At 68.6% G+C, this 100451-nt stretch carries 69 protein-coding genes and 4 pseudogenes; 49 read left to right on the top strand and 24 right to left on the bottom strand.

Annotated features, from left to right (window positions below):
* Window positions 1–299: 299 nt before the first annotated feature.
* The 5 genes and pseudogenes from QZM72_RS32495 to QZM72_RS32475 form a co-directional block, all read right to left on the bottom strand.
* Window positions 300–764: a GNAT family N-acetyltransferase gene (locus QZM72_RS32495; protein WP_301740158.1), complete on the bottom strand. Its 465-nt coding sequence runs from the start codon at window positions 762–764 to the stop codon at window positions 300–302.
* 136 nt (window positions 765–900) lie between these two features.
* A complete protein-coding gene (locus QZM72_RS32490) occupies window positions 901–1272 on the bottom strand; it encodes a nuclear transport factor 2 family protein (protein WP_089470984.1) in 372 nt (123 codons plus the stop codon).
* A gap of 53 nt (window positions 1273–1325) precedes the next feature.
* A pseudogene (locus QZM72_RS32485) lies at window positions 1326–1925 on the bottom strand (hypothetical protein).
* A gap of 189 nt (window positions 1926–2114) precedes the next feature.
* Window positions 2115–3368, bottom strand: coding sequence for an SMI1/KNR4 family protein (locus QZM72_RS32480; RefSeq protein WP_301740154.1), 1254 nt, complete (start codon window positions 3366–3368; stop codon window positions 2115–2117).
* Window positions 3369–3487: 119 nt separating this feature from the next.
* Window positions 3488–4492, bottom strand: coding sequence for an AraC family transcriptional regulator (locus QZM72_RS32475; RefSeq protein WP_301740153.1), 1005 nt, complete (start codon window positions 4490–4492; stop codon window positions 3488–3490).
* A gap of 142 nt (window positions 4493–4634) precedes the next feature.
* Here QZM72_RS32475 and QZM72_RS32470 point away from each other — a divergent pair, with 142 nt between their 5' ends.
* From QZM72_RS32470 to QZM72_RS32460, 3 genes are read left to right on the top strand one after another with little or no spacing between them, the layout of a single operon-like run.
* Entirely contained in the window at window positions 4635–6302 is a 1668-nt protein-coding gene (locus QZM72_RS32470; protein WP_301740152.1) for an acyl-CoA synthetase, read from the top strand.
* A gap of 13 nt (window positions 6303–6315) precedes the next feature.
* Window positions 6316–7083 carry a 3-hydroxyacyl-CoA dehydrogenase gene (locus QZM72_RS32465; protein ID WP_050016180.1) on the top strand — a complete coding sequence of 256 codons (768 nt, stop codon included), beginning with the start codon at window positions 6316–6318 and terminating at the stop codon, window positions 7081–7083.
* 18 nt (window positions 7084–7101) lie between these two features.
* Complete coding sequence (locus tag QZM72_RS32460) at window positions 7102–8292, top strand: acetyl-CoA C-acyltransferase (RefSeq protein ID WP_089470989.1); 1191 nt, start codon at window positions 7102–7104, stop codon at window positions 8290–8292.
* A gap of 126 nt (window positions 8293–8418) precedes the next feature.
* Here the strand turns inward: QZM72_RS32460 and QZM72_RS32455 are convergent, their stop codons facing one another.
* Window positions 8419–9111: a TetR/AcrR family transcriptional regulator gene (locus QZM72_RS32455; protein ID WP_089470990.1), complete on the bottom strand. Its 693-nt coding sequence runs from the start codon at window positions 9109–9111 to the stop codon at window positions 8419–8421.
* 320 nt (window positions 9112–9431) lie between these two features.
* Here QZM72_RS32455 and QZM72_RS32450 point away from each other — a divergent pair, with 320 nt between their 5' ends.
* From QZM72_RS32450 to QZM72_RS32415, 8 genes are all read left to right on the top strand, one after another.
* Window positions 9432–10712 (top strand): Zn-dependent hydrolase, encoded by a 1281-nt coding sequence (locus QZM72_RS32450; protein WP_301740151.1) that lies wholly within the window; start codon window positions 9432–9434, stop codon window positions 10710–10712.
* Between the two features lie 129 nt (window positions 10713–10841).
* Complete coding sequence (locus QZM72_RS32445; RefSeq protein ID WP_301740150.1) at window positions 10842–12179, top strand: NAD(P)-dependent oxidoreductase; 1338 nt, start codon at window positions 10842–10844, stop codon at window positions 12177–12179.
* A gap of 57 nt (window positions 12180–12236) precedes the next feature.
* Window positions 12237–13553 carry an NAD-dependent dihydropyrimidine dehydrogenase subunit PreA gene (preA, locus tag QZM72_RS32440; RefSeq protein ID WP_089470993.1) on the top strand — a complete coding sequence of 439 codons (1317 nt, stop codon included), beginning with the start codon at window positions 12237–12239 and terminating at the stop codon, window positions 13551–13553.
* 100 nt (window positions 13554–13653) lie between these two features.
* Entirely contained in the window at window positions 13654–15162 is a 1509-nt protein-coding gene (locus tag QZM72_RS32435) for an NCS1 family nucleobase:cation symporter-1 (RefSeq protein ID WP_089470994.1), read from the top strand.
* A gap of 65 nt (window positions 15163–15227) precedes the next feature.
* Window positions 15228–16685, top strand: a complete 1458-nt coding sequence (gene hydA / locus QZM72_RS32430; RefSeq protein WP_301740149.1) for a dihydropyrimidinase — start codon at window positions 15228–15230, stop codon at window positions 16683–16685.
* Between the two features lie 248 nt (window positions 16686–16933).
* On the top strand, window positions 16934–18208 hold the full coding sequence (locus QZM72_RS32425) for a NupC/NupG family nucleoside CNT transporter (RefSeq protein WP_011545785.1): 1275 nt from the start codon (window positions 16934–16936) through the stop codon (window positions 18206–18208).
* 39 nt (window positions 18209–18247) lie between these two features.
* Window positions 18248–19564, top strand: coding sequence for a thymidine phosphorylase (deoA, locus tag QZM72_RS32420; RefSeq protein ID WP_089470996.1), 1317 nt, complete (start codon window positions 18248–18250; stop codon window positions 19562–19564).
* Between the two features lie 25 nt (window positions 19565–19589).
* A complete protein-coding gene (locus tag QZM72_RS32415; protein ID WP_089470997.1) occupies window positions 19590–19979 on the top strand; it encodes a cytidine deaminase in 390 nt (129 codons plus the stop codon).
* Window positions 19980–20010: 31 nt separating this feature from the next.
* Here QZM72_RS32415 and QZM72_RS32410 read toward each other — a convergent pair whose 3' ends face one another.
* The 4 genes from QZM72_RS32410 to msrB form a co-directional block, all read right to left on the bottom strand.
* Entirely contained in the window at window positions 20011–21126 is a 1116-nt protein-coding gene (locus QZM72_RS32410) for an aromatic ring-hydroxylating dioxygenase subunit alpha (RefSeq protein ID WP_089470998.1), read from the bottom strand.
* A gap of 234 nt (window positions 21127–21360) precedes the next feature.
* Complete coding sequence (gene msrA / locus QZM72_RS32405) at window positions 21361–22104, bottom strand: peptide-methionine (S)-S-oxide reductase MsrA (RefSeq protein WP_089470999.1); 744 nt, start codon at window positions 22102–22104, stop codon at window positions 21361–21363.
* Between the two features lie 60 nt (window positions 22105–22164).
* Window positions 22165–24009: a cytochrome c biogenesis protein DipZ gene (locus tag QZM72_RS32400; RefSeq protein ID WP_089471000.1), complete on the bottom strand. Its 1845-nt coding sequence runs from the start codon at window positions 24007–24009 to the stop codon at window positions 22165–22167.
* Between the two features lie 35 nt (window positions 24010–24044).
* The gene (gene msrB, locus QZM72_RS32395) at window positions 24045–24575 is read right to left on the bottom strand and encodes a peptide-methionine (R)-S-oxide reductase MsrB (protein WP_089471001.1); all 531 of its coding nucleotides are present in this window, start codon (window positions 24573–24575) and stop codon (window positions 24045–24047) included.
* 153 nt (window positions 24576–24728) lie between these two features.
* Here msrB and QZM72_RS32390 point away from each other — a divergent pair.
* Window positions 24729–24915 (top strand): annotated as a pseudogene (locus QZM72_RS32390) (IS3 family transposase); the annotation flags it as partial.
* 30 nt (window positions 24916–24945) lie between these two features.
* On the opposite strand, the gene QZM72_RS32385 reads toward QZM72_RS32390, so the two are convergent.
* On the bottom strand, window positions 24946–25842 hold the full coding sequence (locus QZM72_RS32385; RefSeq protein ID WP_301740148.1) for an amidohydrolase: 897 nt from the start codon (window positions 25840–25842) through the stop codon (window positions 24946–24948).
* Window positions 25843–25936: 94 nt separating this feature from the next.
* A complete protein-coding gene (locus QZM72_RS32380) occupies window positions 25937–27235 on the bottom strand; it encodes an MFS transporter (protein ID WP_301740157.1) in 1299 nt (432 codons plus the stop codon).
* Window positions 27236–27373: 138 nt separating this feature from the next.
* Here QZM72_RS32380 and QZM72_RS32375 point away from each other — a divergent pair, with 138 nt between their 5' ends.
* Window positions 27374–28315: a LysR family transcriptional regulator gene (locus QZM72_RS32375; protein ID WP_301740147.1), complete on the top strand. Its 942-nt coding sequence runs from the start codon at window positions 27374–27376 to the stop codon at window positions 28313–28315.
* A gap of 259 nt (window positions 28316–28574) precedes the next feature.
* Here the strand turns inward: QZM72_RS32375 and QZM72_RS32370 are convergent, their stop codons facing one another.
* Window positions 28575–29489, bottom strand: coding sequence for a helix-turn-helix domain-containing protein (locus QZM72_RS32370; RefSeq protein WP_089471004.1), 915 nt, complete (start codon window positions 29487–29489; stop codon window positions 28575–28577).
* 332 nt (window positions 29490–29821) lie between these two features.
* Here QZM72_RS32370 and QZM72_RS32365 point away from each other — a divergent pair, with 332 nt between their 5' ends.
* The 6 genes from QZM72_RS32365 (at window position 29822) to QZM72_RS32340 (ending at window position 35914) form a co-directional block, all read left to right on the top strand.
* Window positions 29822–30895: a porin gene (locus tag QZM72_RS32365; protein ID WP_089471005.1), complete on the top strand. Its 1074-nt coding sequence runs from the start codon at window positions 29822–29824 to the stop codon at window positions 30893–30895.
* 104 nt (window positions 30896–30999) lie between these two features.
* On the top strand, window positions 31000–31323 hold the full coding sequence (locus QZM72_RS32360) for a hypothetical protein (protein ID WP_089471006.1): 324 nt from the start codon (window positions 31000–31002) through the stop codon (window positions 31321–31323).
* A 151-nt stretch (window positions 31324–31474) separates the two neighbouring features.
* Window positions 31475–32722 carry an MFS transporter gene (locus QZM72_RS32355; protein WP_089471007.1) on the top strand — a complete coding sequence of 416 codons (1248 nt, stop codon included), beginning with the start codon at window positions 31475–31477 and terminating at the stop codon, window positions 32720–32722.
* A gap of 39 nt (window positions 32723–32761) precedes the next feature.
* Entirely contained in the window at window positions 32762–33628 is an 867-nt protein-coding gene (locus QZM72_RS32350; RefSeq protein ID WP_089471008.1) for a dihydroorotate dehydrogenase electron transfer subunit, read from the top strand.
* Window positions 33621–34598 (top strand): dihydroorotate dehydrogenase, encoded by a 978-nt coding sequence (locus QZM72_RS32345; protein WP_301740146.1) that lies wholly within the window; start codon window positions 33621–33623, stop codon window positions 34596–34598. The genes QZM72_RS32350 and QZM72_RS32345 overlap by 8 nt, the downstream gene beginning before the upstream one ends.
* Window positions 34598–35914, top strand: a complete 1317-nt coding sequence (locus QZM72_RS32340) for a Zn-dependent hydrolase (RefSeq protein WP_301740145.1) — start codon at window positions 34598–34600, stop codon at window positions 35912–35914. Before QZM72_RS32345 ends, QZM72_RS32340 begins: the two co-directional genes overlap by 1 nt.
* Window positions 35915–35971: 57 nt before the next feature.
* Here the strand turns inward: QZM72_RS32340 and QZM72_RS32335 are convergent, their stop codons facing one another.
* Window positions 35972–36532 carry a DNA-binding protein gene (locus tag QZM72_RS32335; RefSeq protein WP_301740144.1) on the bottom strand — a complete coding sequence of 187 codons (561 nt, stop codon included), beginning with the start codon at window positions 36530–36532 and terminating at the stop codon, window positions 35972–35974.
* Between the two features lie 273 nt (window positions 36533–36805).
* Between QZM72_RS32335 and QZM72_RS32330 the strand changes: the two genes are divergently transcribed.
* From QZM72_RS32330 to QZM72_RS32320, 3 genes are read left to right on the top strand one after another with little or no spacing between them, the layout of a single operon-like run.
* Entirely contained in the window at window positions 36806–38032 is a 1227-nt protein-coding gene (locus tag QZM72_RS32330; protein ID WP_301740143.1) for an aromatic ring-hydroxylating dioxygenase subunit alpha, read from the top strand.
* Window positions 38029–39426 (top strand): SLC13 family permease, encoded by a 1398-nt coding sequence (locus QZM72_RS32325; RefSeq protein WP_301740142.1) that lies wholly within the window; start codon window positions 38029–38031, stop codon window positions 39424–39426. Before QZM72_RS32330 ends, QZM72_RS32325 begins: the two co-directional genes overlap by 4 nt.
* 22 nt (window positions 39427–39448) lie before the next feature.
* On the top strand, window positions 39449–40420 hold the full coding sequence (locus QZM72_RS32320; protein ID WP_301740141.1) for a PDR/VanB family oxidoreductase: 972 nt from the start codon (window positions 39449–39451) through the stop codon (window positions 40418–40420).
* A gap of 232 nt (window positions 40421–40652) precedes the next feature.
* On the opposite strand, the gene QZM72_RS32315 is transcribed toward QZM72_RS32320, so the two are convergent.
* Window positions 40653–40931, bottom strand: a complete 279-nt coding sequence (locus tag QZM72_RS32315) for a hypothetical protein (protein WP_301740140.1) — start codon at window positions 40929–40931, stop codon at window positions 40653–40655.
* Window positions 40925–41248 (bottom strand): hypothetical protein, encoded by a 324-nt coding sequence (locus QZM72_RS32310; protein WP_301740139.1) that lies wholly within the window; start codon window positions 41246–41248, stop codon window positions 40925–40927. The genes QZM72_RS32315 and QZM72_RS32310 overlap by 7 nt, the downstream gene beginning before the upstream one ends.
* A 442-nt stretch (window positions 41249–41690) precedes the next feature.
* On the opposite strand from QZM72_RS32310, the gene groES reads away from it, so the two are divergent.
* The 3 genes from groES (at window position 41691) to QZM72_RS32295 (ending at window position 44117) form a co-directional block, all read left to right on the top strand.
* Entirely contained in the window at window positions 41691–42008 is a 318-nt protein-coding gene (gene groES / locus QZM72_RS32305; protein ID WP_006482399.1) for a co-chaperone GroES, read from the top strand.
* 80 nt (window positions 42009–42088) lie between these two features.
* Window positions 42089–43711 (top strand): chaperonin GroEL, encoded by a 1623-nt coding sequence (gene groL / locus QZM72_RS32300; RefSeq protein WP_301740138.1) that lies wholly within the window; start codon window positions 42089–42091, stop codon window positions 43709–43711.
* A 118-nt stretch (window positions 43712–43829) separates the two neighbouring features.
* A complete protein-coding gene (locus QZM72_RS32295; protein ID WP_179233559.1) occupies window positions 43830–44117 on the top strand; it encodes a hypothetical protein in 288 nt (95 codons plus the stop codon).
* 168 nt (window positions 44118–44285) lie between these two features.
* On the opposite strand, the gene QZM72_RS32290 is transcribed toward QZM72_RS32295, so the two are convergent.
* Window positions 44286–45194, bottom strand: coding sequence for a manganese catalase family protein (locus QZM72_RS32290; protein ID WP_301740137.1), 909 nt, complete (start codon window positions 45192–45194; stop codon window positions 44286–44288).
* Between the two features lie 627 nt (window positions 45195–45821).
* Window positions 45822–46103, bottom strand: a complete 282-nt coding sequence (locus QZM72_RS32285) for a hypothetical protein (protein WP_301740136.1) — start codon at window positions 46101–46103, stop codon at window positions 45822–45824.
* A 479-nt stretch (window positions 46104–46582) separates the two neighbouring features.
* On the opposite strand from QZM72_RS32285, the gene QZM72_RS32280 reads away from it, so the two are divergent.
* Together QZM72_RS32280 and QZM72_RS32275 are read left to right on the top strand one after the other, a co-directional pair.
* A complete protein-coding gene (locus QZM72_RS32280; protein ID WP_301740135.1) occupies window positions 46583–50737 on the top strand; it encodes a CheR family methyltransferase in 4155 nt (1384 codons plus the stop codon).
* A 163-nt stretch (window positions 50738–50900) separates the two neighbouring features.
* Window positions 50901–51905 carry a chemotaxis protein CheB gene (locus QZM72_RS32275; RefSeq protein ID WP_301740134.1) on the top strand — a complete coding sequence of 335 codons (1005 nt, stop codon included), beginning with the start codon at window positions 50901–50903 and terminating at the stop codon, window positions 51903–51905.
* Window positions 51906–51938: 33 nt separating this feature from the next.
* On the opposite strand, the gene QZM72_RS32270 is transcribed toward QZM72_RS32275, so the two are convergent.
* Window positions 51939–53231: an Nramp family divalent metal transporter gene (locus tag QZM72_RS32270; RefSeq protein ID WP_301740133.1), complete on the bottom strand. Its 1293-nt coding sequence runs from the start codon at window positions 53229–53231 to the stop codon at window positions 51939–51941.
* Between the two features lie 258 nt (window positions 53232–53489).
* Window positions 53490–54089, bottom strand: a complete 600-nt coding sequence (locus tag QZM72_RS32265) for a TetR/AcrR family transcriptional regulator (protein ID WP_301740132.1) — start codon at window positions 54087–54089, stop codon at window positions 53490–53492.
* 201 nt (window positions 54090–54290) lie between these two features.
* On the opposite strand from QZM72_RS32265, the pseudogene QZM72_RS32260 reads away from it, so the two are divergent.
* Window positions 54291–54402: pseudogene (locus tag QZM72_RS32260) on the top strand (sel1 repeat family protein); the annotation flags it as partial.
* A 69-nt stretch (window positions 54403–54471) separates the two neighbouring features.
* Here QZM72_RS32260 and QZM72_RS32255 read toward each other — a convergent pair.
* A complete protein-coding gene (locus QZM72_RS32255) occupies window positions 54472–55416 on the bottom strand; it encodes a LysR family transcriptional regulator (RefSeq protein ID WP_301740131.1) in 945 nt (314 codons plus the stop codon).
* Window positions 55417–55596: 180 nt separating this feature from the next.
* On the opposite strand from QZM72_RS32255, the gene QZM72_RS32250 reads away from it, so the two are divergent.
* From QZM72_RS32250 to QZM72_RS32235, 4 genes are all read left to right on the top strand, one after another.
* The gene (locus QZM72_RS32250) at window positions 55597–56520 is read left to right on the top strand and encodes a dihydrodipicolinate synthase family protein (RefSeq protein ID WP_301740130.1); all 924 of its coding nucleotides are present in this window, start codon (window positions 55597–55599) and stop codon (window positions 56518–56520) included.
* 182 nt (window positions 56521–56702) lie between these two features.
* Window positions 56703–58145, top strand: a complete 1443-nt coding sequence (locus QZM72_RS32245; RefSeq protein ID WP_089471026.1) for an MFS transporter — start codon at window positions 56703–56705, stop codon at window positions 58143–58145.
* 188 nt (window positions 58146–58333) lie between these two features.
* Window positions 58334–59407: a porin gene (locus tag QZM72_RS32240; protein ID WP_301740129.1), complete on the top strand. Its 1074-nt coding sequence runs from the start codon at window positions 58334–58336 to the stop codon at window positions 59405–59407.
* Window positions 59408–59643: 236 nt separating this feature from the next.
* A complete protein-coding gene (locus tag QZM72_RS32235) occupies window positions 59644–61725 on the top strand; it encodes a bifunctional diguanylate cyclase/phosphodiesterase (protein ID WP_301740128.1) in 2082 nt (693 codons plus the stop codon).
* A 95-nt stretch (window positions 61726–61820) separates the two neighbouring features.
* Here the strand turns inward: QZM72_RS32235 and QZM72_RS32230 are convergent, their stop codons facing one another.
* Window positions 61821–62612, bottom strand: coding sequence for a thioesterase II family protein (locus tag QZM72_RS32230; protein ID WP_089471028.1), 792 nt, complete (start codon window positions 62610–62612; stop codon window positions 61821–61823).
* Between the two features lie 329 nt (window positions 62613–62941).
* Between QZM72_RS32230 and QZM72_RS32225 the strand changes: the two genes are divergently transcribed.
* The 13 genes from QZM72_RS32225 to QZM72_RS32165 all read left to right on the top strand — a co-directional run bounded on the left by QZM72_RS32225 (window position 62942) and on the right by QZM72_RS32165 (window position 92862).
* Window positions 62942–63151 (top strand): MbtH family NRPS accessory protein, encoded by a 210-nt coding sequence (locus tag QZM72_RS32225; protein ID WP_089471029.1) that lies wholly within the window; start codon window positions 62942–62944, stop codon window positions 63149–63151.
* Window positions 63152–63377: 226 nt separating this feature from the next.
* A complete protein-coding gene (locus QZM72_RS32220) occupies window positions 63378–64706 on the top strand; it encodes an MBL fold metallo-hydrolase (RefSeq protein WP_301740127.1) in 1329 nt (442 codons plus the stop codon).
* A 25-nt stretch (window positions 64707–64731) separates the two neighbouring features.
* Window positions 64732–65622 carry a cupin-like domain-containing protein gene (locus QZM72_RS32215; protein WP_301740126.1) on the top strand — a complete coding sequence of 297 codons (891 nt, stop codon included), beginning with the start codon at window positions 64732–64734 and terminating at the stop codon, window positions 65620–65622.
* A gap of 70 nt (window positions 65623–65692) precedes the next feature.
* A complete protein-coding gene (locus QZM72_RS32210; protein ID WP_301740125.1) occupies window positions 65693–67102 on the top strand; it encodes a hypothetical protein in 1410 nt (469 codons plus the stop codon).
* Window positions 67103–67172: 70 nt separating this feature from the next.
* Window positions 67173–70421, top strand: a complete 3249-nt coding sequence (locus QZM72_RS32205; RefSeq protein WP_301740124.1) for an amino acid adenylation domain-containing protein — start codon at window positions 67173–67175, stop codon at window positions 70419–70421.
* A complete protein-coding gene (locus QZM72_RS32200) occupies window positions 70421–84490 on the top strand; it encodes a non-ribosomal peptide synthetase/type I polyketide synthase (protein ID WP_301740123.1) in 14070 nt (4689 codons plus the stop codon). The genes QZM72_RS32205 and QZM72_RS32200 overlap by 1 nt, the downstream gene beginning before the upstream one ends.
* A 1-nt stretch (window position 84491) precedes the next feature.
* Window positions 84492–86087, top strand: coding sequence for an MBL fold metallo-hydrolase (locus QZM72_RS32195; RefSeq protein WP_256979799.1), 1596 nt, complete (start codon window positions 84492–84494; stop codon window positions 86085–86087).
* A 65-nt stretch (window positions 86088–86152) separates the two neighbouring features.
* Window positions 86153–87616, top strand: a complete 1464-nt coding sequence (locus tag QZM72_RS32190) for a serine hydrolase (protein ID WP_301740122.1) — start codon at window positions 86153–86155, stop codon at window positions 87614–87616.
* Window positions 87597–88040 (top strand): GNAT family N-acetyltransferase, encoded by a 444-nt coding sequence (locus QZM72_RS32185; protein ID WP_301740121.1) that lies wholly within the window; start codon window positions 87597–87599, stop codon window positions 88038–88040. The genes QZM72_RS32190 and QZM72_RS32185 overlap by 20 nt, the downstream gene beginning before the upstream one ends.
* Window positions 88037–89284, top strand: coding sequence for an MFS transporter (locus QZM72_RS32180; protein WP_089471037.1), 1248 nt, complete (start codon window positions 88037–88039; stop codon window positions 89282–89284). The genes QZM72_RS32185 and QZM72_RS32180 overlap by 4 nt, the downstream gene beginning before the upstream one ends.
* Window positions 89285–89378: 94 nt before the next feature.
* Window positions 89379–90197, top strand: a complete 819-nt coding sequence (locus QZM72_RS32175) for an aspartyl/asparaginyl beta-hydroxylase domain-containing protein (RefSeq protein WP_301740120.1) — start codon at window positions 89379–89381, stop codon at window positions 90195–90197.
* Window positions 90198–90604: 407 nt separating this feature from the next.
* Window positions 90605–91324, top strand: coding sequence for a response regulator transcription factor (locus QZM72_RS32170; RefSeq protein ID WP_089471039.1), 720 nt, complete (start codon window positions 90605–90607; stop codon window positions 91322–91324).
* On the top strand, window positions 91324–92862 hold the full coding sequence (locus tag QZM72_RS32165) for an ATP-binding protein (protein ID WP_301740156.1): 1539 nt from the start codon (window positions 91324–91326) through the stop codon (window positions 92860–92862). Before QZM72_RS32170 ends, QZM72_RS32165 begins: the two co-directional genes overlap by 1 nt.
* A 25-nt stretch (window positions 92863–92887) precedes the next feature.
* Here the strand turns inward: QZM72_RS32165 and QZM72_RS32160 are convergent, their stop codons facing one another.
* Window positions 92888–93988 (bottom strand): AraC family transcriptional regulator, encoded by a 1101-nt coding sequence (locus QZM72_RS32160; protein WP_301740119.1) that lies wholly within the window; start codon window positions 93986–93988, stop codon window positions 92888–92890.
* Window positions 93989–94301: 313 nt separating this feature from the next.
* Here QZM72_RS32160 and QZM72_RS32155 point away from each other — a divergent pair, with 313 nt between their 5' ends.
* Entirely contained in the window at window positions 94302–95936 is a 1635-nt protein-coding gene (locus QZM72_RS32155; RefSeq protein WP_301740118.1) for an AMP-binding protein, read from the top strand.
* Window positions 95937–95995: 59 nt separating this feature from the next.
* Window positions 95996–97096 (top strand): AraC family transcriptional regulator, encoded by a 1101-nt coding sequence (locus QZM72_RS32150; protein WP_301740155.1) that lies wholly within the window; start codon window positions 95996–95998, stop codon window positions 97094–97096.
* Between the two features lie 111 nt (window positions 97097–97207).
* On the opposite strand, the pseudogene QZM72_RS32145 reads toward QZM72_RS32150, so the two are convergent.
* Window positions 97208–97417 (bottom strand): annotated as a pseudogene (locus QZM72_RS32145) (hypothetical protein); the annotation flags it as partial.
* Between the two features lie 352 nt (window positions 97418–97769).
* Between QZM72_RS32145 and QZM72_RS32140 the strand changes: the two are divergent.
* On the top strand, window positions 97770–99560 hold the full coding sequence (locus QZM72_RS32140) for an acyl-CoA dehydrogenase (protein WP_301740117.1): 1791 nt from the start codon (window positions 97770–97772) through the stop codon (window positions 99558–99560).
* Between the two features lie 35 nt (window positions 99561–99595).
* The coding region (locus tag QZM72_RS32135) for an NAD(P)/FAD-dependent oxidoreductase (RefSeq protein ID WP_301740115.1) at window positions 99596–100451 on the top strand (856 nt) is incomplete at its 3' end.

Here is a 100451-nt window from a genome sequence, read left to right as displayed (position 1 = left end):
GAACAGGACCGTGAAACGACTCTACGCCGATGATAGTGCGGATTCCCGTGTGAAAGTAGGTAATCGTCAGGCTCCCTTAGCCAAGAACCCCCGCCCGACAAGGCGGGGGTTTTTGCATTTCAGCGTCGAAAAACATGTCGGATGGCATGCGAGGCAAGGCGTAACAAGCGCTATCAGGCCGCTCCTGCTGGGCTGCTCGAACCCAGGCATTTCTCCGCCGTAACCTCACTTGTAACCGCCGACAGCTCAATCTCCCAGGCCATACGCACCGCGGGCCATCTTGCTGCTTTCACCACCCATCAGACCGTGATCCGCAAGATCGGAAAAAACCTGCCCGGCACAACGCTCGATTCCTTCTCGCCGATCTTTTCAGCTCCGAGCGTCAGATAGAACGGCGCAGCATTCGGATCCGCTTCGATCACAAAGCTTTTGATGCCTCTCGCAGCGGCCTCAGTCCGAACTGCTTCCCACAGCGCACGGGCGATACCCCGGCCCATGTGATCGGGATGAACGAACAGCCATCCGGGCGTCGGTCGATCCGAATCCACTGATGCTCGGACCCAGAATCCGATGATCGACTCGGCCGATTCCGCGACGTAACCGATCGCCCCTTCGATCGTTTCCGGCAAAATCGTGAGATCGCTTTGCCACAGCTCGAGCCATTCCTTCGGATAGCCCCAGTGCGCCTTCGAAAGGCGCGCCAGTCGACTGAGTTCGTCCGCATCCACGACACGCGCGGCGCGCACGGTAAATCGCTTGTCCATTTTGGCGCTCATCAGGGCCCCCGTCTCGGTGTTTTCGTCAGTGCATCACCCGCGTCGCCCGGTCTCGCCGCCGATCGACAGCCGGCCCGTTCGCCGCAGCATTGCCTGACGCGATTCAACCGCACACGCGGCGCAGCTACACCACCTGCGATGCATGTCCGGCGACGACGCGCCAGTGGGCGCCCGAGCGACGCCAGAGCCGCGTATAGGCAAACGTACCGGTGAAGGCCGTGCCATCGAAATGGCCCGCTAGGGTCGCTTGCGTCGTGGTGAGGATCATTTCGTCGATCGCGGATGCACGCATTTCGTGGACGTCGAGTGCGTCGAGACGCAAAAGCTTCGCGCGATGCGCGGCCAGGTCGTCCTCTTTCGAGACGATCTGGCCGGTCGGAATTGTGAACACCAGATCGTCGTCCAGCAGCGCGTCGAGCGCTTCGACGTCGTTGGCGAGCATCGCTGCGCGAAGTGCGGTTTCGCAGGGTTCGATGACGGTACGGATTGCATTCATGTCAGACCTCGCATCATTTCGGAGGGGAGGTGGCAGGCGGCGACAAACGCAGCCTACCGCGCATTCGGCAACGACTGACGCCGGACCAGCATCATCAGGCAGATGCCGATCGACGCGATGAGGTTGACGGCCGGATAGAACGCGACCGCGATACTCCACGTGCTCAGCGCCAGCAACGCCAGCGCGTACTTGAGCACGCACAGCGCGAAATACGCGAGGCTCTCGCTCCACGGATCGCGGATCGTCTAGCGCACGGTCGGGCCGAGGCCGGCAAGCTCGATCAGCGTAACCAGGCAGATCGACACCGTCGGATCGTCGGTCAGCATCCACAGCGGAATGGCCGAGAGTGCCGCGCACAGGAACAGCCAGTCGAGGTCCGTCCAGCCGCGCTCGCCGCGAAACAGGCTGGCGATCAGCGTCAGAAAGCACGTGACCGCAATCGCCGCCGTGCACCACGCGGACGGTCCCGCGCCCGCGGCGAACTGACCGGCGGCCGCGATCGCGGTGACGACCGACCACACGAGCCACGTGAACAGATGCGGGCGAACCGTGCGCCGGTAGATCGCGAGCGCGTAAGGGATCGCCGCCAGCAACGACACGGCCGTCCCGATTGCGCCGAAGATCGCAGCGGCGCTCCCATCGACATTCACCATCGACGCTACCTCGCTCAGGCTGGCCGATCAGTATGTGGTCTGACGGAACGGGGCGCAACGTCACGCGCGGCGGTGCGTTCGGTACCATGCAGATTCGCACCGGAACGCGGAAGAGACCCGATCCAAACAAACGGCCTCCGGACCGCGATACTGCAGGAAAACCCACGGCGCGTTGGCGCCTGCGTGACGTCAGTAACAGAACGTCCGCAGACGCCCGGCGTGCGCTTCGAGCCCGTCGAGCCCGAGATAGTGGCTGAGCTTGCCGGCGCGAACCTTGTGGATGTCGGCCTTCAACTGATCCAGTAGTTTCTCGCTCGCGGTGCGGTAGGCAGCTGCCGCGTCGACGCCACGGGCCGACAGCGCTGCGCCGATCAGCCGTGCGCTATCGGTGCCGCCGTCCGCGACGCAACGCGCCATTGCGTCGGCATCCGGCTGGACGCCGGCGTCAAGCAGCATGCGCATGAGCTCGAGCGGTACGGCGCCGGACACGGATGCCAGCGCATCGGACACGACCGGTGCGCCCGATGCGAGCAACGCGGCGGCGGCGGAAAACTTCCGGCGTCGCAGCGCATAATCCGTCGGGATCGAACTGCCGGCGAGCGCCACGCCGAGATCGGCGACGAGCGGCGCCAGCCGCGCGATGAGCGCCGCATCGTCTTGCTCGATCGCATGGCGTAATGCGTGACGTGCGAGCACCGGCTGCGCGCCGAGGGTGCCGTCGGCGAGCGGCTTGCGCCAGTCGATCACAGCTTGTCGATAGAACGCGATCAGCTTGTCGGCCAACGATGGCGACAGGCCATGATCGTCGCGGCGTTCATCGACGTATTCGAGCAGCGTGACACCGGTGCCCGGTTCGACGCCGGGCTCCAGCGGATCGACATGAAGCTGCAGCGCGCCGAATGCCGCGTACAGATCGGGGGCGATCGTCGCGAGACCGTCCTCGTGCATCGCGCCGCGCCACGCGGGCGGCAACCCCTGTTTCCATGCAAGCACATGGCCATAGTCGGGCGCGCCGGGCTCCGTCACGACGTAGATGCGGTCGCAATATTCGAAGCCGCCGAACGGCAGCGCATCGATTTTGCCGTTCCACGTGCGCGCGTTCTCTTGCGCGGCTTCTTCGGCCAGTTCGAGCTCGTGGTCGATCCAGCCCTGCAGGTCGCGATAACCGTTGCTGCCGTTGTAGAACAGCTCGCTCCAGCTGATGGCTTCGACATTGCCGTTCATCTCCAGCGTCAGGTCGTAGTCGAGGCTGCCGCCGGCCGTGACGCGCCACAGCTCGAGCAACGGGAGCGGAATGTCGCCGTGGCAGCAGGCCTGCACGGCCGCGATTTGGTCGGTCGCTATCGGCGGCTGTGCGTCGAATATTACGCGGCCGGCAAACAGCACGATACCGTGTGCGTGCAGATCGGACAGTTCGGTGTCGGAAAAGACGGATGTTTGCATCGGAGCGGGAGCGGTAAGGGTTGACCGGTGTTTGCCGCGGATCAGGAATGGCAGGCGGCAGCCGGATGTCCGCATCGTATCAGCCGCGCGTGACCAGACGTGGCGTATCCGCACACCATTCAAGACTCCGCGTTCGCTGCATGCACGTCGCGCCGAAATGCCCCGGGGCTCGTGCCCGTCCATTTCCGGAATGCGCGATGAAACGCGCTCGGCTCGGTGAAGCCGAGCTCGGCCGCGATTTCCGCGACGCTGAGCGCGCGACCGCGCAGCAGCGACTGAGCCAGCGCACCGCGCAACTCGTCCTTGATCGCCGCGAAGCTTTGCCCTTCGCTGCGCAAACGCCGCCGCAGCGTCGCGGGCGTCGTGTCGAGGCGCGCGGCCAGCGCGTCGAAGTCGGGCCACTCGGCGGCCGGCCGCGCCTTCAGATATGCGCGCGTCTTCGCGACCCAGCCCGTGTCGTGCCGATAGCGCACAAGGAGATTGCCGGGTGCGCCGCGCAGGAAGGCCTTCAGCGCCTGCTCCGAACGGATCGTCGGCAGCGCGAGATAGGCTGCGTTGAATGCGAGCCGGCTGTCGGGCCGGTCGAAATGCACGGGGACGCCGAAGAACTGGTGATAGTCGCTGCGCTGGCCGGGGCTCGGGCACGCGAAATCGATGCGTTGCAGCGGGATACGCCGGCCGATCAGCCAGCACGCGACGCCGAGCAGGATCAGCCAGAACGTCCGGTACGCGAACGCCGGGTACGGCGTGCCCGATTGCGCCAGCACGATCTGCGCGTGTCCGTCGGCCACGACGAGTTCGCCGTGCGGTTCGTCGAGCACGACCCGGAGGAACTGCAGCGCGCGCCGCAGCGCCTTGTCGAGCGTGCCGGCATGCAGCACCGCGTGGCACAGCAGCGTGAAGCTGCCGCGGCGCATCGGGCGCGCGGCGAGCCCGAAGAATTCGTCGTCCAGGGTGCCCGCGATCGCGAGCCACAGGCGGCCGTACTGCTGCGGCGTGACGGGGTCGTGCACGACGGCCGGCAGCCCGGCGGTGCGCAGCACGGGCGCCGTCGGCAGGTCGTGCCGGCGCAGGCACGCGAGCGCGTCGTCGACGAAATCCGGCGAAATCATCTGCGGCCCCATTTTCCTGCGTCCTCCGACATGGCAAAAGCGATCATGATTCTAGATTCCGTTTGTCATTGATTGCAATGTATGGGCTGTCTACTATCGATGTATCCCCGTCGCGCCCCGGCTCGACGGCGGCCATAACGAACAGGAGACACGCATGCCTGAAGGAGCTACCGCCCGGCCGGTGCCGGCTTATGCCGACACCGTGGCCCGATTCAGTATCGAGACCGCCGCCGCGCAACTGAGCGGCGACCTGGAGCGCGGCTTGAACGCGTGCGTCGAATGCTGCGACCGGCACGCGAAGTCGGACGCGATCGCACTCGACTGGATCGACGCCGGCGGGCAGCACCGCCGCTTCACGTTCGCGCAGATGCAGGCGTTGTCGGCCCGGGTCGCGAACCTGCTCGTCGCGCAGGGCGTGAAGCCGGGCGACGTGGTGGCCGGGCTGCTGCCGCGCACGCCGGAACTCGTCGCGACGATCCTCGGCACGTGGCGCGCGGGCGCCGTGTATCAGCCGTTGTTCACCGCATTCGGCCCGAAGGCGATCGAGCACCGGTTGCGCATGAGCGACGCGCGGCTCGTCGTGACCAACGTCGCGAATCGCGCGAAGCTCGACGAAATTGCCGATTGCCCGCCGGTGGCGACGGTGCGCGAAGCAGCCGAGACGCTGTCGGCGCACGACATCGATTTCCGCGCGGCGCTCGATGCGCAGCCCGATACGTTCGAGCCCGTGCTGCGCAAGGGGTCGGACCTGTTCATGATGATGTCGACGTCCGGCACGACGGGCTTGCCGAAGGGTGTGCCGGTGCCGCTGTACGCGTTGCTCGCGTTCGGTGCGTACATGCGCGAAGCAGTCGATCTGCGCGCGGGCGACCGGTTCTGGAACATCGCCGACCCGGGCTGGGCATACGGCCTCTATTACGCGATCACGGGCCCGCTCCTGCTCGGCCATGCGACGACGCTCTACGAGGGCGGCTTCACGGTCGACAGCACGTACGACGTGATCGAGCGGCTCGGCATCACGAGCCTCGCCGGTTCGCCGACCGCGTTCCGGATGCTGATGGCGGCCGGCCCCGAGGTGGCCGCGCGCGTGAAGGGCAAGCTGCGGGTGGTGAGCAGCGCGGGCGAACCGCTGAACCCGGAAGTCGTGCGCTGGTTCGACGCGGCGCTCGGCGCGCCGATCCACGATCACTATGGCCAGACCGAGCTCGGGATGGTGGTGAACAACCATCACGGCCTCGCGCACGTGGTGCACGTCGGCTCGGCCGGCTTCGCGATGCCCGGCTACCGGGTCGCGGTGCTCGACGAAGCGGGCCGCGAGCTCGGCCCCGGCGAGCCCGGCAACCTCGCGATCGACATCGCGCGCTCGCCGCTGCTGTGGTTCCGTGGCTACTGGCAGCAGGACACGCCGGCGATCGCGGGCGGCTACTACCGGACCGGCGACAACGTCGAGCTGGAGCCGGACGGCGCCGTGAGCTTCATCGGCCGCGCGGACGACGTGATCACGTCGTCCGGTTACCGGATCGGCCCCTTCGACGTGGAGAGCGCGCTGATCGAGCATCCGGCCGTCAGCGAGGCCGCCGTGATCGGCGTGCCCGACCCGGAACGCACGGAAATCGTGAAGGCGTTCGTCGTCCTGTCGAAAGGGTTCGACGGCACGCCCGATCTGGTCGAGGAATTGAGTCTGCACGTGAAGCGGCGGCTGTCCGCTCACGCCTATCCGCGCGCGATCGACTTCGTCGACGCGCTGCCGAAAACCCCGAGCGGCAAGATCCAGCGCTTCGTGTTGCGCAAGATGGAAGCCGAGAAGGTCGCTCAACCCTGAATACGGACTGCGAATGAACATCAAGGATCGCGTTTTTCTGATTACGGGCGCCGGTTCCGGCCTCGGCGCCGCGGTGGCGCGCATGGTCGTCGCGCAAGGCGGCAAGGCCGTGCTGCTGGACGTCAACGACGAGGCGGGGGCGAGTCTCGCCAACGAACTCGGCGCGGCCGCGCGCTTCGTGAAGACCGACGTGACGAGCGAAGCCGACGGCCAGGCGGCCGTCGCGGCCGCGCGCGACACGTTCGGCCGCGTCGATGCGCTCGTCAACTGCGCGGGCGTCGCACCGGGCGAGAAGGTCGTCGGCCGCGACGGCCCGCATTCGCTCGACCGTTTCGCGCGGGCGGTGTCGATCAACCTCGTCGGCACGTTCAACATGATCCGGCTGGCCGCCGAAGCGATGTCGAAGCAGGACGCCGACGCGGAAGGCGAGCGCGGCGTGATCGTCAACACCGCGTCGGTGGCGGCGTTCGACGGACAGATCGGACAGGCCGCGTATGCGGCGTCGAAGAGCGGCGTGGTGGGCATGACGCTGCCGATCGCACGCGAGCTCGCGCGCTTCGGCATTCGCGTCGTGACGGTCGCGCCCGGCATCTTCGCGACGCCGATGATGGCCGGCATGCCGCAGGACGTGCAGGACGCGCTCGGCAAGAGCGTGCCGTTTCCGCCGCGGCTCGGCCGCCCGGAAGAATTTGCGGCGCTGGTGCGCCACATCGCCGAGAACACGATGCTGAACGGCGAAGTCATCCGTCTCGATGGCGCGTTGCGCATGGCACCGCGCTGACACTGGAGGAAGCGAATCATGACGACTCAGGATCCGATCGTAATCGTGGGCGCGGCGCGCACGCCGATGGGTGGTTTTCAGGGCGACCTGGCGGCAGCCAGCGCCAGCGACCTCGGCGCGGTGGCGATTCGCGCGGCGCTCGAGCGCGCGAACGTGCCGGCCGAACGCATCGACGAAATCGTGTTCGGTTGCGTGCTGCCGGCCGGCCAGGGCCAGGCGCCGGCGCGCCAGGCCGCGCTGAAGGCCGGGCTGCCGCTCGCGGCGGGTGCGACCACGGTCAACAAGATGTGCGGTTCCGGGATGAAGGCGGCGATGTTCGCGCACGACCTGCTGCTGGCGGGTTCGGCGGGCGTGGCCGTGGCGGGCGGGATGGAGAGCATGACGAATGCGCCGTACCTGCTGCCGAAGGCGCGCGCGGGCATGCGCATGGGGCACGGGCAGGTGCTCGATCACATGTTCCTCGACGGGCTCGAGGACGCGTATGAAAAAGGCCGCCTGATGGGCACCTTCGCCGAGGATTGCGCGCAGGCGTACCAGTTCACGCGCGAAGCGCAGGATGCGTTCGCGATTGCGTCGCTGACGCGGGCGCAGCGCGCGATCGCGGAAGGGCGTTTCGTGTCGGAAATCGCGCCGGTGACCGTGAAGGCCGGCAAGACGGAAAGCGTCGTGTCGATCGACGAGCAGCCGGGCAAGGCGAAACTCGACAAGATCCCGACGCTGAAGCCGGCGTTCCGCGACGGCGGCACGGTGACGGCCGCGAATGCCTCGTCGATCTCGGACGGCGCGGCCGCGCTCGTGATGATGCGCCGCTCGGAAGCCGAGCGCCTCGGCCTCACGCCGAAGGCCGTGATCGTCGGGCATTCGACTCATGCGGACAAGCCCGGCCTGTTCGCGACCGCGCCGATCGGCGCGCTGCGCAAGCTGTCGGAGAAAACCGGCTGGAACCTGCGCGACGTCGATCTGTTCGAGATCAACGAAGCGTTCGCGGTGGTGCCGATGGCCGCGATGCGCGACCTCGATCTGCCGCATGAGAAGGTGAACGTGCACGGCGGCGCATGCGCGCTCGGGCATCCGATCGGCGCATCGGGTGCGCGCGTGATGGTGACGCTGCTGGCCGCGCTCGAAACGTATGGCCTGACGCGCGGCATCGCATCGCTGTGCATCGGCGGCGGCGAAGCGACGGCCATTGCGATCGAACGCATCGCGTAATACATCGCGCATCGCATCGCATCGCTCGCACGCGCGAACGTGGCATCACGGGCGGCGCGTATCGCACGGGACATCCTCGTGCGATGCGCGCCGCCCGTTTTTATTCGATGGAAGCGTCGTGTCGCGCTACGGCTTCGCGTTCGGCGACACCGCGCCGCACGCACGAATCACGAGCTGCACGACCTGCTCGGTTTTTTCGTCGAACGCCTTCTTCGTGAACGCGCGCTTGCCGCTCAGCGCGCGAATCTGCGCATCGAAATCCGCATAGTGCTGCGTGGTCGCCCAGATCAGGTACATCAGCGCATGCGGATCGATCGGCGCGAGCAACCCGCGCGCGATCCAGCCTTCGATCACCTTCACACGGGTGTCGAACCACGGCTTCACGCGTTGCGACAGGATGTCCTGCATGTGCTCCGCGCCGTGGATGATCTCGTTGGCCCACACCTTCGAGCCGAGCGGGCGCCGCTGCGACAGCGCCATCTTCGCGCGCACGTAGCCGCCGATCGCCTCCACCGGATCGTCGCCGGCCTCGAACGAGCCGGCCGCGTGGTGCCAGTCCTCGAACAGATCTTCGAGCACGCGGCGGTACAGCGCGAGCTTGGTCGGGAAGTAGTAGTGCACGTTCGCCTTCGGCAGGCCCGCGCGTTCCGCGATCATCGCGGTGCTGGCGCCGGCGAGCCCGCGCTCCGCGAATACGGCCTCCGCGCACGCGAGCAGATGCGCTTCGTTGGACTCGCGAATGTGCGCCTTGCGTCGCCGCAAAGGCGCCGCCGTTTCGTCCCGGTCGGTGGCTTCGATCGTCGCCTCGTCATGTCTCATCGTTACCCTCGCGCGGCGGCCATGCCGCGTTGGGCTTCATTCTAGCCGCTGATTCGCGTCGCGCGCATGCATCCGGATGCCGCCATGCCACCGCGATGCTGCGTTGCGATGGCACGTTTCTCGCTCCGGTGCGTCGCGCAAGAAAGACGTTGCGCTGCTCATTTTGATCGTCTAAAACCTGTCCAATCGGACAGGATTTGACGCGTTTCACGCACCGACCGAGCATGCACCGCATCCGGGCGGCGTGCCCCGAAACAGGCCTCACATGCACCGGCACAGACCGGGCTGACGATATCACCGACCCCACAGGAGCGATACGAATGAACGCGGTATCGGAAACAGTGAAGCGGGCAGCTTTCGACACGTCGATCAAGATCGACGGCAGGCGGTTGTGGGACAGCCTGATGGAAGTCGCGAAAATCGGCGCGACGCCGAAGGGGGGCGTGTGCCGTCTCGCCCTCACCGATCTCGACAAGGCCGGCCGCGACCTGATCGTCGGCTGGGCGAAGGCCGCCGGCTGCACGGTGACGGTCGATACGATGGGCAACGTGTTCATGCGCCGCGCGGGCCGCGTGGCCGACGCGGCGCCGGTCGTCACGGGCTCGCACGCGGATTCGCAGCCCACCGGCGGGCGCTTCGACGGCATCTACGGCGTGCTGGGCGGCCTCGAGGTGATTCGCAGTCTGAACGATCACGGCATCGAGACCGAGCATCCGGTCGAGGTCGTGATCTGGACCAACGAGGAGGGTTCGCGCTTCGCGCCGGCGATGGTCGCATCGGGCGTGTTCGCGGGCGTGTTCACGCTCGACTACGGGTTGTCGCGCAAGGACGTCGACGGCAAGACGATCGGCGAGGAACTCGCGCGCATCGGCTACGCGGGCGACGTGCCGTGCGGCGGGCGCAAGCTGCACGCGGCGTTCGAACTGCATATCGAACAGGGGCCCATTCTCGAAGCGGAATGCAAGACGATCGGCGTCGTGACCGACGCGCAGGGGCAGCGCTGGTACGAGATCACGTTCACCGGCCAGGAGGCGCACGCGGGGCCGACGCCGATGCCGCGCCGCCGCGACGCATTGCTCGGCGCGTCGCGCGTGGTCGATCTCGTCAACCGGATCGGCCTCGATCATGCGCCATTCGGCTGCGCGACGGTCGGCATGATGCAGGTCCACCCAAACTCGCGCAACGTGATTCCGGGCCGCGTGTTCTTCACCGTCGATTTCCGCCATCCGGACGACGCCGTGCTCGCGAAGATGGACGCGGCGCTGCGCGACGGCGTCGCGCGCATCGCGGGCGACATCGGGCTCGACACCGAACTCGAGCAGATTTTCTACTACAAGCCGGTCGCGTTCGACCCCGCCTGCGTGGCGGCCGTACGTGACGCGGCCGCCCGCTTCGGCTACTCGCATCGCGACATCGTGTCGGGGGCCGGCCACGACGCGTGCTATCTGGCGCAGGTCGCGCCGACGTCGATGGTGTTCGTGCCATGTATCGACGGCATCAGCCACAACGAGATCGAGGACGCGACGCCCGCATGGATCGAGGCCGGCGCGAACGTGCTGCTGCACGCGATGCTGTCGCGTGCGTGCGAGCCGGCTTCATGATGGATCGGGTATAGCGCGGCCGGTAGACCGCGCATAGTTCGACCGTAGCAATCCTAAGCACGACCGCCCCGACTGTGCATCCGCAGCCGGCGGGGACGGCTTTGTCTCCACCCAGTCGAAGGAATGCGTATGACCACCCAGCCAACCGGCGATATCGCCGCGCATCGCCTGTCGTCCACGCAACTCTCGTGCGAATTCGCCGATATCGCGCCGCTGCTCGATCCGACCGCGGCGGCGGCGGCGGCCAGCCGCTGCCACTACTGCTACGACGCGCCGTGCGTGCACGCGTGCCCGACGCAGATCGACATCCCGAGCTTCATCCGCAAGATCGGCAACGGCAACCTGAAAGGCGCGGCGATGGACATCCTGTCCGCGAATCCGCTCGGCGGGATGTGCGCCCGCGTGTGCCCGACCGAGATCCTGTGCGAAGGCGCGTGCGTGCGCAACCATCAGGATGCGCAGCCGGTCGCGATCGGCGCGTTGCAGCGGCACGCGACCGACTGGGCGATGGAGACTGGCGCGGTGCAGTTCCGGCGCGCGCCCGAGACGGGCCGCCATGTGGCGGTGGTCGGCGCGGGGCCGGCCGGGCTCGCGTGTGCGCACCGGCTCGCGCTCGCCGGGCACCGCGTCACGCTGTTCGATGCACGGCCGAAGGCCGGCGGCCTGAACGAATACGGGATCGCCGCGTACAAGACCGTCGACGATTTCGCGCAGCGTGAAGTCGAGTGGCTGCTGTCGGTGGGGGGCATCACGCTGGAAACGGGTATCGCGCTCGGTCGCGACGTCACGCTCGACGCATTGCGCGAACGGCATGACGCGGTATTCCTCGCGATGGGCCTCGGCGGCGTGCGTGCGCTCGCGATCGACGGCGAGCAATTGGGCGGCGTGACGAACGCGGTCGATTTCATCGAGCAGGTGCGACAGGCCGACGGGCTGGAGAAGGTGGCGGTCGGGCGGCGCGTGGTCGTGATCGGCGGCGGCAATACGGCGATCGATGCGGCCGTGCAGAGCCGCAAGCTCGGCGCCGAGCGTGTGACGATGGTGTACCGGCGCGGGGTGGACGCGATGAGCGCGACGTGGGCCGAGCGCGAATTCGCGCAGAAGTGCGGCGTCACGCTCGTCACGCACGCGAAGCCGGTGCGCATCGCAGGCACGGACGGGCAGGTGACGGGCGTCGAATTCGAGGCCGCGTCGGGCGAGCGTTTCACCGTCGATGCGGACATGGTGCTGAAGGCGATCGGCCAGACGCTCGTGCCGGACGGTATCGAAGCCGCGCTGCTGACCGCGGACCGCACGCGTATCGCGGTGGATGCGGACGGGCGCACGGCGCTGCCGGACGTATGGGCCGGCGGCGACTGCGCGGCAACCGACGGCATCGACCTGACGGTGCAGGCCGTGCAGGACGGCAAGCGCGCGGCCGCGTCGATCGACGCGACGCTCGCCGCGCGTGACGCGAAGGCGGCCTGAACGCGCGACGCACCGCACGCACACCGACGAACACGACCCCTTCTCACGGAGCCGAACATGGCCGATCTCCGCTGCACCATCGCAGGCATCACTTCGCCGAACCCCTTCTGGCTCGCGTCCGCGCCGCCCACCGACAAGGCCTACAACGTCAACCGCGCGTTCGAGGCGGGCTGGGGCGGCGTCGTGTGGAAGACGCTCGGGCTCGATCCGCACGTCGTCAACGTCAGTTCGCGCTACGGCGCGGTGCAGTGGAACGGCCAGCGCATCGCGGGGCTGAACAACATCGAGCTGATCACCGACCGTCCGCTCGACGTGAACCTGAGAGAGATCGCGCAGGTGAAGCGCGACTGGCCGGACCGCGCGCTGATCGTGTCGCTGATGGTGCCGTGCAACGAGCGCGACTGGAAATGGATCCTGCCGCTGGTCGAGGATACCGGCGCCGATGCGGTCGAGCTCAACTTCGGCTGCCCGCACGGGATGAGCGAGCGCGGGATGGGCGCGGCGGTCGGGCAGGTGCCCGAATACGTCGAGATGGTCACGCGCTGGGTGAAGGAAGGCACGAGGCTGCCGTGCCTCGTGAAGCTCACGCCGAACATCAGCGACATCCGGATGGGCTCGCGCGCCGCATACAAGGGCGGCGCGGACGGCGTGTCGCTGATCAACACGATCAACTCGATCGTCGCGGTCGATCTCGACCAGATGGCGCCGATGCCGACCGTCGACGGCAAGGGCACGCACGGCGGCTATTGCGGCCCGGCGGTCAAGCCGATCGCGTTGAACATGGTCGCGGAGATCGCCCGCGATCCGGAAACGCCGAACCTGCCGATCTCGGGCATCGGCGGCATCTCGTCGTGGCGCGACGCGGCCGAGTTCATGGTGCTCGGCGCCGGCAGCGTGCAGGTGTGCACCGCCGCGATGCATTACGGATTCCGGATCGTGTCGGATCTCGCCGACGGCCTGTCGAACTGGATGGACGAGAAGGGCTACGCGACGCTCGACGACATTCGCGGCCGCGCGGTGCCGAACGTGACCGACTGGAAATACCTGAACCTGAAATACGACATCAAGGCGCGCATCGACCAGGACCGCTGCATCCAGTGCGGGCTGTGCCATATCGCGTGCGAGGACACGTCGCACCAGGCGATCACGGCGACGAAGGACGGCGTGCGGCACTTCGAAGTGGTCGATTCGGAATGTGTCGGGTGCAATCTTTGCATGCATGTGTGTCCGGTCGAGCAATGCATCACGATGGAGCGCGTCGATTCGGGCGACTACGCGAACTGGACCACGCATCCGAACAATCCGGCGAGCGCGGATGCCGGCGCGAGCGGCGGCCCGGCGGCCGCGCCCGAGAAGCACGCGAAGGCGGCCTGACCGGCGTCCGGCGGCACAGGAGAGCTTGCGCCGCCGCTTTTCGTTTCCCCGGGCCGGCATCGTGCGATGCCGGCGCCGACGTTTTCGTGGAGCGCGTTCAATGAAACCAGCAGCGATTCCCGCCGATCCCGACAGCGCCGCGGCGCACGGCGGCAGCCTGTACAACGACGACCTCGCGCCGACGACGCCGGCGCAGCGCACGTGGAAGTGGTACCACTTCGCGGCGCTGTGGGTCGGGATGGTGATGAACATCGCGTCGTACATGCTCGCGGCCGGGCTGATCCAGGAAGGCATGTCGCCGTGGCAGGCGGTGATGACGGTGCTGCTCGGCAACCTGATCGTGCTCGTGCCGATGCTGCTGATCGGCCATGCCGGCGCGAAGCACGGGATTCCGTATGCGGTGCTCGTGCGTGCGTCGTTCGGCACGCAGGGCGCGAAGCTGCCGGCGCTGCTGCGCGCGATCGTCGCCTGCGGCTGGTACGGCATCCAGACCTGGCTCGGCGGCAGCGCGATCTACACGCTGCTGAACATTCTGACCGGCAATGCGCTGCACGGCGCGGCGCTGCCGCTCGTCGGCATTTCGTTCGGACAGCTCGCGTGCTTCCTCGTGTTCTGGGCGCTGCAGCTGTACTTCATCCTGCACGGCACCGATTCGATCCGCTGGCTCGAAAGCTGGTCCGCGCCGATCAAGGTCGTGATGTGCGTGGCGCTCGTCTGGTGGGCGACGTCGAAGGCGGGCGGGTTCGGCTCGATGCTGTCGGCGCCGTCGCAGTTCGCGGCGGGCGGCAAGAAGGCGGGACTCTTCTGGGCGACCTTCTGGCCGGGCCTGACCGCGATGGTCGGCTTCTGGGCGACGCTCGCGCTGAACATTCCCGATTTCACGCGCTTCGCGCATTCGCAGCGCGACCAGATGATCGGCCAGTCGATCGGGCTGCCGCTGCCGATGGCGCTGCTGTCGGTGGTGTCGGTCGTCGTCACGTCGGCGACCGTCGTGATCTACGGCAACGCGATCTGGGATCCGATCGACCTGACGAGCCGGATGACCGGCATCGGCGTGGGCATCGCGCTCGTGATCCTCACGCTCGACACGATGTGCTGCAATCTTGCCGCGAATCTCGTCGGGCCTGCCTACGATTTTTCGAGCCTGTGGCCGAAGGCGATTTCGTACCGCGCGGGCGGGATGATCACCGCGACGATCGCGATCGTGATGATGCCGTGGAAAATCCTCGCGACGACGGACGGCTATATCTTCACCTGGCTCGTCGGCTATTCGGCGCTGCTCGGGCCGGTCGCGGGCATCCTGATGGTCGACTATTTCCTGATTCGCGGCACGCAGCTCGACACGCGCGCGCTGTTCGACGAGCGCGGCGATTTCAGCTACGCGCGCGGCTGGAACCCGGCCGCGCTGGTCGCGCTCGCCGTCGGCGTGCTGCCGAACCTGCCGGGCTTCCTGCATACGGCGTTTCCGGCGTCGTTTCCGAACGTGCCGGCGTTCTTCAACACGCTTTACACGTATGCGTGGTTCGTCGGCCTCGTGCTGGCGTCCGGCGTATACGGCACCTGGATGAAGTGGCGCGCCGGACCGCGCGCGCGGATTGTAAGCGCATGACGCGCGAGCCGGCGGCGACTCGCGCGCGGCATGCGGCACCCGACAGTCAACGAGGAGGCAACGAAATGGCAATCCTGATTCGCGGCGGCACCGTGGTCGATGCGGACCGCTCCTATCGCGCGGACGTGCTCTGCGCCGATCCGCAGGACGGCGGCACGATCCTGCAGATCGCGGAGCAGATCGACGCGCCGGCCGGCGCAACCGTCGTCGACGCGCACGATCAGTACGTGATGCCGGGCGGCATCGATCCGCATACGCACATGGAACTGCCGTTCATGGGCACGACCGCGAGCGACGATTTCTATTCGGGCACCGCTGCCGGGCTGTCGGGCGGCACGACGAGCATCATCGATTTCGTGATTCCGAGCCCGAAGCAGCCGCTGATGGAGGCGTTCCACGAATGGCGCGGCTGGGCCGAGAAGGCGGCTTCCGATTACGGTTTCCACGTGGCCGTGACGTGGTGGGATGAGAGCGTGCACCGCGACATGGGCACGCTCGTGCGCGAGCATGGCGTCTCGAGCTTCAAGCACTTCATGGCGTACAAGAACGCGATCATGGCCGACGACGAAGTCCTCGTGAACAGCTTCACGCGTTCGCTCGAACTCGGCGCGCTGCCGACCGTGCACGCGGAGAACGGCGAGCTCGTGTTCCAGTTGCAAAAGGCGCTGCTCGCGCGCGGGATCACGGGGCCGGAGGCGCACCCGCTGTCGCGGCCGCCGGAGGTGGAGGGCGAAGCCGCGAACCGCGCGATCCGCATCGCGCAGGTGCTCGGCGTGCCCGTGTATATCGTGCACGTGTCGGCGAAGGACGCGGTGGACGTGATCACGCGCGCGCGCAGCGAAGGGCTGCGCGTATTCGGCGAAGTGCTGCCGGGGCACCTGGTGATCGACGAGGCCGTCTATCGCGACCCGGACTGGACGCGCGCGGCGGCCCACGTGATGAGCCCGCCGTTCCGCTCGGCCGAGCATCGCGAGGCGCTGTGGCGCGGGCTGCAGTCGGGGCAGCTGCATACGACGGCGACCGATCACTGCGTGTTCTGCGCATCGCAGAAGGCGATGGGCCGCGAGGATTTCACGAAGATCCCGAACGGCTGCGGCGGCGTCGAGGATCGCATGTCGGTGCTGTGGCATCACGGCGTGAACCACGGCCGCATCACGCCGAACGAGTTCGTGCGGATCACGTCGACCAATGCCGCGCAGATCTTCAACCTGTATCCGCGCAAGGGCGCGGTGCAGGTCGGCGCCGATGCCGACCTCGTCGTGTGGGATCCGGCCGCGACGAAGACGATCTCGGTGAAGACCCATCATCAGCAGGTCGACTTCAACGTGTTCGAGGGGATGACGGTGCAGGGCGTCGCGACGCACACGCTCACGCGCGGCGCGCTCGCGTGGGCCGACGGCGATTTGCGCGCGGTGCGCGGCGCGGGCCGCTACCTGAAGCGTCCGCCGGCGGCCGGCTACTACGAGGCCGCACGGATCGCGAACCGGCTGCGCGAGCCGCATCCGGTCGAGCGCGCGGGTTGAACGATGCGCGTCGCGCGGGGCGTGTCCGTTCCGACGGCACGCCCCGCGCCTGTTTTAGCTGCGTAGATAGAACACCTGATCAAATTGTCGAAGACGAAAACGGAAACGATCGATGCCATTGATCGCGGCGATTTTGGCGACGTTGCCGGCGTGCATATCGAGCGAGTAACATCCACCCACCCCATCACGTGGGCCGCGGGCACGGGCCGTCCGCCGGACAGTTCAAATAGTGAGAAAGGAGCACAAAGGTGGATATTCTGCGCAGTCTCCTCGGTATGCTGTTTCTGTTGCTGGTCGCGTATCTGTTGTCGAACAACCGCCGCGCGGTCAGCGCGCGGACCATGATCGCCGCGCTGCTCACGCAGTTCGCGATCGGCGCGCTGGTGCTGTTCGTGCCGTCCGGCCGCGCGGCGCTCGCCGGGGCCGCGAACGGCGTCAATCGCGTGCTCGACATGGGCAATCACGGCATCGCGTTCGTATTCGGCGGGCTCGTCGACGCGCGCATGTTCCAGTTGTTCGGCGACGGCGGGTTCGTGTTCGGCCTGCGCGTACTGCCGATGATCATCTTCGTCACCGCGCTGATCTCGGTGCTGTACTACATCGGCGTGATGAAGTGGATCGTCGCGATCCTCGGCGCGGGGTTGGCGAAGGTGCTCGGCGTGAGCCGCATCGAGGCGTGCTCGGCCGTCGCGACGATCTTCCTCGGGCAGAGCGAGATGCCCGCGCTCGTGAAGCCGTTCGTGCGCAACATGACGAGCGCCGAAATCTTCACGGTGATGGCGAGCGGGATGGCGTCGGTCGCCGGCTCGGTGCTGGTCGGCTACGCCGGCCTCGGCGTGAAGATGGAGTACCTGCTCGCCGCGTCGTTCATGGCGGTGCCGGGCGGGCTGCTGTTCGGCAAGCTGCTGTTTCCGACCGTCGAGCCGAGCCGCGTGGTGGTCGACGGCCTCGATTTCGACGACAAGCGCGCCGCCAACGTGATCGAGGCGGCCGCATCCGGCGCGTCGGTCGGCCTGCGCATCGCGATCAACGTCGGCGCGATGCTGATCGCGTTCGTCGGGCTCATCGCGCTGATGAACCTGATCGTCGGCGGCGCGGCTGCGTTCGCGGGCTTTCCGCAGGTCACGCTGGTCGGCATCATCGGCCACCTGTTCGCGCCGCTCGCGTGGATCATCGGCGTGCCGTGGCACGATGCGACGCTGGCCGGCAACTTCATCGGCGAGAAGCTGATCTTCAACGAATTCGTCGCGTACGGCGACCTGTCGCCGTACCTGAAGGGCGGCGCGCACGCGGCGGCGGCCGGCCTGCAGGTGCTCGACCCGAAGACGCTCGCGATCGTGTCGTTCGCGCTGTGCGGCTTCGCGAACTTCTCGTCGATCGCGATTCTCGCGGGCGGGTTCAGCGCGGTCGCGCCCGAGCGCCGCTCGGACGTCGCGCGGCTCGGCTTGCGCGCGCTGACGGCCGCGACGCTGTCGAACCTGATGAGCGCGGCGATTGCCGGGCTGTTTTTCTCGCTGCATTGAACCGTGCAGCAGACTCCGACCGTTTGACGCGAGGCAACGATGTTTCTACCGCAGGAATTCATTCGCAGGAAGCGCGACGGGCAGCCGCTCGATCGCGACGGGATGGCCGCGTTCGTGCGCGGCGTGACCGACGGCAGCGTGACCGAGGGCCAGGTGGCCGCGTTCGCGATGGCCGTGTATTTCAACGACCTGAGCACGGACGAGCGCGTCGCGCTGACGCTCGCGCAGCGCGATTCCGGCGACGTGCTCGACTGGCGCGCGCTCGATCTCGGCGGGCCGGTGATCGACAAGCATTCGACGGGCGGCGTCGGCGATGTCGTGTCGCTGATGCTCGGGCCGATGGTGGCCGCGTGCGGCGGCTACGTGCCGATGATCTCGGGGCGCGGGCTCGGCCATACCGGCGGCACGCTCGACAAGCTCAGCGCGATTCCCGGTTACGACGTGATGCCCGAGACGGACGCGTTTCGCCGCACGGTGCGCGAGGTAGGCGTTGCGATCATCGGGCAGACCGCGCGGCTCGCACCCGCCGACAAGCGCATCTATGCGATCCGCGACGTGACGGCGACCGTCGAATCGGTCGCGATGATCACCGCGTCGATCCTGTCGAAGAAACTCGCGGCGGGGCTCGACGGGCTCGTGATGGACGTCAAGGTGGGTTCCGGCGCGTTCATGCCGACGGCGGAGAAATCGGCGGAACTGGCCCGCAGCATCGTCGACGTCGGCAACGGCGCCGGCATGAAGACGACCGCGATCCTCACCGACATGAACCAGTCGCTCGCGCCGTGCGCGGGCAATGCGCTCGAAGTGGCGTGCGCGATCGACTACCTGACGGGCAAGTCGCGTCCCGCGCGTCTGCACGACGTGACGATGGCGCTGTCGGCCGAATTGCTCGTGACCGGCAGGCTTGTGCCCGATGTCGCCCACGCACGCGAGAAGCTGCAGCAGGCGCTCGATTCCGGCGCGGCGGCCGAGCGTTTCGCGCGCATGGTCGTCGCGCTCGGCGGCCCGGCCGACCTGATCGACGCGCCTGCACGGCATCTGGCGCGCGCGGCGGTGATCGTGCCGGTTGCGGCGCCGGCGAGCGGCGTGGTGCAGCGCGTCGATTGCCGCGCGCTCGGGCTGGCGGTGGTCGCGCTCGGCGGCGGCCGCACGCGCGCGGAGGATGCGATCGACGTCAGCGTCGGCCTGACGGCGCTCGCCGAGATCGGGCAGCGCATCGAGGCCGGCGAGCCGCTCGGCTTCGTGCACGCCCGCGACGAAGCTGCCGCGGCTCACGCGGCGGACGCGGTGCGCCGCAGCTACGTGCTCGGGGAGACCGGCGAAGCGCCGCCGACCCTTTACCAGCAGATCGGCTGACCCTGCCCCCGGAGGCCTCACCACGATGGAACGAGACGAACTGATCGAACAGGCGAAGGCGGCGCGCGAGCGCGCGTATGCGCCGTATTCGCGCTTCAAGGTCGGCGCGGCGCTGCTGGCGCGCGACGGCGCGGTTTTCCACGGCTGCAACGTCGAGAACGCGTCGTACGGGCTGTGCAATTGCGCGGAACGCACGGCGATGTTCGCGGCGATCGCCGCCGGCTATCGGCCGGGGGATTTCGCGCGGCTCGCGGTCGTCGGCGACACGGACGGCCCGATCGCGCCGTGCGGCGCGTGTCGTCAGGTGATCATCGAGATCGGCACGCCCGACATCGAGGTGATCCTCGCCAACCTGAAAGGGGCCGTCGAGATCACGACGGCCCGCGCCTTGCTGCCGGGCGCGTTCACGCTGTAACGGCGCGCCGCGGCGAGCCGCATGCGTCACGTCATGCGCTGTCGCGTGCGTCGCGGATCGGGATCACGGTGCGCGCGCCGCACTGGCGCAGCAGGTCGCGCAGCTCGTTGATGACCGGAAACACTTCGTGGTTCCAGTCGGCGCCCTGGCGATCGTGCGCTTCCTGCTCGCGCTCGACGATCCAGCGATCCTCGCGGAAGATGCGCTCGGTGAACCACACGAGCAGCGGCCACGCGAGATCGAGCGCGAACGGGATGCCGGGCTTGTGGATCGACAGCAGCCCGAACGTGCGGTTGGTGCGCTGCTCGGCGTCGAGCGGCACGTAGACGATCCACAGATCCATCACAAGCGTGCCTTCGCTCGAGCGGATCTGCAGCGTCTGGTACGGGTAGCCGGTGCGCACCGTCATCACGCTCTTGTCGGACTGGTCGGCCGGCTTCTTGCTCGCGCCGAACACGAGCGCCTCGCCGACCGGCTGCTTGCCTTCCATCCGCGCGAACGTGTAGTCGACCTCGACCCAGTCGTCGCCGCGGCGGCGGCCCACGGAGCGCGCGCGCATCTGCCCCATCTGCTTGCGATGCAGGAACTGATGGTTCATGTCCATCAGGTTCTCGTGCATGAACGAGTAGTGGCACTTGACCTCGCGGCCGAAGCGGCGCGTCTTGTACGCGGGGTTGTCCGCCGATTCGAGCGCGGGGAACGGCCGTTCGTCGGCGAGCGTGGCATCGCCCGGAAACACGAAGATCAGCCCGTGCGCCTCGCGGCACGGATACGCGCGCACGCCGTTGGGCAGGCGCTCGCGGCCGAGGTAGGGCACGTCGACGCAGCGGCCGCTGTCGCACGCGTAGGTCCAGCCGTGGTAGCAGCAGCGCAGCGTTTCGCCGCTCACGACGCCCGCGTGCAGCGGCACCTGGCGGTGCGCGCAACGATCCTCGAGCGCATACACGGCGCCCGATTCGGTACGCACGAGCACGATCGGATCGCCGGCGAAGCGCACGCCGAGCGTCTTGCCGCGCTTGAGCTCGCGCGACCACGCGAGCGGGTACCAGTGATCCGGGTGAATGGGCACGCGGCGCAGGTCGCGGACGGCCGCGCCGGTGGACGGTTCTTCGAGGGTGTTGCTGTCAGGCAAAGGCACTGCGCGCATGCGTGACGCCTCCTGGCTGGACTGAATGTCGAGCGCCGCAAGAAGCGGCGGGAATCAGGAGAGTCTACGCGAAGTTGCCGGTCGCGGCGGAGGCGATGCGGGTTTGCCCCGGCATCGCATCCGCTGGTTCGTTGATCCGGCGCAAACGGGACGCCGCTGGGGCGTGGTGTCTGCGGCTCTGCTGGGCGGTGGGCGGCAGCCCCGTCATGCAGCGAGCAGACGGTCGCAAGCGGCTCACGAGCGGGCTTCGCGCCACAGCACCGGGTCGGCACGGTACAGCGCCGGGAAGCGCTGTTTCAGCCCGGCGACCTTCGGCAGGTCGTTGAACGCGATATACGGCGCGTCGGGGTGCAGTTCGAGGTAATTCTGATGATAGGCCTCGGCCGGATAGAAGCCCTGGTAGGCTTCGACGCGCGTGACCACGGGCGCCGGAAACACATGCGCGCCGCCGAGCTGCGCGATGTACGCGGTCGCGACCGCGCGTTGCTGCGCGGTGGTCGGGAAGATCGCGGAGCGGTACTGCGAGCCTTCGTCGGGGCCCTGCCGGTTCAGTTCGGTCGGGTCGTGCGCGACCGAGAAGAACACCTGCAGCAGCCGGCCGTACGTGACCTGGGTCGGATCGTAGACGATGCGCACCGATTCCGCGTGCCCCGTCAGCCCCGAGCCGACGAGCGCATAGTGCGCGGTTTCGGACGCGCCGCCCGCGTAGCCTGCGGTCACCTGCTTCACGCCCTTCACGTGCTCGAACACGCCCTGCACGCCCCAGAAGCAGCCGCCGGCGAGCACGGCCGTCTCGTCGTGCGATGCGCCGGGCGTTTCGTCGAGCGTCGGCGCGGGCACGGTACGCATCGGCTCGGCGGAATGGACGATGCGCTGGTAGCCGAATACGGCGGCCGCCGCGACGGCGATCGCGCCGATGCGGCGCAGCACGGCGGCGCGCCGACGGGCGGCGGCATCGCGGGTAGGGATCGGATTCATGTTTTGCTCCTTCGGAATGCATGGGGAAAAGCGGCGCCCGGATGGCGGCGGCGCGCGCGATCAGCCGAAAGTGAATGCGTACGCATCGACACCCGGATCGAGGAACTCGATCGCGAACGTGCGATCGGCGATCGCACCGGGCTGGCGGACGAGCTGGTACAGGCGCTGGCCGGTGACGGTGCCGTAGCCCTGCGCGTCCACGTCGTCGCCATGCGCGACGCCGGGCGCCGCGCCGTCGAGCGTCACGCGAAAGCGCACGGGCCGCCCGCCCGCGCCGGGGCCGAGCACGAGGTGCAGGTCGCGTGCATGGAAGCGGTAGACGATCCGGCCATCCGGGGCGGCGAGCGCCGCGCGCTCGGCGCCGACGTTCCACGTGCCGGCAAGGCCCCAGTCGTTGAGGTCCGGGCGGGCCGGCGCGTCGTAGCGGTGCGCGGCATCGCGCACGACGCCGCCCGCGGACGCAAAGCTTTCCGCGCGTGCATAGCCGACATACGTTTCGGGCGAACGGACGTCCGCGCTGTCGGCCGCCGCGAGCGCACCCTTCGCGGGCGCGCCCGCGAGCCCGAGCGGCACGTTCAGCGCGTCCGGATGGCCGGCTTCGGCGAGCAGCGACTGGATCGCGCGTTCCGACTGCGCGTATTCGCCTTCGCCGAAGTGGTGATGGCGGATCCGCCCTTGCGCGTCGACGAAGTAGTGCGCGGGCCAGTATTCGTTGTTGAACGCGCGCCAGATCGAATAGCCGTTGTCGATCGCGACCGGGTAGTCGATGCCGAGGTCGTGCACGGCCTTCTTCACGTTGCCGATATCGCGCTCGAACGCGAACTCCGGTGCGTGCACGCCGATCACGACGAGCCCGTACGGCGCGTACTTGCGTGCCCAGGCAGTCGTGTACGGCAGCGTGCGCAGGCAGTTGATGCACGAATACGTCCAGAAATCGACCAGCACGACCTTGCCGCGCAGCCCGGCCGCTGTCAGCGGCGGCGAGTTCAGCCACTGCACCGCGCCGTCGAGCGACGGCAGCGTGCCTTCGACCGGCAGCGCGGCCGCGGTGGCGTCGGCCACGCGCATCATCGCGCCGCCGCCGGCCTGGGCGCCATCGGCTGCGGCGGCCATCATCGCGCCGCCCGGCGCGTTGTCGGTGGCGCCGGTCGCGGCCGGGGCCGCCGGCGCACCGTTCGAGCGTCCGCCGAGACGGTCGACGAGCTTCGTTTCGAGCCCGCCCGTGGTGACCGTCGACAGTTGCGCGAGGGCGCCCGTATCGAGGCCGAGCGCGATCGCGCCGACACCGGCCAGGAGCGCCGCGCCGATCCCGCGGCGAATCCATTCGCCGGCGCCGAGCGAGCGCTTCATCGCGGCGAACACCTTGCCGCCGATCACGAGCGCGACGCCGAGCGACGTCGCCGCGCCGGCCGCATACGCGACGAGCAGCAGCGTCGTGCCGACACTCGCGCCACGCAGTGCGGCGCCGGTCAGCACGAGACCGAGGATCGGGCCCGCGCACGGCGCCCACAGCAGGCCCGTCGCGACGCCGAGCAGCAGCGACGACGCCGGGCCGGCCGGGCGGCCGTCGCGTTGCGCGAGCCCGGTGAGCCGGTTGCCGGCGGCGACGAGCGGGCGCGTCAGGTGTTCCGCGAAGCGCGGCATCAGCAGCGTCAGGCCGAACACGGCGAGCAGCACGATCGCGATCCAGCGGCCGGCCTGGTTGGCCTGCGCGACCCAGCCGCCGCCGACGGCGGCGAGCGTCGCGACGACGGCGAACGTGAGCGCCATGCCCGCGAGCAGCGGCAGGCCGGTGCGCACGAACGGCTGGTCGGCGCGCGCGAACACGAACGGCAGCACGGGCAGGATGCACGGGCTCAGGATCGTGAGCACGCCGCCGAGATAGGCAAGGACGATGAGCAGCATGATGCGTTCTCCAGTCGAATGGGCGTGGGGCCGGATCAGGCGGCGGCTGGGTGGAACGCGAGCGCGAGGCCGTTCATGCAGTAGCGCAGGCCGGTCGGCGCGGGGCCGTCGTCGAACACGTGGCCGAGATGGCCGCCGCAGCGGCGGCAGTGCACTTCGGTGCGGACCATCCCGAACGACGCGTCGGCGTCGGTGCCGACCGCGTGGTCGAGCGGTTTCCAGAAGCTCGGCCAGCCCGTATGGCTGTCGAACTTGGTGGCCGACGAGAACAGCGCGAGGTCGCAGCCGGCGCACGCGAACGTGCCGTGCCGGTGCTCGTCGTTCAGCGGGCTGCTGAACGGCCGCTCGGTGCCGGCTTCGCGCAGGACCGTGTATTGGGCGGGCGTGAGCCGGCGATGCCATTCGGCGTCGCTGAGCGTGATCTCGAACGGGGCGCCCTTCGGCGAGCCGGCCGGCGGCGCGGCGAAGGCGCGGGCGACCAGCGCGCGGCGGCCGGCGGACGACAGCGCCGCGAGCGCGGCGAGGCCGGTGGCGCCGGCGAACAGCAGATGTCTGCGGGTGGGCATGACGGGCTCCTGGAAGCAGGTGCTGAAAACATGCGCCCATCGTAGGCGGCGGCCGGTGTCGAAGTCCTCACGGAAAGTTAAATGAATCGTGATGATTGGAATGTTCCGTCGCCGTGCTATGAAATGCCCCTAGCCCACAAAACTGTCCCATTTGTGCACTGCGGGTATCGGCGCGTTCACGTGGTCCTGCGACGGGAAGGCTGGCGAGACAATGCAAGCGCGTCGACAGGTTGTATCGTGCGGAGGGCCTGTCACTGCGGCACAGGCGGCGGCGACGTAACAAAGCGGCCCGGCTGCGACAGCCAGGCACATCGTGACCGCAATCAACGAAATCTGGAGCGAGCCGCGGACAATCGCCCGCCGTACAGGGTCAGTAGCGGAACAGCTCGCGTGCTGAATCGACCAGGATGGTGCGCCGCTGTGCCTCGTCGGGCACCCATTGCCGCAACGCGTGCGCCGCCGACGCGTAGTCGACGAGGTGACGATGCTCCGTATGCGGCCAGTCGCTGCCCCAGACCAGACGCTGGGGGCTAAACGCCTCCAGCAGCTGGGCGGCCAGCATCGTGCCCAATGCCATACCGTCGCCGCCCACCCCACCCGCATCGGCATTCGCGTTCGCATCGACGCTCCGATAGGCCGCCGACAGCTTGACCCAGATGCGGCCGCTGTCGGCGCGTCGGAGAAGCGCGCGAAAGCCCGGATCACGCAGGCCGGCCGCCGGATCGGGCCGCCCGAAATGATCCACCACCACGGTACAGCGTTGCGCCAGCAACGCGTCAAGCAGCACCGGCAGGTCGGCCGCGTCGCGATGGATCTCGACATGCCAGCCCAGCGCGTTCAGGCGCGCAAGAAAACGCGGCCAGGGGCCCTGGTTCAGGTTGGGCAGCGGCAGCCCGATCAGGTTCAGACGCGCGCCGACGATGCCGCTGGCGGCGAGCACGGCCAGCTGCGCCTCGTCGATCTCCGGCTCGACCACGGCCACGCCGCGAAAGCGCTGCGGATAACGACGCGCGACAGCGGCCAGCCAGCCGTTGTCGGTACCGAGGAAGCTCGGCTGCACCAGTACGCCTTGAGAGAACCCATGCGTCGACAGATGCGCAACATACGCATCGAGCGTGGCGTCGTAGTCAGGCGCGTGGCGACGGTGTGCGGCCAGCGGCAGGCCGCGCACGAACAGGTGGGCATGGCTGTCGATGCCGGCGGGCGCTGGCACCGCGGCCGCGAGCCATGCCGCGCCGCCGGGGCTCAGGCCCGACTCGGCCTGCATCGCGCAATCGTCAGGCGTGGTGCTCATGGTGGAGAGAGACGAAGACATCAAGGAAAAGGAAACCGGCAGCGCATTTCAACTTCAAGCAAGGGCTTCAACCTCGCGATCCGCTCGGCGCGCGGCCGTCGTCGTCCCGGGCCGGTTCGCCGACGGCGAGCGGCGCCGCGATCCGGCGGCCGCGCGTCTCGGGCAGCATCAGCGCGGCGATCACCACCAGCCCGTAAGCGATGCCGGCATCGATGCCGAGCGCCGTGCCCAGCGACATCGAGCTGCTCATATGGCCGATCAGCACCGGGAAGCCGGCCGACACGATGCGTCCGAAGTTGTAGCAGAAGCCCACCCCGGTGCCGCGCACCCCCTGCGGATAGAGCTCGTTGAACAGCGCGCCGAGTGTGGCCGGGATGCCGGCCGAGACCAGGCCGAGCGGGAAGCTAAGGACCAGCATGGTGGTGTCGCCGATCGGCAGGAAGGTATAGAGGTTGACCATTACCGCGCAGCCGATGGCGAACACGATCACGTTCAAGCGCCGGCCGATGCGATCCTGCAGCCAGGCACTGACAAAGCAACCGACGATGAAGGCGACGATCACCACGGCCAGATAGCCGCCGGTGCCGAGCACCGATAGGTGGCGCTCGGTCTTCAGGTAGGTGGGCAACCACGTGTTGATCGCGTAGTAGCCGCCGTGTGCGCCTAGTCCGATCAGGCCGCCGACCGCCGTGGTGCGTAGCACCGAAGGCGCGAAGATGCCGGCCGCCGTCGCCAGCGCGCCAGGGCGTTCGCCGTTCGCGTCGACCGGCAGCGGCTCGCGCGGCGGCTCGACCACGTTGCGGCGCAGGTAGAGCACCAGCAGTGCCGGCAGCAGGCCGACCGCGAACAGCAGCCGCCAGGCCCAATCTTGCGACACCAGCGAGAAGATCGCCGTGTAGACCAGCACCGCGCCGCCCCACCCGAAGCCCCAGGCGCTCTGCACGATGCCCATCGCCTTGCCGCGATGCTTCGCGCTGACGATCTCGCTGAGCAGCACCGCCCCGGCCGTCCATTCGCCGCCAAAGCCGATGCCCTGCAGCGCCTTCAGCGCCAGCAACTGGTCGAAGTTCTGCGCGAAGGCGCTCAGGAATGTGAACAGCGAGAACCAGATCACGGTGATCTGCAGCGCGCGCACGCGACCGATGCGATCCGACAGTACACCGGCCAGCAGCCCGCCGAGGGCGCCCGCCACCAGCGTGGCGCCGCCGATCAGGCCGGCCTGCGCCTTGGAGATGCCCCATACCGTCAGCAGCGTCGGGATCACGAGCGAGAATATTTGCGTGTCGGCGGCGTCGATCGCCCAGCCTGCAAAGCAGCCCCATAGGGTTCGTTTCTCGATGGGGGTAATGTCCCGGTACCAGCGCATGATCGTCTCCCTTTGCGCGCAGCTTGGCTGCGGCGCGCCGGCTGATGCGCCGGCGGCGATTGATTGATACATGCATTCTGGCGGGGATGAGGCTGGCTCGCATACTATGGAAACGTTGATCTTTCATTGCATCACGTTATGGAATCCGCCCGTATCCTCAAATACTTCGTGGCCGTAGCCGACGCCGGCAGCGTGACTGGCGCGGCCGACCTGCTCGGCTTGGCGCAGCCGGCGCTAAGCCAGGCCATCACGCGGCTCGAGCGCGAACTCGGCGTCAAGCTGTTCTCGCGCACGCGGCGCGGGGCGGCGCTAACCGCAGCCGGCGAGGCGATCATCGACGACATCCGCCTAAGCGTGGCGCGCATTGAGGCCGCCGAGACGCGCGCGCGCGATATCGGCGCGCAGCGCGGCGGGCGGTTCACGATCGGCTTCGTCTCGGCGGCGCTGTTTGAAGTGCTGCCGCGCGCGATCGCGGCGCTACGCGCCGAAGTACCGAACGTGGAGCTGGCGCTGCGCGAGATGAGCAATGCCGAGCAGGCCGCCGCGCTGGAGTCGGGCGAGATCGACATCGGCCTGCTGCATACGCCGGTGGTGGTCCGCGGACGCATGCACGAGAAGCTGATCGCGCGCGAGCGGCTGCACGCGGTGGTGCACGACACGCATGTGCTCGACGCCGACGGCCGGCTCGCGCTGGCCGACCTGGCACGCATCGGTCTGGTGTGGTTCCCGCAGGGGCAATTGCCGGTGGTGCGCGCCGGTATCCTCAGCGCGTTCCGCAAGGCCGGCTGCGAGGCCAACATCGTGCAGGACGCGAACCGCTCGCTGACGGTGCTCGCCTGCGTCGCGGCCGGCTGTGGCGCCTCCTTGCTGCCGGCTTCGGTGCAGGCCCTGCACTTCTCGGGCGTGCGCGTCTGCGAGGTGCGCGACGGAGATGCGCTGCCCTTCTTCGAACTGAGTGCGGTCTGGCCCAATCGCTCGCGACCGACGCTGGCCGATCGGTTCGCGGCGGTACTCGATCGCGTTGCCGAAAAGGCGGACGCGGGCGGCAAGGCGCAGCGTGCGCGGCGTCGTGCAGGCTGATGTCGATGTCACGCAGGTCGACCGGCCTCGGCTGTGAGTTTGGGCGTTTGATCGGACGTGCCAGCGGGCATCGCTGTAGATCTCCATGATCTATGTAACCGCGCAATAGCGGCGCACCCGTCCCCCCGAAAACAGCGCGAGCGTTGAGAAGTCGGTCATGGGCCTTCTTCCTGGCTGGTTCGGCGCAAAAGGAAGAGCAGCGCAGGAACGCGCGCGATGCGGGCCGACCGCGATCGCGCGTGGTCGATGCGACGCCGCGCTACGCCCGGTCGAGCAGGTCGACGAGCAGCCTGGCCCCGTCGGCCCCCTTCGTGGAATCGGCCCACAGCCGGTCGATCATCTTCCGGTACATCGCGACGGCATCCGCCGACGTGGTGATCGTCGCGATCCCGGTACGAATGTTCGGCAACTCGCCGAGCCGGAACGGCGATACCGCGATATGCGCGCTGTCGTCGTCCTCGAAGATCTGGAAGGTCTCGTTCGGCAGATTGTCGCTGACGATACCGATACGCACGCCTTTCGCATCGTCCTCGAGCATCCCGACGATGCGCATCACTTCGCGGCGCGCGGCGAGTTTGCGCTCGAGCTGCACGCCCGGCGGCAGCCCGAGGCGGCCGACCAGCCCGTGGTGCAGGAACTGCTCGATCTGGCGCAGCCCGATCAGGCTCGTCACGTTCAGCGGGGCGCGCCGGAACGCGGCTTTCCGGTCCGCGAGGATCGCCATCACTTTCGACAGCGTCTGCCGCCACGCGGCATCGGTCAGCGACGGCGGGATGCTTTCCTCGAGCATCTGGCGCAGCCAGTCTTCGTAATCGTCGGACGTCAGCAGGAACGAGAACGGATCGAAGTGCGCGAAGATCCGCTGCGAGCGGCTCTCGATCTGCCGCATGCGCTCGAAATAACTGATCGCCGAATCGTGATACTCGACCTCGACGCCCATCAGGTTCGCGAGCGACACGCCGAACAGCGCGGCGAGCCGCTCGAGCGTATCGATCTTCACAATCTCGCCACGTTCGAGCTTGTAGACCGCCGCGCGCGAGATGTTCAGGCGCTCGGCGACATCCTCGCTGCGCAACTCGGCAGCCATCCGGTACGCGCGCAAGCGCTCGCCAATGCTGTCGAAGTCGAAGCGCGCGCCGCGCAGACGCGTTTTTCGGGAACCGGCGGTGGACATGAAGTACCTCTAGGTGACGGGTGAAAAATCGACAGACACCGGTTTGCGCGACCGCGCCGCGCCGTCATCCTGCCCGGGGGGCATCGCGAAGATCGATGTTTGTCTATTTTTTTGTATCGGGTATTTTAACGTAGCCGACAACGGATGGTCGCACGCCCGTGGCTTGCGCTCGTCTTGTGCGCGGTCACGGCCAGCGACCGGATCGTGTCCGTGCGCGTGCACGTCGTCTAAATATTTGGACGAACGGCGCGCGCGGACGCCGTCGGCGATAGAGGCATCGCACCTTCCAGACATTCCCACGTGCCGGCCCATTGCGCCGGGAGGAGAAAAGCATGACGTCGCGCACCCCGTGCGCCCGATTTCGGGCAGGATTCCTGATGGCTGGCGCGGCAGGCGCCATTGGCATCGCGCCGCTCGCGCACGCGCAGTCGAGCGTGACGCTGTACGGCGTCGCCGACGCTTTCGTCGGTTCGGTGAAGCAACCCGGCGGGCGCACGGCGCTCGTGCAGTCGGGCGGCGGGATGACGACGTCGTTCTGGGGGCTCGGCGGCAGCGAGGATCTCGGCAACGGCAACAAGGCGTTCTTCGTGCTCGAAAGCTACTTTCAACCGCAAAGCGGCGCGTACGGCCGCTACGCCGGGGACAGCCTGTTTTCGCGCAATGCGTACGCGGGATTGCAGACGCGGTTCGGCCAGCTTCGTCTTGGCCGGATCACGACGCCGCTGTATCTCGCGACGATCCAGTTCAACCCGCTGTTCAATTCGTACACGTTCTCGCCGATGATCTTCCACACGTTCAAGGGCGTGGGCGCCGAGGGCGTGGTCGGCGATTCGGCCTGGAACAACGCGCTCGCCTATACGAGCCCGACGTTCGGCGGATTCAATGCGGGGCTGCTGTATGCACTCGGCAATACGGCCGGCCGGAACGGCGCGAAGAAATGGAGCGTCAACGCGAACTACGCGCGCGGCGCGTTCGCGGCCGCCGTGGTCTTCCAGTACGTGAACTTCAGCGCGACGCCCGGCGATCTCGGCGGCGCGCTCGCCGCGGCGCCGGGCCTGTCGAGCCAGCGCACGGTGCAGGTCGGCGCGTGGTACGACTGGCGTGTCGTGAAGCTGTTCGCGCAGTACATGAACGTCGCGAACCGCGCGCAGCGCGGCAACTTCCACGGCGATACGCTGCAGGCCGGCGTCAGCGTGCCGATCGGCGTGGGTTCGCTGCTGGCGAGCTACGCATATACGCATTCGAGCGGGGCGCTCGCCGACGGCGCGCATCGCAACACCGGCGCGCTCGGCTACGACTATCTGCTGTCGAAGCGCACCGACCTCTATTCGGCGATCAAGGTCGATCACGTCGGCGGGCTGTCGACCGGCATCACGTACGGCGCGGGCCTGCGCACGCGTTTCTGACGCAGGCGTCGCGATGCGAGGCTTCGCGGTTTACCCCGATACATCGGACGCTTGCATTCCGTTTTTGATGCGGGTAGTCTAAATATTTAGACGAGGAGGAAAGCATGAACCTTATGGACGCCACGCAGTGGCTGGCACAGGACGTCGTCGGCTTTTCCGACATTCACCGGTTCGCGACGCGCTGCCGGGACGCGGCGGCGCCGCACGGGCGGGAATCGGCGGCGCTGGTGCTGCTCGCACAGGCGGCCGCGACGTTCGCCGAACGGCAGGAGGGCGTGGCGGTCTGCGCGGAGACGGTGCAGGCATTTCTCGCCGAGCTGCGCGAGCACGCGCGGCGGCTGAGCGATGCGAGCCGCGGCTCGGACGACGCGCTGCTCGCGGCGCTCAACGGCGTCGCCGCGCGGGTGTCGAAGGAACTGGTCGTCTGATGCGCGGCGCCGGCGCGAATCTGCGCGGGCCACGCCCTTAAGTTACGCGATGCCGACGATCGGGTTGCGGTCAGTCTGTCCAAAAAAAACGACAAACGACCGCGAGGCGGACCACCGGCATCGATATTCCCTCCTCACGATACGGACAATCATGGAAGCGAACCTTCGACCCTCGGCGGCCGCGCCCGCCGGCGCACCGCCCGAACGGGTGTCGCGCTACGCGTGGAAAGTGCTGGCCGGCTCGGCCATCGGCTATGCGATGGACGGCTTCGACCTGCTGATCCTCGGCTTCATGCTGCCGGCAATTTCGGCGTCGCTGCAGCTCGGCGCGCAGCAGGCGGGGGCGCTCGTCACGTGGACGCTGGTCGGCGCGGTCGCGGGCGGCGTGATTTTCGGCGCGCTCAGCGATTGCTACGGCCGCGTGCGCGTGCTGACCTGGACGATCCTGCTTTTCGCGGTGTTCACCGGGCTGTGTGCGTTCGCACAGGGCTTCTGGGATCTGCTCGCGTACCGGACCATCGCCGGCATCGGCCTCGGCGGGGAATTCGGCATCGGCATGGCGCTCGCGGCCGAAGCGTGGCCTGCAGCCAAGCGCGCCCGCGTGTCGTCGTACGTGGCGCTCGGCTGGCAGAGCGGCGTGCTCGCGGCGTCGCTGCTGACGCCGCTGCTGCTGCAGAGCGTCGGCTGGCGCGGCATGTTCGCGATCGGCGTGCTGCCCGCGATCGTCGCCTGGGTGCTGCGCAACAAGCTGCACGAGCCGGAAGTGTTCGTCCGGAGCCGGCAGCCGGCGCGCACGGGCGCGCGTTTCCGGCTGCTGTTCGCCGATGCGCGCACGACCCGCACGAGCATCGGCATCGTCGTGCTGTGCGCGGTGCAGAACTTCGGCTACTACGGGATCATGATCTGGATGCCGACGTTCCTGTCGAAGCAGCTCGGCTTCTCGCTGACGAAATCCGGATTGTGGACCGCCGTGACCGTGCTCGGGATGATGGTCGGCGTCTGGCTGTTCGGACACCTGGCCGACCGGATCGGCCGCAAGCCGACGTTCCTGCTGTACCAGCTCGGCGCGGTGGCGATGGTGTTCGCGTATTCGCGGCTGACGGACCCGGCCACGATGCTGTGGGCCGGCGCGCTGATGGGGATGTTCGTGAACGGGATGGTCGGCGGCTACGGCACGCTGATGTCCGAAGCGTACCCGACCGCGGTGCGGGCGACCGCGCAGAACGTGCTGTGGAACGTCGGCCGTGCGATCGGCGGCCTCGGGCCGCTCGTCGTCGGCGCGCTCGCCGCGCGCTATTCGTTTCAGATCGCGATCGCGATGCTGGCCGCGCTGTACGTGCTCGACATGATCGTCACGGTCACGCTGATTCCGGAACTGAAGGACCGCGCGCTCGACTGACGCGCGTGCCTCCCGCCCAACCGTAACGAGGAGAGAACGATGGACGTGATCGACGGGGCGCGCGCCTGCGCGCAGCCGTGGGCGGCCACGGTCGCCGCGCATGCGTGCGACGTGGTCGCGCATCGCGCGGTGAACCGGCGCTATCGCTATCTGCGCGTGCGCGCCGATGCGCCGCTCGCGAGCGTCACGCAGGCCGGCCAGTTCTATCAGCTCGTCTGTCCCGTCAGCGATCTGCACCGGCCATTCCTGCCGCGCCCGATGAGCGTGTACGGCGTCGGCCCCGGCGCCGGCGAGATCGAGTTCCTGTACAACGTGACCGGCGAAGGCACGCGTGCGCTCGCGCAGCTCGACGTCGGCGCGCGGCTGTCGATCGTCGGGCCGCTCGGCCGCCCGTTCACGCTCGACGCCGGTGCGCGACGGCTGCTGCTCGTCGCGCGCGGCGTCGGTCTCGCGACGATGGCGCCGCTCGTGCAGCGCGCGGCGGGGGCGGGCATCGCGCTGACGGTCGTGATGTCGGCGCGCACGCCGGACGACCTGATGACCGCGGAATTCCTGCGCGGCGCGCCGGCCGACGTGCATGCGGTGTTCGACAGCGACGGCTCGTCGGCGGTCGCGAACGTGGACGCGCTGCTGCGCGCGACAATCGCGCGCGACCGGCCGGACGCGGTCTACACGTGCGGCTCGCAACGGCTGCTCGCGCTGCTGCAGCACGTGCTCGCCGACCATCCGTCGATGCGCGGCGAGGTCGCGCTCGAGCAGCGGATGGCATGCGGGATGGGCGTCTGCCTGTCGTGCGTGCGGATGTTCGACGACGGCGCGACCCGCGCATTCCGGCGCGTGTGCCGCGAGGGCCCGGTGTTCGCGATTCGCGACGTGGTGACGGAGGTGGAGGTGGGAGTTGGCTGACCTGAGCGTACGCGTGGGCGAGTTGCGCCTGCGCAATCCCGTGATGCCGGCATCCGGCTGTTTCGCGATCGAGTATCGCGATGCGCTCGACCTGACCGGGCTCGGCGCGCTCGTGATCAAGAGCGTGTCGCCCGCCAGCCGCCCGGGCAACCCGACGCCGCGCGTCGCCGACGCGGGTGACGGCATGCTGAATTCGATCGGCATTCCGAGCCGCGGCATCGACGACTATCTCGAACACGTGTTGCCCGCGTACACGGGCCACGGCACGCCGGTCGTCGCGTCGGTGTCCGCCGATACGGCGGACGCGTTCGCGCGCGCGTGCGAGGCGCTGTCGCGGCCGGACGTCGCGGCGATCGAGGCGAATATTTCGTGCCCGAATCTCGAGGCGGACGGCATGGCGTTCGGAATGGACGCGGGCATGACCCGGCAGGTCATCGACGCGATCCGCGCGCGCACCGGGCATCCGTTGTGGGTGAAGCTGACGCCGAACGCGGGCAACATCGCGAAGATCGCGCAAGCGGCGCAGGACGCGGGCGCCGATGCGATCGTGATGGGCAACACGGTGCTCGGCATGTCGATCGACGTGCGCACGCGCCGGCCGTCGCTCGGCAACGTGATGGGAGGCCTGTCCGGGCCGTCGATCAAGCCGATCGCGCTGCGGCTCGTCCACCAGTGCTACCGCGCCGTGTCGATTCCGGTGATCGGCTGCGGCGGCATCCGGAGCGCCGCCGACGCCATCGAGTTCCTGCTCGCCGGCGCGAGCGCGGTGCAGGTGGGCACGGCGTCGTTCCGCGATCCGGGCGTGATGCGCACGATCGTCGACGGGCTCGAGCAGTTTTGCGCGGACGAGGGCATCGGCGCGATCGCGTCGCTGACCGGGCAGGTCAGGCTCGACGCGGAGCTGAGCGAGCGCTGGCGGCGCTTTTGCGCGGCGCCGGCGCGCGCGGGCGGCACGACGGCGGGGGCCTGATGAACGCGCATACCGACACGCCGGACGCGCCGGCGGACATCGAAGCGCACGACGCGGCGGCGCTGCCGCTTGCCGAACTGACGGCGCTCGCCGAGCAGTGGTTCGACGAGATCCGCGTGCTGTCGGCCGACGGCGTGGGCGTCACGCGCGAGAGCTACGGCGACAGCGAAACGGCGGCCGCGCAGCGGCTGGCGGCGCACGCCGAACGCGAGGGCATCGCGGTGCGCGCCGATCGCGCGGCCAACCTGGTCTTCAGCCTGCCCGACGCGGACCCGCATGCGCGTGCGATCTGGGTCGGCTCGCATCTCGACTCGGTGCCGCATGGCGGCAACTACGACGGGCTCGCGGGCATCGTCGCGGGGCTGCTGTGCCTCGTCGCGCAACGGCGCAGCGGCTCGGCGTCGCCGCGCCCGTTGAATGTGATCGCGCTGCGCGGCGAAGAAAGCGCCTGGTTCGGCAAGGCCTACATGGGATCGAGCGCGCTGTTCGGCCGGCTGACGCCGGACGATCTCGCGATGAAGCATCGCAGCACCGGCCGGCCGCTGGCCGACTGCATGGCGGCGGCGGGCGTCGACATCGACGCGGTGCGGGCGCGCAAGCCGCTGTTCGACATGCGGCGCGCGCATGCATATCTGGAGCTCCACATCGAGCAGGGGCCCGTGATGGTCGCGCGCGGGCTGCCGGTCGCGGTCGTGTCCGGCATTCGCGGCAACGTGCGGCACAACTCCATCAGTTGCATCGGCGAGGCCGGCCACTCCGGCGCGGTGCCGCGCGACCTGCGGCACGACGCGATCTTCGCGGTCGCCGAGCTGATCACGCGGCTCGACGAGCACTGGCGCCGGCTGCTCGAACGCAACATCGATCTCGTCGTGACGACCGGCATCGTGTCGACCGATCAGGACGAGCATTCGATTTCGCGGATTCCCGGCCAGGTGCATTTCAGCTTCGAGGCGCGCAGCGAGAGCACGGAGACGCTCGACGTCTTCCATGAGCTGCTGATCGCCGAATGCAATTCGATCGCGCGCGAGCGTGGCGTGCGATTCGATTTCGACCGGCGGCTGGCGAGCGCGCCGGCGCGGATGGACGCCACCCTGCGCGCCGCGCTTGCCGACGCGTGCACGCGGCTCGACGTGCCGTATGCGACGCTGCCGAGCGGCGCGGGCCACGACGCGGCGCTGTTCGCGAACGCGGGCGTGCCAAGCGGGATGCTGTTCGTGCGCAACGATCACGGGTCGCACAACCCGCGCGAGGCGATGTCGATCGATGATTTCATGCTGGGCGTGCGCGTGCTCGCCGACACGATCGCGCGGCTGTGACCGGCGACACGGGAAACGATGGCGGCCGACGCGCCGGGGATCCGGAGGGCGCGCGGTTCACGCCGACGGAACGGGCGCGCCCGCGCCGCCTTGCGCGCGGTTCACCTGCGCGAGCACGAAGGCATAGACGTCATCGAGCGCCGACACGATGCGCGTGCCGGCCGCGACGCCATCGAACGCGCTCGCGGGCCCGGTGCAGATCAACGGTTTCGCGAAGCGCGTCGCGAGGCGGATCTCGTCGAGCGTGCCCTTGCTCCCCGGCAGCGCGACGACGACGTCGCTCGTCAGCACGTTCACGTAGTTGCGGCTCAATGCGTCGTCCGGCGCGTCCGCTTCCTTGCGCGGCAGTGGCGTGACGATAGGCAGGTCGATGAACGGATTCGGATAGCCGGCGATCGGCACGAAGCCGAACAGCGGGTGCGCTTCGCTCGGCACGATGCCGATCGAGCGGCCGCGGCGCCCCGGCGTCGTCGCGTAGGCGCGCGCGACCGACAGCATCACGCCGCGGCCGGCGCCGGTCAGCAGGTCGAACCCTTGCGCGGCGATCCACGTTCCGAGTGGCGTCGCCCACTCCGGCCATTCGTTCGTGCCCGAGCCCATCACGCCAATGATCGCCATCTTGTCCTCCTGGTTGGCCGCCGCGCGGCGCGTCGATCTCGGCGATCGCGCGTACCGTTCGTCTTTTTAATTATACACATCGATCGATTTCTGGCGATGCGGCGGCGATGGCGGGCTGAAAATTGTGGATTTTCCCGCCTTGCATTTTTCCTTCACTTTATTTAGTCTAAAAAAATAGATTTATCGACGGGCGTATCGGAACTGAGGGTTCGCCGGTACGCAGACGTCTCCGGGGCGATACAGCCCGCTACAACCTGAGAGAGAGGTGTATTCATGCTTGACCACGCCACCAACGAATTGCTGACCCGCGTGGGGCCCGGCACGCCGTGCGGCGAATTGCTGCGTCGCTACTGGCATCCGGTCGGTTATTCGTCGGAGCTGGCCGAAGCCGGCCAGACGAAACGCGTGCGGATTCTCGGCGAGGATCTGGTGCTCGCGCGCACCGGCAACGGCGGCGTGCTGCTCGTGCAGGAGCGTTGCCCGCATCGCGGCGCATCGCTGCTGTACGGCTTCGTCGAGGAAGCCACGATCCGCTGCGCGTATCACGGCTGGCAGTACAACGCGGCCGGCGAATGCGTGGAGCGGCCGTTCGAATCGGCGAAGGCGAGCCGCGTGTGCAAGAAGCTGATCGACAGCTATGCGACGCACGAATGCGGCGGGCTGATCTTCGCCTACATGGGGCCGGCGGAGCAGAAGCCCGCGTTTCCGAACTGGGACATCCTCGTGCGCAACGACGGCGTCCGCCATTTCGAGGTGCAGGACGATCTCGCGTGCAACTGGTTCCAGGTGCAGGAAAACGCGGTCGACGTCACGCACACCTTCTATACGCACTCGAAATACTTCGAGCACCTCGGCATGCGCGACGCGTCCGGGTTCGGCAAGCCGTTCAAGCGGTTTGGCTTCCAGCGCTTCGACTGGGGCATCGTGAAGAGCTGGGAATACGAAGGCGAGGGCCGTGGCTGGGGCAACCTGATGGTGTTCCCGAACATGCTGCGGATCATGACCGAGATGCACTGGCGCGTGCCGGTCGACGATACGACGACGCGGATCGTCTGGGTGTCGTTCACGCCGAACGCGGACGGCGCGCGGCCGCCCGCGGACGAGGCGCCGAAGATCGTCCGGCAGCCGGCGCGCACCGACGCGGCGGGCCGCTACCTGATGAACACGTTCATGAGCCAGGATGCGATGGCGGTCGAGACGCAGGGCCCGATCTTCGATCGTTCGCGCGAGAACCTCGGCGCGTCCGATCGCGGGATCGTGATGTTCCGCCAGATGCTGCAGGAGCAGATCGACGCGGTCGCGCGCGGCGAGCGGCCGGTCGCGAACGTGTACGGCGGCGCGCCGGACGTGACCGACCTGCGCGCATGGATGGGCGGCTATCTGCCGATGAGCTGCGCGCCGGACCCGACGTTCCGCCAGCAGCGCGAATTCGGCGACATCTTCGACGAGTCGCACGTCGAATACGAGATCCCGGCGAACTCGCCGGTGATGCGCGCTTGAGCGGCGGTGCGCTCGGCGGGCCGGGCCGCGGCGCCGGCATGCTGACGGCCGGCCGCGTCACGGCCGCGCTGCTCGCGGCGGGGCTCGCGAGCGTCGCCGCGCTCGGCGCGCGCGGCACGCTGTCGGCCGGCGACGCACGCATCGTCGCGATCGTGTTCACCTGCATCGTGCTGTGGGCGACCGGCGCGGTCGCGAGCCTGTGGGTGTCGCTGCTGTTTTTCTTCCTCGCGGCGACCTGCACGACGGTGCCCACCGCCGAGATCTTCTCCGGCTTCGGGTCGAGCGCGTTCTGGCTCGTGTTCAGCGGCGCGGCGATCGGCTTCGCGCTGAAGGAGAGCGGCCTGAGCGAACGGATCGGCATCGCGCTCGCGCGCCGGATCGGCGGCTCGTACCTGAAGGCGTTGCTCGCATTCGCGATCCTGAGCTTCCTGCTGTCGCTCGTGATGCCGTCGACGTTCGGGCGAATCGCGATCCTGATTCCGATCGCGATCGGCTACTGCGACGTCGTGAAGCTCGGCGCGCACGCGAACGGGCGGCGCGGCATCCTGCTGCTCGTGATCGTCGGCTCGTACGAGCTGGCGGCCGCGGTGCTGCCCGCGAACCTGCCGAACGTGATCATGGCGGGGATTCTCGAGCAGTCGCACGGGATGCATCTGCGCTTCTCCGAGTATCTGCTGCTGTTCTTTCCGGCCGGCGTGATCGTGCGCGGCGCGGTGCTGGTGCTCGCGTCCTGGTGGCTGTTCGCGGATACGGTGGGCGAAGTCGAGATACCGGCGGTGCGCGGCGCGCTCGGCCGGCGCGAATGGCACGCGATCGTGCTGCTGGCGATCACGCTCGCGTTCTGGTTTACCGACGCCGTGCATCGCATCGCGCCAGGCTGGGTCGGGCTCGGGTTCGCGCTCGTCTACTTCGGCACGTCGCCGCCCGCGCAGCTCGAGCGCTTCACCGCGACGCTGAAGATGGACCTGCTGTGGTTCATCGCGGCGATCATCGGGCTGACCGCGCTCGTCAACCATCTCGACATGCGCGTGCCGGACACGCTCGCGCTCGACGCGCTGCGCGACAGCCCGATGCTCATGTACTTCGCGCTGACCGCGCTGTCGATCGTCGTCTGCTTCGCGGTCACGTCGAATGCGGAACCGGCGCTATACGTGCCGATCGTGTCGCGCCTGCTCGCGCAGGGGCTGCACCTGAAGGCCGGCCTGCTCGCGCAGGTGATGGGCTATGCGACCACGGTCCTGCCGTACCAGTCGCCGCCGATCGTGTTCGGCAACGCGCTCGCGCAGCTGGACCGGCGTGCGGTGCTGCGGTACTGCATCGCGACGGCGCTGCTGGGCGTGGTGTTCGTGATCCCGATCAATGGGTTGTGGTGGCGGCTGATCGGGCTGTTGTGAGTTTTCCTGAATGGTGAATCCAATGATCGAAAACGATCTGCTTGCCGCGCGCGTGATTGCGCGCGAGCGCGTCGCGTGCGACGTGATTTCGCTGCGGCTCGTCAGCGACGCGCCGAGTCTCTGCCTGCCGGCGTTCGAAGCCGGCGCGCATATCGACCTGCATCTGCGCGACGGGCTCACGCGCAAGTATTCGCTGTGCAACGATCCGGTCGAGCACGGCGTGTACGAGATCGCGATCAAGCGCGAGCCGGCGTCGAGCGGCGGCTCCGCATACGTGCACGATGCGATCCGGGTCGGCGACGTGCTGCGGATCGGCGCGCCGCTGAATTACTTCCCGCTCGCGCCGGACGACAGCCCGGCCGTGCTGCTCGCCGCCGGGATCGGCGTGACGCCGCTGCTCGCGATGGCGCATAGCCTGGTGCGCGCGGGCCGGCCGCTCGCGTTCCACTACTTTGTGCGTTCGGCCGACGCGGCCGCGTACGGGGCGACGCTCGCGTCGCGGCTCGCGGACGTCGCGACGGTGCACACGGGGCTGACGCCCGACGCGACCCGCGACGCGATCGCGACGATCGTCGGCGCGATGGAGCCGCGCTCGCATCTGTATTTCTGCGGACCGGCGCCGTTCATGGCGGCCGTCGACACGATCGCGCGGCCGGCGCTCGGCGATGCGCGGCTTCATCACGAGTATTTTTCCGCGCCGGCCGCGGAGCCCGCCGACGGCGAGGCCGACGCGTTCCGGATCGAGCTCGCGCGCTCGCGGCGCGCGTTGCTCGTGCCGCCGGGGCAGTCGATCACCGATGTGCTGTACGAGCACGGCATCGCGGTCGCCACGTCGTGCGAGGCGGGCGTGTGCGGCGCATGCCGGACGACCGTGCTCGAGGGCACGCCCGATCATCGGGACGCGTTCCTGAGTGCGGCGGAAAAGGCCCGCAACGATTGCATGATGCCGTGCGTGTCGCGATGCCGCGGCGAACGGCTGGTGCTGGATCTCTGAGCCGTCACGGGGGCTGAGCGAGGCCGGGGAAGTGTGTCGGTAGCCACGGATGTGGCGCGTGGGGCGCGCATGCCGGCGCGCCTTCGATCCCGTCCTGCGCGATGAGGCAGGCCGCACGGGGCCCGTATGTCGCCGGCTGGCAGGCTCCGTGTCGGCGGCGCGTTTTCGCGGCCCCTGCGTACGTCGGGCAGACCATGTGCACGTCGGTCGCCGAGTCGGCGACCGAGCCGCGTCATCCCGCCTCGTCCGATAGCGCGCCGGGCGCTTCGCCTTGACCGCCGCGCTTCGCCGTCGCCCCGTGGCTCCCGCGGGAAGCGATATCGGCCCCGAGCGCATGGAGAATCGATCGACCCTTCTTCGTCAGATACGCGCGTCGGCGGCCGGGCGCGCGATGTTCGAGCATGACGAGCTGTCGTTCGAGCAACGCATCGAGTTCGGCGCGATTCATGTCGAGCTGATCCGGTGCCTGGCACACCAGCATCAGCGTCGCGAATTCGTGCGGGCTCAGCATGGCTGCCCCCCGTCGCGCACGGCACCGCCGCGCTTAGGCGCGGCCCAGAAAAACGAAATAGGGTGCAGCGCCCACCCACGCGCGGCGACCCGACGGCGCGGCAGCTTCGGTCGGCCGATCGCGGCCGGTTGGGCCGCGCCGCGCAACGCGAACGGCTTGCGGGCAGCACGTACCCGAGCGCCGATCGGCGCCGCGCGGCCCGTACCGTTGCGCGCCATCCGCAGGCCGGCCGGCAGACCCTTGAAGGCGCGGGCGGCGCGTCGTGGTCGGCGGCCGACCTCCGGCAGCCGATCGAAGACAAGGAAAGGATCGTTCATGATTCGCTCCCGATTGGGCCTCGCACGGGGACGAACCGGACCACGCGCTCCAGTTCGTCGATCCACGAGAGGCCTCGTTGACAAACAAATCGAAACACGCAGCGCATAAGCCGCGGCTGCTCGAGCGATACCCAAAATAGGATGGGAAGCGCGGATTTCAAGCACCGCTCCGCGACGGTTCGCATGTCCCGGTGCGGCGGCCGGCGACGCCTTCTTGCCGCGCGTCACTAGGCGTCGCGAGACAACCGACGATCATCAAAAAGGCGCGTCCTTGATGAAACATTTTGTTACAAACAGGCTTTTTTCGGCCTCTTGAAGCACGCGTCCCGCGCCACTATTTCGCTTTTCGCCAATCGACGGCACGCCGGCGCATCGCAGCTTTGCGCGTGCGGGCGCCAGCGGATTCCCTTTTCCAGGTGATCTCATCGCTCAGGAGATGAAAATGCAGATTCGTCCCCTCTACGACCGGGTTATCGTCAAGCGAATCGAACAGCAGCGGACGACGGCCTCCGGCATCGTGATTCCCGATTCGGCCGCCGAACGGCCCGAGCAGGGTGAAGTGATTGCGGTCGGCAGCGGCCGGCTACTCCAGGACGGCTCGCAGCGTCCGCTGCAGCTCCAGGTCGGCGACCAGGTTCTCTTCGGCAAATATGCAGGCCAGACCGTGAAGGTGAACGGCGAGGAACTGCTCGTCATGCGCGAAGAGGACGTCATGGGCGTACTCGAACCCGAATCGCCGGCCGCCAGGAAAGCGGCCTGAATGCCGATTCGACCGCGTCGCACGGGTGGCTGCCCGATGCGCGCGGCATCCCGTTCAACGACTGTATCCGGAGCAGGAAAATGACTGCAAAAGACGTGAAATTCCGCGACGGCGCGCGCCAGCAGATCGTCAAGGGCGTGAACGTGCTGGCCGACGCGGTGAAGGTGACGCTCGGCCCGAAGGGCCGCAACGTCGTGATCGAACGCGGCTTCGGCGCGCCCGTGATCACGAAGGACGGCGTGTCGGTCGCGAAGGAAATCGAGCTGAAGGACCGCTTCGAGAACATGGGCGCGCAAATCGTCAAGCAGGTCGCGTCCAAAACGGCCGACGTGGCCGGCGACGGGACGACCACCGCCACCGTGCTCGCGCAGGCGATCGTGCAGGAAGGCATGAAGCACGTCGCGGCCGGGATGAACCCGATGGATCTGAAGCGCGGCATCGACAAGGCCGTCGGCGCGGTGCTCGACGAGCTGCGCACGCTGTCCCGGCCGATTTCGACCCACAAGGAAATCGCGCAGGTCGGTGCGATTTCCGCGAACTCGGACGAAGCGATCGGCAAGATCCTCGCCAATGCGATGGAGAAAGTGGGCAAGGACGGCGTGATCACCGTCGAGGACGGCAAGTCGCTGGAGAACGAGCTCGACGTGGTCGAAGGCATGCAGTTCGATCGCGGTTACGTGAGCCCGTATTTCATCAACGATCCGGCGAAGCAGGCGGCCTATCTCGACGATGCGCTGATTCTGCTGCACGACAAGAAGATCTCCAGTGTCCGTGATCTGCTGCCGATCCTCGAAGCGGCGTCCAAGGCCGGCAAGCCGTTGCTGATCGTCGCCGAGGATGTCGAAGGCGAAGCGCTCGCGACACTCGTCGTGAATTCGATGCGCGGCATCCTGAAGGTCGCCGCCGTCAAGGCGCCGGGTTTCGGCGATCGACGCAAGGCCATGCTGGAGGATCTCGCGATCCTGACCGGCGCGACGGTCGTCTCGGAGGAAACCGGCAAGCAGCTCGACAAGGCCACCCTCGAGGATCTTGGTCGTGCGAAGCGTGTCGAGGTGCGCAAGGACGATACGATCATCATCGACGGCGCGGGCGATGCGGCGCGCATCGATGCGCGCGTGAAGTCGATTCGCGTGCAGATCGACGAAGCGACGAGCGACTACGATCGCGAAAAGCTGCAGGAGCGTGTCGCGAAACTCGCGGGCGGCGTGGCAGTGATCAAGGTCGGCGCGGTCACCGAGGTCGAAATGAAGGAGAAGAAGGATCGTGTCGACGATGCGCTGCACGCCACGCGCGCCGCGGTCGAGGAAGGCATCGTGCCGGGCGGCGGCGTCGCGCTATTGCGTGCGCGCGCGGCGCTGTCGGACATCCGGGGCGCGAATGCGGACCAGGACGCCGGCATCCGGATCGTGCTGCGCGCGCTGGAGGCGCCGCTGCGCGTCATCGCGGCCAATGCGGGCGACGAACCGTCGGTCGTGATCTCGAAGGTGCTCGAAGGCACCGGGAACTTCGGCTACAACGCGGCGACCGGCGAGTACGGCGATCTGGTGGATGCGGGCGTGGTCGACCCGACCAAGGTCACGCGTACCGCGCTGCAGAACGCCGCGTCGATCGCGAGCCTGGTGTTGACGACCGATGCGACCGTCGCGCAAGCGCCGAAAGAGGACAGCGCCGAGCCGGCTCCCGCCCCCGAACTCGGCTACTGACCGGTGTCGCAGGTTCGCCTGCGATCGTCGAACAGCCGCTGGCCGGAGCGGCTTTTCCCGGCGCGCGCGACAGCGGGGGGGCGCGCCGCGCCGTTTTTTCATGTTTGCGAGACCGACCATGAAGCTCGAACTCTCGATCGATTCCAGGCCGCTGCACGTCGAACTCGACGACGTCATCGCGGGCCTGCTCGCGGCACGGCTCGGCCTGCCTCCGGATGGCGACCATCGCGTCGCGCTCGCCCGCTACCTTGGCGACGCGGCGGGGCCGTGGACGCTGGACGACGCCCATATGCGCAAGCGTGTGATGCGCCGCCTGATTCTCGACATCGCCGATCCGACACTGGTCATCCAGTACCTGATGGCCGACCAGACCGACCAGACCGGGTCCGGCGAAGCCGGCGCGTGACGCGCGCCGAGCGTTCCATGGCGAGTGCGTTCACGAGGAGTGTGCGTCGCACAGCCGGTTCATCGAACGTTCGCCGCCTGCAGTGTCAGGCTATTGTCATTTCATCATCCATCGCATGACGAAGCGGCACTCGCGCCGACGCCCGAGCGCCCGTCTTCGCGCTTCCGGTCAGGCTCCGCCGTCCGGCTTGCCGGGCGCGCGGCCCTGCGGGACCGGCTGGCCTGCACCCAGTTCCGCACCGGTCACCGGGTCGCTGTCCGGATCGGACGCGAGCCGCTGCGCCATCGCATCGACCGCGTCTACCTGCTGCGGCTCGAGCATTCCTTCGGCAATACCGGTGCCGCCGTCGACGGCCGGCTGGGCGTCGCGGATTTCGAGGCCCTCCCCATGGTTCCAGGGGCCGACCAGCGGCGCCGCGTCCGGCTGCATCCGGAAGTACACGCTGTCGTACGGCGCCTTCGGCGGCAGCTTGCCCGGCGGGAAATTCGCGGTGATCGCATACAGCGCCTTCTCGAACGACTTCAGGTGCGAGACCTCGCGCGTCATCAGGAAGCCGAGTGCGTCGCGAATGCCGGGATCGTCGGTCACGTTGATGAGCCGTTCGTAGATGATCTTCGCGCGCGCTTCGGCCGCGATGTTCGAACGCAGGTCGGCGGTCGGTTCGCCGATCGTGTCGATGTACGCGGCCGACCACGGCACGCCGCCCGAATTCGTCAATGGCGCGCCGGCGCCGTACAGCACCTGCGTCACGTGGCTGTCGTTGCCCGCGCCGTGCAGCTTGCGGTACAGCTCGGCCTGTTCGTCGACCGCTTCGGCGAGTTCGCCCTTGGCGCCGCGATTGAGCATCGCGGCCATCGAGCCGATCACCTCGAGATGGCTCAGCTCCTCGGTGGCGATGTCGAGCAGCATGTCCTTGCGGCCGGGATCCTCCTCGGTGATCGCCTGAGTGAAATAGCGCATCGCGGCGGCGAGTTCGCCTTGCGGGCCGCCGAACTGCTCGAGCAGCAGATTGGCGAGGCCGGGATTCGGCGCGCCGACGCGCACCGTGTACTGAAGCCGTGTGTTGTGGATGAACATGGCATCTCCGTGGAAAGGGTTGCGCGACATTCGCGGTGGCGACCCAGCACGAATCGATCCCGTGGCCGGCCGACGACCCCGGGTACGCGGCGCGATTCCGGTCGGCGTGCACAGTGTCGTGGGAGCGGCTTTCGACGAACGCTGGCGGCGTTCGCACGCGTGCGACGCAACGCATCGCGACGCCGGCAGACGATGGCCGGTCGGGCGCGAGCCGGCGCCGGATGACGAAGGCGCGATCGGTTCGCGAGGCGTCGTTTCTCGCGTATGGGGCGGACCGTTGCCGATGCAAGGGCGCGGCACGCGGGAAGGGCAGCGTCGGCGGCAATACGAGCGCGTCGCGTGATCTGCAACCCTCGTTGCCGGATTTTCAAGCGGTTGTCATTTCGGCCGCATGAGCCGTGTCACGCTGGCGCGTGACGCGCGTTTCGTGAAGATGGCGATGCGCGGCGACGGACGTGCCGCGTTGCTGGCGGGGCTGATCGGCGCGATGACGTTGCGGTTGGACGGCAACCGAACGGCCGGTGCGTCAGCATCCGGACGATCGTGGCTGCTCCTGTTCCCCGCGGTGCCGCGCGAGCCGGATGACGCGAGGCGCGCGGGCCGGCCGGCGACGGCCGGCATGCCGGTTCATCGCGCTTTCAGCATTTCGTCGGCGAGCCGATAGGCGCTGATCGCGCGCTTCGATTCGTAGTCGGCGATCGTCGACACGTTGCGCCCGGCATCGCGCGACAGCAAGCCCTGCAGCGCGGCGGCGGCGAAGAAATCGCGCAGGTCCGGCGTCGCGGATTTCGGCTCGGGCGGAGGGGCTTCGACGATCGGCCCCGCTTTCCAGAAAACGGGCGACGGCGTGGCGGCCTTGGAGACGGCGGCGGTTTGTTTGATGCTCACATCCTGGGAAAACGGCGTCATTTCTTCCCCTTCGATCAGGTATCTGTTGGCGAAGCAGTGTAACGTCCCCGACTGCGTGGGCGAGCATCGTTTCATGTTGTTCTTGAGCGGTACTAACCGCTTGATCGACGCGAATATTCGCCGGTAATACGGCATCCGTCAAAGGAAATAAATTGAATCCGACGGGCCGACGCACGAGCACGATTCGTTCCCGCTGGCGATCGACCGGAAGCATCGCGTTTCGCCACCGGTGGGGACGGTATGTCGGTACGAATGACGTTCCGGTGACACACCCGCATGCGGCCGTGGCGCTCCGCCGCACGCCGGTTGCAAGCCTTTCGTCAGGCGCCCGGTCTCGCTTGGCGGTGTCTTACAATGCGCATGGACGCCCGGCGGGAAGTATCCCCAGCGGGATCGCGGGACGGCGGGGCGAGGCGATGCGACCCGGTATCGATCGGCGCCCGGCACAGGACGTTCGGCAACACCGTCAGGAGAATTCAATGGCACGGCAAGCGCCTACGCACAAGGAGCAGCCTCCATCGCCCGCGACGTTGAAGAGCGATCTGTCGTTTCCGGTCGTGGGCATCGGTGCGTCGGCAGGCGGCACGACGGCCTTGCAGACCTTTTTCGAGAATGCGCCGACGGGCATGGACATGGCGTTCGTCGTCGTCGTCCATCTCGCGCCGGAACAGGCCAGTCATATGGACGCCGTCCTGCAGCGCACGACGGGCATGCCGGTGCATCAGGTGACGTCCACGGTACCGATCGAGAAAAACCATATCTACGTGATCGCGCCGGGCATGCACCTCGAGATGTCGGACGGTTGCCTTCGTTGCCACGGCCGGGATCCATCCGATGGGGTTCCGTTCACGATCGACCACTTCTTTCGGACGCTGGCGGACGCGCACGACTGGCGCGCGGTCGGCATCGTGATGTCCGGCACCGGCTCCGACGGCGCGGCGGGCTTGAGCCGCATCAAGGAGGCGGGCGGCATTACGCTCGCACAATCGCCGGACGACGCCGAGCACGCAGGGATGCCGCAGCATGCGATTGCGATGGCGCGTGTCGATATTGTGCTGCCGGTGGCCGACATGCCGCAACGGTTGCTCGAACTCTGGTCGAATGCGCGCCGCATCGAACAGCAAGGCTTCCAATTCGCGCAATCGCTGCACAACGTCGAGCGGCCGACGATCAACGATCCCGAACGGGCGCTCTCCGACATTCTGATGCACCTGAGGGTACGCACCGGCCACGACTTCCGGCTGTACAAGCGGGCGACCGTGCTGCGGCGTATCGAGCGGCGCATGCAGGTCAACGGCCAGCGTGATCTCCTCGCGTATCGGGATTTCCTGCGGGCCACGCCGGAAGAAGCGAACGCGCTGCTGGAGGACATGCTGATCGGCGTGACCCAGTTCTTCCGCGATCGCGAAGCCTTCGATTTCCTCGAACGGGAAGTGATCGGCTCGTTGTTCGCGTCGGAGTCCGGCGAGGAGCAGGTCCGTGTGTGGGTGGCCGGATGCGCGACGGGCGAAGAGGCGTACTCGATCTCGCTGCTGCTGGCGCGGGCGCGCGAGGCCGCGATGTCGAGCCAGGCCATCCAGGTCTTCGCGACCGATATCGACGAGGCGGCGATCGTCCGCGCGCGGACCGGTTCCTACCCGCTGTCGATCGCGAGCGACGTGCCCGCCCCGCTGCTGCAGCGGTATTTCACGCGGGATGGCGCGCACTACGTGATCGCGAAGGCGGTGCGCGAGCGCATCCTGTTCGCGGCGCACAGCCTGCTGCGCGACCCGCCGTTCTCGCATCTCGACCTGATTTCGTGCCGCAACGTGCTGATCTATCTCGAGCGCGCGGTGCAGCGGCAAATCCTGGAGCTGTTCCATTTCGCGTTGCGCCCCAACGGTTACCTGTTCCTCGGCACCGCGGAGTCGGCCGACGCGGCGGACGATCTGTTTGCCGTCGTGGACAAGAAACGCCGGATTTACCGTGCACGCGTCGTCACGCATCGCGCGAAGCCGGCCACGGGCTTTCCGCCGCTGTTCCAGGTCGAATCCGGCGCATCCGACGAGCGGGCCGCGCCGCAGCCGCCGTTGCGCGTGCCGGCCAGCCCGGCCCAACGCAACTTCTCCTATTCGGAGCTCCATCAGCGCGCCCTCGAAACGTATTCGCCGCCGAGCGTCATCATCGACAAGGAATCGAACGTCGTTCATCTGTCGGATAACGCCGGCCGGTTCCTGCGGCACGTCGGCGGCGAGCTGTCGAGCAACATCATGACGCTGGTGCTGCCGGATCTGCGGCTCGATCTGCGCACCGCGATTTTCCGTGCGCTGCAAACGGGCACGAGCGTGGAGGCGCGCCGGGTGAAATGGGCACACGATGGCCGCGTGTCGTGGATCAACATGACGGTCAGGCCGTTTCACGACAAGGTCGCGAATGCGGAATTCCTGCTCGTCGTGTTCGACGAGGTGGCGGGCCGCATGACGGAGGAGGACCAGGTCGAGACGAGCGGGCAGGATCCGGTGCTGGCCCAGCTCGAACAGGAGCTGCAGCACAGCCGCGAGCAACTCGCGACGATCATCGAGCAGTACGAAACGTCCGTCGAGGAATTGAAGGCGTCGAACGAGGAGCTGCAGGCGATCAACGAAGAGTTGCGTTCCACGAGCGAGGAACTGGAAAGCAGCAAGGAGGAACTGCAATCGGTCAACGAGGAGTTGACGACGGCCAACGCCGAAATGCAGGCAAGGATCGAAGACACCGCGAAAGCGAACGACGATCTGCACAACATCATCGCGTCGAGCGAGATCGCGACCGTGTTCGTCGACAAGGAAATCCGGGTCAAGCGGTTTACGCCCAACGCCACCGCGATTTTCAACCTGATCGATTCGGACCTGGGCCGGTCGCTGTTCCATATCACCCATGCCCTGCGGTATCCGACGCTGGCCGACGATGTCCGGCAGTCGTTTCAGTCGCTGCGGCTGATCGAGCGCGAGATCGAGAGCGAGGCTGGCCGGTGGTATCTGATGCGGTTGCTGCCCTATCGGACGGCGGACGATCACATCGACGGCGCGGTGATCACGCTGATCGACATCACCGACCGGCATCACGCGGAAGAGGCGGCGCGAGCCGGCGAGCAGCGCCTGCGTCTGGTCGCGCAATCGACCAAGGACTACGCGATCATCATCCAGGACGGCAACGGGTCCATCGTGAGCTGGAACGCCGGCGCGGAACGCATATTCGGCTATACGGAAGAAGAGATGATCGGCCAGGACGTGGATCTGATCTACGAGCCGAGCGACCGACAGGCGCTCGTACCGACGCGCGAGCGCGACATCGCGACCCGCGAAGGGCGCGCGGACGACGAACGCTGGCACCGGACCAAGGACGGGCGGCGGATTTTCTGTAGCGGCGTCGTCACGCCGATTTCCGATACGTCGTTCAACGGCTTCGCGAAGATCGTGCGCGACATGACGCTGCGCAAGCAGAGCGACGACGCGAACCGTGAAGCGCTCGCGCGGGAACAGGCGGCCCGCGAGCAGGCGCTCAGTTCGAGTCAGCTGAAGGACGAGTTCATTGCCGTGCTGTCACACGAGCTGCGGCATCCGCTCAACCTGATCGGCGTCAAGGCGGAAATGCTGCCGCGCCTGCCGGAGACGCGCGACATTGCCGCCGTGCGCGAAGCCGCGGATTCGATTCGGCAGGCCGTGCGCGCACAGGCGCAGATCATCGACGATCTGCTCGATCTGTCGCGCATCCAGACCGGCAAGCTCGCGCTCGAGCTGGGCCGGGTCGATCTGACGGCGATGTTGCGCGGCATCACGGATACCTGCGAGCTCGACGTGCACGCGCGCGGCCTGGTCCTGCAAACGGAGTTGCCGACGGAGCCGGCCATCGCGCTCGCCGATCCGGTGCGATGCGAGCAGATCTTCTGGAACCTGATGTCCAACGCGCTCAAGTACACGCAACCGCACGGCCGGATCGTCGTGCGTCTCGCGCACGAGGGCAAGATGCTGCGCGTCGACGTGATCGACGACGGGCAGGGGATCGACGGCGATACGCTTCCGCATGTCTTCGACATGTTCCGGCAGGCGCCGCGCGACAGGACCCGCGGCGGTCTCGGCATCGGGCTGGCGCTCGTTCGGCAACTCGTCGAAATGCATGGCGGCCGGATCGCCGCCGCGTCCGATGGCCCGGGCTCCGGCACCACGATGACGGTATGGCTGCCGGCCGCATCGACCGAGCGCGCCGTGTCTGCGGGCAGCGGCGTGCCGGAGGGGAATATCGCCGGCCTGCGCGTGCTGCTGGTCGAGGACGATCAGGAGACGGCGACGTCGCTCACCGCGCTGCTGGAACTGGCGGGGGCGGTGGTCCAGAGCGCGAAAAGCGGTGCCGCGGCGTTGACGATGCTGCAGGAGGCAACCGTGGACGCGATCGTGTCCGACATCGGGCTTCCCGACATGGATGGCTACGCGTTGCTTCGGCGGATCAAGACCGATCCCCGCTGGGCCACGCTCCGGACCGTTGCGCTGACCGGCCGCAATCGCCATGACGACGTCCGGGCCGCGACGAAGGCCGGCTTCGACAGCCATCTGTCGAAACCGCTCGATTTCGGGATGTTGCTCGCGGTACTCGGCGACGCGCATCGCGACACTCCATGACGGCCGACGGCCCGCGCGTGCATCGCGGGTCGGTCGGGCGCGGCTCGCCGCGGCGGCGTTTGCGGCAGTCGCCATTCGACTCGCGTTGCGTCGTCTGCGCCCGCCGGTGACGGAATGCCGGTTCAGGAACCCGATTTGCGGCTATATCCGGAAAGGGGGGGCTATGGATCGTCGAGATATCGTCGTAATCGCATCGTCCCGGGGTGGTCTCCCGGTCCTCCGGACCCTCGTGGCGGGCATCGCCGCGGATTTTCCGGTGCCGATTTGCATCGTTCAGCACATTGGTCGACATCGGACGATTCTGCCCGATCTGTTGTCGCGATGGGGCACGCTGGAGGCAAGCGAGGCGCGACACGGCCAATCGCCTCAGGCCGGCAGAATTTACGTGGCCCCGTCCGACCGGCACATGATCGTGCGCGATGGCGATCTCTGGCTGCTCGATACGGCCGCCGAGAACTTCACCCGGCCGGCTGCCGATCCGCTGTTCCGGTCTGCCGCCCGCGAATACGGTGCCGGTGCGATCGGCGTGGTCCTCAGCGGCGATCTAGATGACGGCGCGGCTGGCCTCGCGGCGATTCGCGCCCGGGGCGGCTACGGTATCGTTCAGGAGCCCGACGAATGCGAAGCGCCGTCGATGCCGCGCAGCGCACTGGCCGCGGCGGGCGCCGATGTGGTCGCAAGGGCTGGAGAGCTGCCGCAGGCCATTCGTGCGGCGGTCTACGGCGCACGTGTGACGGAGCGGCGAAAGGCGGCGGACTTGCGCGACCTGGACCACGAGAGCGGGATTGCGGAGGAGGGCCTCGTCGATCCTGGGCTGCTTGACGCGATCGGCACGCGTTCCGCCCTCACGTGCCCCAGTTGTCACGGCGTGCTCTGGCGCATGCGCGACGATCGTCCATTGCGATACCGATGCCATACCGGGCATGCATTCTCCGCGCTTTCTCTCGACGACGTGGAGGCCCAGAAAGCGGAGGATGCGATATGGGGGGCGATCCGCGCGGTTCACGAGCGCATGATTTTTGCGCGCGAGCGCCAGGAATGGGCGCGCCGAACCGGCAACGCCGAGGGCGTCGCGATCGAACAGGCTCGCATCGACGAGAACCAGCGACTCGCGGACGTGCTGCGCGATGCGGTCGGCGCGGCGCTGGGCGGAGACGAACCGGGCTGAGCGCAGCGGCTCGCGGCATCCGCGCCACGGGTTTTATCCGGGCACGAACACGCCCAGCGCCGCGAGCGCCATCGAGAGCGTCGCGACCCATCCTCCCCACGCAAGCGTGCCTCTGACGGCGAACTCGCCCATGACTCGTCTGCTTCTCGCCATCAGCATCATCACGACCATGATCGGCACGGCGCTTACGCCGTTGATGACGGCGCTCCAGTAAAGCGCGCGGATCGGGTCGAAATGCGTGAACGTGAACGCGATTCCGCCGACGATCGCCAATACGATCACTGCATAGAATTCGGGCGCGACGCCCCACTGCAACGCGAGACTGTTGCGCCAGCGGAACGTGCCGGCCGCCGCATAGGCGGCCGATCCCGCGAGCACCGGCAGCGCCAGCAGGCCGGTACCGACGATGCCGAGCGCGAACAGCACGTATGCGAAGTGACCGGCCACCGGCTCGAGCGCCCGCGCGGCGTCCGCCGACGTCTTGACGTCGATGTGATGGGTGTGGAGCGTGGCCGCTGCCGTCAGCACGATGAAGAACCCGATCACGTTCGAGACGCCCATGCCGAACCACGTATCGAAGCTGATCCGGCGCAATTGCGCGGGCGCCTCGCGCGGCATGCGCCGCAGCGGCCGCTGGTCCGGCGCGGCGCGCAACTCCTCGACTTCCTGGGATGCCTGCCAGAAAAACAGATACGGGCTGATGGTCGTGCCGAGCACGGCGACGACCGTGGTCAGATAAGCGGCGGTCGGTTGCGCATGGGGCCGCACGATCGCGCGACCGACCTCGGCCCAGTTGACGGGCACGATGAGGGCGACCGCGACATACGCGAGCAGCGTCAGCGCGGTCCATTTGAGGAGTCGCGCGTAGCGGTCGTACGGAACGAACACCTGCAGCACGACCGACACGCCGCCGAGGCACACGATGTAGAGCTGTTGCGGGCCGGGCAGCAACAAACTGACGGCCGCGCCCATGGCCGACAGGTCGGCCGCGATATTGATCACGTTGGCCGTGATCAGCAGCACGACCGTTCCGTACAGCAGCCATCGCGGGTAGTGCGTGCGCATGTTGGACGCGAGTCCTTTGCCCGTCACGCGGCCGATTCTCGCGCTGACCAGCTGGATGGCCGTCATCAGCGGGTACGTCAACAGCAAGGCCCACAGCAGTTCGAAGCCGAATTGCGCCCCCGCCTGCGAGTACGTGCCGATGCCGGACGGGTCGTCGTCGGCGGCGCCGGTGATCAGGCCGGGGCCGAGACGCCGGACCCACGAGGTCTCATTCGGGGATGGTTTCGTCGGCTCGGGCTGGAGCAAGTCGTTGTCGTTCATGATCGCGGGCCTCCCGGGAGTGCTGCAGGCGCAATCGCCATGCCTGCTCGACGGGCGTCTCGCGCGGGCGGCCCCACGCGACCGTGGAGCGGAAGGAACGAGGATGAACGGAAGTCCGAGGCGAGGATTAGGCAGCGGCTGCGGATGTCCAGCCGCCGCGCGGAAAACGGGGAGTCGTCGAGGTCGGTTGCATCGACATCGAATCGCTTCTGGACGATGACCGGCGTGACGGCGTATCCGAGGCAGACGTGGGTCGGCTCAGAGCGTCTCCCCACCGTCGGCGGGCGAAACCGTCGCATGCATCGCCTGTTCGAGAAGGACCTGCGCGGCTTGCCACGCGTGCGCGGCAGCGTCGCAATCGTTGAACGCCCGTGCCTCGGCCGTGGCGCCGTCCAGCAGCATCATGAAGACCGTTGCCAGCCGGTGGGCGGTTTCGGGCGGCACGAGGGCCTCGATCAGTTCTGCGATCCATTCGACCATGGTGCGGCGATAGCGGATCGCGACGTCCGAGATCGGCGCATAGGCGGTACCGAACTCGGCCAGCGCCCGCTCGAACAGGCAGCCGGCGAATTCGGGCGTCTTGAACCACGCCGCGTACCAGTCGAAGAGGGTCTTGACGCGCCCGACCGGATCGGCCACGTGCTGCAACTGCGCGGCGATGCTGCCGACGATCAGGTCGTAGCGCTGGACCAGCACCTCGCGGATCAGTTCGTCCTTGCTCGCAAAATGCCGGTACAGCGTCATGCGGGCGACACCGGAATCGTCGATGATCCAGTCGACGCCCACCGGGTGGAATCCGTGCCTGGAGAACAGTTCGGTCGCTTTGTCTACCACCAGCTGGCGTTTGTTGGCTCGCACGAACGGCTTCCTCCTCGGTATTTCACCAACATAGACCGATTATTCTAGCATCACGGGGCTCGACGAAATCGGCCTCCGGCCGTGGTCCGAGGGCGTTGCGGCTTGACACACTTCGACTGCGGCGCCGGTCGTCAAGTTACCTGACTGTTGGGTAGACCGATATATATCATTTGAAGGCAGTAGGCAACGCTTGCACCGGGGCTGCTGTTGCTGTCGGCCGCGTGCGCGCAGGATCCGCCGGTTACCGCCAGCACGGTGCGGATTCGCGACGACACAGGTTGTTCCGATCCGCCCTGAAGATCAGGTTTCCTATTGAAAGAGGAGCGAGGCGGAAGAGCGGGACGATCCGCGCATCGCCGCGCTCAAGCCGTGCCCGGGCCCTTCAGATGGAGCGCAGGAACGCGGCGGACACGCCCAAGCGAAGGTCCGACGAGAGATTGCGCGACCGTGCGATTTCCCTCGTGAGCTGCATGACCGTGCGGCAAGCCAGCGTCAGTTCGCCGTGCGGCGACATGGCGAGCGCAATGAAGCGCGGCACGGACGGATCGACGACCATCGACGCTTGCAATCGGCATTCCCGTTCCAGATTGGCGATCGCATAAGGGCCCAGCAACGCATGGATGCCGCCGTCGGCGACGATGTGCCCCTGCAGGCTCAGGGAATCGGCTTCCGCCGCGAAATTCAGCGATACCTGGTGTTCGCCCGCGATTTGTTCGAGCCGCTCGCGCCAGCTATTGGGGCGGCAGAAAGAGACCAGCGGAATGCCATCGAGCCTGGAAAACGCGATCGTCGGCTGACGGGTCAACAGATCGCCTTCCGCCCCAACGAGGTAAGTCGCGGCCTCGACCAGATATTCGTCACCGTTTCTCGGCGTCGGACTATTTCGAAACAGGATGGCGAGATCGACGCTGCCGTTCTCCAGCCAGGTTTCCAGCAACGCCCCTTGACCCTCGCGGACCTGTAACTGCACCAGTGGGTAACGCTCGCGAAGCCGATGGTAAACGGTGCTGACAAGCGGATGGGCGGTGGAGGGCAGGATTCCGAGCCTGACTACGCCGATCGGCTCGCCCGCCGTGCTGCGGATGTCGTTGGACAACTGCTCCGTGCTGGCCAGCCACGTCCTCACGCGTGGCGCGATACGCGCGCCCAGCTCGGTCAATACCACGCCGCGCCCTGTCCGTTGAAACAGGCGGCCGCCGCAGTACTGCTCGAGCTCGACGATTTGCCGGCTGATGTGAGGCTGACTGGTGCCGTAAGCAACGGCCGTCTTGCTGAGGCTTCCGAGTTCCGCCGCGTCGATGAATAGCTTCCAGGCCGCATAGTCCATCGCGAAGCCTCTCAGGAGATATGTCGAATCAGTATATCTGAAATGCGAGATTTGGCCGTTCTCGCATGGGTCGTGCGTCCTTACACTGCATCGCATGCACCGTTGTTCCGGTTCGATGCGAAACGGGCAGCGGGCTCTCCTCCCCAAAGAGGAGTTGAAAAGCTCACATCTGGAGACGTCATGAAAGCGATCGATCTGCGGGGTTTGGTCCCGGCACCCGTTACCCCTTTCACCCGCGAGGGCGCGGTGGACCATGCGGCAATTCAACGGCTGGGCGCGTGGCTCGGCGGCATCGAAGGCGTCAAAGGTCTGACGGTTCTCGGACACGCAGGCGAAGGCACGTTCCTCTCACAGAAAGAGCAGGTTCAAGTCATCGAAAGCTTCGTGAAGTCCGTCGACGGCAAGATTCCGGTCATCGCCGGCATTACGCTCGAAGGCACGGAAGTGGCGGTGGAAGAGGCGAAGCGCGCGGTCGACGCCGGCGCGTCGGCCGGCCTGGTGTATCCATCGCACGGCTGGCTGCGCTTCGGTTACCAGAAAGGCGCGCCGCAAGATCGCTACCGCGCCATCCACGAGGGCAGTGGCTTGCCGCTCATCCTGTTCCAGTACCCGGACGCCACGAAGGCGACCTACAACCTCGAAACGCAGCTGGAAATCGCCGCGCAACCGGGCGTCTTCGCGATGAAAAACGGCGTGCGCAACATGCGTCGCTGGGACGTGGAGATTCCGATCATTCGACGCGAGCGTCCGGAACTGCAAATCCTGACCTGTCACGACGAGTATCTGCTCCACACGATGTTCGACGTGGACGGCGCGCTCGTCGGCTACGGCGGACTGGCTCCCGAGCCGCTCATCGAACTGATCAAGGCAGGCAAGGCGAAAGACTACCCGGCCGCTCGCGCGATTCACGATCGCCTGCTGCCGGTGACGCGCAACGTGTATCACCGCGGGTCGCACATGGAAGGCACCGTCGCGCTCAAGCATGGCCTGGTGGCTCGCGGCATCCTCGAGCACGCCGCAGTGCGCTCCCCGTTGCTGCCGCTGGCGCAAGGCGCGGACGTCGAAATTGCGCACGCGCTTCGTTCGGCCGGGCTCGTCGACTGACACCGGCGCGGCACGTCCATAGCCGGATGACGACGGCGAAGCGCTGCCCGCTTCGCCGCCGACAGGCTCGGCAAACGATAAAAACGCGCCGATGTCGCGGAAAACCATAAGAAAACGCGACCGGCGCTGTAAAACGAGAAGCAAGCCGAAGGTCCATAAAATGCAGCTTTTCAGGAGACAGCATGAACACCCCTTCGACCGCCTGCGGCGTCGACCTTGATCGGTCCGCGAGCGAAACGCGTCCCATGAGCGAGCAATTGCGGGCGGCGAACCTGCTGTTCCGCATCGAGAACGTGCCGTTTTGCAAGTGGCACACCCGGGCACGAATCGTCATGGGCAGCGCGACCCTCTTCGATGCATTCGACGCACTTTCGCTGGCTTTCGTACTGCCCGTACTGGTGGGGCTCTGGCATCTTTCTCCCGGTCGGATCGGCGTGCTGATCGCTGCCGGCTATCTTGGCCAGGTCGTCGGCGCGTTGGTCTTCGGCTGGCTGGCCGAGCGCCTGGGGCGGGTGCCGAGCGCCACCGTCGCGGTGGGCGTCATGTCGGCCATGAGCGTCGTATGCGCGTTCACCGGCAGCTTCCACATGCTGTTTCTGATGCGCTTCCTGCAAGGCATCGGTGTGGGCGGAGAAGTGCCCGTGGCCGCCACGTACATCAACGAGCTGTCCCAAGCACACGGCCGCGGACGCTTCTTCATCCTGTACGAACTCATTTTCCCGTTGGGCCTGCTCGCGGCCGCGCAGCTCGGTGCGTTCGTCGTCCCGCGCTTCGGCTGGGAATATATGTTCCTGATCGGCGGGATTCCGGGCATCGTCGTCGCGATCCTGATCGCACGTCTTCCGGAATCGCCGCGCTGGCTCGTTTCACGGGGGCGTTTCGATAAGGCCGAACGCATCATCGAGCGGCTGGAAGCCAGCACGACGAAGCGCAACCTCGACACGCAGACCCAAAAGGCCGAGGTGGATGCGCGCGTGTCGGGTCTTCTGCTCGGCCGACAGTCGAAGCAGAAGGGAACGTGGAAGGAACTCTTCTCGCCGTTCTACCGAGGCCGCACCGTTGTCGTGTGGCTGCTTTGGGCGAGCGCTTATTTCGTGGCCAATGGCATCAACAACTGGCTGCCGAGCCTCTACAGGACGGTCTACCATCTGCCGCTGCAAACGTCGCTTCAGATGGCGTCCATTTCGAACATCCTGAGTACGTGCGGTGTGCTTGCCTGTGCGCTGCTGATCGATCGGGTCGGGCGCCGCCGGTGGGCAATGGCCTGCTTCATCATCAGCGCGGCCCTGCTCGCCGTACTCGGCATTCACGGCGCCGGCAGCGCGTGGTCCGTGATGTTCCTCGGATCGTCGGCTTACGCGGTGATGGCGACGACCACGGTCCTTCTGTACCTGTACACCCCGGAGATCTACCCCACCCGGATGCGCGCGATCGGTACCGGTCTCGCGACTTCCTGGCTGCGGGCGGCGTCTGCGGCCGCGCCGGCGATCGTCGGCGTCGTATTGACCGGGAGAGGCATCGCCGCGGTATTCGTCATGTTCGCGGTAGTCAGTGCCGTGGGCTTCTTCGTCGCCACGCGAATGGTGGAGACGACCAATCGTTCGCTCGAAGAGATTTCCCCGTAGTCGCTCGCATGCCTGACGGCGCCTTCCCCTGATAAGCCTCGAGGGAAGGCGTTTCCTCGTCCGTCACGCCAGTGACTTCAGCGACATGCTCGCAACACGCGCCGCCGTGGCAGGTAATCCATCAGTACTGCAGAGTGGATTGTCGCGAAAAAGGCTGCTCGAAAAAAATATGAATGGAGACAACCGAAATGAAAAAGACACGACAGGCCGTGGTGCGCGTTGCCGCCCGGCGCGTTGTCGGTACGCTCGGAGTGACGGCGATATTCAACGCGGCTCTGGCATCGATTTCCGTCGACGCATACGCGGATAGCGGCTCCCAGATCCAGCTTTATGGCCTCATCGGCACCTACGTCGGGAGCATCAAGCGCAGCGACACGCCGCAGTCCGCGGTACAGATGGGCAGCGGCGGGCTGACCACATCGTTCTGGGGAATCCGCGGCAAGGAAGACCTTGGCGGCGGCGTCGGCGCCATCTTTGTCCTCGAAAGCTTCTTTCGATCCGCGAACGGCGCGCTCGGGCGCAGCGCGGCGGACCCGTTCTGGTCACGCAATGCGTACGTGGGCTTTCAAGGCGAGTTCGGCCAGTTGACCTTCGGGCGGCAAAGAAATCCGGCCTATACGGCCGAATCCCTCATCAATCCGTTCGGATCCTCGACCGTCTTCTCTCCGCTCGTCCTGCAGACGTTCGTGACCAACTATGGCGGGACGATCATCGGCGATACGGTGTGGAACAACACCGTCAAGTACACGACTCCGGACTTCAAGGGTTTCGGCGCCACCGTCATCTATGGTCTTGGCGGCGTTGCGGGTTCGCCCGGCGTCGGTAACCTCGGCATTCACTTGAACTATCGTGGGCATGGCCTCACGGCCGTGCTGTCCGGCCAGCGCGTGCGGTATACCGCGGCAGGGCCGGTCGGCGCGCAGTACGCCTATCTGGCCGGCGCGGCATACGACTTCAAGCTCGTCACGCTCTACGGCGCCTGGGCGATGACGAGCGACACGAGTACGCCGACCGGCAGCCACACCTACGAAGCGGGTGTGTCGATCCCGTTGTCGCCGGCCGACTTCCTGCTGGCGGAATGGGCGCGCACGAAGCGGTCCGGCGCTACCCGAGCGGCCGGCAGCCTGCGGAACACCGCGTCCGTCGGCTACAACCACCTTCTGTCGAAACGGACGGATGTCTACGCGATTTACTCCTACGACAAGCTGAGCGCTCAACCCACCGGCAACACGTTTGCGGTGGGCGTTCGTCACACGTTCTGATTCCGCCCGCGCGCCCTCCAACGCCCCCGCAGCCGTCAATCCTTTCCTGAACGCGAGGTCGCGTTTATGATCCGCCTTGCAAGCGGTGGCCGCTGGAATCGTCTGATTGGTCGTACGACCGGTCCGTTCCTTCGGCACCGCTTTCCTTTTGCGCCCAACCCTCACACGAATTCACGAGGCCCCCCGGCAATTCGGGGTCTCGTCGTCGCCGAATCGAAAGCGATCTGTAAATAACAATGCTGCCGACCAGTTACAACGCGTTGCTCGTTCTTCTTTCGCTCCTGATCGCCATATTGGCGTCCTACACCGTGCTGGACATGGCCGGGCGTATCAAGACGGCCGACGGGCGCGCCGCGCACTGGTGGCTGGTCGGCGCGGCCAGCGTGATGGGCGCGGGCATCTGGTCGATGCATTTCGTCGGCATGCTCGCCTTCGCGTTGCCGATTCCGCTGGGATACGATCCGGCCATTACGGTGCTGTCGTTGCTGATCGCCATTGCCTGCTCGACGGTTGCGCTGTGGCTCGTCTGTCGGGGCACGCTCGAGTGGCATCGGCTTGGCGGCGGAGCGATGTTGATGGGGGCTGGCGTAGCGGGAATGCATTACACGGGCATGGCTTCGATGCGCATGTCGCCGGGCATCCAGTACGATCCGTTGCTCGTCTGCCTGTCGGTCGCGATTGCCGTCGTCGCATCCGGCGCCGTGCTGTGGATCGTATTCATTCGGCGAACCGGTTCGTCGCGCGTGCGCCTGCTCAATCTGGGGGCAGCGGTCCTGATGGGGGCCGCCATCGCCGGCATGCACTATACGGGGATGGCGGCCGCCCGGTTCCCGCTGGGCAGCCTCTGCGGGGCCGCGCGCGCCAGCATGGATCCCGGCTGGCTTGCGCTCGTCATCGTCGTGGCCACGTTGGCGATACTCGCCATCGCGCTGATCGTTTCCATCCTCGACCTGCGCCTGGAATCCCGCACGGCGGTACTCGCGACGTCGCTGGCCGAAGCGAACCAGGAGCTGACGTATCTGGCGCTGCACGACACCCTCACCAAGCTCCCCAACCGCGTGCTGCTCGAAGACCGGATCGACCAGGCGATCCAGAGCACCGACCGCGAGCACGGGTGTTTCGCGCTGATGTTCATGGACCTCGACGGATTCAAGGCCGTCAACGATGCCTATGGTCATCACGTCGGCGACCTGTTGCTGGTCGACGTGGCCCGGCGCATCGGCGCGAACCTGCGCTCGCAGGACACGATTGCCCGTCTGGGCGGCGACGAGTTCGTGCTGGTCGTGGCCGTGAACGAGCCCGCGGACGCGGCCGACGTGGCGGACAAGGTATTGGCGGTGATGCGGAAACCGTTCCGCGTGTCCGAACACGAATTGCGTGTGTCGGCCAGCATCGGCATTGCGCTCTATCCCGGCAACGGCAGCGATTTCCGCGAGCTGACGACCAATGCCGATGCAGCGATGTATCACGCCAAGGCGCTCGGCCGAAACGCGTACTGCTTCTTCGAGGCATCGATGAACGCGAATGTCCGCGAGCACTTGAAACTCGTGCAGGAACTCCGTCTGGCGCTGGAGCGGCATGAACTGGTCCTGCATTACCAGCCGAAGTTCGAAGTTCCCGACGGACCGATCATGGGCGTCGAGGCGCTGTTGCGATGGAACCATCCGACGCGCGGCCTCATTTCGCCCGATCGGTTCATCTCGATTGCGGAAAAGACCGGATTGATCGTGCCGATCGGCGAATGGGTGCTGGACGAGGCCTGCCGGCAGATACGCGCGTGGCGGGATGGAGGTCGAACCGACTGGACGATGGCAGTGAACCTTTCGCCGTTGCAGTTCGGTCACGCGAGCCTGATCCGGGTCGTGGAGGCCGCATTGCAGCGGCACGCGCTGGCGCCGCACTGCCTGACGCTGGAGATCACCGAATCGACCGCGATGCGCGATGCCGACGCCAGCTTGAGAATCCTGCAGCAGCTTCACGACATGGGGGTGCGCATTTCGATCGACGACTTCGGAACGGGTTATTCGAGCTTGCTGTATCTCAAGCGCCTGCCGGCCAGCGAGCTCAAGATCGATCGCGGATTCATCCGGGATCTCGAGCACGATACCGAAGATGCCGCGATCATCTCCGCGATCGTCGCGCTCGGCCGGGCACTCGACCTGAAGATCGTCGCGGAGGGCGTGGAAACGACCGCGCAGCAGCAGTTCCTGACCCGGCTCGGCTGCAATTCGCTGCAGGGCTTCTTGCTCGGTCGTCCGATGCCGGCGGATCACTTCGTCGACGTGATCGCGCAAGGCACGGCGATCAAGAGCATGTGATCCCGATTCGGAACGTGTCGGGGTCGCCCGGCGCGATCGCCCGGCGCATCTGCGCAACGGTCGATCACGGCAAGCGGGGGCGCCCATGTTATCGGCTACGGTATCGCGCAATCATCGGTGTCGCGCTGCCCCGCCTGCGCCAACGCCTGGCCGATTGCGTGCTGAACCGCGGCCGGATGGTCCAAAAGAAAGAAGTGCCCGCCGTCGAACGCGCGGAAATCGACCGGATGGTGCGACGCACGCAACCAGTCACGTTGCCCGGCCGGGCTCAGCAATGTGTCGTCGCGGCCGGAGAAGACCGTGACGGGGCAGGGTAGCGCGGTCGCGGACGGCAGCGGGAAGAACCGCTCGACGACGCGGAAATCCGCCTTGGCCAGCTTCAGCAGCATGGCCCGTAGCGCGTCGTGTTCCACCACTTCGCGTGGCGTTCCGCCGAGCGACACGACGTAGTCGACGATCTGGGCGTCGGTGCGCAAATGAACCGGCATGCCATCGCGGTGCGCGTGGCGATGCGCGTAGAACGGCGCATCGGCGCCGGACGCGCCGAGCCAGACGGGCGGACGCCCCTGTTGCGCCATGTCGCACGCGAAACAATACGCGATCAACGCCCCCATGCTGTGGCCGAACACCGAATAGGTGGGCGGCAACAGCGGACGCAGCGCGCGCAGGAAGTCGATCAGTTCGGGCAACGTATCGATCGCGCGAGCGCCCAGACTCCGGCCCCGGCCGGGCAGTTCGATCAGCCACACCTCGATGTCGTCCGGGAACGACGCCCCCCATCGATAGTAATTGGCCGCCGCGCCGCACGCGTGATGGAACACCAGCAGCCGATGCCGCGCCGTCGGGCGCTCGAGCGGAATGGTGACAGTACTGGCCAGCAAGACCATGCTTCTGAACTCCAATTAAAAACGAACCGGACAAAATACAAAACAATTGGGCTGATTATGGATTTATTTGAAAAGGTATATTTCGCATATCTGTTCACATATTTATGAAACAATGGGCTCGATTATTGGTTGTCAGGGAATATGATTTATCCCGGTTTCATGCAATAGAAATGTAATTGATTTAAGGTGAATTATGGTAAAGTCGGTTCGATTCGATTTTTAGCGTGCTTGCATCGTCACTCGATGCTATCGGGCGTGCTGTTCTTATCGAAATATCGGATTATGTGATGCGTGTGACACGCGTGATCGATTATTGAAACGAGAGAGACATGGAAGCCGAAACGCCGCAAGACGATACCGTTTTCAAAGTAGTCGTCAATCACGAGGAGCAATATGCGATCTGGCCGGACGACAAGCATGTGCCGGAAGGCTGGCGGGCGGCGGGCCCGTCGGGAAACCGGGAGGCCTGTCTCGAATGGATCGGCGCCAATTGGACCGACATGCGCCCATTGAGCGTGCGGGCTGCGCTGTCGAGATAATTATCGACGCTTCGCGCCACGAGCGCGCAATAAAAGATAAAGGAACGATGCGGCATTTCGCGGCCCGGTGACGGCGCGCGGGAGGACGTTTGCGTTTCGCCGAGAGAATCCGAGGGTAAAACACACCATGTCAGTCGATGATCGCCTGGGGGTCTTCCTCAATACAGGCATTCTGGCTTCACGCGCGCATGATCTGGGCTTGCTGATCGAGCGACAGGACGCGCTCATGCAGCAATTCATGGAAGCGAAATTCGAACCGGCCGCCTGCGCCGCGCTGTTGCGCGATGCGATTGCGCGTTATCCGTTTCTCGCCGAACTGTTCGATCCGGATTCGGTGGCGGCCGGCGGCTGCATCGCGAGCCGTGCGTTGCTCTACGATCTGCATCAGCGCCGCGACCGCTGGACGCTCGCGCTGGCACCGCGGAGCGGCGAGCCGATCGTGCTCGATACCGCCGCCGGCGACGTGCCGCAGCTCGCGCATGCGCTGCGCGACGCGCTTCAGCGCAACCGCTGGCAGCCGCTGTCCGAGCTGTACGCGGAGCCCCGCCTGCTCGGCTGTGAACGGCCGCAGGGCGACGCGGCGCTGGCGTGGCCGGCGTTCGACGGCCCCGGCATCCAGCGGCTCGAACACGCGTCGCTGCTGATCGCATCCGAAACCACCCGCCTGCTGACCGACCCGATCAGCCTCGCGATCGGCGGCAACGTCGGCCTGCCCGATCTCGATCGCGCGCCGTCCAACTTGGGGCGGCAGATCGACGGCATGCTCGTGACGCACGGGCATCTCGATCATTGGCACATCCCGACCATCCTGCGGCACGGCGGCGACGGATCGGTGCCGGTCATCGTGCCGCACGTTCCGGTCGCATCGCTGCTGGCGCAGGACGACATGCAGCAATCGTTGCGCGACGTCGGGCAGACGGTGCTCGCGCCCGGCTGGGGCGAGACGGTGCGGATCGGCGACATCGAGATCGACATCCTGCCGTTCTACGGCGAGCAGCCGACCATCGGCGCGGCCGTGCCGCCGCCCGACGTGCGCAACTGGGGCAATTGCTACCGGGTCACGACGCCGCAGTTCTCGGTGATTCTGCTCGTCGACAGCGGCGAGGACGCGAAGGGCTCGGTGATGGACGTGATCGATCGGTCCGTCGCCCGGCGCGGCCGGCCCGACCTGGTCCTGAGCTGCTGCCGCGAGATGCGCAAGGCGCCGTTCTGGCAGGGCCTGTTTACGTTCTGGATGGTGCTGCCGATGACCGACCTGCAGCGCCTGCCGCACATCGCGGAAGCGGGCGACGGCCCGTCCATCACGCTCGGCCCGTCCGGCATCGGCGAGCTCTGCGCGCGCGCCGGCGCCCATGCGTTCGCGCCGTATGCGAACGGGTTCCGCGGCATCGCCACAGAGATCGACGACATCGGCTGGATCAACGGCGAGCCCGCGGAAGCCGACACCCTCGACCAGATCGACGCGCGCCTCGATACGCTCGGCGCCACCACCCGCGTGATCCGCTGGCTGCCGGGCGACGTGCTTCGGCATGACGGCGATTGGCGGGTGTCCTGATTTTCCTGTCGACAGGAGCCCCACGATGACTGGCAGCAAGATTGTGCCGATGCCGCGGATTCGCTACGACGGCAGCCGGAGCATGCGCGACGTTCTGGCCGGACTGAAGCATCCGGCCGTGCTGGAAGGATTTATCGACGCGTGGCCCGCGCGCACGCGCTGGACGCCGGATTTCTTCGTCGAGCGCTACGGCGAACACGAGATCACGGTGGAGACGTCGCAGCTGTCGCCGACGCCGACCCGGCCGGACCTCTACCTGGGCGCGCGCCGCTACGAAACCGCGCGCCTCGGCGAGACGATCCGCGCGATGCAGGCGCAGGGCAGCGCCCGCACCGCGTACATCACCTACGCGGCGATCTATTCGACGGCGCCGGAGCTGAAGGACGACATCGTGCCGCTGCACGAGCAGCACGGCTTTCCCGGCTGGATGCCGCACTGGCTGAGGCGCCGGCTGGTGTTGCGGCCGGGCTTCTGGCTCGGCCCCGAAGGGATTTCGTCGCCGATGCATTTCGACCGGCACGAGAACCTGAACGTGCAGGTGTACGGCCGCAAGCGCTGGGTGCTGTTCGCGCCCGAGCAGTCCGCCAACGTGTATTACCGGCGCCGCCGCGACCTGCCGGTGATCTTCAGCCCGGTGGACATGAGCGATCCCGACCCGGTGCTGTTTCCGCGCGTGCAGTCGGCGCCGCGCCACGACTTCGTGCTGGAGGCGGGTGAGGTGCTGTACCTGCCGCCCGGCTGGTGGCACTACGTGGAATCGCTGAGCGATTCGATCAACGTGAACTACTGGTGGTGGTCGCCCCGCGCCGTGCGGACCTTCTGTCGGGTCGAGCTGGCGAGCCTGTGGCAGGCGCTCGCGCGCCGGTGGCGCCGCGCGGCCGACACGGCCGGCAAGCCGATGTCGATGCCGCGCTGACGCGCCGTCCCCACGCCGTTCGTTCTATCGGCCCGCCGTGCCGGCGGCCGTGTCTCTTCAGGAAGCCATGATGCAGAACGAGTTTGATTTCACCGTCATCGATGCGCTGTACGCGACCGGCTATCACGGGCCGCGCGCGCTCGACAAACCGGAGTTCTACTGGCGCTCGATGCTGGGCTCGATGGTCGCCTATCGCGACAGCTTCTTTCGCCCGCTCGGCGAGGAGATCGCGCCCGCCGAATCGCGCGACGGCATCGAGATCGAGGCCGCGCGCTGCGAGTACGAGGGCAGCCGGTTTCATCACGCGCTGCCGATGAACATCTCGTCGCTGCGGCAGTTCGGAAACCACTGGCATCTGGTGCTGCCGACCATCTCGACGCTGCGCGACGGGTATTGCCGGCTGCGCGGCCACGACGGCGCGGTGTCGATGCTCGACCTGTGGTTCATCAGCAAGCTGTGCCAATTGCTGCCCGCCTACCTGATTCGTCGGCGCGAGCAGCCGGCCGACCCGGACAGCATTCCCGTCGTGCCGTCGATCATCTACCGGATCTCGCTCGGCATGCACCGGATCGTGCATATCTCGCTGATCAAGCGGATGGCCTCGGGCGGCGATCCGGCCGCACCGTGCCTCGCCAGCGACGCGTATTACCTGATCGCCGAGGCGGCGGGCCTGCTCGTCGGCCGCAACTCGGTGTGCGCGGGGCCGCAGACGATGGTCGAGCAGGCCTACCGCGCGATGATCGAGCCGGCATCGCTCGCGGGCGCCGACGCGAGCGCGGCCGAGCCCGGCTTCTACCGCTACGCGGCGGCGTTCCTGAAGCTCGAAGCGGAAAAATACCTGTTCGCGGTGCGTGCGGCGCGGCAGTTGCGCGCGCTGATCGTCGCGCTCGACGCGGTGCCCGGCCAGGCGCGCACGCAAGCATTCCGCGACGCGCTGGCGCGGTTCGAGGATTGGTCCACCGAACACACGAGCCCGCTCGCGCACGAGATCGCGCGCGAGGATCTCGCGATGCTGCTGCAGGGGGACGAGGCCGAGATCGCGCGGGCGCGGCAATGGCCGGCGGGCACGGTGCTGCGCCAGATGACGGACGGGCTGAATCAGCTCGTCGCCGCGGCGGACCGGATGTGCGTGGCCACGCTCGGCGCCGACGGGCCGGCCCTGCTGGCCGAAGTCGACGCGATGCGCGACGCACCGCGCGCGGCGGACGAATGGTCGGCCGACGCGTTCGCGGCGCACGGGCTCGACGCGGCGGCGGCGCAGGCGACGGCGGCCGCGCTCAATACGTACCTGCACGACGAGCGCGCCGCGCGGCGAATCTTCACGCGACTCCAGCAGGAGGTGGACCGCGCGCTCGGCATCGACGACGTCGTGGCGCCGTACTCGGCCGACGACATCGCCGCCGTGTTCGGTCCGCGGCTGCGCCACTGCATCGCCGAACACTTCGCGGACACGGCCGTCGCGGACCACGCGGCGCGTTGACGCGCGGTGCGCCGGGATCGACTCGCCGCGCCGTCCTTCACGTCCTTCATGTATCCAGACAGGGGCTACCATGCGTACCACTTCGCTTTCAGCCTATCAGTACCGCTTCTGGCTCGAGTGGCAGCTCAATCCGCACTCGTCGGCCTACACGACCGCGCTCGTCTATCGCCTGTCGGGGCCGCTGGATCGCGATGCGCTGCGGCGCGCACTGGACGCGTTCGTCCATGAGCACGACGAAGGATGCCGCAGCACGTTCCGGATGGACGGCGCCCGCGTGGTGCGGGACGTGCACGACCGGGTGACGGTCGCGCTCGACTACCGCGACGCGCGCGCGGCGCCGTCTCTCGACGCCGCCGAAGCCGACGCATGGATCGCCGCGCGCGCGGCGCACGTGTTCGCGCTCGACGACGCGCCGCTGTTCCGCTTCGCGCTGCTGCGCGAGGAGGCCGATGCGCACCGGCTCGTGCTCAGCTTTCCGCACATCCTCTCCGATGCGTTTTCGGCGGTGTACATCAACCAGCGGCTGACGGCGCTGTACAACCACGCGCTCGGCGCGGGGCCGGCGCCCGCGTGCACGTTGCGGGATCTCGGCGAGCAGCTCGCGATCGAAGCCGCGTACCGCGCGTCGCCGCGCTACGACGAAGATCTGGCCTATTGGCTCGGCGCGCTCGCGCATGCGCCGCTCGGGGTCGAGTTCGACGCGGCGGCGTCGGCGGGGCCGCGCGAGGGGCGCATCCACCGGATGCGTTTCGACGCGGACACGACCCGCCGGCTGCGCGCCCGCGCCCGCGCGAGCCGCTCGACACCGTTTCTCGTGCTGTCGAGCCTGTTCGCGATCGCGCTGGCCCGCTGGCAGGACCTGCGCGAGCTGGTCGTGACCTATCCCGTCAATATGCGCGCGCCGGCGTTTCACGACGCCAGCGGATGCTTCGTCAACAACCTGCCGATGCACTTTTCGCTGCGGCCGGGCGACACGTTCCGCGACATCGTCGCGCGTACCACGGCCCGGCGTGCGCAAGGCAAGCGCCATCAGCAGTTGTCGCTGACCGAGCTCGTGACGGCGCTGCGTCGCTCGCGTTCGCTGGCCGACACGCCCGTCTTCAACGTCGGCGTGACGGAAGCGTTCTTCGTGCAGGATGCGCCGCTCGCGTTCCACGGCGTGCAGGCGGAATTGCTGCCGGTGGTCGCCGCCGAGCGGCCGTTCGACCTGAACTTCGCGTATCAGCTGACGCACGACGGCCTGCACGTGAATCTCGAATACGACACCGGCTGCCTGCCACCGGCGCGGGTCGGCGAATTCGCCGCGCGTTTCGGCCGACTGCTGCGCGCGTACCTGGACGACGATGCGCAGCCGGCGCTCGCGGTCGACCTGCTGGCGCCCGAGCAGCGCGCGCGGCTCGCGCAATACTGGCACGGGCCCACGCGCCCGATCGACGCGACGGACTGGCCGGCCCGCTTCGCCGCGCAGTGCGCGGCGACGCCGGATGCGCCGGCCGTCCGGTTCGGCGCGGAGCAACTGACCTATCGCGAACTCGATGCGCTGTCGGCCCGGCTCGCGGGCTTTCTCGCGGCGCGCGGCGTGACGCCTGGGGCGCTCGTCGGGCTGTGCTGCGAGCGCTCGACGGAGATGGTGCTGGCGATCGTCGCGGTGATGCGCGCGGGCGCGGCCTACGTGCCGCTCGATCCCGCTGCGCCGCCGGACCGGTTGCGGCGCATCGTCGACGATGCGGGGCTCGCGCTGTTGCTCACGCAGCGGCACCTGCTGGCGAACCTGCCCGCCGGGCCGGTCGCCCGGCATGCGCTCGACGAGCGTGCGATCTGGCTCGCCGCCGAACCGCTGCCGCCGCAACACATTCACCCGGACGGGATCGCGTACGTGATCTACACGTCCGGCTCCACCGGCACGCCGAAGGGCGTCGCCAACACCCATCGCGCGCTGGTCAACCGGCTCGACTGGCACGGTTCGCTGCTGCCCGATAGCGCGCCGGTGCGCGTGCTGCAGAAGACGCCGTACTTTTTCGACGTGTCGGTCTGGGAATTCCTGTGGACGTTGCAGAGCGGCCATGCGCTGGTGATCGCGCCGCCCGGGCTGCACAAGGACCCGGCCGGGCTCGCGGTGCTGCTGCGCGATGCGCGCATCGCGGTCGCGCACTTCGTGCCGTCGATGCTGAATGCATTTCTGGATGCGACGCCCGGGCAGGTCTTCCCGGATCTTGCACTGGTGGTCTGCAGCGGCGAGGCGCTGCTGGCCGAGCAGGCCGAGCGCTTCCACCGGCTGCTGCCGGGGGTACGGCTCGCCAACCTGTACGGGCCGACCGAGGCCGCGATCGACGTGAGCGTGTGGCATTGCACGCCGGACGACGCTCATGCGCGCGCCGGCGTGCCGATCGGCCGGCCGATCGACAACGTGTCGCTGTACGTGCTGGATGCGGGCCTCGAGCCGTGCGCGCCCGGCAGCGCGGGCGAGCTCTACATCGGCGGCGCGGGCCTTGCGCAAGGGTACGTCGGCCGCCCGGATCTGACCGCGGCGAGCTTCGTGCCCGATCCGTACGCGGGCCGCCCGGGCGCGCGCATGTACCGCACCGGCGACGTCGCGATGTTCGGCGAGCACGGCGAGCTGCATTACCTCGGCCGGCGCGACGAGCAGGTCAAGCTCAACGGTAACCGGATCGAGTTGCGCGAGATCGAGGCGTGCCTGCTGGCGCTGCCGGGCATCGCGCAGTGCGCGGTGGTGCCGGTGCGGGTGCAGGGCCGCGTGCGGCTGCTGCACGCATTCGTCGAGCCGGCCGCGGGGTGGGACGCCTGGCCGGTCGACGCGCTGCACGCGGAGCTGGCCGCGCGGCTGCCCGACGCGATGCGCCCGGCGCGCATCGACGTGGTGGAGCGCATCGCGCTGCTGCCGGCCGGCAAGATCGACCGCAAGCGCCTGGCCCAGCTTGCCGAGGCGGCGCTCGAGGCGCGCGCGCACGGCGCCGACGTGCGCGCGAAGACGCCGTTCCAGGCCGAGGTCGCCGCCGAGTGGTCGGCCGTGCTGGACGTCGCCGATATCGGGCCGGACGACCATTTCTTCATGCTCGGCGGCAGTTCCGTGCAAGCGATCCAGTTGATCGGGCGCCTCAATGGCCGCTACGGGCTGCTGCTGTCGCCGCCGCTGCTGTTCGGCGCACCGCGGCTCGACCGGTTCAGCGCGCAGGTGCTGGTGGCGCTCGGCCAGAAGGCCCAGCAGGAGGACCGCCTGGACGCGCTGCTCGATCGTCTCGCGCCGGACGACATGGACGAACTACTCACAGTGTTTTCATCGTCGGGAGAGCTGGTTTGATGTCGCATAACGATTCCACCGAAAACAAGCGTCGCCAATTGCTCGAAGCGTTCGGCAGGCAGCGTGGCGCGGGCAGCCGCGACGCGATCATTCGCCAGGCGCGGCCGGCGGACCTGCCCGCGTCGGCGGAGCAATTGCGGATGTGGGTGCAGATGGCGATCAGCGGCGGCGCCGGCCATTTCCACGTGCCGCACGTGCTGGAGATTCCGGGCACGCTCGACGAAGCCGCGTTGCAGGCGGCGCTGCGCGACGTGGTGGCGCGGCACGAGGCGCTGCGTACGACGTTCGACGAACGCGAAGGCCGCCTGTACCAGCGCGTGCATCCCGAGCTGGCCCCGTCGCTGCCGGTGCATCGGCACGCGGCCGATGTGTCCGACGCGGAGATCGCCCGCGCGATCACGGCCGAAATCGCGCAGCCGTTCGACCTCGCGCACGGGCCGCTGCTGCGCGTGTCGCTGCATCGTCTCGGCGACGCGCGGCAGATTCTCGTGCTGACCGCCCATCACCTGATCGTCGACGGATGGTCGCTGGAACTGATGCTGGCCGACTGGTGGTCGGCCTATGCGGCGCGGCTGGCGGGCCGCGTGCCCGAGCCGCCCGCCAGCGACGCGCCGCAGTATGCGGACTATGCGCTGTGGCAGCAGGCGCGCAGCGCCGCGGACAGCGCGCCGAGCCTCGCCTACTGGCAGGGCCGGCTGACGGGCGCGACGACGCTCGAATTGCCGTTCGCGCTGCCGCGCCCGGCACGGCGCGCGCACGACGGCGAACTGGTGTTCTTCGCGATTCCCGCCGCCGTGCGCGCGCGGGCCGAGGCGCTGGCGCGGCGGCAGGGCGGCACGCTGTTCACGGTGATGCTGGCCGCGTGGCGCTGCCTGCTCGGCGACTACGCGGGCCAGGACGACTTCTGCATCGGCACGACCGCGTCGAACCGCGTGCATCCGGGCAGCGAGCGCATCGTCGGCTTCTTCGCGAACCTGCTCGCGTTGCGCACCGCGCGGCAAGGGTGCGCGACGTTCGCCGCGCTGGTCGAGCGCGAGCGCGACACCGTCGCCGACGCGTTGCGGCATCAGGCGGTGTCGTTCGACCAGGTGGTCGAGCAGGTCGGCGTCGCGCGCGATGCCGCGCGCAGCCCGCTGTTCCAGGTCAACTTCGTGCTGCAGGACACGAAAGGCGCGGTGTCCGGCGCCGCCGAGCCGGCGACGGCGGCCGGGATGCCGGCGATGACGGTGCGCGACGACCTGTACCGCTACGCGCAGTTCGACCTGACGCTGTTCGCCGAGCTGACGTCCGACGGCGTGCGCTGCTGCACGGTGTTCCGCACCGACCTGTTCGAGGCCGCCGATATCGAGCGGCTGTCGCGCACCTATGTGCAGTACCTCGACGCGCTGACCGCGCAGCCGGACGCGCCGTTCGGCACGCTCGCGCGCGGCGACGCGGCGACGCTCGACGCGCTGCGCGGCTGGCAGCGCCGGCCGCTCGCGCAGCCGCTGCCCGACTCGATCGGCGCGGTGATCGACGCGCTGGCGCGGCAGCATCCGGATCGCCCGGCGATCCGCCACGGCGACGCGACGCTCGACTACCACGCGCTGAACGCCCGCGCGAACCGGCTGGCCGATCACTTGCGCGATCTCGGCGTGTCGCCGGGCTCGACCGTCGGCCTGTGTCTGGAGCCGGGCGCGGAGCTGATCGTCGCGATGCTGGCGGTGCTCAACGCGGGCTGCGCGTATGTGCCGCTCGACAGCCGCTATCCGGCGGACCGGCTGCGATTCCTGCTCGACGACAGCCAGGCGAGCGTGATCGTCACGCGCGAGGACGTGGTCGCGCGCACCGATGCGCTGCGTGACGGCTATCTGAACCTGATCGTCCTCGAGGACCACGACGACGAGATCGCCGCGCGCGACGGCGCGTTCGTCGCGAGCGGGCTGCCGGCGCAGATGCCGGCGTACCTGATGTACACGTCGGGCACCACCGATCGCCCGAAGGGCGTGATCGTGCCGCAACAGGCGATCCTGCGGCTCGCGTACCGCCCGACCTATCTCGACGTGACGCCGGACGACGTGTTCCTGCAGTTCGCGCCGACCGCGTTCGACGCGTCGACCTTCGAGATCTGGACCGCGCTGCTGAACGGTGCGTCGCTCGTGGTGCCGGCCGGCCGCGATGCGTCGCTCGACCAGCTCGGGCCGTTGCTGATCGACGCGCGCGTGACGATTCTGTGGCTGACGAGCGGCCTGTTCGCGGCGATGGTCGATCACGCGCCGGACGCGCTGCGGCGGCTGCGCTACCTCGTCTGCGGCGGCGACGTGCTGTCGCTGCCGCACGTGGAGCGCGCCCGCGCGCTGCTGGAACACGGGCAGGTGGTCAACGGCTACGGGCCGACCGAGACCACGACGTTCGCGACGGCATACCCGGTGCGTGGCGCGCCGGCGGCGGGGCGCGCGGTGCCGATCGGCATGCCGATCCAGGGCACGTCGGTGTACGTGCTCGACGACGCGCTGAATCCGCTGCCCCCCGGTGCGGCGGGCGACATCTACATCGCGGGGCTCGGCGTCGCGCACGGCTACGCGAACCGGCCGGACCTGACCGCCGCCGCGTTTGTGCCCGATCCTTACGGCGGCGAGCCGGGCGCCCGCATGTACCGCAGCGGCGACGTCGGCTACTGGGCGCATGACGGCGCGTTGCATTACCTCGGCCGGCGCGATCGCCAGGTGAAGCTGCGCGGCTACCGGATCGAGCCGGCAGAAATCGAGGCGGCGCTGGCCGCATGCCGCGGCGTGCAGGCCGCCGTCGTGACGCTCGACGCGACGCCGCAGGGCGACAAGCAGCTCGTCGCGTACTGGACCGCCAGCCCGGGCACCGGCGCGGACGTGCCGGACGAAGCCGGCCTGCGCGCGCAGTTGCGGGCATCGCTGCCGGATCACCTGGTGCCGGCGCGTTTCCACGCGGTGCCGCACATTCCGCTGACGGCCAACGGCAAGGTGGACCGGGCCGCGCTCGCGCGGCTCGCGCCTGCGCAGGCGGCCGCGGCAACGGCGCCCGAGACGCTGACCGACACGCAGCGCATCCTGCGCGCGTTGTGGGAAGACGTGCTGGGCCGCGGCGGCTTCGGCCTCGACGACGGTTTCTTCGATCTCGGCGGCGATTCGCTGCTGGCGATCCGGCTGAAGGCGCAGGCGCAGCGCCACGGGCTCGAATTCGAGATCCAGGACCTGTTCGTCCACCAGAGCGTGCGTACGCTGGGCGAGCACATCGAACGGCAGCGCGGCGCCGGCGCCGGCACCGGCACTGGCATCGGCGCAGGCGCAGGTGCGGAGGCGAGCGCGCCGGCCGAGGCCGCCGCACCGCGGGCGCCGCTGACGAGCGACGCGGACCGCGCGCGGCTGCCGGCCGGCGTCGTCGACGCGTATCCGCTCAGCCGCCTGCAACTGGGGATGCTTTATCACAGCCGCCGGCACGAGCGCTCGAGCCTGTACCACGACGTGATCGGCTACGAGGTCGCGTATGCGTACGACGAAGCCTGCCTCGCGCATGCGCTCGACCGGCTGTCGGCGCGTCATCCGGCGCTGCGCACCGCGCTGCGGATGGAAGGGTTCAGCGTGCCGCTGCAGCTCGTGTTCGACACGGCGCGCATTCCGCTGGCGGTCACCGACCTGACCGAACTCGATGCGGCGGCGCAGGCCGCCCGGATCGCCGCGTTCATGGACGGCGAGCGGTTCGCCGCGTTCGACGTCGCCGCCGCGCCGCTATTCCGCTGCTTCGTGTTCAAGCTGGCCGCGCAGCGCTTCAAGCTGGTCTGGAGTTTTCATCACGCGATACTCGACGGCTGGAGCGAGGCCGCGCTGACCGCCGAATTCATCCGGCTCTACACGGCGGGCCTGGCGGGCGCGCAACACGGGCAGGGCGGGCAGGAGGGGCAGAACGACGAACCGGTGCAGGCCGGTTACCGCGATTTCATCGAGCGCGAACAGGCCGCGCTCGCCGATCCGGCCCAGCGCGATTTCTGGCGCGGCCAGCTCGACGGCGCACAGGCGCTGTCGATGCGCCGCGCGCCGCTGACGGCCGACGCGGCAGACGAGCGCGTGGATTATCTGGAGGTCGAGATCCCCGCCGAACTGGAGGCGGCGCTGCGTGCGCTCGCGCGCGACGCGAACGTGCCGCTCAAGAGCGTGCTGCTCGCCGCCCATCTGCGCGCGCTGCAGGCGCTGAGCGGGCGGCGCGACGTGCTGACGTCGATGGTGACGCACGTGCGGCCCGAGACCGAGGATGCGGAGCGCGCGGTCGGGTTGTTCCTGAACTCGGTGCCGGTGCGCGCGGCGCTCGACGGCGACGCGTCGCCGGTCGCGCAGGTGCGGCAGGTGTTCGAAATCGAGTCGGGCATTTTCCGGCACCGTTTTTATCCGTCGCAGCAGATCCGGCAGGACAACGGCGGGATCGAGCTCGGCGAGGTGCTGTTCAATTTCACGAGCTTTCACGTGCTGCGCGAGCTGGACGACGCGGACGTGCGGATGCTGGCGGGCCGCGACGGCCACGCGGTCAACAGTTTTCCGGTGCAGGTCGATTTCTCCGTTTCCGCGAGCGACCAGCGGCTGCGCTGCATCGTCGGCTACCGGGCCGACAGCCTGCGGCGTGACGACGCGCAAGACATCGTGCACGCCGAGCACGAAGCGCTGCGGCGGCTCGCCGGTGCGCCCGCGGCGACGTGGCTGCTGCCGGCCACGCTCGCGCGGCTCGACGACTGGGCGACGCCGAAGCCCGGGCTGCCGGTGAGCGCGAGCGTCGGCGAGCGTCTCGCCGCGTGCGCGGCCGCCGCGCCGGACGCCGTCGCGCTGATCGACGACGCGGGCGAGACGACCTATGCGGCGCTGCTCGAGCAGTGCGACCGGCGCGCGGCGGCGCTCGCCGCGCTGGGCGTGCGGCAGGGCGACGTCGTGGCGGTATGCGCGGGCCGCTCGGCGGCGACGCTGCAGACGGTGCTCGCGCTGTTCCGGATCGGCGCCGTGTATCTGCCGCTCGATCCCGCGTTGCCGGAAGCGCGCCATCGCTTCATGGTGGACGACGCGCGCCCGGCGGCGATCGTCGGCGATGCCGCCGCGCCCGCCTGCCTGCGTGCGTGCGGCGTGCGTTTCGTCGAGCTGGCGGCGCTGGCGGAAACGGGCCGCGCCACCTTGGCCGCCGCGCCGCGCGTCAGCCCCGACGCGCCCGCCTACATCCTGTATACGTCCGGCTCGACCGGCACGCCGAAGGGCGTGCCGTGCCGCCAGGAAGGCATCCTCGCGTTGTTCGACGCGCTTGCCGACACCTATCCGCTCGCCGCGGGCGACCGCGTGCTGTGGAAGACCGCGCAATCGTTCGACGTGTCGCTCACCGAAATGCTGTGGCCGTTGATGAAGGGCGCCGCGATCGTGATCGCGCGGCCGGACGGCCAGTACGATCCACGCTACCTGCAGCGCGCGATCGAGCAGCATCGCGTGACGGTGATCAATTTCGTGCCGTCGATGCTGCACCTGTTCCTGCAATCGCTCGATGCCGGCGCGGCGAGCCCGCTGCGCGCGGTGTTCGCCGCCGGCGAGCCGCTGCTGCCCGCGACCGTCGAGCTGGCGGCGCGCGTGCTGCCGCATGCGCCGTTGTTCAACGCATACGGCCCGACCGAGGCCAGCATCTACGCCACCGTGTGGCGCTGCGCGAGCGGCCCGGTGCTGATCGGCCGCGCGGTGGGCGACGTCGGCACGCATATCCTGTCGCCCGAACTCGCCCGGCTGCCGATCGGCGTGACGGGCGAGCTGTACCTCTGCGGGCGCGCGCTGGCGTCGGGCTACCTGAACCGGCCCGAACTGAGCGCGGAGCGCTTCGTGCCGAACCCGTATGCGACGGGCGACGCGGATCGCGTGCTGTATCGCACCGGCGACCTGGCCCGCTTCAATCGGCACGGCGACATCGAATTCGTGGGCCGCGACGATCAGCAGGTCAAGGTGCGCGGCTTCCGCATCGAGACGGGCGAAGTCGAATCGGTGCTGGGCCGCCATCCGGGCGTCGCCAAGGTCGCGGTGCTGGCCCGTTCGGGTAGCGCGGGCGCCGTGCTCTGCGCGTTCGTGCAGGCGGCGGGCACGCTGCCGGACGGCGCGCTGAAGGCGCATGCGCAACAGGCGCTGCCGCCGTACATGGTGCCCGACCGGATCGTCGTGCTCGACGCGATGCCGATGACCGGCAGCGGCAAGATCGATCGCCTCCGGCTGGCCGACTGGCCGCTCGAGGCGGCGAGCGTTGTCGCCGAGCGCGCCGTCTCCGCCGCCCCCGCCAACGCCGCGCGCCGCGCGCCCGGCGATGCGCAGGCCGCGGTCGCGGCGATCTGGCGCGACGTGCTCGGCCTCGCCGAGATCGATCCGGACACCAACTTCTTCGACGCCGGCGGGCATTCGCTCGCGCTGATCCAGTGCCAGGCGCGGCTGCGCGGCGAATTCGGTCGCGACGTCGACATCGATCACCTGTTCCGCTACACGACGATTCGCACGCTGGCCGACTGGCTGTCCGCGTCCGGCGAACGGGCGGCCGAAGCCGGCGGCATGGCCGAGGCCGCGCGCGCGTCGGAGGTCGGCAGTCGCGACGTCGCGATCATCGGGATGAGCGCGGCCGTCTCGGGCGCGGACGACGCCGAGCAGTTCTGGCGCATGCTGCTCGCGGGCGAGGACGGCATCACCCGGCTCGACGACGCGCGGCTGCGCGCGCTCGGCGTGCCGGACGCGCTGCTCGGCAATCCGCGCTTCGTCGCCGCGCGCGGGTTGATTCGCGATCCGGACTGTTTCGATGCCGCCTTCTTCGGCTATACGCCGCGCGAAGCCGAGATCATGGATCCGCAGCAGCGCAAGCTGATCGAGGAAAGCTATCGTGCGCTCGAGGACGCCGGTTACGCCGGGCCCGGGCCCGCGCGCGACGTGGGCGTCTACGTCGGCGTCGGCGCGAGCCAGTACCTCGCGAACCACGTGCTCGGCAACCGCGACGCGGTCGACGCGCTCGGGCTGTACCAGATCAACGTGCTGAACCAGCCCGCGACGCAGATCGCCTACCGGCTGAATCTCACCGGCCCCGCGGTCACGTTGAACACCGCGTGCTCGACGTCGCTGGTCGCGCTGCACATGGCCGCGCGCGCGGTTGCGCAGGGCGACTGCGAACTCGCGCTCGCGGGCGCGGCGTCGATCGGCGTCGACGGCGTGCCGGGCTATCTGCACCGTACCGGCGGAATCTTTTCCGCGGACGGCTATTGCCGCGCGTTCGACGCGGCCGCGAGCGGCACCGTGGAGGGCAGCGGCGCGGGTGCGGTCGTGCTGAAGCGGCTCGACCTCGCGCGCCGCGACGGCGATCACGTGTATGCGATCGTCAAGGGCTCCGCGATCAACAACGACGGTCACGACAAGGCCGGCTACACCGCGCCGAGCCCCGCCGGCCAGGCGCGGGTGATTCGCGCCGCGCTGGCGGACGCGGGCGTGGACGCCGCGTCGGTCGGCTATGTCGAGACGCACGGCACCGGCACGCTGCTCGGCGACCCGATCGAAATGGCCGCGCTGAAGGCGACCTACGGCCAGCATCCGGCCCATGCGCCGCGCCTGCTCGGCGCGGTCAAGACGAGCGTCGGGCACCTGGACAGCGCGGCCGGGCTCGCGGGCGTGATCAAGGCGGCGCTCGCGCTCGAGCGCGGCAAGGTGCCGGGCACGCTGCACTTCGACACGCCCAACCCGCTGCTCGAACTCGACGACGCGGCCTTCCGCATCACCGCGCAAGCGACCGACTGGCCGGACGGCGGCGCGCCGCGCCGCGCGGCCGTCAGTTCGTTCGGCATCGGCGGGACCAACGCGCACGTGATCCTGGAAGCCGCGCCGCCCGAGGCGGACGCGCCGACGGCCGCCGCCGCGCATTGCCTGCGGCTGTCGGCCGCCACGCCTGACGGGCTGCGGCGTGCGGCGGACGGCCTCGCCGCCGCGCTGCGCCGCCACCCGGAATGGGCGCTGGCCGACGTCGCGTACACGCTGCAGGCCGCCCGGCAGGACCATGCGTGCCGCGCGTTCGTGGTCGCCGAGTCGCGCGATACGGCGCTCGACGCGCTGGCCGCGGGCGTGTCGCCGCTCGCCGACGACGCGCCGCCCGCGCGTCCGGTGATTTTCCTGTTCACCGGGCAGGGCGCGCAGGCCGCCGGGATGGCGCGCGACCTGCATCGCGAGAATCCGGTGTTCCGCGCGGCGCTCGACCACGTGTGCGCGCGGTTCGCGAGCACGGCAGGGCTCGCGCTCGAGCCTTACCTGCTGGGCGACGCGAGCACCACCGACACCGCGCTGGTGCAGCCGCTGCTGTTCGCGTACGAGTACGCGCTGTATCAGGCGTGGGCCGCGCTGGGCGTGACGCCGGACTACCTGATCGGCCACAGCCTCGGCGAATTGGTCGCCGCGTGCTGCGCGGACGTGTTTTCGCTCGACGACGCGGTCGCCCTGGTGGCGGCGCGCGCGGCGGCGATGCAGGCGCAGCCGGCCGGCGCGATGCTGTCGATATCGATCGCGGAAGACGAACTGGCCGCGCAACTGCCGCCGACGCTCGCCCTCGCGGCGGTCAACGGGCCGCTGCAATGCGTGGTGTCCGGCCCGGTGGACGCGGTCGACGCGTTCGCGGCGCGGTTGCGCGACGAGGGTGTCGCGCATGCGCGGCTCGCGTCGTCGCATGCGTTCCACTCGCCGATGATGACGGACGCGGCGGCACGTGTGCACGCGCATGCCGCGACGATGGCGCTGCATGCGCCGCGCATCCCGTTGATCTCCAATCTCGACGGCACGCTGCTGGACGCGCCGCGCGCCACCGATCCGGCGTACTGGGCCGCGCACGTGCTCGGCACGGTGCGCTTCTCGGCGGGCGTGCGAACGCTGGCGGCACTGGGCGACGCGCTGTGGGTCGAGATCGGCCCGCGCGACGTGCTGGCGGCGCTGGTGCGCGCGCATCGCTGCGCGCCGGCCGACGCGGTGCTGGCGAGCTTCACGGAGCGTACGCCGCGCACGATGGCGACGCTGCTCGCCGGCTACGGGCGGCTATGGGCGAAGGGCGCGCGGCTGACACGGCGCGACGCCTACGCGGGCGAGCGCCGCAAGCGCCTGCCGTTGCCGGGTTATCCGTTCGAGCGGACGCGTCACTGGCTGCCCGCCCAGCCCGTCGCGCGCGTGCAGCCGGAGGCACTGGCGCCGTCGATTGCCGCGGTTGCCGCGCCGGTCGCGGTCGAGACTCCGCTCGCCGCCTCGGCGGAAATCGACGACGTGCGGCATGCATTGACGCGTATCTGGACCGAGTGCCTTGGCCATGAGCGGATCGCGCCGACCGACGATTTCTTCGAGCTGGGCGGCGATTCGCTGCTCGCCGGGCGCGTGCTCACGAGAATTCACGAGCGGCTGAACGTGGAGCTGACGCTCGCGGCGTTCTTCGGCGCGCCGACGATCGACGGGCTCGCCAGCGCGATTCGCGCGCAGTCCGAACCGACGCCGCCTGCCATGCCGGCGGCGACGATACCGGCCGGCCTGCCGGCCGCCGGGCCGCGCCGCGCGCCGATGTCGTTCCAGCAGCGCCGGTTGTGGACGCTCGAACGGCTCGGCATGGGCGGTTCGGTCTTCCACCTGCCGCAATGCCTGCATCTGCACGGCGACCTCGACCGCGCCGCGCTGCACGCGGCGCTCGCGGGGCTGGTCGCGCGCCATCCGGTGCTGCGCACGTCGTTCCACGAAGGACCGGACGGCGGCGGCGAGCAGCACGTGCATGCCGACGCGACGATCGCGCTGTCGATCCACGCATACGCAGGCGGCACGGACGACGCCCTGCACGCGTTCATCGCGCGGCATCGCGATGCGCTGCGGGCGGAGCCGTTCGATCTCGCGCGGCCGCCGCTGTTTCGCGCGCGACTGCTGGAACTCGGGCCGCGCCGCGCGTGCCTGCTGATGTCGTTCCATCACATCGTCGTCGACGGTTGGTCGTTCCGGCTGATCGCGCAGGATCTCGCGTCGCTGTACGGCGCGGCGAGCCAGGGCGGCGCGCTGGATACCGCACCGCCCGCGTGGAATTACGCGGACTACAGCGAGGAGCAGGCGACGCGGTTCGCCGCCGGGCACGACGCGGCGCACGAGGCGTTCTGGGCGCATCTGGACGGCGCGCCGGTGCTCGACCTCGGCGGCGATCGGCGCCGCGCGCGCACGCCGGGGCGTCTCGCGCACAGCGGCCGCGTCGCGGTGGACGCCGAGCGTGCGCGGCAGGTCGACGCGCTGGCGCGGCGCTTGCGGACGACGCCGTACGTCGTGTTCCTGTCCGCGTTCCTGCTGATGTTGTCGCGGCGCACCGGGCAGCGCGACTTGGTGGTCGGCTCGCCGGTCGCCAACCGCGCGTCGAGCCGCACCGAAGGGCTCGTCGGCTTTTTCGTCAACCTGCTGGCGCTGCGCGTGGCGTTCCCGGCCGCCAGCCGCGCGCGGGCGTGGATCGAGCGGGTGCGCGACTGCGTGATGGCCGCGCACGCGCACCAGGACTATCCGTTCGAAAAGCTGGTCGAGCGCTTCGCGGGCCCGCGCGACACGTCGCTGACGCCGCTGTTCCAGGTGGTGTTCTCGATGCAGGAGGCGCCGGTTCGCCAGGTGCGGATCGGCGGGCTGGACGTCGCGTTCGAGGACACGCCGGAAACGGAAACCGAATACGACCTGACGATGAACCTGCATCGCGACGGCGCGGGCTACGGCGGCGTGCTGCTGACGCGCGACGGCGCGCTGGAGCGTGGCGAGGCCGACGAGGTGATCGAACAGTTCCAGGCCGCGCTCGACCTGCTGCTGACGCTGCCGGACGATGCGCCGCTCGGCGACGCGGGCGTGCTGTCGGCCGCGCAGCGGCAGGCCTGGCAGGCGGCAGCCGGGGTGGCCGACGTGTCGTCGTGGGCGGCGTCCGACCTCGTGTCGCTGCTGTCGGGCACGCTGACGGACGGCAACGCCGCGCCGGCGGTCGCGACCGCGCACGAGACGCTCAGTTACGCGGCGTTGCGGGCTCGGGTGGAGCAGGTCGCGGGCGCGCTGCACGCACGCGGCGTCCGCGCCGGCGATCGCGTCGCGCTGTGCTTGCCGATGGGGCTCGACGCACTGGTGGCGCTGCTCGGCGTGCTGCGCATCGGGGCGACGTACCTGCCGCTCGATCCCGCCGCGCCGGCCGCGCGGCAGCACGCGATCCTGTCGCAAGCGGCGCCGGTGCTGCTCGTGCACGATGCGGCGGCGGCCCCGCCGACGTGGCCCCGATGCGCGGCGATCGCGTTCGCCGCGCTCGGCGACGCGCCCGCCGGCGCGCCGCCCGCACGTATCGATCCGCAACAGGCCGCCTATACGCTGTTCACGTCCGGCTCGACCGGCGTGCCGAAGGGCGTCGACGTCAGCCATCGGGCGGTCGCGCACAAGATCCAGGCGCTGTGCGCCGCGTATCGCATGACGGCCGACGACCGGGTCGTGCAGTTCTCGTCGCTCGTGTTCGATGTGTCGATCGAGGAAATCTTCACGACGTTGTCCTCTGGCGCCTGCCTGCTGCTGCTCGAGCGCGCGGCGTGGCCGACGCTCGGCGCGTTCAGCGGCCTGCTCGACGCACAGCGCGCGACCGTGCTCAACCTGCCCGCGTCGCTGTGGCGCGAATGGGTGCGTGCGCTCGGTCTCGGCGAGGCCGCGCTGCCCACGCGGCTGCGGCTGGTCGTGACGGGCAGCGAGACGGTGCCGCTCGCCGCGGTGCAGACATGGCGCGCCGTGACGGGCGGCCGTGTGGCGCTGATGAACGCGTACGGGCTGACGGAAAGCGTGATCACGTCCGTCGTGCACGACGTGCCGGCCGACGCGCGGCCGGATGAACGCGACGTGCCGATCGGCGCGCCGCTGCCCGGCACCACGGCTTATGTACTCGACGCGCACCTGCAGCCGGTGCCGCCGCTGTGCCGCGGCGAGCTCTACCTCGGCGGCAGCGCGCTCGCGAGCGGCTACCCGGGCCGGCCCGGCCAGACGGCCGCCGCGTTCCTGCCCGATCCGTTCGCCGGACGGCCGGGTGCGCGCATGTATCGCACCGGCGACCTCGTGCGGCGCGACGGGACGGGCGCGTTGATCTACCTCGGCCGCAGCGATCGCCAGATCAAGGTGCGCGGGGTTCGTGTCGAGCTGGCCGAAGTGGAAGCGCTGCTGCTCGAACAGGACGGCGTGCGCGAGGCCGCGGTGCGGCTGTCGGGCGGGCCCGACGCGCCGGCGCCGCGCCTGGAGGCGTTCATCGTCGTCGACACCGACGCGTCGGGGGCGGCGGACACGTCACGCGAGGCGGCGCGCGAGCGGCTGCGCGCGCTACGCCGCATCGCGCCCGCGCATCTGGTGCCGCATGCGCTGGCGATCGTGCCGTCGCTGCCCAAGACGTCCGGCGACAAGATCGATCGCCAGTGGGTAGCGACGGCGGTGCTGCCGGACGCGGCCGCGGCCGCGGAGGGCGACGACACGCCGCCGCTGCGCGCGCTGCTGACGGTGCTGCGCGACGTGCTGCGGCTGGAGCGGATCGGCCGCGACGACAACTACTTCGGGCTGGGCGGCGACTCCATCCTGGTGCTGCGGGCCGTCGCGCAGCTGAACCGGGCCGGCTGGACGGTCGATCCGCAGGATTTCTTCGCGAGCCCGACTCTCGCGGACCTGGCCGATTGCCTGCGGCCGCTGGCGGCGCGACCGGACGCGCACGATGGGTCCGCGTTCCCGCTGACGCCGTATCAAAGGCGCGTGCTGCAGCGCCCGCATGCGCACCACTGGAACCGCGCGTTGCTCGTTCGGGCGGCGCAACCGCTCGACGCCGACGCGCTGCGGGCCGCGCTGCGTTCGCTGCTCGACGCGCATCCGGGGCTGCACTGCGTATTCGATCGCGGCGCGCTGTCGGGCCGTGTCGCGCCCGCGGACGCGGACGCCGTGCAGCGCTGCTTCAGCAGCCACGCGCTCGCGGCGGACGAGGCGGCGCGCTTCATCGTCGCGCACAGCACGACGCTGCAGCAGGGCTTCGATCTCGCGCAAGGGCCGCTGGTGCGGGTCGCGCACTACCGATGCGGCGCGGCCGGCGACCGGCTGCTGCTCGTCGTGCACGGCCTCGTCGCGGACAGCCATGGCTGGGCGGTGCTGTTGGACGACCTCGCCAATGCGTATGCGGCGCATGCGAACGGCCGGACGCCGACGGTGGCCGCGCCGACGCTGGCCTATCCGGCCTATCTTCGCGCGCTGGACGCACGTATTGCGGCCGCGCGGCAGGCGGGCGAAACCGCCGCGTACTTCGCGCCGCTGGCGGCCAACGTCGCGCTGCCGCGGGATCGGCACGCAGCAGCCGGCGCGAACACCGAGGCGAGCCAGCAGGTCGTGCGCGACCGGCTGACGGGCGAGGCCGCGCGACGGTTGCTGGCCGTCGTGCCGCAGCGTCTGCGCGTGAAGGCCGCCACGGTCGCGATCGCGGCGGCGGCGCGCGCGCTTACCGACTGGGCGGGCGGCGCGGTCGTCGCCGATCTCGGCCGGCACGGCCGCGACTGGCTCGACGACGGGCCGGCGGTCGAACGCGCGGTGGGCTGCTTCGTCTGCGACGTGCCGCTGCTGTTGCCGCATCACGCCGGCGTGCCGAGCGTCGCCGCGCTGCGCGAATGGGAGGCGACGCTCGCCGCGCTGCCGCTGGCGGCGCTGGGCGGGGCAGGCCTGCCGCCGCCCGCCGGCGTCGATCCCGACGCGTGGCGGCGCTGCGTGCAGCCGCAGGTCAGCGTCGATTTCGTATCGGCGGCCGCCGCGCGTCCGTCCGCATGGTTCTCCGCCGCCACCGAGGCGGTGGGCGCGGACCGCGCGGCCACCGACGAACGTTCGCACCTGCTGAACCTCGTCTGCGTCGCGGGCGACGGCGAACTCGCGTTCGAGTGCCGCTACAGCGACGCCGTCCACGCGCGGTCCACTGCCGAACAGTTGCTGCGCCGGTGGCGCGAACACATGGAGGCCGCGCTCGCGCACGTCGCCGACGCAGCCGTTCCCGTAGTCGAACACGATCATTCCTGACATGACCCAGATCTACCTGAAACCGAACGTCGTCTTCGAACCGCTGATCAATCAATGGTATGCGTGGACTTTCCTGCTGCAGCCCGCGACCTGCGCGCTGGTGATGAAGCAGGTGCATCTGCGCATCATGGAATCCTTCATCCGCGCGCCGGAGCTGCATCGGCGTTCCGCCGCGAAGATGGCCGGCGGCCCGTTTCTCAACGGCGGCCGCGAGCGCGTGCCGGCGGTCGACGCGCTGATCCGCGAGACCCGCACGCGCGCCGCGCCGCTGCTGGCGCTGGCGGACGCGCTGCGCGAGCTCGACGAACTGCTCGCGCGGGAAGGGGGCGGCGATACGCTGTCGCCGCTGTATGCGAAGGTGCCCGAGCCGTTGAAGGGATTCGTCGAGCTGGGCTACGACCTGCGCGGCCACGCGTCGTACCGGCTGTTCGAGCGGCTGCTGTACGACAGCGCCGGCTACCTCGACGCGCTGCAGAGCGTGAACGGCTTTCTCGCCACCAGCGACGACCGGAGCTTCATGCTGAGCACGCCGCGCTTTCCGGACGAGCACATGGTGCAGATTCGCCTGCCGTTTCGCGACGCGCTGTACGACGAGCTGTTCGCGGCCCGCCACACCGGCGCGGCGCCGGACCTGATCGACCGCCTGCTCGCGCACGCGGAGGGCGGCGCCGCGCGGCGCACGGCGCTCGAAACCTGGTTCACCGACGCGCCGCCGCCGCGCCCGCCGGCGGCGCCGGCGCGCGCGGGGCAGCCGGTGCGGGTGCGCTACTTCAACCATGCGACGGTCCTGGTCGAAACCGCGGCATTCTCGCTGCTGACCGATCCGATCGTCGGCTATCCGCTCGGCCAGGGCGACGATCCGTTCACGTTCGCGGATCTGCCCGAGCGCATCGATTACGTGCTGCTGACCCACAACCACCAGGATCACATCGTGCTCGAGAGCCTGCTGCAGCTACGGCACCGGATCGGCACGCTGGTGGTGCCGCGCAGCCACGGCGGGTTCCTGCAAGACCCGTCGATCCGGCTCGCGCTCGAAGCGTGCGGGTTCGAGCGGGTGATCGAGGTCGGCGAGCTGGACAGCGTGCCCGTGCCGGGCGGCGAGATCGTCGCGCTGCCGTTCCTCGGCGAGCACGGCGATCTGCATATCGCCGCGAAGATGGCGTTCGCGCTGAAGGTGGATGGCAAGAGCATGCTGTTCGCGGCCGACTCGAACAACCTGCAGCCGGAGCTGTACCAGCGCATCGCGCGGCGCATCGGCCGGATCGGCACGCTGTTCATCGGCATGGAATGCGAAGGCGCGCCGATGTCCTGGCTGTACGGCGCGCTCCTGAACGAGCCGCTCGGGCGGCAGTTCGATCAGAACCGCCGCCTGAACGGCTCCGACTGCGAACGCGCGTGGCCGCTGGTCGAGTGCTTCGCGCCGCGCCAGGTGTTCGTCTACGCGATGGGCGCGGAGCCGTGGCTCAAGTTCATCTCCAGCATCGAATACGCGCCGACCTCGCTGCCGATCGTCGAATCGGACAAGCTGATCGCCCGCTGCCACGCGCACGACATCCAGTCCGAGCGGCTGTACCTGAAGAAGGAAATCGTCCTTTGAGCGCGGGCGGCCGCGGGGCGGCCCGCATCGTCTCGTCGAATCGTCGAACCAGGAAACCCTCCCCCATGCCGGATCGTCATCCGTCCCGTGTCGCTACCGCCGTCAAGATTCTCGCCGTCGCCGTCATGCTGTTGCTGGCCGTTGCCGTGGGCCTGCTGTATTGGGCGTTGCCCGCCGCGACCGGCTATGCATCGCATTACCTGTGCGTGCGCGTGCTCGCCGGCGGCGCCGGCAGCGACGGCGATGCGCGCACCGTGTTCGCGCGCGAGGTGCGGCCGATCAACCCGTTGTTCGACTTCGTCACGTACCGGATCGACCGTGCGCGGCAGACCGTCGAGGCGGCCGGGCTCGGCGTGCTGCGCTCGACGGTCGCGTTGTACCGGCCGGGCCTCGGCTGCACGATCGCGCCGGCCGACGCGCTCGACGCGTTGCGCGTGGAGGGCGAAGGCCTCGCGCTGCCGGGCGCGGCGGCCGGGGCCGACAACCTCGACGATGCCGCACCGTCCGATCCGCCGCCGGCGCTGCGCGCCGTGCTGGATCGCGCGGTGGCGGAGCCGGCGCCCGGATCGCTGCGCAACACGCTGGCGGTGGTCGTGCGGCAGGACGGCCAGCTCGTCGGCGAGCGGTACGCGCCCGGCGTCACGGCCGACACCCCGTTGCTCGGCTGGTCGATGACGAAGACCGTCATCGGATTGCTGGCGGGCGTACTGGTCCGCGACGGCAAGCTGACGCTCGCGCAGGATCGCCTGCTGGACGACTGGGCGTCGTCCGGCGATCCGCGCCAGGCGATCCAGTTGCGCAACCTGCTGCAATGGACGAGCGGGCTGGACTACCAGGAAGGCTATCTGCCCGGCTCGGACACGACGAAGATGCTGTACCAGTCGACCGACATGGCGCGCTTCGTCGCGAGCCGGCCGCTGAAGGTCGGGCCCGGCCGCGAGGTCGACTACCAGAGCGGCGGCAGCGTGCTGGTCGCGAAGATCATCGCGCGCGCGGTCTCGCCGCGGCCGCTCGACGTCGTGCCGTTCGCGCGGGCGCGGCTGTTCGAGCCGCTCGGCATCCGCACCGCGATGATGGAGCCCGACGCGTCGGGCACGCTGGTCGGCAGCAGCTACATGCTGGCATCGGCGCGGGACTGGTCGAGGCTCGGTGAGTTGATCCTGCAGCACGGCGTATGGCGCGGCGCGCGCATCGTCGACGAGGACTGGGTGCGGTTCATGGCGACGCCCGACGCGACACGGCACGACGGCCGGCTCGGCGCGCATCTGTGGCTGAATGCCGGCGCCGGCGGCGCGCGCCGGTTTCCGTCGCTGCCGGAGGACCTGATGATGATGGACGGCTTCAATCACCAACTGGTGGTGATCGTGCCGTCGTGCCGCGCGGTCATCACGCGGCTGGGCGCGACGGTGGACCACAGCTGGGACACCGAACGCTTCGTCGCCGACGTGATGGCGAGCCTGCCGGGCTGCGCCGGCCCCGCAACCACGACCGCTGCAAGGGAAGCGAATCATGAAGATCACCGTACGTGACGCAGTGGCCGCCGATATGCCGGCCCTGCGCGAGCTGTTCCTGCGCTCGCGCCGCGAGACCTTCGTCTGGCTGCCGGCCGGCGCGTTCCAGCTGGCCGACTTCGAGGCCCAGACGGAAGGCGAGCGGCTGAGGGTCGCCGAGGACGGAAGCGGGCGGCTCGCCGGCTTCGTGTCGGTCTGGGAGCCCGACCATTTCATCCATCACCTGCACGTGTCCCGGCCGCACCACCGGCGCGGCGTCGGCCGCGCGCTGCTGCGCGCGCTGCCGGGCTGGCCGGCCACCCGCTATCGGCTCAAGTGCCTGCGCGCCAACGCGCCGGCGCGGGCGTTCTATGCGGCGTGCGGCTTCGTCGAGATCGGCGCCGGCAGCGCGGAAGACGGCGAGTACCTGCTGCTCGAGTCCGGCGACAAGGACGGCCGATGACCGTCCACCTGCGGTACTGCCTGCAGCAGGCGGCGTTGTGGGGCACCTTCGGCCTCGTGCTGCCGGTCGTCACGCTGTTCCTGCTGCACAACCATTTCACGCTGTTCGAGATCGGGCTTTACGCGGCGCTGTTCAGCCTGTCGACCATCGCGCTGGAGCTGCCGTTCGGCGCGATGGCCGACCGCGTGGGTCGCATCCGGACCTACCGCGTATCGCTGCTGATGAACAGCGTCGGCTGCGCGCTGATGCTGTGCTTCAGCCAGAAGCCGATGCTGTACCTCGCGGCGGCGAGCTTCGGCATCGCGCGCGCGATGAGTTCCGGGACCGTCGACGCATGGTATGTCGGCCTGCTGCGCGAGCACGGCGAAACGAAGCGGATTCCGTATTTTCTCGGCCGCGCGGAGCTGGCCTCCGCGCTCGGGCTGGCGAGCATGTCGCTGGTCGGCGGCCTGCTCCCGGACCTGGTCGGCAGCCGGCTGTTCGACAACCCGTACAAGATCGGCCTCGCGCTCGCATGCGGCTTGTTCATCGTGCTGCTGGGCCTCACGTCGTGGTTTTTCGCCGAGGCGGAGCAGGCGCCGCACGAGGCGGTGCCGGCCGGCAGGATCCTCGACGATCTTCGCGAACTGGTCCGGTTCACGTGGCATGGCGGCGCGGTGCGGCCGCTGATCCTGCTCTGCATGCTGCTCGGCGGCGTCGTGTCGGTGCTGGAGAGCTACTGGCCGGTCGTGTTGAAGACGCTCGTGCCGATGCATGGCGCGACCTGGGCGTTCGGCCTGTTCCTCACGCTGATGCTGGTCGTGAAGGGCGCGGGCGGCTGGGTGTCGTATCGCGTGATGAAGCAATGCGCCGCGCGGCCGGCGCTCGCCGTGACGCTGCCGTTCGCCGGGCTCGCCGTGAGCCTCGTGCTGACGCGCTGGGCGAATCACGTCGTCGCGTTCGGCGTCGTGCTGAGCGGGGTCGCGCTGTGCCTCGGCATCGCCGGCGCGGTGGTCAACGCGGTGCTGCATCACCGCACGCCCGATGCGCTGCGATCGCGCGCCGTCTCGTTCTTCTCGCTGGTGTTCCAGCTCGGCAGCATGATCGCGTCGGTCCTGCTCGGCTACCTGGTCAGCCAGTGGGGCGTGCAGGCGGTGTGGTGCGGCGTCGGCGTGCTGGTCGCGGCGGCGTCCGGATACGGCGCCACGATCGGCGGCTGGACCGCCGACCCGGTGGAAGAGGCGAAGGCGACCGCGCGCGTGTAGCGCCGGGCGCGCCGGTTCGATTCAGGTGCGATGCGTCATGCGGTAGCGGCAATCTTTTTCGTTTGTCACCCCACGATAGCCAAGGAGAGCGACTTTGAAACAGGAGATGCGCAATGCGATTCACGACACGCTGGATGCGCTCGTGTCGCAGTACGGGAGGGCGGAGCTCGAACGCGTGATCGCGTTCGTCGACATCAATACGGGGCGGGTTCCGTTGCCCGTGTTGCCGAAACATCAGCGGCCGCTGCTGTTTTATTTCCCGGGGCTCGACGGAAAGCCGTGGTACGAGGCGTCCGATTATCCGGAGCTCGAGGCGTTCACGTCGACGCTCGAGGCGTCGGTCGACGTGCTGCGCGAGGAGTTTCTCGAGCAGGTGACCACGCCGATGCTGCTGCCGTACGAAGAGCAGGTGGCGGGACGGTTCGAGTCGATCCGGCGCAACGACTGGGGGTCCTTCTATTTCCGGCGCAAGGGCGAGCCCGAGGTCGAGGAGAATTGCCGCCGCTGCCCGCGCACCGCGGCGCTGATGCGCGAGGTGCAGGATTTCCTCAGCCCGAGCGGCGCGTTCATCTTTTCGGTGATCCAGGGCGGCACGCGGATTCCGCCGCATTCGGACACGACCAATCTCAAGCTGACCTGCCAGCTTCCGCTGATCGTGCCGCACGGCTCGCGACTGCGCGTCGGCGACGAGACGCGCGAGTGGCCGGACCGGCGCGCGATCATTTTCGACGATACGTTCGAGCACGAGAGCTGGAACGACAGCGACGAGCCGCGGGTTTGCCTGCTGGTCGATATCTGGCATCCGGGCATCACGCGGATCGAGCGGGACGCGGTCGAGCGGCTCGATGCGGCGATCAGCCAGCATCTCGGCCAGGATTTCCGGCCGCCCTGGGCCGAAGCGGCCGCGGCGTAACGGGGGGGAAGGGCGGCTGGCTGGCGGCGGCCGCCTTTTCGATCATCGACCGATAGCGGCTCGGTCAGGCTGGCATTCGACGCCGCGATCGTTTTTTGCACCGGCGCGCGTGGGTGCCGGCCGCGCGCCGCGCCGGGGGAGGCGGCGGCACCGGGCATCTCGCGCCCGTTTTTTCGTGTCTATTGCGGGGGCGCGCGGAATCGAGCTCGACGGGCCGGAGCGGGAAGCCTTGCGGATATGGGCTCACCTCACGCGCACGATCGAAACTTAAACGAAATGTGATCCCTCGGCGCCGCAAAATTTTGCACAATGACGGCAGCGCGGCTTTCCTCCGCGCTTCGACCCGGGCCGATCGCCCGCCGCCCACCGTGATCGAGCCCCGCTCCGACGTGCCGCCGCCCACCGCCATGGACCAACCGAAACGCATCCTGATCGTCGAGGACGATGCCGACATCGCCGACGTGCTGAGCCTGCACCTGCGCGACGAGCGCTACGAGGTCGTGCACAGCGCGGACGGCGCCGAAGGGCTGCGTCTGCTCGAACAGGGCAACTGGGACGCGCTGATCCTCGACCTGATGCTGCCGGGCGTGGACGGCCTCGAGATCTGCCGCCGCGCGCGGGCGATGACGCGCTATACGCCGATCATCATCACGAGCGCGCGGTCGAGCGAGGTGCACCGGATTCTCGGCCTCGAACTCGGCGCCGACGACTACCTCGCGAAGCCGTTCTCGGTGCTCGAACTCGTCGCGCGGGTCAAGGCGCTGCTGCGGCGCGTCGATGCGCTTGCGCGCGATTCGCGGCTCGACGCGGGCACGCTCGACGTCGCGGGGCTCGCGATCGACCCGATCGCACGCGAGGCGAGCGTCGACGGCGCACGCATCGACCTCACGCCGCGCGAATTCGACCTGCTGTATTTCTTCGCGCGGCACCCGGGCAAGGTTTTCTCGCGGATGGACCTCCTCAACGCCGTGTGGGGCTACCAGCACGAAGGCTACGAACATACGGTCAACACCCACATCAACCGCCTGCGCGCGAAGATCGAGGCCGATCCGGCCGAGCCCGTGCGGATCCTCACCGTGTGGGGGCGCGGCTACAAGCTCGCCGCGCCGGGCCAGCGGGACGCATGATGCGGCTCACGCTCACCCGGCGGCTGTCGCTCGTGTTCTCGATCCTGCTGCTCGCGTGCTCGGGCGCGTCGGCGTGGCTGCAGATCCGTGCGAACGACATGCGCGAGAAGGAAGTCGTGCAGGCGCTGTCGCGCGACCTGGCCGCCAACATCGCCGGCAGCGCGCCGCTGATGGATGCGAACGGGCTGCGCCCCGACGCCGTGCGCACGTTGTTCGGCCAGTTGATGGGCGTGAACCCGAGCGTCGAGGTGTACCTGCTCGACAACGCGGGGCGCATCAAGGGCGACGATGCGCCGCCCGGCCACGTGAAGCGCGACCGCGTCGATCTCGCGCCCGTGCAGCGCTTCATCGCGGGCCAGCCGCTGCCGATCCTCGGCGACGATCCGCGCAGCCCGGACGCGCGCAAGGTGTTCAGCGCCGCGCCGCTGCAGCGCGCGGGGCAGCCGCCGTCGGGCTACATCTACGTGGTGCTGCAGGGCGAGGCGCACGACCGGCTCGCCGCGCGCGTCGACGCCGGCAACGTGCTGCGCACGACGCTGTGGTCGATGGCGATCGTCGCGCTGCTCGGCCTGCTCGCGGGTCTCGTCGCATTCGGCTTCATCACGCGCCCGCTGCGCCGGCTGACGGCCGCGATGCGCGACTTCGACGCGAACGGTGCGCCCCGCGCGCCGGGTGGGCCCGACACGCCCGACACGCCCGATACGCCGCCGCCGGTGCTGCACTTGCCGCCCGGCCGGCGCGGCGACGACATCGCGGTGCTCGAATCGGCGTTCGCGCAGATGGCCGACCGGATCGGCGACCAGTGGCGCGCGCTGACGCGCCAGGACCAGCAGCGGCGCGAACTGATCACGAACATCTCGCACGACCTGCGCACGCCGCTCACGTCGCTGCACGGCTATCTGGAGACGCTGTCGCTGAAGGCCGACACGCTGCCCGAGCCCGAGCGGCGCCGCTACCTGTCGATCGCGCTCGCGCAGAGCGCGAAGGTCGGGCGCCTCGCGCAGGCGCTGTTCGAACTCGCGCGGCTCGAATCGGGCGGCGTGCAGGCCGAGCGCGAGCCGTTCTCGCTCGTCGATCTCGTGCAGGACGTGTTCCAGAAATTCGAGCTGGCCGCGCAATCGCGCGGCGTCGCGCTGCATGCGCGGATGCCGCCGCGCGTGCCGGTCGTGTCGGCCGATCTCGGGATGATCGAGCGCGTGCTGACCAACCTGCTCGACAATGCGCTGCGGCACACGCCTTCGCACGGCGAGGTCGAGATCGAGATCGCGCCGGCGCCGTCGGGCGACCGCGTGATCGTGACCGTGTCGGATACCGGGGAAGGAATTCCGGCCGCACGCCGCGAAGGGCTGTTCCAGCGGCCGCAGCGGCCGACGGGCGGCGGCACGGCGACGAGCGGCGGGCTCGGCCTGTTGATCGTGCACCGGATGCTGGCGCTCAACGGCAGCGGCATCCGGCTCGTCGACCGGGCCGGGCGCGGCGCCGTGTTCGAGTTCGCGCTGGCGGTCGCGTCGCCGGCGGCGGGCGACGGCACGCGCTGACCGCGCTGGCCACGCTCGGCAGGCGCTACTTGCCGCGCTTGCGCCGCACGTCGGTCGGCGTCGTGCCGGTCCAGCGCTTGAACGCGTGGCGGAATCCCACTGCATCGCTGAAGCCGAGCGTCAGCGCGATGTCCTCGGTGCTGAGCGTGGTCGTGCCGAGATAGTCGATCGCGAGCGCCTTGCGCACGCTCGTCAGCAGTTCGCTGTACGACGTGCCTTCGGCTTCGAGCTTGCGGCGCAGCGTGCGCGACGTCATGCACAGGCTCTCGGCGATCGCGTCGATGTCCGGGAATTGTCCCGGCGTGCGGGTGAGCTCCTCGTAGACGCGTCGCGTGATGCCCGACTGGCTGCGCAATGCGTCGAGCAACTGCGCGCAGTGCGACGACACCTGCGCGGCGGTGATCGGGTTCGCGAGTTGCGGCGCGCGCGCGAGCCATGCCGCCGGATAGCTGAGCACGTGATGCGGCTGGTCGAACGCGATCGGGCATTCGAGCGCGTCGGCCAGCCGCGCCCCGTGCGGCGGCCGCGGCTGCGCGAACTGCGCGCGCGCCGGCACGCACCACGCACCCATCACGTCCTTGATGATCGTCACGTGCAGCGCGAACTGCATGTCGATCAGGAAACGGTACAGCGGCTCGTCGAGATCGGGCAGCGCGACTTCGTGGCGGTCCGGAAACAGCCACGATGCGGTGTCGCCCTGTTCGACCCAGCGGATCGGCAGCATGCCGTTCGCGAGCCGGTGATATTTGACGGCCGCATCGAACGCGCGCGCGAGCGATTCCGAGCACAGCATCGCGTAGCCGTACATGCCGTAGCTCGACGCGCGCAGCAGGCGGCCGACGCGCACGCCGAGGTCGGTGCCGTCGTACCGGCCGACCGCATTGCGCGCGGCCGTCAGGAACTGCAGCGGCGACGTGAGCGTGAACGGGTCCGCGACGTCGGCCGGCGCGAGGCCGGTGCCGGCGAGCACCGTCGCCGGGTCGAGGCCGGCTTGCGCGGCCACGTCGACGAGCACGGCCAGCTTGGCCGGCGTGAAGCGCTGCTCGCGCAACGCGTGGGCGGAGGCGGCGTCCGGCAGCCGGGCAGGCTGGGCGTGGGGCGGTTTCGAGAGCGCACTGCGCGGCATGGCGGGAGTCCTGCGTCCGAATCGATATCGTTGACGGCACGCCATTCTGCGCGGGAACGGCCCCCATTCGCCACAGGGTTCACCCTGATGCACCGACGGAGCTGCCCGGGCGGGCAGGCGTTCGCTGGGCGATGTTGCGCAGGCATGCGCCGCGCCTGTCCGTTTCGATCATGTTTTCGGCCGCCCGGATCATTTGCAAAGCGCGTCGCGCGCGCGATAGTCGCCGGTCAGGCGGCGGCCCGCGTCCTTTGGGCGTGCAGGCCGCCGTGCGAACGGCACGCAGGCTGGCGTGCCGTCCCCAGAGGAGTGAGACATGACGAACAGACACTGGCTCGGGTCGTATGGCCCGATCCCCGCCGAGATCGACGCCGATCGCCATCCTTCCGTCAGCGCGCTGCTGGACGACGCGATGCACCGCTTCGCCGAGCGTCCGGCGTTCCATGCGCTCGGCCGCACGCTCACCTATGCCGACGTCGAGCGCCTGTCGAGCGCGCTGGCCGCGTATCTGCAGCAGGTCGTCGGCGTGCGCAAGGGCGACCGCGTGGCCGTGATGCTGCCCAACGTGCTCGCGTTTCCGGTCGTGTTCGTCGCCGTCGCGAAGATCGGCGCGGTCCAGGTCAACGTGAATCCGCACTACACCGCGCGCGAGCTCGCGCATCAGCTCAACGACGCGGGGGTCGAGGTGGCGATCGTCTGCGGCGGGTCGATGGGCACGTTCGCGGACGTGGTCGACGGCACGCGCGTGCGCACCGTGCTGAGCGTGGGGCGCGACGATCTCGGCGTCGTCGATGCGCCGGCCGGCGCGTGCGACGCGCTGCCGCCCGGTTCGACCGCGCTCGCGCACGCCATCGCCGCCGGCGAGTCGCTCGCGTGCGAGCCGGTTGCGCTGAGCGGCGCGGACCTGTTGCTGCTGCAGTACACGGGCGGCACGACCGGCCTGTCGAAGGGCGCGGCGCTGTCGCATCGCAACCTCGTCGCGAACGTCGCGCAGTTCGGGGCGATCGTGCCGGCCGCGCGCGTGCCGGGCGAAGAGGTCGTCGTCACGGCGATCCCGCTGTATCACATCTTCGCGCTGACGGTGAACTTCCTGTCCTACTTCGCGATCGGCGCGCAGAACTGGCTCGTCGCGAACCCGCGCGACATGGACGGCTTCATCGACGTGCTGAAGGCCGCGCGGCCGACGGTGTTCGTCGGCGTGAACACGCTGTACGCGGGGCTTGCCGGCCATCCGCGGTTGAAGGAAGTCGACTGGTCGCGGCTGAAGCTGTCGGCCGGCGGCGGCGCGGCGGTGATCGACGTGATCTCGGCGCGCTGGAAGGCGGTGACGGGCAATTTCATCCGCGAAGGCTACGGGCTGTCGGAAACGTCGCCGGTCGTGTCGTTCAACCCGCAGTCGATCGACCGGTTCACGGGCACCACGGGCCTGCCGCTGCCGTCGACCGACGTGAAGCTGCTCGACGACCAGGATCGCGAGGTGGCGATCGGCGAAGCGGGCGAGATCTGCGTGAAGGGGCCGCAGGTGATGAGCGGCTACTGGCGGAAGCCGGACGCCAATGCGGCCGCGTTCACCGCGGACGGCTATTTCCGCACCGGCGACGTCGGCGTGTTCGACGCGGCCGGCTTTCTGCGGATCGTCGACCGCAAGAAGGACATGATCATCGTGTCCGGCTTCAACGTGTACCCGAACGAGGTGGAGGCGGTCGCGACCGCGCTGCCGGGCGTCGCCGAATGCGCGTGCATCGGCGTGCCGGACCCGCGCACGGGCGAGGCCGTCAAGCTGTTCGTGGTGCTCGCGCCGGACGCGGACGTGACCGAAGAGCAGCTCGTCGCGCATTGCCGTGCGAGCCTGGCCGCATACAAGGTGCCGAAGCTCGTGCGTTTCGTCGACCGGCTGCCGAAGTCGACGGTCGGCAAGATCCTGCGCCGGGAACTCAGCCGCACCGACTGATCGGCGCGACGCACCGCGCGGCCGCGGCTGCGCGGCCCCGTGCGCGGAAAACCCCGAAGCTGGCGCGCGGGCCGCTCAAGTACAATGCGGTCGGTTCGATCGACGGGGACGCGATGACCGGCTCAGATTCCCTTTCCGCCCGGCCCGGGCGTGCGCTGCCGTCGCCGAGCGCGACGGTGCCGATCTCGCTCGTCAACGGTTTTCTCGCGAGCGCGGGCGTGCAGCGCGACGTGGTCGAGCGCTACGTGCGCGGCGCCGGCATTCCGATCGAGCTGCTCGGCGAGCCGCACGCGCGCGTGACGGAGGAACAGTTCTCGACGCTGTACCGCACGCTCGCGATCGACCTCGACGACGAGATGCCCGGCATCTTTTCGCGCCCGTTGCGCGGCGGCACGTTGAAGTACCTGTGCCTGAGCCTGCTCGATGCGCGCAACCTCGAAACGGCGCTGCATCGTTTCGGGCAATTCTTCCATATCCTGCTCGACGACTTCTTCGTCGAATCGAAGCGCGACGAACTCGTCGCGCAGGTGCTGCTGCGCCCGAACGACGCCATCGGGCCGATCGGCGCGCTCGGCCAGGAGCTGATGCTCAAGCTCGTGCACGGCGTGTGCTCCTGGCTGATCGGGCAGAAGATTCCGCTGCTGCAGATCGAGTTCGCGTGCCCGCGGCCGCGCCATGCGGTCGATCACCTGTACTTCTTCACCGGCGCCGTGCAGTTCGACTGCGAACGCACGCTGATGCGCTTCAGCGCCGATTACCTCGACGCGCCGATCCGGCAGAGCAAGCGCAACCTGCGCAAGTTTCTCGCGCGCGCGCCCGGCGACTGGATCTTCGAATCGTTCAGCGAACAACTCGTGTGCCATCGGGTGCGGCAGTACTTGTCGGCGGCGCTGCCGGATCTGCCCGTGATCGATCAGGCGGCCGAGCACCTGCATTGCTCGGTGCGCACGCTGAGCCGCCATCTGGCCGCCGAAGGAACGACGTTCCAGGTGCTGAAGGACGAGCTGCGGCGCGATATCGCGATCCAGCGGCTGACCGATACGCCCGACACGATCGCGGCGATCGGCGCCGATATCGGCTTCGACGACCCGAGCGCGTTTCATCGTGCGTTCCGGCACTGGACGGGCAGCACGCCGGGGACGTATCGGCGCCGCGCGTGACGTGAGGCGCCGGGGCGCTGCGCTTCGCGGACGGCTCCCATAACCGGCTCCCTTCGCGCGCTCCCATGGCCGGCTCCCATCAACCCCCGACGTTCCACCCGATGGCCACGCTTACATCGGCGGCGCGACGCCGTCCTTTTCGACGACGACGAATTTGCCGTCATAGACGCCGGTTGTCTTGGGTGTGGCCACGACGAACACCTTCTTGCCCGTCGTCAATTCGGCACGGGTCGCCGGAATCAGCGTCACGACGGGAACGTTGGTCGGCACGGTGACGGTATTGCTGCCGCCCTTGTATGAAAGTCTGAGATCGCGTCCGCTCTCCCGTACGCTCGGGGGCAATGCGCAGGCGGGCGAGCCAATGCCGCGTCGTGTCACGGTTCGCGCGTGGGCTGCGCGGGCCTCCGCGGTGCGGCGCTCACCGCTTCGTCCGGCATACTGGTTGCTGGCCGATTCACCGAAGCCGGCTCAGGCCAAACCCTTGTCCCATCGGTCGTTTCCGGCGACGCACGCGCATGCCGTGGCCGATTTTGTCACCATGTGGGCCGGATATGACAATGGGAATCGGAATCCCCGGCGTTAGGATGGCCCATCACGTCGCCCGGCGCTGGCCGGTTTTGCCTTATCGGACCCCGTGGCGCCCCCTATTTACCGCCTGATTGGAACATCGACCATGAGCTATAACGCCCCCGTCAAGGACATGCTGTTCGTGCTGAAGGAACTCGCGGGCATCGACGCCGTTGCGCAGTTGCAGGGTTTCGAGGATGCGGGTTACGACACGGCGCAGGCCGTGCTCGACGAATCCGCGAAATTCTGCGGCGAGGTGCTGGCGCCGCTGAACGTCGAAGGCGACCGTAACCCGAGCAGCTGGAAGGACGGCGTCGTGACCGCGACGCCGGGCTTCGGCGCAGCGTTCCGCCAGTTCGTCGAAGGCGGCTGGCAGGGGCTGCAGCATCCGGCCGAATACGACGGCCAGGGCCTGCCTAAGCTGATCGCGACGCCGTGCATCGAGATGTTGAACGCATCGAACCTGTCGTTCGCGCTGTGCCCGCTGCTCACCGACGGCGCGATCGAGGCGCTGCTGACGGCCGGCACCGACGAGCAGAAGCAGCGCTACGTGCCGAAGCTGATCTCGGGCGAATGGACCGGCACGATGAACCTGACCGAGCCGCAAGCCGGGTCGGATCTCGCGCTGGTGCGCTCGCGCGCGGAGCCGCAGGGCGACGGCACGTACAAGGTGTTCGGCACCAAGATCTTCATCACGTGGGGCGAGCACGACATGGCGGACAACATCGTCCACCTGGTGCTGGCGCGCACGCCGAACGCGCCGGAAGGCGTGAAGGGCATCTCGCTGTTCATCGTGCCGAAGTTCATGGTCAACGACGACGGCTCGCTCGGCGCGCGCAACGACGTGCACTGCGTGTCGATCGAGCACAAGCTCGGGATCAAGGCGAGCCCGACGGCGGTGCTGCAGTACGGCGACCACGGCGGCGCGATCGGTTACCTGGTCGGCGAAGAGAATCGCGGCCTCGAATACATGTTCATCATGATGAACGCGGCGCGCTTCGGCGTCGGGATGCAGGGGATCGGCGTGGCCGACCGCGCATACCAGAAGGCCGCCGAATTCGCGAAGGAACGCGTGCAGAGCCGCCCGGTGGACGGCTCGGCCAAGCAGTCGGTGACGATCATCCATCACCCCGACGTGCGCCGGATGCTCGGCACGATGCGGGCGCTGACCGAAGGCGCGCGGGCGCTGGCGTATGTGGCCGCCGCGCACAGCGACATTGCGCACCGCCATTCGGACGAGGCGACGCGCGCGCGTCATCAGGCCATCTACGAGTATCTGGTGCCGGTCGTGAAGGGCTGGAGTACCGAGATGGTGAACGACGTGGCGAGCCTCGGCGTGCAGGTGCACGGCGGGATGGGCTTCATCGAGGAAACCGGAGCAGCGCAGTACTACCGCGACGCGCGGATCCTCGCGATCTACGAAGGCACGACCGCGATCCAGGCGAACGACCTCGTCGGCCGCAAGACGCTGCGCGACGGCGGTGCGGTCGCGAAGGCGCTGATCGCCGAGATCGGCGACACGATCGCGGCGCTCGGCAAGATCGACGGCGCGGCGGCCGCATCGATGAAGGCGCAACTGGAGAAGGGCGCGCGTTCGTTGTCGGCGGTGGTCGACTACGTGCTCGCGAACGCGAAGCAGGACCCGAACGCGGTGTTCGCGGGGAGCGTGCCTTACCTGAAGCTCGCGGGCGTCGTGCTGTGCGGCTGGCAGATGGCGCGCGCGCTGCTGGCCGCGCACGCGAACCGCGCGAGCGACGTCGCGTTCTTCGATGCGAAGATCGCGATCGCGCAGTGCTATGCGGAGCACGTGCTCGTTCAGGCGAGTGCGCTCGAAGCGTCGATCGTCGGCGCGAAGGGCAACGAGAGCGTGCTCGCGTTGACGGAAGACCAGTTCTGACCGCTGACGGTCGGGACGCTGCAGGAGACAGGATTTTGACCACACAGGACTTGCTCGCGCAATACGGCCCGCGCGAATCGATGGAATACGACGTCGTGATCGTCGGCGGCGGCCCCGCCGGGCTGTCGGCGGCGATCCGGCTCAAGCAGCTGGCCGCCGAGAAAGGCGCCGAGATCGGCGTGTGCGTGCTCGAGAAGGGTTCCGAGATCGGCGCGCACATCCTGTCGGGCGCGGTGATGGACCCGCGCGCGATCACCGAGCTGTTTCCCGACTGGAAGGAACGCGGCGCGCCGCTCGACGTCGAGGTGAGCGAAGACCGCTTCCTGTTCCTGTCCGAGAAGAGCGCGGTCACGATGCCGAACTGGGCGCTGCCGGACAACTTCAAGAACCACGGCAACTACGTGATCTCGCTGGGTAACGTGACCCGCTGGCTCGGCCAGCAGGCGGAGGCGCTGGGCGTCGAGATCTTCCCCGGCTTCCCCGCCGCGGAGATTCTCTTCAACGACGACGGTTCCGTGAAAGGCGTTGCCACCGGCAACATGGGCGTGGGCAAGGACGGCGAGCCGACCGAGAACTTCCAGCTCGGCATGGAGCTGCACGCGAAGTACACGCTGTTCGCCGAAGGCTGCCGCGGCCATCTCGGCCGTCAACTGATCTCGAAGTTCAAGCTCGACGCGAACGCCGATCCGCAGGCGTACGGGATCGGCATCAAGGAACTGTGGGAAATCGATCCGGCCAAGCACAAGCCGGGCCTCGTGATCCACACGGCCGGCTGGCCGCTGAAGTCGGACACGTACGGCGGCTCGTTCCTGTATCACATGGACAACAACCAGGTCGTGGTCGGCTTCGTGGTGGGCCTGGGCTACACGAACCCGTACCTGTCGCCGTTCG

Source organism: Burkholderia sp. AU45388 (assembly GCF_030481585.1).
GTDB lineage: Bacteria > Pseudomonadota > Gammaproteobacteria > Burkholderiales > Burkholderiaceae > Burkholderia > Burkholderia sola.
Note: the sequence above shows the minus strand (reverse complement) of the source record. Positions and strands in the feature narration are given on the sequence as shown.

What these genes read in the sequence shown, in the direction of transcription:
- QZM72_RS32495 (WP_301740158.1), bottom strand. Translation starts at nt 764, where the DNA reads ATGGACAAGCGATTTACCGTGCGCGCCGCGCGTGTCGTGGATGCGGAC.
- QZM72_RS32490 (WP_089470984.1), bottom strand. Translation starts at nt 1,272, where the DNA reads ATGAATGCAATCCGTACCGTCATCGAACCCTGCGAAACCGCACTTCGC.
- QZM72_RS32480 (WP_301740154.1), bottom strand. Translation starts at nt 3,368, where the DNA reads ATGCAAACATCCGTCTTTTCCGACACCGAACTGTCCGATCTGCACGCA.
- QZM72_RS32475 (WP_301740153.1), bottom strand. Translation starts at nt 4,492, where the DNA reads ATGGGGCCGCAGATGATTTCGCCGGATTTCGTCGACGACGCGCTCGCG.
- QZM72_RS32470 (WP_301740152.1), top strand. Translation starts at nt 4,635, where the DNA reads ATGCCTGAAGGAGCTACCGCCCGGCCGGTGCCGGCTTATGCCGACACC.
- QZM72_RS32465 (WP_050016180.1), top strand. Translation starts at nt 6,316, where the DNA reads ATGAACATCAAGGATCGCGTTTTTCTGATTACGGGCGCCGGTTCCGGC.
- QZM72_RS32460 (WP_089470989.1), top strand. Translation starts at nt 7,102, where the DNA reads ATGACGACTCAGGATCCGATCGTAATCGTGGGCGCGGCGCGCACGCCG.
- QZM72_RS32455 (WP_089470990.1), bottom strand. Translation starts at nt 9,111, where the DNA reads ATGAGACATGACGAGGCGACGATCGAAGCCACCGACCGGGACGAAACG.
- QZM72_RS32450 (WP_301740151.1), top strand. Translation starts at nt 9,432, where the DNA reads ATGAACGCGGTATCGGAAACAGTGAAGCGGGCAGCTTTCGACACGTCG.
- QZM72_RS32445 (WP_301740150.1), top strand. Translation starts at nt 10,842, where the DNA reads ATGACCACCCAGCCAACCGGCGATATCGCCGCGCATCGCCTGTCGTCC.
- preA (WP_089470993.1), top strand. Translation starts at nt 12,237, where the DNA reads ATGGCCGATCTCCGCTGCACCATCGCAGGCATCACTTCGCCGAACCCC.
- QZM72_RS32435 (WP_089470994.1), top strand. Translation starts at nt 13,654, where the DNA reads ATGAAACCAGCAGCGATTCCCGCCGATCCCGACAGCGCCGCGGCGCAC.
- hydA (WP_301740149.1), top strand. Translation starts at nt 15,228, where the DNA reads ATGGCAATCCTGATTCGCGGCGGCACCGTGGTCGATGCGGACCGCTCC.
- deoA (WP_089470996.1), top strand. Translation starts at nt 18,248, where the DNA reads ATGTTTCTACCGCAGGAATTCATTCGCAGGAAGCGCGACGGGCAGCCG.
- QZM72_RS32415 (WP_089470997.1), top strand. Translation starts at nt 19,590, where the DNA reads ATGGAACGAGACGAACTGATCGAACAGGCGAAGGCGGCGCGCGAGCGC.
- QZM72_RS32410 (WP_089470998.1), bottom strand. Translation starts at nt 21,126, where the DNA reads ATGCGCGCAGTGCCTTTGCCTGACAGCAACACCCTCGAAGAACCGTCC.
- msrA (WP_089470999.1), bottom strand. Translation starts at nt 22,104, where the DNA reads ATGAATCCGATCCCTACCCGCGATGCCGCCGCCCGTCGGCGCGCCGCC.
- QZM72_RS32400 (WP_089471000.1), bottom strand. Translation starts at nt 24,009, where the DNA reads ATGCTGCTCATCGTCCTTGCCTATCTCGGCGGCGTGCTCACGATCCTG.
- msrB (WP_089471001.1), bottom strand. Translation starts at nt 24,575, where the DNA reads ATGCCCACCCGCAGACATCTGCTGTTCGCCGGCGCCACCGGCCTCGCC.
- QZM72_RS32385 (WP_301740148.1), bottom strand. Translation starts at nt 25,842, where the DNA reads ATGCAGGCCGAGTCGGGCCTGAGCCCCGGCGGCGCGGCATGGCTCGCG.
- QZM72_RS32380 (WP_301740157.1), bottom strand. Translation starts at nt 27,235, where the DNA reads ATGCGCTGGTACCGGGACATTACCCCCATCGAGAAACGAACCCTATGG.
- QZM72_RS32375 (WP_301740147.1), top strand. Translation starts at nt 27,374, where the DNA reads ATGGAATCCGCCCGTATCCTCAAATACTTCGTGGCCGTAGCCGACGCC.
- QZM72_RS32370 (WP_089471004.1), bottom strand. Translation starts at nt 29,489, where the DNA reads ATGTCCACCGCCGGTTCCCGAAAAACGCGTCTGCGCGGCGCGCGCTTC.
- QZM72_RS32365 (WP_089471005.1), top strand. Translation starts at nt 29,822, where the DNA reads ATGACGTCGCGCACCCCGTGCGCCCGATTTCGGGCAGGATTCCTGATG.
- QZM72_RS32360 (WP_089471006.1), top strand. Translation starts at nt 31,000, where the DNA reads ATGAACCTTATGGACGCCACGCAGTGGCTGGCACAGGACGTCGTCGGC.
- QZM72_RS32355 (WP_089471007.1), top strand. Translation starts at nt 31,475, where the DNA reads ATGGAAGCGAACCTTCGACCCTCGGCGGCCGCGCCCGCCGGCGCACCG.
- QZM72_RS32350 (WP_089471008.1), top strand. Translation starts at nt 32,762, where the DNA reads ATGGACGTGATCGACGGGGCGCGCGCCTGCGCGCAGCCGTGGGCGGCC.
- QZM72_RS32340 (WP_301740145.1), top strand. Translation starts at nt 34,598, where the DNA reads ATGAACGCGCATACCGACACGCCGGACGCGCCGGCGGACATCGAAGCG.
- QZM72_RS32335 (WP_301740144.1), bottom strand. Translation starts at nt 36,532, where the DNA reads ATGGCGATCATTGGCGTGATGGGCTCGGGCACGAACGAATGGCCGGAG.
- QZM72_RS32330 (WP_301740143.1), top strand. Translation starts at nt 36,806, where the DNA reads ATGCTTGACCACGCCACCAACGAATTGCTGACCCGCGTGGGGCCCGGC.
- QZM72_RS32320 (WP_301740141.1), top strand. Translation starts at nt 39,449, where the DNA reads ATGATCGAAAACGATCTGCTTGCCGCGCGCGTGATTGCGCGCGAGCGC.
- QZM72_RS32315 (WP_301740140.1), bottom strand. Translation starts at nt 40,931, where the DNA reads ATGCTGAGCCCGCACGAATTCGCGACGCTGATGCTGGTGTGCCAGGCA.
- QZM72_RS32310 (WP_301740139.1), bottom strand. Translation starts at nt 41,248, where the DNA reads ATGAACGATCCTTTCCTTGTCTTCGATCGGCTGCCGGAGGTCGGCCGC.
- groES (WP_006482399.1), top strand. Translation starts at nt 41,691, where the DNA reads ATGCAGATTCGTCCCCTCTACGACCGGGTTATCGTCAAGCGAATCGAA.
- groL (WP_301740138.1), top strand. Translation starts at nt 42,089, where the DNA reads ATGACTGCAAAAGACGTGAAATTCCGCGACGGCGCGCGCCAGCAGATC.
- QZM72_RS32295 (WP_179233559.1), top strand. Translation starts at nt 43,830, where the DNA reads ATGAAGCTCGAACTCTCGATCGATTCCAGGCCGCTGCACGTCGAACTC.
- QZM72_RS32290 (WP_301740137.1), bottom strand. Translation starts at nt 45,194, where the DNA reads ATGTTCATCCACAACACACGGCTTCAGTACACGGTGCGCGTCGGCGCG.
- QZM72_RS32285 (WP_301740136.1), bottom strand. Translation starts at nt 46,103, where the DNA reads ATGACGCCGTTTTCCCAGGATGTGAGCATCAAACAAACCGCCGCCGTC.
- QZM72_RS32280 (WP_301740135.1), top strand. Translation starts at nt 46,583, where the DNA reads ATGGCACGGCAAGCGCCTACGCACAAGGAGCAGCCTCCATCGCCCGCG.
- QZM72_RS32275 (WP_301740134.1), top strand. Translation starts at nt 50,901, where the DNA reads ATGGATCGTCGAGATATCGTCGTAATCGCATCGTCCCGGGGTGGTCTC.
- QZM72_RS32270 (WP_301740133.1), bottom strand. Translation starts at nt 53,231, where the DNA reads ATGAACGACAACGACTTGCTCCAGCCCGAGCCGACGAAACCATCCCCG.
- QZM72_RS32255 (WP_301740131.1), bottom strand. Translation starts at nt 55,416, where the DNA reads ATGGACTATGCGGCCTGGAAGCTATTCATCGACGCGGCGGAACTCGGA.
- QZM72_RS32250 (WP_301740130.1), top strand. Translation starts at nt 55,597, where the DNA reads ATGAAAGCGATCGATCTGCGGGGTTTGGTCCCGGCACCCGTTACCCCT.
- QZM72_RS32245 (WP_089471026.1), top strand. Translation starts at nt 56,703, where the DNA reads ATGAACACCCCTTCGACCGCCTGCGGCGTCGACCTTGATCGGTCCGCG.
- QZM72_RS32240 (WP_301740129.1), top strand. Translation starts at nt 58,334, where the DNA reads ATGAAAAAGACACGACAGGCCGTGGTGCGCGTTGCCGCCCGGCGCGTT.
- QZM72_RS32235 (WP_301740128.1), top strand. Translation starts at nt 59,644, where the DNA reads ATGCTGCCGACCAGTTACAACGCGTTGCTCGTTCTTCTTTCGCTCCTG.
- QZM72_RS32230 (WP_089471028.1), bottom strand. Translation starts at nt 62,612, where the DNA reads ATGGTCTTGCTGGCCAGTACTGTCACCATTCCGCTCGAGCGCCCGACG.
- QZM72_RS32225 (WP_089471029.1), top strand. Translation starts at nt 62,942, where the DNA reads ATGGAAGCCGAAACGCCGCAAGACGATACCGTTTTCAAAGTAGTCGTC.
- QZM72_RS32220 (WP_301740127.1), top strand. Translation starts at nt 63,378, where the DNA reads ATGCAGCAATTCATGGAAGCGAAATTCGAACCGGCCGCCTGCGCCGCG.
- QZM72_RS32215 (WP_301740126.1), top strand. Translation starts at nt 64,732, where the DNA reads ATGACTGGCAGCAAGATTGTGCCGATGCCGCGGATTCGCTACGACGGC.
- QZM72_RS32210 (WP_301740125.1), top strand. Translation starts at nt 65,693, where the DNA reads ATGCAGAACGAGTTTGATTTCACCGTCATCGATGCGCTGTACGCGACC.
- QZM72_RS32205 (WP_301740124.1), top strand. Translation starts at nt 67,173, where the DNA reads ATGCGTACCACTTCGCTTTCAGCCTATCAGTACCGCTTCTGGCTCGAG.
- QZM72_RS32200 (WP_301740123.1), top strand. Translation starts at nt 70,421, where the DNA reads ATGTCGCATAACGATTCCACCGAAAACAAGCGTCGCCAATTGCTCGAA.
- QZM72_RS32195 (WP_256979799.1), top strand. Translation starts at nt 84,492, where the DNA reads ATGACCCAGATCTACCTGAAACCGAACGTCGTCTTCGAACCGCTGATC.
- QZM72_RS32190 (WP_301740122.1), top strand. Translation starts at nt 86,153, where the DNA reads ATGCCGGATCGTCATCCGTCCCGTGTCGCTACCGCCGTCAAGATTCTC.
- QZM72_RS32185 (WP_301740121.1), top strand. Translation starts at nt 87,597, where the DNA reads ATGAAGATCACCGTACGTGACGCAGTGGCCGCCGATATGCCGGCCCTG.
- QZM72_RS32180 (WP_089471037.1), top strand. Translation starts at nt 88,037, where the DNA reads ATGACCGTCCACCTGCGGTACTGCCTGCAGCAGGCGGCGTTGTGGGGC.
- QZM72_RS32170 (WP_089471039.1), top strand. Translation starts at nt 90,605, where the DNA reads ATGGACCAACCGAAACGCATCCTGATCGTCGAGGACGATGCCGACATC.
- QZM72_RS32165 (WP_301740156.1), top strand. Translation starts at nt 91,324, where the DNA reads ATGCGGCTCACGCTCACCCGGCGGCTGTCGCTCGTGTTCTCGATCCTG.
- QZM72_RS32160 (WP_301740119.1), bottom strand. Translation starts at nt 93,988, where the DNA reads ATGCCGCGCAGTGCGCTCTCGAAACCGCCCCACGCCCAGCCTGCCCGG.
- QZM72_RS32155 (WP_301740118.1), top strand. Translation starts at nt 94,302, where the DNA reads ATGACGAACAGACACTGGCTCGGGTCGTATGGCCCGATCCCCGCCGAG.
- QZM72_RS32140 (WP_301740117.1), top strand. Translation starts at nt 97,770, where the DNA reads ATGAGCTATAACGCCCCCGTCAAGGACATGCTGTTCGTGCTGAAGGAA.